Here is an 89,766-nt window from a genome sequence, read left to right on the forward strand (position 1 = left end):
ACGCGCATCGTCGCGCCGATGTCGGGGCGCATCAGCCGCAAGCGCGTCAGCGAGGGCAACCTCGTGAAGGGCGGCGACAGCGAAGCCACGGTGCTGACGACGATCGTGTCGCAGGACCCGATCGACATCTACTTCGACGTCGACGAGGAAAGCTACCTGCGCTACACGCGCGAAGCCGCGCAACATGGCGGCAGCGCGTCGTCGCGACAGGTGGCGATCGCGCTGCCGGGCGACGCGAAGCCGTCGCTGTCGGGCACGATGGATTTCGTCGACAACCGCCTCGACAACTCGACCGGCACGCTGCGCCAGCGCGCGCGCGTCGCGAATCCGGACGGACGCCTGAGCCCCGGCCAGTTCGGCCGCGTGTCGCTGTCGAGCCGCGTCGCGCACGCGGCGCTGCTCGTGCCGGATTCGGCCGTCGCGACCGACGCAACGCGCCGCGTGCTGTATTTCGTCGACGCGAACGGCACCGTATCGGTGCGCCCGGTGACGCCCGGCCGCCTGTTCGGCAACCTGCGTGAAATCGATGCGGGGCTGAAGGCCGGCGACCGCGTGATCGTCGACGGCTTCCAGCGCGTGCAGGCCGGCGATCAGGTCAATGCGGTGCCGCGCGCGATCGATGCGGCTCAGATGGCGAATGCGACGAATTCCGAAAAAGTTGCGAACGCAACCGCTTCGTCCAGCACCGCGACCGGGAGCGCGCAATGAACCTCGGCCGCCTGTCCGTCCAGCAGCCGGTGCTCGCGATCGTCCTGTCGATCGTGCTGACCATCGCCGGCGCGCTGGCCTATTTCTCGCTCGCGGTGTCCGAGTACCCGGACATCGCGCCGCCGACCGTCGTGATCCAGGCGAGCTACCCGGGTGCGTCCGCGGAAACCGTGTCGCAAACCGTCTCGACCCCGATCGAGCTGGAAGTGAACGGCGTCGAGGACATGCTGTACATGTACAGCCAGGCGACCTCCGACGGCAGCCTGAACATCACCGCGACGTTCAAGCCCGGCACCGACGTCGACAAGGCGCAGGTGCTGGTGCAGAACCGCGTCGCGCTCGCGACGCCGCGCCTGCCCGAGCCCGTGCAGCGCAGCGGCGTGTCGGTCCGCAAGTCGTCGCCGACGCAGCTCGGCACGATCTTCATCTACTCGCCCGACCAGCGCTACGATCCGCTGTACGTGTCGAACTACGCGATCCGCAACGTCGCCGACGTGCTGAAGCGGATCGACGGCGTCGGCGACATCAACCCGCTCGGCGCGCGCGAATACTCGATGCGCATCTGGCTCGACCCGGAACGCGTCGCGTCGTTCGGCCTGAGCCCGCGCGACCTCATCGCCGCGGTGCGCGCGCAGAACACGCAGCTCGCGGGCGGCGTGGTCGCGCAGGCGCCGATCACGAACCAGGCGTTCCAGCCGAACCTGATCTTCGAAGGGCGCCTGAAGCGGCCCGAGGATTTCAGCGACATCGTCGTCAAGCAGGGGCAGGACGGGCGTCTCGTGCGGCTGAAGGACGTCGCGCGCATCGAGGTCGGCGCGCTCGCGTACGCGACCGACAGCTACATGCTGCGCCACCCGACCATCGCGCTGCAGGTGCTGCAGCAGCCCGGCGCGAACGCGGTCGCGACGATGGACGCGGTCGAGAAGAAGATGACCGAGCTCGGCAAGGCGTTCCCGAAGGGCATCGTCTACAACATCGGCTACAACCCGACCGCGTTCATCGGCGACAGCATCCACGAACTCGTGAAGACCATCTACGAGGCGGTCGTGCTCGTGGTGTTCGTCGTGCTGCTGTTCCTGCAGGGCTGGCGGCCTTCGATCATCCCGATCCTGTCGATTCCGGTGTCGCTGGTCGGCACGTTCGCGGCGATGGCCGTGCTCGGCTACTCGATCAACAACCTGACGCTGTTCGGCCTCGTGCTCGCGGTGGGGATCGTCGTCGACAACGCGATCGTCGTGGTCGAGAACGTCGAGCGGCACCTGGCGGCCGGCACCGCGCCGCGCGATGCGACGCTGCTGACCATGAAGGAAGTCGGCGGTGCGCTGTTCGCGATCACGCTGGTGCTGTGCGCGGTGTTCGTGCCGACCTCGTTCATTCCGGGCATCTCCGGCCAGTTCTTCCGCCAGTTCGGCGTGACGATCGCCGTGTCGACCGCGATCTCGTTCTTCACGTCGGTCACGCTCGCGCCCGCGCTGTCCGCGATGATGCTGAAGGCGCACGACCCCGCGCACGATGCGCCGGCGTCGACGTCGCGCACGGCCGCGCTGCTCGCGCCGCTCACGCGCGCGGTGCAGCGTTTCGCGGATGCCTTCAACCGCGTGTTCCAGCGCGTATCCGACGCCTACGGCGCGCTGGTCAGGAAGCTCGTGCGGATCATTCCCGCGATGAGCGTGCTGTACGTCGTGCTGATCGCGGCGACCGGCTATCTGCTGGTATCGAGCCCGAAGGGCTTCATTCCCGCGCAGGATCGCGGCTACCTGGTGGTGCTGGTGCGCACGCCCGACGGCGCGACGCTCGAACGCACGAGCGCGGTCGCGCGCAAGATCGAGGACATCGCGCTGTCGGTGCCGGGCGTCGCGCGCGTGCCGGTGTTCTCCGGCGTCAACGCGGCCACCGGCACGAATTCGGCGAACAGCGCCGGCCTGTTCCCGGTGTTCAAGCCCTGGCCCGAACGCAAGGCGCAGGGCCTCACCATCGATACGATCGCGGCCGAGCTGCGCAAGCGCCTCGCGGGCATCACCGAAGCGTCGATCGTCGTCGCGATGCCGCCGCCGGTGCAGGGCCTCGGCAGCACGGGCGGCTTCGCGATGCGGCTCGAAGACCGCAACGGCCTCGGCACGGCCGCGCTCGCGAAGGCGACGCAGGATCTCGTCGAAGCCGCGAACCGCACGCCCGGCATGGTCGGCGTCTACACGCCCTACTCGGCGACGAGTCCGCAGGTTCACGTCGAGCTCGATCGCGAGAAGGCGGAGATGCTCGGCGTGCGGAGCCAGGAGATCAATGACGCGGTCGAAACGTATTTCGGCTCGACCTACATCAACGACTTCAACATCGTCGGGCGCACCTATCGCGTCACCGCGCAGGCCGACCTGCCGTTCCGCGTGACGGCCTCCGACCTCGGGCGCCTGAAGGTGCGCAACCGCGACGGCGACATGGTGCCGATCGGCAGCGTTACGCGCATCGACGACACGCTCGGCGTCGATCGCGCACCGCGCTACAACCTGTATCCGGCCACCGAGATCAACGGCGATACCGCACCCGGCCTCGGTTCCGGTTTTGCGATCAAGACGATGGAGACGCTCGCGAAGCAGGTGCTGCCGCCGGGCATCTCGTTCGAATGGACCGACTTGTCGTACCAGCAGACCACGGCCGGCAACACGGGGCTGCTCGTGTTCCCGCTGTGCGTGCTGCTCGTCTATCTGGTGCTCGCCGCGCAGTACGGCAGCTGGAGCCTGCCGGTGTCGATCCTGCTGATCGTGCCGATGTGCCTGCTGGCCGCGTCGCTCGGCGTGCGCGCGCTCGGCCAGGACGTGAACATCCTCACGCAGATCGGCTTCATCGTGCTGGTCGGGCTCGCCGCGAAGAACGCGATCCTGATCGTCGAGGTCGCGCGGCAGCTCGAGGCCGACGGCAGGGAGCTGGTCGACGCGGTGGTCGACGCGTGCGTGCAGCGGCTGCGCCCGATCGTGATGACGTCGCTCGCGTTCATTCTCGGCGTGCTGCCGCTCGTGATCTCCGAAGGCGCCGGCGCGGAAATGCGCCAGGCGGTCGGCGCGGCCGTGTTCTTCGGGATGATCGGCGTGACGTTCTTCGGGCTGCTGTTCACGCCCGTGTTCTATGTGCTGGTCCGCCGGCTCGCGACGCGCAAATCCGGCGTCGCGGCGGCGGCCGCGGAGGTGGTGCAATGAAATTCATCCGACTCGTGGCCGCGCTGTCCGCGGCGGCCGTCCTGACCGCGTGCACGAGCGCGCCGGTCGCCACCGTCGCCCCGCCGCCGCTCGCCGCGACCTACGCGAACGCGGATCTCGTCGCCGCCGGCCCTGCCGCCGCGACCGACGCGTGGTGGCACGGCTTTCACGATCCGATTCTCGACCGGCTGGTCGATCGCGCGCTCGCCAACAACCTCGACCTGAAGGCGGCGGTCGCGCGCGTCGACGCGGCGCGCGCGGTACGGATCGGCGCCGCGTCGCAGTGGTTCCCGTCGCTCGATCTGAATGCGGGCGCCGGCCGTCAGCGGCTGTCCGCGTCGCAGGCGTTCCCGACCGACACGCCGACGACCGGCAATGCGTTCGACCTGAATGCGAGCGTCGCGTGGGAAATCGACATCTTCGGGCGCATCCGCCAGGGCGTGTCGGCCGCCGACGCCGACATCGCGTCCGCGCGGAACGACGCGGCGGCCGTGCGGATCGCGACGATCGACGAAACCGTGCGCACCTACGTGACGGTGCGCGGGCTCGAGCAGCGGCTCGCGCTGGTCGAGGCGAACGCAGAGAGTCAGCGCGGCACCGAGGCATCGACGCGGCGCCTGTTCGACGCGGGCGTCGTGCCGATCGCCGACGTCGACCGCGCCGCCGCGCAGGCGGAAACCACGCTCGCCGAGTTGCCCGCGCTGCAGTTGCAGCGGCAGGCCGCGATTCACCGCTTGTCGATCATCACCGCGGCGACGCCGCAGGACGTCTATGCGCAACTCGATCCGCCCGCGCCGGGGCCGGTGTGGACGGCAGCGGCGCCGGGCATCGGCACGCCGGCCGACCTGCTGCGCCGCCGGCCCGACGTGCGCGCCGCCGAAGCGAGGGTCGTCGCCGCGTATGCACGCATCGGCGTAGCCGAAGCCGATCTCAGGCCGCACCTGCAGCTGATCGGCGTGATCGGCGCGGCCGTCGACGGCTTCTCCGGCGCGACGCTCGCGCGTTCGCTCGCCTGGATGGCCGGCGCCGGCGCGAGCGCGCCGCTGTTCGACGGCGGACGGCGCCGCAGCATCGTCGCGTTGCGACGCGCGCAGGCCGATCAGGCCGTCGCCGCCTATCGCTCGACCGTGCTCGGCGCGGTCAGCGACGTCGAAACGTCGCTCGCCGCAACCGCCCGCGATCACAGCCGGACCGAGCGCCTCGAACGCGCGGCGTCGAATGCGCGCGATGCCTATGCGCAGATCAACCGGTCGTGGCGCAGCGGCGAATCGGCGTTCATCGACACGCTGGAGGTGCAGCGCTCGCTGCTCGCGGCCGAGGATTCGCTCGCGCAGGCGCGCACCGACGAGATGCTCGCGCAGGTCAGGCTGATGACCGCGCTCGGGCAGTAGGCGGGTTGGTGCGATGCGGCTGGTGCGGCGCATCGGTCGCGTTGGTCGCGTCGGTCGCCATGAAAAAAGGGCGACGTGCCCGATATCGATCGAACACGTCGCCCTTCGCACGAGACGAGCGGCGGTTTGCGCGCCCCTTCAGTCGATATCGCCGCCTTCCTTCAGCTGTGCGCTCAAGTAGTCCAGAAAACTGACGATGCGCGACGACAGCGTAGCGTTGCGATAGTAGACCGCGTGAATCGGCTGGCGGAATTCGGTCGTGTCGTCGACCAGCACTTCGACGAGGCTGCCGTCGCGGCGATGGGTGCCCGTCATGTAGTCGGCGAGGCACACGATGCCCGCGCCGTTAAGCGCGAGCGTCAGCAGCGTCTCGCCGCTCGACGCCTGCAGCGCGGGATGGATCCGGTATACGTCGCCGTCCGCGGTGCGCAGCGGCCAGTGGTTCAGCGTTTCGGGCTGCACGAAGCCGAGCAGCGTATGGTCCGCGAGATCGGCCACGCGCGTCGGCACGCCGGCCTTCTCCAGGTACGCGGGGCTCGCGAGAATGCGCAGCCGGCTGCTGCCGAGCTTGCGCGCGTGCAGCGTCGAATCGCGCAGCTCGCCGATCCGGATCGCGACGTCGGCGCGCTGTTCGAGCAAGTCGATGATTTCGTCGCTGGTATGCAGTTCGGCCGCGATCGCCGGAAACGCTTCGCGAAAGCCCGGCATCATCGGCGCGATCACGTGCTGCATGAACGGCATCGCCGCGTTGATGCGCAACCGCCCGGCCGGCTTCTCGCGCTGGCTGGCGAGCTGTTCCTCGGCGAATTCGACCGACGCGATGATCTCGCGCGCGTATTCGAGGAACAGCGTGCCCTCTTCCGTCACTTCGAGCCGGCGCGTCGTGCGGCGGATCAGCGTCGTGTCGAGCTTTTCCTCGAGACGCCGCAGGATCCGGCTCATCACCGACGTCGGCTGGTGGAGCTTGTCCGCCGCCCCCGTCAACGAGCCGGTATCGGCGATGGTCACGAATGCGAGCATCTCGTCGAGGGTGGTCTTCATGGTCGGGAATCGGTGACGGTTTCAGAATCGTCACGATAGTGCCGCAGCGCCCGTTTGATAAGCGGGAGCCGGCGCGAATCATAGTTGATTCAGATTCAAGAATGCGCGGCCAATATTGCCCGAGCAATGCGATCGCGGGCCGGGGGCGCACGCGCCCGGGAGGGCGCGTGTTGCGTGTTGCGTGTTGCGTGTTGCGTGTTGCGTGTTGCGTGTTGCGTGTTGCGTGCTGCGTGCTGCGTGCTGCGTGCTGCGTGCTGCGTGCTGCGTGCTGCGTGCTGCGAAGCAATTCTGCGGCGTCAGGCCGCGATCGGCATGTCGTGGCGGATCCAGTCCTGCATCGCGCCATGCTGCGGCGCCCAGCCGAGTTCCTGCCGCGCGCGCACTGCTTTCACGCGGCTGTTCGACGCCAGCGAGAAATGCGCGCGCGAGTGGCCGAGCACCTGCTCGGCCTCGGCGATGTCCCACTCGACGACCGACGGCAAACCGAGACGCGCGGCGAGCGCCGCGCCGATGTCCGCGAACGACGTTTCGCCGTTCTCCGCGAAATACAGCGCGCCCGGCGCCGCGTGCCGCATCGCGCGCACGTAGAGATCGGCGACGTCCTCGACATGCACGTTCGACCAGCGGTTCAACCCCTTGCCGATCACGCGGACCGCGCCGGCCTCGCGCGCGATCGCCGCAAGCAGCGGAAGCTGCGCGCTGTCGCGCCGGATGCCGAGCCCGTCGCCGTAGATCATGCTGTTGCAGATCACCGCCGAGCGGATGCCGAGCGTCGCCGCCGACATCACGAGCTGATCGATCGCACGGCGCTCGGGCTTGGCCGGCGCGACGACCGGCGTCGCTTCGTCGAACACCGGCGCGTCGCCGTGCGCGCCCTGTGCGTCGTCCGCGATCACGCTGGTGCCGCTGGTATGCAGGAACGTCTTGCCCGAGCCGCTCAGCGCCGCGACGATCGTCTCGACCGATGCGCGGTGGTCGCTGCTCGCCGCGTTGATCACGCAGTCCGCGTCGCTCGCGAACGCATGCAGCAGCGCCGTGTCGTCGAGCGTGCCGATGACCGGCAAGATGCCGGCTGCCGCGAGTGTCGCGGCCTTCTCGCCGTTGCGCGCCAGCCCGGTGACGACATGCCCTGCCGATACCAGCCGTGCGGCCACCGAGCCGCCGATGTAGCCGGCCGCGCCCGTCACGAATACCTTGATGCCCTTCATCCACCGCTCCGATGGCGAGGCCGCGAAACTGCCCGCGCCTCGCGGAAATGAGTCGGCCCGCGCGCACCGGTGTCGGATGGGCGCGGGCCGTCGATGCCGGCCGTGCGGCGCGTCGAACCTGCGCAACGCGGCCTGTAGCGTCAGTATCGATGCCGCGCGCGGGCGGCGAAAGAGGCGGATCGCGAAAAGAGTTTTGATCCGGGCGGGAAGATCGGCGGCGGCGCCGCGTCAGTGCCGGATCCTCCAGGCTACGGCTTGCCGCCCAGCGACTCGACGATCCGGTACGCAGTCTTCACACGATCCTCGATCGGAAAGCTGCGATTCGCGAGCATCACGATCGCGAGCCGCTTCGCGGGCACGAACGCGACATAGGTACTGAAGCCGTTGGTCGACCCCGTCTTGTTGATCCACGCGTCCGGGCGCGGTGCGAGCGGCGGCTTGAGTTCGGTCGCGGGCGTCGCGTCGTGGAGCATCGGCGGCGCATTCCCCGCGAGCAGCGTCGGCAATGCGACCGGATACGGATACTGTTCCCAGATCAGGTCCTGCGTGAACGGCCCCGCGCGGAAATAGCCGGTGTGCGTGCGTTCGAGCGCACGCTGCAGCCGCGGCGCCGTTTCGACGAGCCCCATGTTCGCCTGCACGAAGCGCAACAGGTCGGCCGCCGTCGTCCTGACGCCGTACGCCGACTGCCACAGCATGCCGCCCGTCATCCGGATCGGCTTGCCGTCCTGCGTATAACCCTGCGCATAGTCGGCCTGCCGCGCGGCAGGCACGTTGATGTACGTGTGCGTCATCCCGAGCGCGGGAAACAGCCGCTGTTCCATCAGCCCCGCGAAGTCGCGATTCATCGCCTTCGCGGTGAGCTGCCCGAGCATCCCGATCGCGACGTTCGAATAGGTGCGGCGCGTGCCCGGCGCGTACGCGGGGCGCCACGCGTCGAGATAGCGCATCAGGCCCGCGTCGTCGCGGATGCTGTCGGGCACCTGCAGCGGCATCCCGCCGGGCGTGTGCGTGCCGAGCTCGAGCAGCGTCACGCGGCCGAACGGCTTGCCCCGCAGCGCGGGCAGATACTTGCCGGCCGGATCCGTGAGCGACAGCTCGCCGCCCTCCTGCGCGTCGGATGCGAGCGTCGCGGTCAGCGTCTTGCTGACGGAGCCGATCTCGAACAGCGTGTCGCCGGTCACCGGCTAGCCGGTTTGCGTCGACATCACGCCGTAGTCGAACACATAAGGCTTGCCGTCGGCGACGATGCCGATCGCCATGCCGGGAATGGCGAACTGCTTCATCAGCGGTGCGACGTGGCGGGTTACGGTGTCGTGAATCTCGTCCAGCGTGGCGGCGGCCGCGCGGCCGGTCGTGGTGGCGGCGCATGCGGCGACGAACAGGGTCGCGGCGATGCGGATCGCGTTGAATCGCATGGGTGCGGTTCCTTCGATTTTCAGATGGTTGCATGAACAACGGATTCGGCCGCGCCGCGCGGACGCCGCGCCAGCCGTCCCGTCGAAGCAGGACTATCCGCTGCCGGCCGCCAACCGACAATCGACGATATGTTGCGCGAGCCTAAAGAAAATCTTATGCGGCGCGTGAACCGGTCCCGCGCGTCAGTCCGGCAAGCGGTCGAGAAACGCCAGCATCGCGGCATTGAAGCGCGCCGGCCGCTGCAGCGGCGCGAAGTGGCTCACGCCCGGCAGGATCGTCAGCGTTGCGTCCGGAATCGTGCGCGCGAGATACGCCGCATGGTCGGGGCGGATGAACTCGTCGTGCTCGCCCTGCACGATCGCGACCGGCACGGCGATCGCCGCGAGGTCGGCCGCGCTGTAATCCGGTTGCGTGCGCATCATTTCGCTGACGGCGGCAACGAACGCGTCGAAACGGTCCGGCGTCGCGGACAGCCGCACGTAGTCCTTGCGGTGCCGCGCGAAGCAGCGGTCGATCAGCGGGCTCGGCATCATCTCCTTCGTGCCGCCCGGATCCATGTTGCACGCGAAGAAGAACACGCCCGCCGCACGCGCCGGCGCGCGGGCGGCCAGCACGAGCGACACGCACGCGCCATCGCTCCAGCCGACGAAGCGTGCGCGCCCGATGCGCAGCGCATCGAGCACCGCCAGCACGTCGGAGGCCATGCGTTCGTAGGAATAGGGGCGATCGTCACGCGTGCTGCGGCCGTGGCCGCGGCTGTCGATCACGATCGCGCGGTAGCCGGCCGCGAGCAGCGCCGGCACCTGGTTGCCCCAGTTGCCGCCGTGGCCGAGGCCGCCGTGCAGCAGCACGACCGGCGGGCCGTGGCCGAACGACGCGTGCCAGATGCGCGCGCCGTCGTGGTCCAGCCATCCTTCGGCGCCGGCCGCCGGCAGCGGCGCGCCGCCTTGCGCGTCGAAGCGGACGAGGTCGTCGTCGGCGAATTCCGCGTTCATCGTTCTGCCGTCCTTGCGAGGGAAACGAGCGTGCGATTGTAATGCGCGGGACGGCGTGCCGCGACGCGTCCGCGCGCTGCGGTGCGCGACGGCGCGGCGCCGTGCCTTCAGGCCTGCGTCGACACCAGCGCGCCGGACGTCGAGCCGCCCGACTTCTGGATCGCCTGCGCAAGCTGCGCGATCGCCGTCGACAGCGCGGCGGAGATCGTGCTGGCTTCCGCGCCCAGCGTCTGCTGCTCGAGTGCCGCGGCCGGATCCTGCTTCGCGCGCTGCGCGGCCGCCGCCATCTGCTGCTGCAGTTGCGCAAGCTGTTTCTGCAGGCGCTCGATGAGTTGCTTCAACTGCTTGACCGCGGGATCCTCGGCCGAGGATCCCGACGCGCCTGGCGTCTGCCCTGCACCGTCCGACTGCGCGGCACCACCCGCCGGCGACGACGCGGCGGACGTCGCCGTCGACGCGGCACCGGTGCCGGACTGGTTGGCGGTCGCGTCGCCGGTGGCGGGCGAGGTCTGCGCGGCGGAAGAAGGGTCGATCTGCATCGTGTCGGTCCGTAGTGAGTGTGCGACTCGGGTCGGTTGAACAGGGGATACCTTGCAACCGGTTTACGGTATTCATCGGATGAAACTTGAGCCCCGCCTTTCCAGCTGCCCTGAGATGCCCCGAGATGCCCGCGCCGTGCGCGTACCGCCGATCGTCGCGAAGGGGCCAGATTGGCCGGCCGTCGACGCTGGTAAAATCGCCGGCTGGCCTGCTGCCGCAGCACACCGGCTGCTTCCGGCAAGGCCTCGCGGGCTACCCCGCGTCGGTGCCCGCCCGGTCGGGCCCGATACGCGATGCCGTCCGGCGCCGTCGCAACGCGAGCCCCGCGCCCGCATCGACATGCGACGCGCCGACTTCGGCACGCCCCCCTTCATCACGCATTTCGAGGAATTCACGATGGCCCGCATCGGCGCCTTCTGCCTGACCACGTGGCTCGCGGCCGCGATTCTCTATTTCGGCCAGCATTCGGTCGCGATGATTGCGCTCAGCGGCGTGGTCGTGTTCGGCGGATTCGACCTGCTGCGTCCGTAACGACGGCGGCGCGCACGGCAGCGGCGGACGCGCTTCGCCGCCGCACTGAAAAACGCCGACCGGCGGGCTACGGCGCAGCGCAAGATGCCGGCATCCCGGACCGGCGCGACGCACGCGTCGGCCGGCCCGTCGAACGCTTCAACCCATCACCGCGGCAACGTCCGCAACGACGACGGCCCGCCCGTCAGCGCGATGCGCTTGCCCGTATCGCGCAGCTTGCCGCCGTCCACCGCATACAGCGCGAGCTGCCGCTCGACGTTGAACTGCACGATCACGTGCCGGCTGTCGGCGGTAAACACGATGCCCTGCGCGGCTTCGCCGCCCGGCACTTCACTCGTCTGCACCGCACGGCCGTTGCGGATCTCGAACAGCACCACCTTGCCGAGCTTGTGGCGACCCGGGTTGTCGGGCGTCAGGTTCGAGCCGTCCATCGCCTGCACGGCTATCCACTTTCCGTCCGGCGAGATCGCGACGCCTTCCGGCAGCGACGGCACCGTCAGGAACTGGACCGTGCGGAACGGCGTGCGCGACACGTCGATCAGCGCGACCGAATCGGCATCGCCCGCGAGCGTGCCCGTATAGCCCGGCAGCCCCGCGAGCCCGACGTTGCTGACGACGGCCCAGCGATTGTCGCTCGACACGTCGATCGTGTAGGGCGCGACGCCCGTGCTCAGCCGCGTGCCGCTGTCGGCCACCTTGCCGTCGTCGACGTTCAGCACCGCGATGCCCTGCTCGTCGCGCAGCGACACGAGCGCATGCTTGCCGTCGTGCGTGAAACTGATCCCGGCGAGCCGCTTCTTGCCGATCTTCAGGTTGCCGTCGAGCGTCACCTGCGTTCCGTCGATCCGCAGGATCGACACGCTGCCGTCGAGGTTCGCCGCCAGCGCGAGCCGGCCCGACCGGTCGATCGCAATCCCCTGCGGGTGCGTGCCGAGTTCGATGCGCGTGATCGCCGGCGGCGACGCATCGAGGTTCACGACCTGCACAAACGTGTCGAACACGAGCTGTTTCGCGGTCTGGTCGTAGCGCGTCGGCGCGCCGACCAGCGCGAGCTTCGCGTCGGGTGCGATCGCGACGGCCTGCGGCGGGCCCTGGACGCCGTTCTCGACGTCGACCTGCAGCGCGACCTTCGGCGGAAACACGCTCGCGTCGAGCAGCGTCAGCGTGTCGGCGGGCGGCGACGCGAGATAGGTGTCGCGCCCTTCGACGCGCTGATACTTGCCGTCGTTGCCGGACACGATCCAGTCGGCCGCGTGCGCGGTGACGGCGGTGCCGGCGGTGGTAGCGAGCGTCAGCGCGGCGAGCAGGCGGGCGCGACGAAGGCGAAAGCGATTTGAATGCATGGCGGTCGGTTCTCCGGATCGGTTGCGGACGCAAGGACTGGCACGACCCTGCTGCTCGACGGGTCGATGCCACCGCATGATGCACGAAAGCGCGCGAAACCGGCGTCTCGCGCCCGCCGCTCAGGTCGTGCGCACGTCCGCGCTGTCCCACCGATCGACGTCGTCGAGCGGATACACGGGTCGCGCGAGCCGCTCGTAGCGGAACAGGCCGTAGTCCGAACCGGTCACGCCGCGGCTGTCGCACTCGACGAGCGCGGCCGCGATCGGCACGAATACCGGCCGGCAGTACATCCGCGACTTCAGCAGCAGGAATCGCGCCCGGCGCGGATCGATGCCGACGCTCTCGAACACGCCGAGATCCCACGGCTCCTGCGTGCGCTCGGTGACGACCAGCGTCGCGTCGCCGATATCGAGCACCGCCGCGCGGCCCATGTATGCGCGCTGGCCCGTATACGTCGGCCCGGTAATCACGTATTCGCCGTCGGTGATCGCGCGCACGATGCCCGTCGCCCGAAACGGCGCGCGCCGCGCGCCGCCGTGCGACGGCATCCGGTTGCCGACCGGCACGGTCACGGTCGCGCCGACGCCCGCGTCGATCAGCGCCGCGACTGCATCCGGGTCGCACAGCGGCCCGCTGACGATCCCGTCGAGCCCCTGCGCGAGCGCTTCCTCCAGCAGGTCCATCGTGTCGCACGGGCCGCCCGACATGCAGTTGTCGCCGTGATCGAGCATCAGCACCGGACGGTCAGCACCGCGCGCCAGCGCCGCGGCCTGCGCGACCGATTCCGCGAGCGGCGCGCTGCGGTAGACGAACGCGTCGCGTGCGTCCCAGATCTGCCGGGCGATGCGCTCGGCCACCGCGTCGGCCGCCGCGTGGTCGCCATCGGCGACCACGACGATGCTGATGCACGGCGCGGGAATGTCCGCGAGCGAGAAGCCGGGCAGCACCGATACCGCCAGCATCCCGTCGGCTTCGGCCGCGCGCGCGGCCTCCACCGCGCGCCGCATCGCGCCTTCGGCGCTCGCGCTGCGCAGCGTCGACGTCATCAGCGGCGGCTGCCGCCACGCGAGCACGGGCCGAGCGCGGCCGTGCAGCCGGTCGAGCAGCACACGCGCCGCGTGCTCGCCCGTCTCGTACATGTCGACGTGCGGATAGGTCTTGAAACTGACGATCACGTCCGCATGGTCGATCATCTTCTGCGTGACGTTCGCGTGCAGGTCGAGCGCGACCGCGATCGGCGCATCGGGCAGCGCGGCGCGCACGCGCGCGAGCAGGTCGCCCTCGCCGTCCGCGCTCTGCTCGGCGACCATCGCGCCGTGCAGGTCGAGCATCACCGCGTCGCAGCCGGGCGCGGCCGCGACGATCGCGTCGCAGATCGTTGCGTACGCATCGGCCGCGACCGGCCCGCTCGGGTTCGCGGCCGCCGACACCGGCGTGACGATCTCCGCGCCTGCGCGGGCCGCCGCATCGATGAACGCGGCCATCGCGGTGCGCATCCCGTGGTTCGCGCGATACGCGTCGTCACCCCAGTCGGGGCCGTTGCGGCCGAACGCGGCGAGCGGCGTCGGTACCGGCGAGAACGTATTGGTTTCGTGGTTCATCCGGGCGATCAGGATCTTCATCGCGTGGCGCCCTCCGCCACGCCCGCCACGCCCGCCACGCCCGCCACGCCCGCCGCGCCGAGCATCGCATGCAGCAGCACGTTGCAGCCCGCTTCGAGGTGGGCGGGATCGGCGTCCTCGATTTCGTTGTGGCTGATCCCGTCCTTGCACGGCACGAAGATCATCGCGGTGGGCGCGACGCGTGCGAGATACACCGCGTCGTGACCCGCGCCGCTGATCACGTTCATCGACGACAGCCCGAGCGCACTTGCGCCCGCGCGCACCCGCTCGACGAGTGCCGCGTCGAACGGCTGGGGAGCGAAATACACGACCTGCTCGACGTCGATCCGCATGTCGGCCACCGCCCCCAGATCGGCGCAGGCCGTGCGCAGTTCCGCATCCATCGCCGCCAGCGTCGCATCGTCGGCCGCGCGCAAGTCGACGGTCAGCGTCACGCGGCCCGGAATCACGTTGCGCGAATTCGGATGGACGTCGACCCAGCCGACCGTGCCGCGCCCGTGCGGCGGGTGCGCACGCGCGATGCCGTTCACCGCGCGCACGAGATCGGCCGCGACCAGCAGCGCGTCGCGCCGCAGTTCCATCGGCGTGGGTCCCGCATGCGCCTCCATCCCGTGTACGGTCACGTCGTACCAGCGCTGCCCGAGCGCGCCCTCGACCACGCCGATCGTCGTGTCGTGCGCCTCCAGCACCGGCCCCTGCTCGATATGCGCCTCGAAATACGCGCCGACCGGATGCACACCGTTCGCGTCGCCCGCATAGCCGATCGCGGCCAGCGCATCGCCCACCGATGTGCCGTCGCGATCGCGTTGCGCGAGTGCGTGGTCGAGCGTGAACGCACCCGCGAACACGCCGGAGCCCATCATCACGGGCACGAAGCGCGAGCCTTCCTCGTTGGTCCACACGGCGACCTCGAGCGGCGCACGCGTGCGCACGCCCGCGTCGTCGAGCGTGCGCAGCACTTCGAGGCCGGCGAGCACGCCGTAGTTGCCATCGAACTTGCCGCCGGTAGGCTGCGTGTCGATATGGCTGCCCGTCGTCACGGGCGGCAGGTCGTCGCGTTCGCCCGCACGTCGCGCGAAGATGTTGCCGATCGCATCGATGCGTACCGTGCAGCCGATTTCCTTCGCCCACGCGACGAACAGGTCGCGCGCCTCGCGATCGAGTTCGGTGAGCGCGAGGCGGCACACGCCTCCCTTGTCGGTCGCGCCGATTCGCGCGAGACGCATCAGGCTGTCCCACAGCCGCGCGCCGTCGACGCGCAGGCCGGACGCCGTGGCGCCCTGTGTCGAATCCAGAACTTGCATCGATGGAATTCCTCGCAATGAACGGGCCCGGCGCTTACGCGACGCCGACACCCAGGTAACGGTCCTTCACCTCGTGATCGGCCGCGAACGCCGCGTTGCTGCCTTCGTAGACGATCACGCCCTGTTCGATCACGAAGTGGCGGTCCGCAAGCTGCGTGCACACTTCGAGGTTCTGTTCGACGAGCAGGATCGCGACGCCGGCCGCCTTGATCTGCTTCAATTGCGCGACGATCTCCTCGACGATCACCGGCGCGAGCCCTTCGACCGGCTCGTCGAGCATCAGGAGCCGCGGGTGGTTCATCAGCGCGCGGCCGATCGCGAGCATCTGCTGCTCGCCGCCCGACAACTGCGCGCCGCCGTTGCGGCGGCGCTCCTTCAGGCGCGGGAAGATCCGGTAGATATCGTCGAGTTGCCACGGCGAATCGCGGCGTGCGCCGAGCCGCAGGTTTTCCTCGACCGACAGCAGCCGGAAGATGCCGCGATGCTCGGGCACGAAGCACAGGCCGCATGCGGCGATCCGGTGCGCGGGCTGCCCGGACACCGGCCGGCCGGCGAACGTCACCGTCCCGCCGGTCGGCGCGACGACACCCGCGATCGCCTTGAGCGTGGTCGATTTGCCCGCGCCGTTGCGGCCGAGCAGCGTCACCGTCTCGCCTTCGTTCACGTTCAGCGAAATGCCCTGCAGCACGTGGCTCTTGCCGTAGCAGGCGTGAACCTCCTTCACGTCGAGCATCATGCGCGGCCTCCGGTGATCATGTTGCCGAGATACGCGCTGCGTACGCGCGCGTCGCCGCGAATCGCATCGGGCTTGCCTTCGACCAGCACGCGCCCCTGCTGCATCACCGTGATCGTGTCCGAGATGTCCATCACGATTCCCATGTTGTGTTCGATCAGCACGACCGTGTAGTCGTCGCGCAGGCCGCGGATCAGCGCCTTCATGTCGTCGAGGTCGTCGATGCCCATGCCCGACGTCGGCTCGTCGAGGAAGATGGCGCGCGGCCGCGCCGCCAGCGCCATCCCGACCTCGAGCCGGCGCTGCTGGCCGTGCGACAGCACGCCCGCCGCCGTGTCGGCGAAGCGCTGCAGGCCGAGCCGCTCGAGCACCTCGTCGACGACGCCGTCATGCGCGAGTGCGCCGCGCGGCGGCGTCCACGGATTCAGCGCGCGCCGCGATTCCACGCCCTGCGCGGCGACGCGCAAGTTCTCGCGCACGCTCAGGTTCGGAAACAGGCTCGTCACCTGGAACGAGCGTGCGATGCCGCGCCGCACGCGCTTGTGATCGGGTTCGCGCGACACGTCGTGACCATCGAACAGGATCGAGCCCGACGTGATCGGCAGCGTGCCGGTCAGCGTATGGAACAGCGTCGTCTTGCCGGCACCGTTCGGGCCGATCACCGAATGCACGGTGCGCGGCATGATCCGCAGATCGACGCCGCCCAGCGCCGTGAACTTGCCGTAGCGCTTGACGATGCCGCGCGCTTCGAGAATCGCTTCGCTCATTGCCGCTCCCTGGCCGTAGCCTCAGTGCGATCGACGCGCCGCAGCGATGCCGCGACGCGTTCGCCGAGTCCCCACAACCCGCGCTGCATGAACAGGCTGACCGCGATCAGCACGAGGCCGAGCAGCAGCAGCCAGCGCGGCCACAGCGTCGACAGCCAATCCGCGAACAGCACGTAGAATGCCGCGCCGAGCACCGACGCGAACAGGTTGCCCGTGCCGCCGATCACCGTCATCACGAGGATCATCTCGCTCGTGTGATAGTCGATGTTCGACAGCGGCGCGATGCCCGTCATCAGCGCGTGCAGCGCCCCCGCGAGGCCCGTGACCGCGCCCGAGATCACGAACGCCGCGAGCTTGAAGCGCTGCACGTCGTAGCCGGCCGCCGCCGCGCGTGCCTCGTTGTCGCGAATCGCGAGCAGCGTGCGGCCGAACACCGAGCGCGATACGCGCAGCAGCAGCCAGAACACCGCGACGAACAGCACCGCGACGAAGCCGTAGTAGCGCCACGGCGAATCGAGCGGGACGAGCGGATGCCCGAATGCGGCGAGCGCGGGGCGTGGGATGTCGAGCAGCCCGTTGTCGCCGCCCGTCACATCCGGCGTCGTATACGCGAGGAAGTAGAACAGCTGCCCGAACGCGAGCGTCAGCATAACGAAGTAAGTGCCGCGCTGCCGGATCGAGAACCAGCCGACGAGCGCGGCCGCGACGGCGCCGAGCACGGCGGCCGCGACGAGCGCAGCCGTCACCGACCGGACGCCGTGCGTCAGGACCAGCCCCGCCGCGTAACTGCCGAGCCCGAAGAAGATGCCCTGCCCGAACGACAGCAGCCCCGTATAGCCGAGCAGCAGATTGCAACCGAGCGCGGCGAGCGCGAACACCAGCACTTCGGTCGCGAGCGATCCCGAGCTCAGCGCCAGCGGCAGCACGCACGCGACGGCCACCGCGAGCCAGCCCTCCGGCCGCCGCAGCGCGCCGTGCCACGGCCGCGCGCGCGGCGAGGCTGCCGCCGCGGGCGGCAGCGGTTTCGACGATTCGATCATGCAGCCCTCCCCAGCAATCCGTTCGGACGCAGCAGCAGCACGGCCGCCATCGCGACGTAGATCATCAAGCGCGCGCCTTCCGGCCACAGCGTGCTCATCAGGCTCTGCACGATGCCGACCAGCAGCCCGCCGACGAGCGCCCCGAGAAAATTCCCCATCCCGCCGACGACGACCACCACGAACGCGACGCCGAGCGCCTCGATGCCCATGAACGGATCGACGCCGCGGATCGGTGCCGCGAGCACGCCGGCGAGCGCGGCGGTGGCCGCGCCGAGCGCGAATACGAGGCTGAACACGCGCGTCACGTTGATACCGAGCAGCGACACCATCTCCGTCGATTCGCTGCCCGCGCGCACCGTACTGCCGAGCCGCGTGCCTTCGAGCACCCACCACAGCAGTCCGGCAAGCACGGCCGTGAACGCGATCACGAACAGCCGGTATTTCGGGTAGACGAAGCCGCCCCAGATCACGACGCCGTTCAGCGCGTCGGGCGGCGGCACGTTGTCGCCGAGCGGGCCCCACGCGAGGATCGCGCACTCCTGCAGCACGAGCGCGAGCCCGACGGTCGCGAGGATGTGGAATTCATGCTGTTGCGCATACACGTGACGCAGCACGAGCTTCTCGACGATCCACGCGAACGCGCCGACGACGAGCGGCACGACCGCGAGCGCAACCCAGAAGTTGGCCGACCATTGCAGCGCCTGGTAGCACAGGTACGCACCGAGCAGATAGAACGCGCCGTGAGCGAAGTTCACGAAGCGCAGCAGGCCGAACACGATCGACAGGCCGACGGCGAGCAGGAAATACAGCATGCCCACGCCGATGCCGTTGACGATCTGCAGCAGATAGACGTTCATGGCTTCCGTACCGGAAAGGAGTGAAACGGACGTCCGCGGCGCGCGACGGCCGCGAACGCGCGCATCGCGTTACGCGAGCTTGCACCCCGTCTTGTCGACGGACAGGAACGATTGACCGGAGCTGACGATATCCGCGTAGTCGTCCGCGTTCTTCATCCGGCTCTTCGGCTTGCCCTTCAGCAGGTAGTAGTTCTTCAGCACCTGGTGGTCGCCCTTGCGGATTTCCTCCGGGCCCGTGAGACCGTCGTACTTCATGCCTTCCATCGCCGCGACGACCTTCTTCGGATCGGCGCTGCCGGCCTTCACCATCGCGTCGAGCAGGATCTTCGAGCAGATGTACGAACCCGCGAGGCTGTAGTTCGGGTTCGCCTTGAACGCGGCGTTCGCCCGCTTCACGAAGTCGCGATTCAGCGGCGAATCGATGCCGTGCCAGTACTGCGCGCCGAAATACACGCCGTCGCAGATGTCGGGGCCGAGCGCCTCGAACTGCTCGAGGCCCGACGCCCACGCAAGCAGGATCGTGCAGTTGCGCTTCATCCCGAAGCTGACGGCCTGGCGCAGCGTGTCCGACGATTGCGAGCCGAAGTTCAGGATCAGCAGCACGTCGGGTTGCGCGGCCGCCGCGTTCGTCAGGTAGCCGCTGAACTCCTTCTCGGCGAGCGAGTGGTAGCTGTTGCCGACATGCTCGATGCCTTTCTCCTTGAAGATCGCCTTCGCGGCGGACAGCAGGCCCTCGCCGAACACGTATTGCGGCGTGATCGTGTACCAGCGCTTCGCTTTCGGCAGCATCTGGAGCAACGGCCGCACCGTCTGCTCGATCGCGCCGAAGGTCGGCACCGACCAGCGGAACGTCGCATCGTTGCAGTCCTTGCCGGTCAGTTCGTCCGCGCCCGCCGTCGTGATGAACACGCCGCCTGCCTTCTGGACTTCCTTGCCCATCGCCAGCGATTCGGACGACAGGATGCCGCCCGCGAAAAAGCGGGCCCCCTTCTGCTGCGCGATCTCCTGCACGCGCCGCACGGCGGTCGCGGGCTTGCCCTCGGTGTCGAGTGCCGTATACGCGAGCGGCGCACCGAGCACCTTGCCGTATTGCCTGACGGCGAGCTGCATGCCGAGATCGGCGTACTTGCCATTGGCGGCGAACGGCCCCGACATCGGCACCGGGCAGGCAAGCTGGATGGTCGAACCCTGCGCGAATGCGGCACGGGACGACATGCTGCCGAGCGCACCCGGCACGGCCGACAGCGCGGCCAGTTTCAACAGTTCTCGGCGATTCAAGTTGACGCTCCTGATAAAGGGGGACACACGATGCGACCGACTGCCAAACCCAAACCGTATCCACGCCCTGCAGGATGCGCGTTGCCGGTTGATCCTATTTATCATGATAAATAGAATGAACCTGATGCTAGAGTTGATCAAAATTGGTGTCAATCAGGCAAAATTCCGTACCCCGCGCCCGAACGGATCGTCGACGACGATGTGGCGCGCAGTCAGACAAAGGAGTCTTGAAGATGGTCATGGACCGAGCCAGGGCGGGCCTCGCGGTCGAAATCAAGCAGCCGAAGCGGGCGGATCTCGTCGCCGAGGAGATCAAGCGGCTGATCACCGAGAAGGATCTGAAACCGGGCGACCGCCTGCCGCGCGAGGCGGAACTGCAGCAGCTGTACGCGGTGAGCAAGAGCACGATCCGCGAGGCGCTGAAGTCGCTCGAGGTGCAGGGGCTCATCAAGGTCACGACGGGGCCGTCGGGCGGCGGGATGGTCGTCGAGGTGCCGCTCGATCGCACGCTGCAACTTCTGCAGAACTACCTGTTCTTCAAGGACGTGACGATCGACGACATCTACACGGTGCGCAAGCTCCTCGAACCCGAGCTGGCGGCGGGCGCCGTGCCGCACCTGACCGAGCGCGACTTCGCGGCGCTGGAGGCGAACATCGCGTGCTGCGACGGCGCGTCGGGCGTGCACGACCGCGGCCACATGCTGCGCCAGCGGCAGGAGGACACGACGTTCCACGACATCCTCGCGGCCGCGAACCCGAACCCCTTCCTGCGCTTCAGCTGCGAGCTGATCAACGAGATGATCCGGCAGCTGATCGAGTTCAGGAACGATACGCCGCTCGCGGAGCACAAGCGCTTCGGCGAAGCGAACGTGTCGATCCACAAGGAGATCCTGCTGGCCGCGCGAGCGCGCGATGCCGAGCGCGTACGTGCGCTGATGGTCGAGCACATGACCGAGGCGCCCAAGCACGTGAAACGGATGAAAGGGAAGCTGCGCGGGCGCTTGATCCTCGACTCCGAAATCCGCAGGCGGGCCGCCGCGCCCGTTTCGGGCGCCGACGCGGCCGCGGCGGATGGCGAGGACAACTGACTGTCGGCACACGCGAAGCCGGCTCGCGGCAAAAGCAGACCGTCCGGCGACGGTCGGCCAGCGCCGCTCACGCGTACCCCGTCGTGCCTTTCGTCTCCAGATATTCGACGAGGCCGAACTCCGCATACTCGCGCCCGTTCCCCGAACGCTTGTAGCCGCCGAACGGCGCGGCCGGGTTCCACGCCGGATAGTTGATGTGCACGTTGCCCACGCGCAAGCGCGCCGCGATGCGGCGGGCACGCTCGAGATCCTTCGTCTGCACGTAAGCCGCGAGCCCGTAGACCGAATCGTTCGCGAGCGCCACGGCTTCATCCTCGGTCCGGTAGGTCAGGATCGACAGCACCGGCCCGAAGATCTCCTCGCGCGCGATCGTCATGTCCGGCGTGACGTTCGAGAACACCGTCGGCTTCACGTAGAAGCCGTCGCGGAGCCCGTCCGGACGGCCGGGCCCGCCCGCGACGAGCGTCGCGCCCTCGTCGATGCCGCTCCGGATCAGCTGCTGGATGCGGTCGAACTGCGTGCGGCTGACGACCGGCCCGATGCCCGTTTCCGGCGAACGCGGATCGCCGACGACGGTGCGCGCAGCCTCATCGCGCGCCGCCGCCTCGGCCGCGGCCAGCTGATCGACGTGCACGAACATCCGCGTCGGCGCGTTGCACGACTGTCCGCTGTTGCTGAAGCAGCTGCGCGCGCCGCGCGTGACGGCATCCTCGATGTCGGCATCGGGCAGGATCAGGTTCGGACTCTTGCTGCCGAGTTCCTGGTGCACGCGCTTCACGGTATCGGCCGCGGCCTTCGCGACTTCGACACCGGCGCGCGTCGAGCCCGTAAACGACACCATGTCGACGTCCGGATGCCGCGACAGCGCATCGCCGACCTCATGCCCGTAGCCGTGCACGAGGTTGAACACGCCCGGCGGCACGCCGGCTTCGTGCAGGATCTCCGCGAACAGGATCGCGCTGAACGGCGCGATCTCGCTCGGCTTGAGCACCATCGTGCAGCCCGCCGCGAGCGCCGGCGCGACCTTGCAGACGATCTGGTTGATCGGCCAGTTCCAAGGCGTGATCAGCGCGCACACACCGATCGGCTCGTGCGACACCAGCAGCGAATCGGTCTGCGTGCTGAACCGGAATGACTGCAGCGCGCGGATCGTCTGTTCGAGATGCGCGGTGCCGACCGCGGCCTGCATCGCGCGCGCGAACGCGATCGGCGCGCCCATCTCCTGGCTGATCGTGCGCGCGACTTCGTCGTAGCGGCGCCGGTAGATCTCGAGCACGCGCTGCAGCAGCGCGACGCGCGCGTCGACCGTCCAGCGCGAATACGCGTCGAATGCCCGCTTCGCCGCGCCGACCGCGCGGTCGACGTCAGCCGGCCCGCCGATCGCGAGCCGCGCATACGGCTTCGCGGTCGCCGGATCGATCACGTCGATCGCGCGCGCATCGGCCGGATCGCACCACTGTCCGGCGATATAGCTCTGTTGTGAGGTCCGCATCGAAGGCTCCTGTGGTGGCGAATGCGCGTGACGCGCTCAGCGCGTCGCACGCGCATAGGTATCGGCGAGAATGTCGCGGATCTTCGCGACGAACCACACGATCTCGTCGCGCGACATCACGAGCGGCGGCGAGAACTGCACGATCGGCGTGCCTTCGTGGTCGACGCCCGCGCGGCACAACAGCCCGGCTTCGAAGATCGCGGGCGCGAGCAGCGTCGACACGAACGTCTGCGCGCTGATGCCGGCCGCCCAGCGGCGCGCGGCCTTGTCGGTCACGAGTTCGAGCGAGTAGTGGTAGCCGTCGCCGCGCACGTCGCCGACACACGGCAGCTCGAGCAGGCCGTCGAGCGTCTCGCGGAACACCGCCTCGTTGGCGCGGACGTTCGCGAGCACGCCCTCGCGCTCCATGATCGCGAGGTTCGCGAGCGCGGCCGTGCACGCGACCGGATGGCCGCCGTAGGTCGCGCCGTGCAGGAACATCTGCTGCGGGCCGGCGAGCACGGTGTCGACCACCGTGTCGCTCGCGATCACGCCGCCGAGCGGCACGTAGCCCGACGCGATCCCCTTCGCGAACGTGATGAGGTCCGGCTTCAGCCCGTAACGCGTCGACCCGAAATATTCGCCGAGCCGGCCGAACCCGCAGATCACTTCGTCCGCCACGAGCAGCACGCCGTGCCGGTCGCACAGCGCGCGCAGCCCCTGCGCATAACCGGCCGGCGGCGTCAGGCTGCCGCCCGCGTTCTGCAGCGGCTCGACGACGAGCGCGGCGACGGTGTCCGGCCCTTCCTGGACGATCAGCGCTTCGATCTCGTCGAGCAGATGGCGCGTGAACTGCGCTTCGGTCTCGCCTTCCGGCCGCCCGTAGCGCTTCGTGTTGCTCACGTGCCGCACGCCCGCCATCAGCGGCTCGAAATGCTTGCGGAAGTTGGTCATCCCGTTCAGCGCGAGCGCGCCGAACGACGTGCCGTGATACGCGACGCGCCGCGCGATGAACTTGCGCCGCTGCGGCTCGCCGCGCGCCTGGTGATACTGGCGCACCAGCTTGATCGCCGATTCGTTCGACTCCGAGCCGCTCGACGTGAAGAACACGCGGTTCAGGCCGTCCGGCGCGAGCGCCGCGAGCTTGTGCGCGAGGCGGATCGCCGGTTCGTGGCCGTAGCCCCAGTTGGTCGCGAACGGCAGCCGCACCATCTGCTCGCGGATCGCGTCGCCGATCTCCGCGCCGTGGCTGTAACCGATCTGCACGCAGTACAGCCCGGCGAGCCCGTCGAAGTAGCGCTTGCCGTTGCGATCGACGAGCCAGCAGCCTTCGCCGCGGTCGAACACCGTCAGCGCGTGGTCGCGATACGCATCGGCATGCGTGAAGTGCATCAGCAGATGGCGCTTGCCGAGCGCCTGCAGCTCCGCATCGAGATTGACGTCAATACCGTTCATGGGTCATTCCTCCTTCAGGGATTCGAGACCGGCGGCCCGCAGCCGGAAGCCGCCGGCCGGTCGTTCAGTTCATCGACAGCGTGGGCGCCGGGCGCGTGAAGCCGCGCGTGAGCCACAGCAGCTGGCACAGTCCGATCACGAGCCAGCCGATGCCGACGTAGAAGGTCTGGCGCGACAGGCCCGACCATAGCCAGACGTTCATCGCGAAGCCGAGCGCCGGCACCGCGCCGAACCTGATCCAGCCCGCGAAGCGGCGATGTTCCGGGCGGCCGAGATAGCTGCGCATCACGCACAGGTTCACGACCGCGAACGCGACGAGCGCGCCGAAGCTGATCATCGTCGACGCGAGATCGAGCGAGATGAACAGCGCGGACAGCGACACGACACCGACCGCGAGCGTCGCGCGCACCGGCGTGCGCAACCGGGCGTGCAGGTGGCCGAACACGCGCTCGGGCAGCACCCGGTCGCGGCCCATCGCGAACAGCACGCGCGTGACGCTCGCCTGGCCGGCCATCGCGCTCGCGAAACAGCCGGCCACGTAGACCGCGACGAACAGCGCCGACAGCGTGCCGCCGCCGATGCGCCGCATCAGTTCGAGGCTGGCCGAATCGAGATCCTTGAACGCATGCCAGTCGGGGAACACCACCTGTCCCGCATACGCGATCAGCATGAACAGCAGGCCGCTCGCGAGCGTGCAGAGCAGGATCGCGCGCGGCACCGTGCGGCGCGGCTCGCGCGTTTCCTCCGACAGCGTCGACACCGCATCGAAACCGAGGAACGACAGGCACAGGATCGCGGACCCGGCGAAGATCGCCCGCGCGTCGCCCGACGACGGCAGCGCGAGCGTCGGCGCCAGCCCCTCGCCGGCCGCGACATGCGCGGCCGCCGCGACGAAGACCGCGATGAACACGAGCTGGCTCGCGATCAGGATCAGGTTCACGCGGTTGACGAGCCGGATGCCGACGATGTTCAGCCCGGTGACCAGCGCGATGCTCGCGACGATCCACACGCTGGCCGGCACGGCCGGGAACAGCTGTTTCATGTAGATGCCGATCGCGAGGTAGCTGATCATCGGAATGAACAGGTAGTCCATCAGCAGCGCCCAGCCGACCATGAAGCCGGCCGAGGTGCCGAAGTTGCGGCTCGCGAACGTATAGGCGGAACCGGCGCTCGGCATCAGCCGCGCCATGTGGCCGTAGCTGCGCGCGGTCAGCAGCATCGCGACCAGCGTGACCGCATACGCGATCGTCAGGTGTCCGTTGGTTTCGCGCGTGACGATCCCGTAGGTCGTGAACACCGTCATCGGCAGCATGTATGCGAGGCCGAAGATCACCAGCGTGAACAGCCCGAGCGAATGCGCGGCGCGTGGCTCCGCGTCGGCGTGCCCGTCCGTGCGTGCCCGCACGTCGTCTGTCGCGGCGCTGGGCGTGCGCTGCTCCGGCCTGGTGTCTTTCATGCTGTCCTCACGTGGCGTGGTCCATGACATCAACACTCGTCTCGTCGGCAATGCGGGCATTGCGCGATCCGGAAACGAGTGTCGTGCGCCAAAAAATCGACGACGAATGAGAAAAGCGGACGTAATCGGGGGATATTTCCGGACGCGTGGCAGCCGGCCGCCCCCCGCTGATGCGGGCCCTCTGGCGTTTCGCGGACATTCCGGCTATGTTCTACGCGAACCCGTTGCCGCCCCTCGCCATGGACAGCAAGTCCCATCGACCTCAAAGCCGCGCCGAACGCAGCCTGCGTTCGGCGCTCGGCCTCGCGCGTCCGGCCGGACGCCAGGAAGACATTCCCGCCACCGTGCACGCGATCGCGGTCGCGCTCGACGAATGCCGCGTCCGGCACATCGACGGCGCCGCGCTGCTCGCGGGCACCGGCCTCGGCGCGGCCGAAGTCGCGTCGCCGAACCTGCACGTGAATCGCGGCCAGGAGCAGCGTTGCTTCCGCAACCTGCTGCGCTGCAGCGGCGTACCGTCGATCGGCCTGTCGATCGGCGCGCGGCTCCATGTGTCGACGCTCGGCCTCGCCGGTTACGCGATGCTGATCAGCGGATCCGTGATGCAGGCGTTCCGGTGCATGAGCCAGTTTCCGCTGTTCATGGGGCTGTATTTCGACGTGCGCGTGCACGCGCACGCGGACGGGATGAGCGTGACGATCGGCCGCTACAACGGCGAACCCGACCTCGAGGTGTTCCAGACCGACATGTGCCTGTCGAGCCTGCGCCTGATCGTGTCCGATCTGGTCGGCAAGCCGGTATGGCCCGCGCAGCTGCATCTCGCCCGCCGCACGCCGCGCAACGGCGCGGACTACGCGCGCCACTTCGACTGCCCGGTCACGTTCAATGCGGGCGAGAACCGGCTCGTGTTCACGAGCGTGAACGGCACGGAAGCCCCGCGGCTCGCGAACGAAGTCAGCTTCAATGCGCTGCACGGGCAATGCGAAGCGCTCGAACGGCAGTGGGCCGCGTCGGTCGGCACGCGTTTCGCCGATCGCGCGAAGGAGCTGATGGCGCGCGACCTCGCGCGCTTCAAGTCGATGACGTCGCTCGCGAACGCGCTGCACCTGACCGAGCGCACCTTGCGACGCCGGCTCGACAAGGACGGCATCACGTTTCAGTCGCTGCTCGACGACGTGCGTCGTCAGGAGGCGGTGCGGCTGCTCGACGAGCCGGCGCTGAGCGTGGCCGCGATCGCGGAGCGGCTCGGCTACAGCGAGCCGCGCAGCTTCCGCCATGCGTACCGGCGCTGGACCGGCAAGACGCCGCGCGCGGGCGCGAACGACTGAAATCGCGCGGCGCGCGAGCGTCAGCCACTCCGCGCCGTACCGGCACTTCCCGGCCTCGTCATGGGCAACGCGCGCCCGCGCAAAGGCAAGGCGAAAAACGCCTGCCCTTGAACTTCACTTAAAGGTTACGGTTTGCCTCGGCAAGCGTATCGAGGCCATGGGTATGTGTCCTGCCATCCGACAAAATGGCGGCGCGTCGATTCCTGTCGACCCGGACGCGTGCGCCACGCGCTCAAAGCACCTCGAAACGCAACCCGGCATGACGCACGAGGCGCTCGACGAAGCGCTCGTCGAACATCGTCGCGGGCGTCCAGAAGCCCCCGCCGCGCCCGGTCTTCTCGCCGTCGCGGCTGCAATCCAGCGCGAGGCTGAGCGCGGCCTGGCCCAGCATCTTCCCGGTCGAGCCGTAGCCCGGATCGCGATCGCCGGTGACTTTCACGCGCAGCGTCCGCCCGTCGTCGGCGCGGCCGAAGAAGCGCAGGTCGAAACGGCCGGCCAGTTGCGCGGCAACGCTCGGCCCCTCGCCGGGCTTCGGCAGCAGGAAGCGCTCCATCAGGCTGCGCACCGGCTTGACGAGAACGCCCGCCATGAACGCGCCGAGGCCGGCCACCATCGCGAGCGCGGCGAGGCGGCCCTTGAAACCCGTGCCCGTGATGACCGCTTCGTCATACGCGAACCGGCTGCCGTACGCGTCGTCCGCGAGCGCGTTCGAGCGATGCACGACGCGCTCGTTGATGGCCGCCATCACGAACGGCGCAATCCACGTGCCGCCGTCGCGATCGAATTCCGCCGACCGGACCGCGTGCTGCCGCACCGTAAAGCGATGATCCTTCGGACACAGCGCATACGGATCGAGCAGTTCGCGGCGCAACGCGGGATCGGCCGCGGCTTCGCGCACGACGTTGATCACGCTCGCGACCGTTCCGCCCGACGCGCCGCCCTTCAGCGTCTTCACGCGCATCTTCACCTGCGTGGCCGGCCGGCCCCACTGCCGCCGCGCGTGCTGCTGCAGGAACAGGACGCCGATGTCCGACGGCACCGAATCGAAACCGCAGCAATGCACGATGCGCGCGCCCGATTGCCTGGCCGCCGGTTCGTACCGTTCGATCATCCGCTTGATCCACTGCGTCTCGCCGGTGAGGTCGCAGTAGTCCGTGCCGGTCTGCGCGCAGATCCGCACCAGCGGCTCGCCATACAGTGCGTACGGGCCGACGGTCGACACGACGACGCGCGTGCGCTCGCACAACGCACGCAAGCGCGCTACGTCGGCCGCATCGGCCACGATGACCGGCAGCGCCTGCCATGCGGCGCCCAGCGTGCCCCTGACCTGCCGGAGCTTCGCCTCGGAGCGGCCGGCGATCGCCCAGCGCAGCGTTTCTCCGCTGCCCGACAGGTATTCGGACAGGTAGCGCGTCAGGATCTGCCCGACGAAGCTGGTGGCACCGAATACGACGAGATCCAGATCACGGGTCGGCTGGGTCATCGATGCTTCCTCCGAAACGGGTTGGTTACGAGCAGCCGGATTCATCGAACGGGTTCATCGAACGCTCCCCAATGGCGTCGGCAGATTCAGCACCAGCTGGGCATCCTTGACCACGTCGAACCGCACGATGGTGGATACACCGAGCCCGTCGAGCAGCTGACTCAGCGGCCCACCGTGCCGCACCAGCTCGATGCCGCGCGGCAACACGCGCTGTGCGAACGATAGCGTATTGGTCTGCACCGAACTCTGGTGCCACACGCCGTCGACGAGATTGACCATGGTATTCGTGCCCATCCGCGACTGCGACGGCACGTCGATCAGCGCGGGCGACGGTGCGTTCAGCGTCAGGTCCGGCCGGCCGTCCATCCCGGCGATCCGCGCGCTCACGCGTGCGCCGATGTTCATGTCGATATCGGCGAGCCATTTGGGCAGCTGATAGCCGTGCACGCCGCGCACCCGCGCGATTTCCGTGGTGACGGGCAGCGCCAGCACATGCGCGAAGAAGCTCCGGCGCCGCATCGCGTCGAGCAGCTCGAGCGCATGCGAGCCGCGCGCACCCGGCCGGCGAATCACGACCGCGACGGACACCTCGTCATACGGATCGTTGTCACAGACCGAATACGAAAAGAACGTCAGCGCGACCAGCCCGTAACCGGGAAATGCGCGCAGCGGTTCGAGCGGCACCGGCAGCGTGGTACGCAGGCGCTCGAGCGGCGCGAGAAACAGCAGCTGGATGCTGCTGGAGCGATAGTAGAAATTTGGCGCCCAGGTCGGACCGACGCGCGACGCAACCTGACGCTTCGGGATCCGACGGAAAAAATCGATGTTCCCGGCGGCGGGATCGCACGCGACCGCGTCGAGATCCGGATTCATCCGGAACCGGTCGTAGTACCCGCCTTCGGGCACATCGACCTTGTGGGGCCCGAATTCGACCTGTGTAAAGCGCCTGTCCATCTGCGTTGCCTCTCGTCGAAGATTGATCGTCGCAGGCAACGTGCGGGCCTGCCGATTCACTACCGTCAGCAGGCACTCTAAGATTCAACTCGACTTCAAGGTCAAGGCCTCGACTAGAGGAAGCGGTCGGAACGCGCGGCAGCGATGTGATCGGCCGCGACATAGCCGAACGTCATCGCGGGCCCGATCGTCGAGCCGGGGCCCGGGTAGGTCTTGCCCATCACGGCCGCCGACGTGTTGCCGAGCGCATAGAGGCCGTCGATCACCGAACCGTCGGAACGCAGCACGCGCGCATGCGCATCGGTACGCAAGCCGCCCTTCGTGCCGATCTCGCCCGGGTCGACCCGCAGCGCATAGAACGGCGCACGCTCGATCGGCCCGAGGCATGGATTCGGCTTCGACGACGCATCGCCGTAGTAGCGATCGAACAGGTTGCCGCCCTTGCCGAATTCGGCATCGATGCCGGTGAGCGCGTAACCGTTCATCCGCTCGACCGTCTGCGCGAGCCCCCGCGCATCCACGCCGATCTTCGCGGCCAGCTCGGCCAGCGTGCCCGCGCGATAGATGACCGAGTCGAGCCAGCCGGGCGGGATCCTGCTGTCCGGCTGCACGCTGCCCGGCAGCAGCACGCCGCACGGATAACGCTTGCGATATTCGGCATCGAAGATCAGCCACGCGGGCACGTTGGCCTGCGTGTTCGCATGGTCCGCATACATCGCGTGGATCACTTCCGGATACGGCGCCGATTCGTTGACGAAGCGCCGCCCGAGCCGGTTGACCATCACGCAGCGCGGCGCCGAGCGCTCGACGAACAGCCCGCGCTGCTTCTCCTCGCCCGGCACGCGCACCGTCGGCACGCCCCAGACGAAGTCCATCAGCGCGACGTCGGCCCCGAGCGCGAGCCCCGCGCGGATGCCGTCGCCGGTGTTGATCGGCGGCGCCGCGCTCCACTCGGCGCGCGTCGGCTTCGGCAGAAATTGGTCGCGCATTGCCTGGTTCGCCTCGAATCCGCCGCACGCGAGCACGACGCCATGCGTCGCACGGATGCCGAAAGGCCGGCCGTCGCGCTCGACGACCACACCGTTCACGCGTGCGCCGTCGGTGTGCAGCGAGCGCATCGGCGTTGCGAGCCACAGCGCGATGCCGCGCTGCTCGAGCGCTGCGCGCAAGCTCGCGACGAGCGCATTGCCGAGCGTCAGGCGCCGGTCGCGCGGCGTGCGGCGCCGCCATTTGAAATCGGTGGCATAGCGCAGCATCAGGCGCGCGGCGAGCCGCAGCCAGCCGCGCTCCTTCGTGAGGATCGTGTGCGCCTCGATCTGCGTCATCGCGATGCGCCCGCCGATCAGCGTCGCCGGCGAAGGCGCGCGCAACGTGTCGAAATGCGCGCCGAGACGCGCGGCATCGAACGCCGCCGGCTCCATCGTCCGGTAGCCGGGCTTGCCGCCCTTGCGGTCCGGGTAGTAGTCGGGATAACGCGGCACCGCATTGAACCGCGTGTGCGCGTGCTTCGCGAGATACGCGACCATCTTCGGGCCGTTGTCGAGATACGCATCGATGCGCTGCGCGTCGAAATCCTCGCCGACCACGTCGCGCAAATACATGATTGCTTCGTTATACGAATCGCTTCCGCCGAGCGCGGCGATCTGGTCGTTGCACGGAATCCAGATGCCGCCGCCGGACACCGCCGTGGTGCCGCCATAGACGGTGCTCTTCTCGACCACCAGTACCGACAGCCCCTGGTCGTGCGCGCGCAGCGCCGCCGTCATCGCGCCCGCGCCGGAACCGACCACCACCACGTCGTACGTGGCGTCGCCGAACGATTCGTGTCGATCGTCGTGCATGATCGCCTCCGCTCAGATCGTGGCAAGGCAGCTTGCCGCATCGGCTGGCACGTCGGCGAGCTGGCGCCAGGCGCTGTGCTCGCCGCGGTATTCGTGCACCTCGACGCTCGCGTGCCGCGCGGGCAGCTCGCCCAGGTCCGTGTAGAACTGCTGGTACCACCGGCGCAGCCGATAGATCGGGCCGTCGCCTTCGCACAGCAGCGGATTGTCGACGCGCGTCTTGTGGTCCCAGATCGCGACGTCCTCGCGAAATGCCGACTGCGCGGCCAGCACGTAGCCGTCGACCATCGCGCGATTCTGTTCGTCCGTCAGCGCCGGATTCTTCTCGACCATCACGCCGAAGCGCAGTTCGAAGCTGTTCGTATCGATCGGCACGTGGCTGTTGAGCAGGATCGACCTGAGCGGCTGCCCCTGCGCTTCGCCCGTCATCAGCGTGACGTGGTATGCCGGGCCGAAGTAGGCCGAGTCGGCCGTCAACCCGCCGCTGCCGGCCAGCCGCGTGCTGCCGCCGCGCAGCTTCTGGTAGGCCACCGGGCCCGCGAACGTGTTGCAGAAGTAGTCGATCGGCGCGCCATGCACGGGGCCGAAGTGCGCCATGTCGGACTGGTTGTCGATCAGCTCGCGGCAGTTCGTGTCGATCACCCACTTGACGATCGCCCAGTCGCTCCACGCATCGGAGAAGCACGCGTCGATGCGCGGAATCTCGACCGCCGGATCGGGCCCATTGCCCTCCGGATCGTTCCACACGAACAGCAGGCGGTTCTGCTCCATCACCGGCCACGACTTGATGCGCGCCTTCGGCGGGATGCGCTGCGAATACGGAATCGCAGTGCAGGTGCCGTCGCCGGCCCACGACCAGCCGTGAAACGGACACACGAGCGCGTTGCCGTCGACGTGGCCGCGCCCGAGGTCGGCGCCCATGTGCGGGCAGTAGCCGTCGAGGATTCGCAACTGCCCGTCCTCTCCCTGGAACACCGCCACGCGCGTGCCGAAGATCGACAGGCCGTGCGCACGGCCGTCGCGGTAGTCGTCGGCGAGCCCGAGGCAATGCCAGCCGCGCGCGTAGCGCGCGTCGATGGGTGCGGCATGAATCCGGTGAACGGGATGCCGGCTGGCCGGCGCGGATGATTCGGTCATGGATCGTCTCCTTCCAGTCGAAAGGCGCAGCCCTGCACCTGCGTGGCGGACTTTGCCGGGAATATGCCGGGCGGGTCGATGCACCCGGCGCTATGTCACACACCATTTATTTTGTGACGCATAATGGCACAAATTCCATTTTTGTGACAACGTATGCGAAAATTCCGAACCGACGCATTCGGTCGGCTCATCGGCACACGCCGCGCAACGCACGGCAGCGAGGAAAGGTATGGATCGGCAACTGCGCTGGGGCGACGCCAGCAGGATGGACAGCGTCAACGACGGGCGAAGCGCGATCCTGCGCGCCACGCTCGACGCGATGATCGAGCACGGGATCGACCGTTTGTCGATCGACGACGTCGCACGCCGCGCGAACATTTCGCGGCGCACGCTGTACCGCTACTTCGGCACGAAGAAAGAGCTGATCCAGGGCGTGATCGGCATCCAGAACGCCGAGTTCTTCGACGAGATGCAGCGCGCGCTCACCGCCTTCGAGCACGACTTCGAGGCCTACTGCGAAGAGAGCGTGTGCTTCGCGGTGCGCTATCGCGATCGTCATCACGGCGGCTTTCACCACAACTATCTGGCCACGAGCCTGTCCACCGACGTGTTCGGCTACATCGTCGAGAACATCGCGCCGATGTGGCAGCGCGTGCTTGAAAAGCCGTACCGTGAATACGTCGCCGTGCACGGCGCGCGGGTGCCCGCGCTCGACGACATCATCGCGCTGATCAGCCGTATCGGGCTCGCGTACTGCCTGGTTCCGGCTGACGAGCAGGCGATGCGCGCGCAGATGCGCATCCTGTGGACGTTCCAGCGCGAGCCGGCCGGCAAGCCGGTCGCGGCCCGGATGAAGGCCGCGCGCTGAGCGGCGGCGCCCGCGCGATGTCGCGCAGCCCGGCCGATACCATCCGATACCGGCCTCGAACATTTCAACTCACACCGGACTACCCCATGACGACCTGCGGAGTTTCCGTCTCCGGCCGAACGCTCGATCGCGCCGACCTGCTGCTTCTCGTCGAAGGCTCGCCTGCGCCGCTTCGTCTCGAAGACTGCGATCTCGAAGGTGCGGACCTGTCGCGGCTCGATTTGCGCGGCGTGCGATTCGAGCGCTGCGCGCTCGCGGAAGCGTCGTTCGTCGGCGCGACGCTCGCGCAGACCGCGTGGATTCGCTGCCGCGCGCGCCAGACGAGCTTCGCGTCGGCCGACCTAGAGGACGCGCAGTTTCAGTCCTGCGATCTCAACAACACGAGCTGGCGCCGCAGCAAGCTCGGCTCGGCGCGCTTCGACGAATGCAGGCTGACCGGCGCCGACTTCGAGGAATGCAAGTCGCTCGGCATCGAATTCGCGAACACGTTGCTGGTCGGCGCGAGCCTGCGCCGCTTCTCGTTCCGGAAAACGCGGCTCGTGGCGCTCGACTTCTCGGATGCCGATCTCGCCGGCACGGACTTTCGCGACGCCGTGTTCGAAGGCGGCAGCCTGCGCAACGCGCATCTGAACGACGCCCGGTTCGACGGGGCCGACCTGCGCGACGTGGAGCTCGGCGGCACGCCGAAGCTGCTCGCGTCGGGCGTGCTGCGCGGCGCGACCATCTCGTATGACCAGGCCGCGATGCTGATCGAGAATCTGGGGATCCGGGTCGCCTGACGACCGCACGCGTTGCTTCGCCCCGCGGCCGACATGCGCGACGCCGGCCGCGAACCGCGCATGTCGCGTGAGCTGCCGGCAATCTGTCGAATATTCTCATCACTTCGACCGCATCCCGAACGGCACACGTCACGCACGCCTCGGCGCTCACGCTCGACGACCCGATCCGTCGACGCGCGAATCACTAGGGAAAATCCGGAGACATCCTTACAGCGATTTACCTGATGATTCACAGGAACGCGATGTTTCGGCGATTTCGCTTTGCATCATGCTTTCGTTTTGCTTGACGGTCCCGCTGCCGCCGCGCGGCAAATGCGGCGATCGACACGTGAAACGGCCAGCGTCCGCGAGTCGCCAGGTGTTCAATACTTTCAACAACCCGGTCGAGAGCAATCGTGAGAATCCGTGGCCCGCTGGTGCGGTGGAGACGAGGCGATGCGCGCAACGTGCGTGCATCGATCTCGTCCACCGGCGACAGTGACCGCCGGCAAAGTCCTCGCCTGCATCTGTCGATCTACACCATCCTGTCCCGCCGTTCCGTCCGCCGTCACAACGCCGTCGCCGCGCGCGCATACGTCGCGATCCATACCGACGACGTGGCGTCGCTGCTGCCTTAGTGCGCCCCCTCCGTTCCGTTCGACCTGCGCATCGTGTCGCGTGACTCGCGACAGGATCGGCTCGCGTTGCGTGTCGGCACGATTCGCTGCGTAGACCGAACGGACTCCTGATCATCATGCGCCGCCGGCGTTCGTTTCGAGCGCCGGCCGGTTGCACACGTCCATCCCTTGAACCGTGGCGCGGCGAGCAGCCAACCGCCGAGTCTCCCGATACGAACGACAAGCCATGCAACTCCGCACCCTTCGCCGCACCATCGCAACCGCCGCCATGATGTCCGTCGCGGGCATCGCCGCCGTCGTCACCACGCACGCCCAGGCCGCCGGCGAGCTGAACATCTACAACTGGTCCGACTACATCGCGCCGGACACGATCCCGAATTTCCAGAAGCAGACCGGCCTGCACGTGCGCTACGACAACTACGACAGCGACGACACGCTGCAGGCGAAACTGCTGTCGGGCAACTCCGGCTACGACATCGTCGTGCCGACGTCGAACTACATGGCCAAGCAGATCCAGGCAAACGTCTACCAGCCGCTGGACAAGACGAAGCTGCCGAACCTGTCGAACCTCGATCCGCTGCTGATGAAGATGGTCGCCGACGCCGATCCGGGCAACCAGTACGGCGTGCCGTGGGCGTATGGCACCGACGGCATCGGCTACAACGTGCAGGCGGTGAAGAAGGCGCTCGGCGACAAGGCGCCGGTCGACAGCTGGGCGCTGGTGTTCGACCCGGCCAACATGGCGAAGCTGAAGAGCTGCGGCGTATCGTTCCTCGACCAGGCCGTCGACGTGTTCGCCGCGACGCTGCAGTACATGGGCAAGGATCCGAACAGCACGAATCCGGCCGATTACCGCGCCGCGTACGAGGTGCTCAAGAAGGTGCGCCCGTACATCACGCAGTTCAACTCGTCGGGTTACATCAACGATCTCGCGAACAACGACCTGTGCGTGTCGTTCGGCTATTCCGGCGACGTCGGCATCGCGCATCGCCGTGCGGCGGAAGCGAAGCGTCCGTACGAGGTCCGCTTCGCGAATCCGCGGGAAGGCGGACTGCTGTGGTTCGACATGATGGTGATCCCGAAGGATGCGCCGAACCGCGATGCCGCGCTGAAGTGGATCAACTACCTGCAGGACCCGAAGGTCAACGCGGGGATCACCAACGCGGTGTTCTATCCGACCGCGAACAAGGCCGCGCGCCAGTTCGTGAAGCCCGCGATCGCGCGCGATCCGTCGGTCTATCCGGCCGACGAGGTGCTGAGCAAGATGACGCTGCTCAAGCCGATGCCGCCCGAGATTCGCCGGCTCCAGAACCGGTTGTGGGCGCAACTGAAGACGGGGCGCTGACCGGTGCGGGGGCAGCCAGTCGGGCCGCCCCGACAGATCGTCGGCCGCTCGCCGGCACGCGCCGACGCGCTCCCGCGACGATCGTCCGCTGTTCGGGATACGCCCGCGGATGCACGACCGCCAATCCGAACGGGCCGTGCCCGACCGGCTGCACGACCAGCCGCCGTCGGCAGCCCCCCCGGCGACTGACGCCCGGCCGCGGCCGCACTATCGCTGCGCCGGCTCCGCATGCGGCAACGCCGCCGCGAACGCTGCGTCGATGAAGCGGATCACGTCGTCGAGCGACGACGTGCACGTCGCGCCCGCGGCGAGCTCACGAAACGCGCCGTCGGGCCCGAGGCAGATGAGCGGCTTGCGCCAGCGCTGCGCCAGCGCGATCTCCTCGGCGGTCCCGTGTCCGCCGGGCAGCGCGACGATCAGGTCGCTGCTCAGCACGTTCACGTAGTTCCGGTTGATGGTGTGCGGATCGGCGCCCGGTTCGCGGCGCGGCAGCGGCGTGAGGATCGGGATCTCGACGAACGGATGCGGGTAGCCGTCGAGCGGCACGAAGCCCGCGTGCGGATCGGCCTGCGTCGGCAGGATGCCGATCGACCGGCCGGCCCGCCCCGGCACGCCGGCGAACGCGCGCGCGACCGCCAGCATCACGCCCTGGCCGCCACCCGTCAGCAGGTTGAAGCCGGCCTGCGCGAGCCATGCGCCGAGCGGCTCGGAAAACGCGAGCCACGGTTCCTTGCCCGAGCCCATCACGCCGATCGTTCGGTGGTTGCGTTGCATCATGTATTCCGGTGATGTGATGAATCGTTGAATTGAACCGCGGCGCGGCACCTGGCTGCGAAACCCGGCCACGCATCGCGCATCGTCATTCGAGTTCGACGCCCTTGAGCTCGGGGATCAGGAACAGCGTCGCGACCATGTCGAGCACGTAGAGGCCGGCGAGCAGCGCGATCGCCGTCTGGAACGAGTAGCGCGCGGCCAGCGCGCCGACCGCCACCGGCCCGAAGCCGCCGACCGCACGGCCGATATTCCACAGCACGTTCTGCGCAGTCGCGCGCGCGGCGGTCGGATAACCTTCGGACATCAGCGTGCCGTAGCCGCCGACCATCCCGTTGACGAACATTCCCATCAGCGCGCCGGCCCACAGCATCGCCGTCGGGTCCGACAGGCGCGCGTAGGCGATGACCGTCACGACCGAGCCGAGCTGGTACAGCAGGAACGTCGGCTTGCGGCCGATGCGATCGGCGAGCTGCCCGAAGGTCCAGACGCCGATCATCATCCCGACGACGGTCACCGCGGTCCACAGCCCCGACTTCGTCAGCGAGAAGCCCATCTGTTTCGACAGGAAGGTCGGCAGCCAGATCATGATCCCGTAGTAGCCGAAGTTCTGGACCGAGCACAGGATCACGATGCCGAGACTCGTGCGCGCGGTGCGCGCGTCGGCGACGAGCATCCGGAACGCGTTGGCGCGCGGCCGCGTCGCGCGCTGCACGAAGACTTCCGGCTCGTGCAGCCGGTTGCGCAGCACCCACGCGAGCAGCGCGGGCAACACGCCGACCACGAACATCCCGCGCCAGCCGATATGGAGCAGCAGCAGCGGCGTCAGCAGCGCGGCCAGCAGCACGCCTGCCTGCCAGCCGAGCGCGACGTAGCACGACACGCGCGCCCGCTTGCTCGCCGGCCACGCTTCGGCCGCGAGCGCCATGCCGATGCCGAATTCGCCGCCGAGGCCGATGCCCGCGATGGTGCGATACACGAGCAGGTCCCGGAAGCCCTGCGCGAACGCGCACAGGCCGGTGAAGACCGCGAACAGCATGATCGTCCAGGTCAGCACGCGCACACGGCCGTAGCGGTCGCTCAGGGCACCGAACAAAATGCCGCCCGCGACGGCGCCGATCAGCGTCCACGTGACGAGCGCGCCGCCCTGCCCGGGCGTCAGCTGCAAAGCCGCGGTGATCGCCGGCAGCATGAAGCCGAGGATCAGCAGGTCGAAGCCGTCCATCGCGTAGCCGATCGCCGAGCCGGCCAGCGCCTTCCACGCGTACGCCCCGACCTGCCCGCCGCGCGGCGCCGCCGGATCGTCGAGCGCCGAAGATTTCATGTTTGCTGCCATGGTGTCCCGCCGGAAATGTCCGGGCGACATTCTAAAGCCTGTTCCCGCGCATGACGGGCCCGTGCACGGCGCACGCAGAAAGCGCCGCGCTGCCCGCTTCCGGGAACGGAAGCGGGCAGCGGCGGTAATAAATTTGAAAGATGTTGAAGCCGGTGATCCCGCAGTCAGGCCGGGACACCGAAAGAACGGGATGAAGCGGGAGTTGTGAGGCCGGCGCGGGTCGAACGGCACCGGCGCGGTGCCGGCGCGGTGCTGACTCAGCCCTGATCGTCCCCGGGCCACCAGGTTTTGGCCTCGCGGTCGACGAGCAGCGTATCGAGATCCCGGCCTTCGAGCCATTTGGGTCGCGGGCCGCGGCCCGACCACGAGCGGCCGGTCGTCGGATCGTAATACTTGGCAGGCGCCTTGCGTTTTCGCTGGACGATGTAGCCGAGGGCGCTCAGCACTTCCTGCTGCGAGATGCCCAACAGCTGGACCTGCTCCCTGAATGCCGCCAGTGCGGCTTGCTTCTCCTTCTGCTTGGCTTCCGACAGCTTGATGTTCAGGTCCCGAAGTTGTGCTTCGAGTTCCTGCAGAGCCTGGGTCATGTATTCATCCTCTTTGGGCATGTTTTTATTCAAAAAACCTCCGATGGCAGAACCTATCACGAAGTTCCGCCAATCTGTGTTGCGATGTGTGAATCGTTTGCCGGCATCTGTAAGGGTTTCGAAGTGTGCCGAACGCAACACCATCGTCGAAAACCGCATGACATCGGCACGCAACACCTGGCGCGCCGCGTTCGAACGCGCGGCGAGCCTTCGGCGGCGACCTCCTCGCCGCCTGGCGCCGCACCCTGGCACAGGCGCGGCATGGCGCGAATGATAGCAGTGCGCATCCGTCATGTTCGAGGACTTTTGCGGTCCGGCGCACACTCGCCGGCCTTGGCCCGCGAGCCTCGACGCCGGCGCGGCGTTTCACGTGCCGAAGCGGCACCCGTCCCGCGCGATCCGCGCATGCAGCTTCCGACCGCGCGCGGCGTTCAGCGCGCTTGCATGGCCGACGCGTCCGGCCAGATGTCCGCGGAAATCCGGATGCGCGGCGCGGGTTCCGCGACGCCGGCCCGCGGCGGATGCAGTTGGTCAGGCGACGCTTGTCGTCAGCGTCACGAGAAAACCACGACGGAAGTCGTCGAGCCAGCGATCGTCGATGGCCGTCATGCCGCTTGACCGGTTGACGTGCGTCAAGGCCGGGCGCACGGCCAAACCTAGACTGGACCCATGCCCTCTCACCGGATGTCGGCAGTCACTCATCACAGGAATCCACCATGCGCATCACCGTTCATCTCGACACGTTCGCGCATGCCGGCCCGTCGGCGTATGCGATCGTCTGGCTTGATTTCGACGAGCAAAAGTGGTCATGTGAAGGCCACTACGCGATGGCAATGCCCTCATGGGGGACGCTTGCCCGGACCGGCGACGGCATCCGGCTTGCCGTGCCCGACGCCAGCCGTCCGCTCATCGTCCTTGACGGCTTCGCGTCCGGCAATGCCGAAGCGCCAAGTGTCGGCGCATCCGGCATGGCACGCTGGTACCCGCATGCCCATCACGCGCCGGATGCCGGTCGCTGGCGCGTGCAATGTCTCGATACCGAGCAGGCCGAACCCGAGCACCGGCTGTTTGCAGACGACGCACGCTGAGCGCGTCGCACACACGGAGCCGGCATCCTGGCTCGGTAGAGAGCCTCGGCCGACACCCACGCGCGAACCGCTAATCTTCCGTTTCCGGAATCGCATTGACGATCATCGAGAACAGCTTGCCGAGATCGGCTTCGAGCTTGACCCCGTCGAATGGATCGCGATTGGCTCCGAAGGCGAGATCAAGTTCCGCCCAGTCCTCGTTTGACAGCAAACGTCTCGCGGCCGGCAAAATCAGCGTCTCCTCGGTAAACCGGTGATCCGAATAGAACTCGGCATATTCATCCACCAGCGCCACCAGTGCCGCTAATGCGGGCGCGCCCTTCAACTCGTACCGGGTCAGCGCGTGTTCGAGATTGGTCAACATCCCGTCACCTCGCGCGTGCTGAGTCTCCAGTTCGTCGATCACGCCGTCGAATTCGGAGGCCACATCCCGCAATGGTGCAAACAGGTAGCGCTCCTCTTTCGGATGATGTATCTGCTCGGGGTACTCTCGAATGTAATAGAGCATCGCCCGGAACACCATGAGACCCGGAACGGGCTTGCCAGCCGCAAGCAGATGGACATAGCGCCGCATGCCCTCGACGACGGCAGACAGCCGCTCGTGCTCACGGAGGATGACGGTGATCGCGGCCCGCGGCCCCAACGACGACATACCAGACCTCACGGAAACAGGCGCAATGCACTGGCGATCGCTCGATCGGCTCGCTTGCTCGGCGAGCCCGTCAGCCAGTGCCCACAATTTCCATCTTGGTCGGCTGCGGCTCGACATCAAAGTGTGCCGACGCGACGGCCTTGAGGGAGATCAAAGAGTGTGCCGGCCCGGCAACGCGCGAAGTCGGCATGCGTCGGCCGATTCGAACAGGTGCCCTGCCGACTGAATCGCTCGTGCTTGTCATCGATCCGGCACCTGGTTTTCGAGGTCCGGATGCGCTCCGCCGTCAGCGCGATCGTGTGAAAGACGGGCGACAGCGATGGACCGGCAAAGCACCCGCGGCGAGCGGCGAAATACACTCGTATTTGACTTCAATCAAGATATCCGTCTCCGGCGCTCTCACACTGTATTCAGTATCGCTACGCAAGCATGAGGCCGCGAGGGAAGACATCGATACCAACGCAAGCGACCGATACCGGCTGTTTGGCTGTACCGCGGTTCGACTGGAAGCAAAGAAAGATGAACAAGATGTTTTTCTTGCCAATGTCACTGCTACCGATCGTCATCGCGATCGGCGGCGTCCCGTCGCACGCACGCGCCGAGGACGGGGAGCAACTGGCTCGGCAGGTCTGTGCCACTTGCCACGGTGCACGGGGACACAGCGAATCACCCATGTTCCCGCGCTTAAGCGCCCAGACACCGGAATATCTCACTGTGCAGCTCAAGGGCTTCCGCGAGCACACGCGGGGCGAGACGCATGCGCGCGAGTATATGTGGGGTATTGCGTCGCGGCTCGACGATGCGACGATTGCATCGCTTGCAGCCTATTACTCGCATCAGGAACCGGTGCATGGCAAGGCAGGCAACGCCGCGCTGATGGCCAGGGGGAAGGATATTTTCGAGCATGGCGTACCGGACCGGGGGACCCCGGCATGCGCGTCGTGCCATGGCCCGCAGGGCCAGGGTGCCGGCGCGTTCCCGCGGCTTGCCGGACAACACGTGAACTATCTGCTTCGGCAGATCGAGTTCTTCAAGAACGAGACACGTGCCAATTCCCCCGTCATGACAGCCGTTGCTCATACGCTGGATGCCGACGACGCCAATGCGGTCGCCACATGGCTCGAATCGCAGTAGGGTCGTAAGCGCGAAATCCTCTGCACGTCGCCGGCACTGCTGAATCGACCCACGATTGCGTCCGCAACCCACAGTTGCGGACGCAACCACGATGACAGGTGACACGATCAACCCCGATTCAGCTGCGCTCGTCCCGAGCCACGGCGCATGGAACGTGTCGACATCGATATGGATGACGTAACGTTTCGCTTCGTCCGGCAACGCGGCCGGAAAGCAGTCGGTCGGGAACGGGCACGCACGAGGTCGCGCGCGCGATCGCATCCGATACGAAGACACGCCACGATCGGCTCTCGCTTGCTCGCGTGATTTTTCGAATGCGCCAGGGTATCGGCGAACCGGACGGGCCGCCTTGCGGCCCGGACGCTTCCCCCAAACGGGAATGTTGCGCGGTGTAACGCCCAGCCGCGCCCCGGCGCCGACCGCTGCCACACGTTGCGGCATTGCGGCGCGCCGCGCTTACGGCAGCGGCGGTGCGTCGCGCAACACGGCTTGCAGCCCCGTCGCGAACGGTGTCACATGATCGATCCCGAGTGCGCGCACGCGCGATGCATCCAGATGGCAGTCGTACGGACGCGGCGTCGCATCGGCCGGCGTGTCGATCCGCGCGAGCGCGGCGTCGATGCCGAGCGCGGCCGCGATCCGTTGCGCGATGTCGTACTTCGTCATCGGTTCCTCACCCGACCAATGACGGATGCCCGTGACCGGCGAACCCGCGAGCTGGCGCAGCGTCAGGTCGCGGATCACGTCCGCCACGTCCGGCGTGTAGGTCGGATAGCGGATCGCCCACGCGTCCATGCCGACCGCATCCGCGCCCGCTCGCGCGGACGCGACGATCGCCGGCACGAGGCTCGTGACGGCCGACTCGCGCCAGTCGACGATCGGGCCGTAGAGCAACGGCAGGCGCAGCACGCAGGCAAGCGGCGACGCGGCGAGCAACGCGGCCTCGCCTTCCAGCTTGGTGCGGCCGTAGATGTTCAGCGGGTTCGGCACGGCATCTTCGCGGTACGGCGCGGCCTTGCCGTCGAACACGTAGTCGGTGGAGATGCCGAGCGTCCACGCGCCGTAGCGCGCGGCGAGCGCGCCGATGCGGGCCGGCGCGTCGACGTTGATCGCGCGCGCGGCCGCGGGGTCGCGTTCGCAGACGTCCGGGCGGCGCTCGGCCGCGCAGATGATCACGGCGGCCGGGCGGCGCGTGTCGAACAGACGTTCGAGTGCCGGCTGATCGAGCACGTCGAGTCGGACGATGTTTTCCGGCGGCAATGCGAGGCGCCGTGCGCCCGCGGCGTCCGGGTTCCGGATGGTTGCGACGAGCGTCAGCGACGCTGCGCGGGACAACGATGCGGCGACCGCACGGCCGAGCAGGCCGGACGCGCCGATGAGAAGGATGGTCGGGTGCGACACGGTAGCCAACGATGAAAGGGGACGAGGGGCCCCAATCTATACGAGAACCGGCAACCGATGTCGATTTCGCGCGCACCTCGACAACGGGCGGATGATGAAACACGGGCCCGGTGCGCTTCCACGCACCGGGCCCGTCGTGCAGCGCGAATTCTCGCGCCCGCTTACTTCCGGTCGAACGAATACCGCCCCGGCCCGCTCACCGCGAGCAACAGCAGCCCGCCGATGATGCTGATGTTCTTGTAGAAGTTGATCATCGCGAGGTACTGGTCCATGCCCTGCAGCGCCCAGTAGCGATGCCCGATCAACGCGGTCGCGAGCGTATAGACCGCGAATACCAGCGCGAGCGGACGCGTATAGAAGCCGACCGCGATCAGCGCGCCGCCGACCAGCTCGACCGCCACCGCGATCACCGCCGACAGCTCCGGCGACGGCGCACCCGTCGACGCCATGTACGCGACCGTGCTCGAGAAGCCGCTCAGCTTCTGCCAGCCGAACAGCACGAACAGGATCATCAGCAGCACGCGAGCCGCCAGCAGCAGCTCGTCCTTCTTCGACTCCAGCGAAACGTAACGCATAGCAATCACCTTGATTTGACGGTTTTGACGCATTCGGTGCCGACGTCCGCCGCAATGGCGAACTCACGGATCGACAACGAACCCGCCTCGCACGATCGAACCGCGGGCCGGCCGGCCCGCTGCCGAAGAATCCGTCCGGTCGCGCCGTCGTGGCGCGCTGCCGAACGGTTCTGGCGAAGCACGGGTGCAGTCTACTGTCTCACCGGAAATCATCAATCCGTCACAACAAGATTGGCTGTCTCAATTTAGTGGACAATTGTCACGTAACAAACGCGTCATAGGCGGCCGGCGGGGCATCGCACACGAAAGGGCTATCGCGGCTTTCCCTTCCATGCAAGGGCAGCCGGCGATCGGCGGTGGGCCGGCCAGCGCAGCGTCGAGGCCCCCTCGGCCCGCGAATACGCCGGACGGCACCCGCCGGACATGCCGATGGCACCGGCCACGGCATGACCTCAGGTAACGATGGCCTGGCGGATCGAGACGCCCTGGGCCGCATTCGATACGGCCTCCCATTGCTCCCACTCGGCCAGTCGCGCCGCATAGGCCGCGCGCACGACGGGCATGCCCTCGGTGCCCAGGAACAAACGCAACGGCGGCTTGTCCGTATCGACGACCTGCAGCACGGCCTGCGCCGTGGCCTGCGGCTCGCCGAATTCCATGGCCGCACCCCGCGCGAACGCTTGCTGACGCAGCGCTGCGTAGGCCTCCAGCCCCTCGGCGATCTTCAGGGACGCGGGACTCGCGAAGTCGGTCGCGTAGGCACCGGGCTCGATCAGCGTCACTTTGATGCCGAAGTTGGCGACTTCCTGCGCCAGGCTGTCGTGCAGGGCTTCCAGCGCCCACTTGGAGGCGTTGTAGAAGCCGGAAATGGGACCGGCCACGATGCCCGCCACGCTGGAGACGCCCAGGATATGCCCGCTGCGCTGGCTGCGCAGGACAGGCAGCGCAGCCTGGATGACGCGCAGCGCACCGAAGAAATTCGTCTCGAATTCGGCTTTCACGTCGTCGACCGTGGCTTCTTCGATGGCGGCGACCAACGCGTAGCCGGCGTTGTTCAGCACCACGTCGAGTCGCCCGAAATGCTGGTGCGCCTGCGTGACTGCGTCCGCAACCTGCTGCGCATCGGTCACGTCCAGGGCCAGGGGAAGTACGCGGTCGCCATAGCGCTCCGCAAGCACGTCCAGTGAGCCGGCGTTGCGGGCCGTTGCAGCCACCCTGTCGCCGCGCGCGAGTGCGGCTTCTGCCCAGATGCGCCCGAATCCGCGTGCGGCGCCCGTGATGAACCAGACTTTCGATGTCATATCGCATACCTCCATGTTGGGGAAAAAAGCCGTACGGTCTGTCAGCGCGTCTGACTGAGGATGATGCGGTCGAACATGCGGTCGCCTAGCCAGACGCGCATGCGGATCAGCATCTTGGCGAACTTGCCGGCCGCATAGCGCGTGCGCGGCTTGCGACTGGAGACGGCCTTGGAGACCACGTCCGCGATCACGCGCGGATCGCTACCGGTGCCGTGTCCGTATGTGTTCTTGATCGACTTGGCCACCATCTGCACCAGGCGGCCGTACGGGCCGCTGGCCGAACGCTTGACGATGCTGTCGGTGGCGGCATCACCGAAACCCGTCTCGATCACGCCGGGTTCGACGATCACGACCTTGATGCCAAACTCGGCCACTTCCAGGCGCAGGCAGTCCGACCAGCCTTCCAGTGCGTGTTTGGTCGCGTGGTACCAGGCCCCCAGGATGCTGTACATCTTGCCGCCCATCGAGGTGATGTTGACGATGTATCCCGAGCGCCTGGCCCGCATGGCAGGCAGCAGGAGTTGCGTGAGCCGCGCGGCGCCGAACAGGTTGACCTCGAACTGGTAGCGCGCCTCGTCGATGCCGATTTCCTCGACCGGCCCATACAGGCCGAAGCCCGCGTTGTTGACCAGCACGTCCACCCCGCCCGTCCGGGACAGGATGAACTTGACGCCGTCGACGATCTCGTCGTCCCTGGAGAGGTCCATGCGCAGCGGCTCGGCGCCGAGTCGCGCCAGGTCGTCCATCTTGTCGACACTGCGTGCAGCGACATAGACCTGATAGCCGTCCTTGATCAGGCGCTGGGCAATGGCCTTGCCCATGCCTGACGATGCGCCGGTGACCAAAGCCGTTTTTCTCTTTCCTGTGGTGGACATGTCGCACCTCGTTTTGTTGAATTGCCGCTAGCTTTTCAGGAAAAGCAGGCCGCTTGCCTCGCGTCATGTGCCAAACGGCTTGCGATCCGCGCCGCCGCACGAGGCGCGATGTTCATCGGCCGGCCTCCTGCACACGGCTGCGCAGTGCCTTGAGCGTCCCGTACGGCGTGTCCACCACTGTCCGGTTGGCCAGCCAGTCGGGAATGGCGCCGCCGGGGGATGCATGCATCTGGTAGGTGACTTTCACACCCTCGGCGTCGGGCACCAGCTTCCACTGACCTTTGGCCTGCGGAATCCGCACCTTGCCCTCGCGCAACGGCAGGTAGTCGGGGACCGCCTCCACGCGCACGGTGACCGCGCCGTCGCCGGCCTTCGTGTAGGTGAAGTGGTAGATGCCGTCGCGGTTGGAGACCGGCCAGGGCGCCTTGTTGTCCAGGTAATGGAACTGCTCGGTGTCGGTGGCCTTGAGCAGTTCGGATGCGGCCACGTCGGGCATCCATTGACGGTAGGCATCGGCGTCACGCAGCACCTTGACGACGTCATCGGGGGTAGCCCGGATCTGCACCTCGCCGCGGAATTCGCGCAGCGGCGATCCGTCGACGTTGCGCACGTAGACCCTGATGCCATCGGCCTGCCTGGCGAGCGACCAGCCGTCCTGCGCGAAGGTCGTCTGGCTGGCCAGCAGCCCAATCAGCAGGGCGGCGGAAAGAAGATTGCGTCGGGCGATCATCGCGAAACCTCATGGAGTGAAGATGCCTTCACCATAGAGGGCCACGCTGCGCAGCGAACTCGCCACGCGCGCCAGAGGGATGGCGATCGGCGCCAGCCTGAACGCGGCTCAGGGCGATTTCGTTCGCGCCTGTGCAACCTGGGCTGCAAGGCCGTGGCGCTGCAAGACCGACCGGATGGCAGGCAATTGCGCGACGACAGCCTCGTAGCCCAGGCGCCGTGCCGTTTCCCGGCCCTCGGCATCATCCATGCCCGCGGGCGCGATCGGCGGAGCGATCAGCACGTCGGCCGACGCGGCCTCCGGACCCGAGAGCAAGCAGCTTTGTGCCTGCGACACACGCAACCACATCGACACCGCCGAACTGGAGGGGTATTGCGGTCCGTGGCAATAGATGTCCACTGCGATCACGACGTCGGCGCCCAGCGCACGCGCTGCCCGCACCGGCACCAGTGCGGCGACGCCGCCATCGACCAGCAGGTGGCCGCCGGCCTGCACCGGCAGTAACACGCCGGGAATCGCGGCCGACGCACGCAGCGCCTGGCCGGCGTCACCTCGCGTGATCACGTAGGGCCGGGACTGGTCGAGGTCCGTGGCGACGGCGGCGAAACGCACCGGGAAGCGCTCGATGGCTTGCCCGCCGACCAGGCCGTTGGCCCAGCTCGCCAGCGCCTCGCCCTTGACGAAGCCGGGACCGCCGAGGGCAACATCGACCAGCGCGCGCATCCGCATGCTGTTGGCCTGCTGCCCGAGTTGGCCGGGCGAGCGGCCCGACGCATAGGCCGCACCGATGATGGCGCCGACGGAGGTGCCCACGACCAGATCCGGGCGGATGCCGGCTTCTTCCAGCGCCTGCAACACGCCGACGTGCCCAAAGCCGCGCAGCCCCCCGCCACCCAGCACGAGGGCCAACCGGGGTCTGGCGGCAAACGGTGCGACAGGCGGCACGGCCGCTGGCGCCTGCAAGACGCCGTCGACCAGCCAGAGGCCCTCGAAGCCGGGCCGCGCCCGCTTCGGCGCGCCGGCACATGCGCTCAGCAGGCTGACCGCCAGCATCCAAGGCAAGCCTGCGCGCAGCCAACGCGTTCCCATCCCGCTCAATTCTGCGCGGCGCCGAGCCGGGCCAGTTCGGCAGAAGGCAGAATCACCACGCCCCGGGACGTGGGAACGGTTCGTACCAGTGCCTGGGCAACGGCCTCGGCGTGTACGGGCCTGTAGGCGCCGGGCAGGATCGGCGCGAGCAGTCTGGCGACGGGGATCGCGATGATCTCGCCGTACCGCGTGGCCTGGCCCAGGCCGTCCCGGTAGTCCAGCAGCAGCGAAGGTTGCGCGATGACCAGCGCCGTGAAGGGCATGGCCTTGAGCGCATCTTCCAGTTCGCCCTTGACGCGGGTATAGAACATGGACGACCGGGCATTCGCCCCTGCGGCGCTGACCAGCCCCACGCGCCGCGCGCCCGCCGCAAATGCGGCCTGCGCCACGGCCAGGTTGGCATCGAAGTCCACCGCGCGGAAGGCCGCCTTGCTGCCGGCCACCTTGATCGTGGTGCCCATGGACAGGTACACCTCGTCGACCTGCGCAAGCGCGGGCAAGCAGCCGAAATCCACCTGGTGGACCTGGAGCCTGGGGTCGCGCACAGCCAGCGGGCGGCGGCTCAGCGCATGGACCTCCGAGACCGTCCGGTCGGCCAGCAGGGCCTTCAGCATCAGGCCGCCCACGAGTCCGGTGGCACCTGCCAGCAGCACTTTGCGTTGTTTCTCTTGCAGGGTCATGAGTGTCGTTCTCAGTTCAGGCGCATGGCATTGCGCGCGGTATCCGGCGTCTGCCCGGTCCATTCCAGGAAGGCGCGGTAAAAGGAGTTGGGATCTTCGAAACCGAGCAGGAAGGCGATTTCGCCGGCAGTCATCGTCGTGCTCCCGAGGTAGTGGCGGGCAAGACTTTCCCGGGTGGTGTTCACCAGCGAGCGGAAATTCTCCCCTTCGTCTTCGAGGCGGCGCTGTAGCGTGCGCTTGCTGAGCCCCAGGCGCTCGGCGGCTTTCTCGATGGTGGCCGTGTTGCCGGGCAGCAGCTCCAGCAGCACCGCACGCACGCGCTCGGCCATCGTGGCTGTGGCGTCCAGTTCGCTGAGCCGACGGCGCAGTTCGGGCTCGAACACGCGCCACATGCCTTCGTTCACGGTCAGGAACGGGCGCAGGGCATCGGTGGCGCCAAAGGTAATGGCCGGACGCTCGCCACGTTGAACGGGCACGCCGAAGAAGCGCTGGTAGCGCGGCGCACAGCTGGCGGGCGGAAGCTGGGGCAGGGCCACCCGCAATGCCTGCACGGGCTCGCGTGTGGCCAGGCGAGCCAGCCGCAGGAAGAACGCGACCTCGGCCACCTGCAGCGAATAGGGCAACTCGGTCTGCACCGACAACCAGCGCGGCGACACCGTCAGCGATCCGGCCTCATCCACGTCGACCTCGAGCCTCATGGGCGCCACAAGTTGCTTGTATTTGGCCAGGCGCTGCACCGCCTGCATCAGGTTGGCACTGCACAGGGCGGCGAACAGCGGCGGATCGAATACCTCGGCCGAGACCATCTCGACGAGGCGCAACGGAAACATGGGGTCGTTCGCTTCCAGCTCCAGCGCGCGCCAGAAGCGGAAGTACTCGTCCGTGTCGAGCCCGCGATCTGCGCGATGAAACAGGTCTTCAGGCAGACGCGCCCTGCGCAGCACGTGGTCGGCCTGCACGCCGAAGTCCTTCAGCAGCGTGCGCCATGCGATATCCAGAGAGAAAGTGAGGTTGCGTGCCATGGGTGTGCACCAAAAGTCGATGATGGCCGGACCTGGTCCGGTGTGCGGTAACAGCTTAGCTGTTGAACCGCGATCGGATACATGCAATGCGCGCCAAATCGATCGCAGGATGTGACATTCGAGGGGGGGCGGCAGTTGCACAAGAGATAGCGGGCGGGCGCAAGGCATGCGAAGAATCCAAACGATTCTTTACGGCATGCTTACTGTCAACCGTCGCGTCGCGATGACCGTTCATACTCGGCAACGCAGCTTTCTCCCGGCGGCCCGTTCATCGTGCGACGGTCCCGGTTCGAATCCATGCCGGTTCTTTTTCGGCAAGACCGCGCAACCATTATCGGAGCCATATGGCATTTCGTCCGTCCTTGCGAACAGCAGCCGCGCTCCCGGTTCTTTGCGTGGTGATGCTGGGCGCGTGCGCCGCCGTGGCGCAGCACCCTGCCGACGCGACCGTTTCATCTCGGTCGCCCACCGGCACGCAACTGAAGACCGTGCCCGGCGCCCGGATGGCCGGCGCGCCTTTTGTGCACCCCGGCCTGCTGCATACGGCGAGCGATTTCACGCGCATGCGCGAGAACGTCGCCGCGCGGCGGCAGCCCTGGTTCGACGGCTGGCAACGCCTGGTTGCCAATCGGCATGCTTCGCTCGACTGGAAGCCGAATCCGCAGCCGGCCATCTATCGCGGCCGAAACCCCGACCACCCGGAAAATTACGCGACGCTCTTCAATGATGCCGCCGCGGCCTACGCGCTGGCACTTCGGTGGAAGATCACCGGCGACGACGCCTACGCGCAACATGCGATAGGAGTCCTGAACGCGTGGTCGCGCACGCTGACGATGATCGGCGGCAGTTCCGACAAGTTCCTGGCTTCCGGTATTTACGGCTACCAGTTGGCGAACGCGGGCGAAATCCTGCGCACGTCTCCCCTGTGGCGCGCCGACGACTTCCGGCGTTTCCAGTCGATGATGCTCGGCGTGTTCTATCCCATGAACCACGACTTCCTGGTTCGGCACAACGGCGCAAGGATCGACCACTACTGGGCCAACTGGGATCTCGCCAACATGGCGTCCATGCTGGCGATCGGGATCCTGACCGATCGCCACGACATCTACGCCGAAGCGGTCGACTATTTCAGGCACGGCGCCGGCAACGGCGCGATCGAACACGTGGTGTGGAAGTTGTATCCGGACGGGCTGGGTCAGCTGCAGGAAAGCGGGCGCGACCAGGGGCATGCCATGCTCGATATTGCGCTGCTCGGGGCGTTCTGCCAGATGGCCTGGAGCCAGGGAGACGATCTTTACGGATATGACGACAACCGGTTCCTGCGCGCAGCGGAATACGCCGCTCGATACAACCTCGGGAGGGACGTGCCTTACACGCAATACACGAACAGCGACGTCACGCAGCCCGTCATCTCGCCGAATTCGCGCGGTAACGAGCGCCCTGTCTGGGCACTCGTCTATAACCACTACGTCGTGCTGAAAGGGCTCTCCGCGCCGGACGTGGAGGCCTTTGCCCGCAAGGTCGCGCCGGAAGGCGGCGGAGGCGACTACGGTCCCAACAGCGGCGGCTTCGATCAACTGGGATATGGCACGTTGACGTATACGCTCGAATGACGGGCAGCTGTCGGCGACCAGCGAATCGTGAACCCACGGTTCGCCGCCGAATTTGCCCCACCCCGAGACAGCAAAGGTAGATCTCTTCCGGTGCGGACATCTTGCCGGATGCCGCTCGCATCACGGCCGAGCTTGAAGACAGTCGCCAGGATGGCCGGCCGTCGATCGCGAAGAGCGTTGGCCCAAGACCAGGGCCTCGTCACGCCTGGCGCAGCGGCCCGCCGAATCACATCAAATCGATCGGCAGCGTCTTGTCGAGATTGTCGTGCCAGGCGCGAATGGTCTTCGGCACGGTCTTTTTCCACGCCGGCACGTTCGAGTAGTAGCGCATGCGCACCTTGTCATGGGCATCGAACACGAGCAGCCCGATCCACAACTCTGTGCCCCGGCGCATCACGATCGCGGCGTTCGTCGTCGCGATGCCGCGCACCCAGTACGACTTCACGTCGGCGTTCAGGCCGTCAAGATCCTGCTCGTCCGCGCTGGTGTTGATCGTATCGACGAGCGTCTGATAGTCGGCGCCGAGCAGCGTGTGCGCGATCGCGTTCTGGTGCGCGTCGGCCAGCACCTTCAGCGTCACGAGGTCAGCCGCCTGGCTCGCCTGCGCCTTCGACGCCGTAACGTACTCGCCCGAATACACGACGCCCGCACCGGCGCCGCAATCGGCATCGCCGCCCTGCTGCGCAACCTGCACGCGGCCGCCCTTGCGGCTGAAATCGAGCCGGCATCGATCCTGGCGAAACGTGCCGCGGTCGCCGTGCAGGTCGATATCGCCGCCGAGTCCGCCGGTATTCGCGCCATTGTTGCCGCTCAGTTCGAAGTGCAGACGCGGTGCCGTGCCGGTGAACGTCAGCACGCCACCGAACGACGGGTTGTCGCTGTCGCGATACCACGTCTGTTGCCAGCGGTCGGCCGCAAGCGGCGCGCCGTTCAGGCTCGCGAGCCGCTCGCGATAGCGATCGCCGAGGCACGACGCATCGTTGCCGCAGCGATCGCGCTGCTTGAGCCATTTCAACTGCGCCGCCTTCAGCGCGGCGGTATCGCCGCCTTTCGCGAGCGTCTTCTTCCACGCCGCCGCCAGCTGGCCGTCGAGCGACGACAGCCCGGCGTCCGCGCAGATCGTCTTCTCTGTCGGCGAAGCAGCTTTCGCGCAGTCGAAGCCGGCCGCCTGCGCGGCCATCGGCGCGATCGTCAGTATTGCCAACATCATGGCGGCTCGCGGGCTCACGCTCCACGCATGCCGGCCGCGAAGCGCGGCTTGCCCTCGCTCGCCGGCGCGAGCACTCGATCGGTTCTGGGTTGTCATGGCCTGGATCGTCGCTGGTTCGCGGGCCTGTAGAAACGCCATGCCCGCAACGTTCGAGGTAAAAATGCCCGGCGCGGCATGCGGCACTCGCCCCGCCCGCCGAAGCGTAACCCGAACCGGGCGCGCCATCCACACCGATCACGCGCACGATGCCTCGGCCTTGCATGTGCACGCCGTGATGGCGACACGCGCGAACGCCGGCAGCGCAAGCACGCGTCAGCCGTCAGCCGTCGAATGGCACCAGTTCGTAACTCGTGCTCCGGCCACCGGACGACGAGCGATGCAGGACACCGCGCGCGACGAGCTGCTCGATATCACGCAGCGCCGTGTCTTGCGAGCACTTCGCGAGGGCGGCCCACTTGCTGGTGGTCAGCTTCCCTTCGAAACCATCGAGCAGGCGATTCATCACCTTGACCTGACGTTCGTTCATCGCGAGGCCCGCACATCGCTGCCAGAAGCGCGCCTTGACCAGAACCGCATCGAGCGTCGTGTGCGCGTGATCGACGGCCCGACCCAGCGCATCCAGAAACCACGCGAGCCATGCCGTTACGTCCAGCGAACCGCGCTGCGTGCGCTCCAGCACGTCGTAATACGCATTGCGCTCGCGCTGGATTTGCGCCGACAGGCTATAGAAGCGCTGCGGGCTCCGATCAGCGCGCGCCAGAACCAGATCCCCGAGCGCGCGTGCGATACGGCCGTTGCCGTCGTCGAACGGGTGGAGCGTGACGAACCACAGGTGGGCCAGGCCGGCCCGGATCAGCAAGGGCTCGACCGGCGTCGCATTGAACCACCGCAGGAAGCGCTCGATCTCGTTCGGCAGGCGCGCGGCAGGCGGCGCTTCGAAATGCACGCGTTGCCGGCCGATCGGCCCGGACACCACCTGCATCGGCCCGCTCGCATCCATACGCCACGCGCCGACGGTGATCCGCGACATCCCGGAATAGCCGGTCGGAAAAAGCGCCGCATGCCACCCGCGCAGCCGGGCTTCGGTCACCGCCTCCGCCGAACGGGCCGTCGCGTCCAGCACCATGTCGACCACGCCCTCGACATGGCGATCAACCGGCGCCAGCGCCCCAATATCGACGCCGAGCCGGCGCGCAATCGATGATCGGACCGATGCGACGTTCAGGTTGTCGCCCTCGATTGCGCTGGTCTTGACGACATCCTCCGTCAATGCGGCCAGGCTGGCCTCATCGCGCAGTGCGAGGCCGACATCCGCCAGTCTTCCGGCCAGCGCACCTTGCGCACGGCTGACATCGGCCAGTGACGTCGCGAGTGCCGGGAGGTCGAAGCGCCAGGCGGGCCAGTCGGACGACTGCCAGATGAAGGTGTAATCTCCGCTCATGATGCGGAGATTATCCCACCGATTCACCGCATGACTCAACAATCTCCGCAAATCCTGCGGAGATTACGCTTCGATTCACCGCACGCGCCGCACGCCCGCGCCTCTACCGCCGCCGGTCCGCGCCGCCGTTCGCCGCCGGCACGGCCTTCCCCAGCCGCTCGGCCAGAAACCCGATGAACGTCCGCAGCGTGACGAATCCTTCACGGTGCTGCGGAAACACCGCGTTCAGCGTGATCGGCGGCGGCGCGTACGCGTCGAGCACCGGCACGAGCGCGCCGCTGTCGAGCGCCGCGCCGACGATGAAATGCGGCAGCAGCGCGATGCCGAGCCCCGCGATCGCCGCGTCGCGCACGACTTCGCCGTTGTTCGCGACGAGCGGCCCCTGCACGTCGAAGGTGCGCGCCACCCCGTCGACCCGGAATTCCCAGCCGACGCGCCGCTCGCGCCCGTACATCAGGCACGTATGGCCGCCGAGGTCGGCCGGCGTCGCGGGCGCGCCGTGCCGCTTCAGGTAAGCGGGGCTCGCGCACGCGATCATCTGCCACGCGCCGAGCGCTCGCGCGATCAGCGTCGAATCCTCGAGCGTGCCGATCCGCAGCACGAGATCGAAGCCCTCGCCGATCAGGTCGACCCGCCGGTCGGTCAGGTCGACGTTCAGCCGCACGGCCGGATGCGCGGACAGGAATTCCGCGATCAGCGGCGACACGTGGGTGATCCCGAACGACAGCGGCGCGCTGATCTTCAGCGAGCCGTGCAGCTCGGTGCTGCGCACCGACATCGCCTGCTCGGCGTCGGCGACCTCGGCGAGGATCCGCTGCGCGCGCGCATAGAACTCCTGCCCCGATTCCGTGACCGCGAGATTGCGCGTGTTGCGATGCAGCAGACGCACGCCGAGCGACGCCTCGAGCGCCATCGTGCGCCGGCTCACGAACTGCTTGGACAGCATCAGCTGGTCGGCCGCCGCCGTGAAGCTGCCGGCATCGACGGTCGCGACGAAGATCCTCAAGTCGTTGAGTTCCATATTGTCCACTCCATAGCGACAGTCATTATCTCTACGGCCATTTATTTGTCAAATAGATTGACCTAAGATTCATCTCAACGAACGGCCGGGCCCACTTCCGAGGTCCGGCGACATCCAGGAAAAAATCATGATCGAGACTCGTGCAGCAAACCAACGTGGCCGTGCCGAGCATGGCTGGCTCAGCTCCCGTCACACGTTTTCTTTCGCGAACTACTACGATCCCAAGCAAGTCGGCTTCTCCGACCTGCTGGTGATCAACGACGACCGCGTCGCGCCGGGCCGCGGCTTCGGCACGCACCCGCACCGCGACATGGAAATCCTGTCGTACGTGCTCGACGGTGCGCTGGAGCACAAGGATTCGATGGGCACCGGGTCGGTGATCGTGCCGGGCGACGTCCAGTTGATGAGCGCGGGTACCGGCGTGCGTCACAGCGAGTTCAACCACTCGCACGAGACGCCCGTCCACTTCCTGCAGATCTGGGTCGGACCGTCCGAGAAGGGTGCCGAGCCGCGCTATCAGCAGACGAACATCGCGGAAGCCGACAAGCGCGGCAAGCTCACGCCGATCGTGTCGCCCGACGGCAGCGGCGGTTCGCTGAAGATCCGCCAGGACACGCGGATCTACGCGGGCCTGTTCGACGGCGACGAGCGCGCCACGCTCGAACTGGCACCGGGCCGCTTCGCCTACGTGCATGTCGCACGCGGCAGCGTGACGGTCAACGGCGTGACGCTCGGCGAAGGCGACGGCGCGCGCATCCGCGACGAACAGGCGCTGACGTTCGCCGACGGCAAGGATGCGGAAGTGCTGGTATTCGACCTGCGTCCGGTCGAAGTGACGGCCGAGTGGGCATGACGCCTGCTTGGAACCTCGGGCCCCGCTGAAGGCGGGGCCTTCTTAATCGGAGATTCGCAACATGGCCAAGGTACTCGTTCTTTACTACTCGTCCTACGGGCACGTCGAAACGATGGCGCAGCACGTCGCGGAAGGCGCGCAATCGGTGCCCGGCGTCGAGGTCACGCTCAAGCGCGTGCCGGAAACCATTCCCGCCGACCAGGCGAAGGCGATCGGCGTCAAGGTCGACCAGGCCGCCCCCGTGGCCACCGTGGACGAACTCGCGGGCTACGACGCGATCATCTTCGGCACGCCGACCCGCTTCGGCAACATGGCCGGCCAGATGCGCACGTTCCTCGACCAGACCGGCGGCCTGTGGATGAAGGGCGCGCTCGTCGGCAAGATCGGCAGCGTGTTCGCGTCGACCGGCACGCAGCACGGCGGCCAGGAAACCACCATCACGTCGTTCCACACGACGCTGCTGCACCACGGGATGGTGATCGTCGGCGTGCCCTATGCGTGCAGCGGGCTCGTCAACATGAACGAGATCACGGGCGGCACGCCGTACGGCGCGACCACGCTCGCGGGCGCGGACGGCAGCCGCCAGCCGAGCGCGAACGAACTCGACATCGCCCGCTACCAGGGCAAGCACGTCGCGGAACTCGCCGCGAAGCTCGCGTCGTAACGCGAACGAATGCCGCGCGTGCCGGGAAGCCCCCGGGCCGCGGCGCGTGGCGCTTGCGCGGCACACACACGAGCGAACGGCGCCGGTCGAACCCGGCGCCGTTTTTCATTGAACCAACGTCGGCCCTTGCCGGCCGCCTGCGGCCGTTTGCAGCCGTTTGCGGCCGTTTGCGGCCATTACTGGCCCGATGCAGGCGCGGCCGGCGCCGGCGCCGCCTTCGTCGCGGGCGCCTTCTCCACCGCGTTCTGCGGATAGTTGCTCTGGTCGTTGGTGAGCCGGTAGCCGGTGCCCGTGCCGATCGCCTTCAGGTCCTTCGCGTGACGCGCGCGGGCCGCCTTGCGGGCAGCTTTCTTCTGCGCCTTGTCGAGTTGCTTCTGCGTCGGTGCGGATGCCGGATTCTCAATGGGCGCGGACGCCGGATCCTGCGCATATGCCGCCGGCGCCGCGGTCAACAGCAGACCGAACGACGCCGTTACTGCCACTGCCACCGAAACCACGCGAGACTTCGTCATGACCGGTTCTCCTTGTCGATTGTTGGATGTGGGTCGAACGCCGGCCCGCACGCGACGGACGTCGGCGTGCCGCCACGGCGCCGATGCAACGTTAGCCGATCGCTGCACAAATGTCCGTGCCGGTTCCTGAATTCTCCCGATAACGGCAACGATACATCCGCGGCAGGCGCCCGGCGGGCCGGCGCGGGGGGGCGCGGCCATCAGGGAAACCGATAGCATCGCGCGCCGCCGCTGCCCTGCGCCGCTCAGATCCAGCGCGACAGCACCGGCAGCAGGATCGGCACGACGAATGCGGTCAGCACGCCGTTCAGCCCCATCCCGAGGCCCGCGAACGCGCCGGCCTCCTCGCTGACCTGGAACGCGCGCGCGGTGCCGATCCCGTGCGACGCGACGCCGAGCGCGAAACCGCGCACGGCCGGCTCCTCGATGCGCAGCGCGTTCAGGATCGCACGGGCGCACACGGCGCCGAAGATACCGGTCGAGATCACCAGCACGGCGGTCAGCGACGGAATCCCGCCGATTTCCTGCGCGACGGCCATCGCGATCGGCGTGGTCGCGGATTTCGGCGCGAGCGACGCGATCGTCTGGTGCGACGCGCCGAACAGCGCGGCGATGCCGACCGCCGACACGATCGCGGTCAGCGAGCCCGCCAGCAGCCCGACGAGCAGCGGCACCGCGGCACGCCGCAGCTTCGACCACTGGCGGTACAGCGGCAGCGCCAGCGCGACGGTCGCCGGGCCGAGCAGGAAGTGGACGAACTGCGCGCCCTCGAAATACGTCGGATACGGCGTGTGCGTGATCGTCAGCAGCACGACGATCAGCGCGACCGCGATCAGCACCGGGTTCGCGAGCGGGTTGAAGCGCGCCCGCGCATAGACGGCCTGCGCAACCAGGTAGGCAATCAGCGTGATCGTCAGGCCGAGCAGCGGGGTCGCGGCGAGGTAGACCCAGATCGCGCCGAGTTTCGGGAAGGCCGTCATTGCGTGCCCTCCGCCGCGCCGTCCGCGCGCCGCTGGCGCCGCAGCAACGCGCGCGTGACGAGCGCCGTCACGGCGATCGCGAGCGACGTGCTCACCGCCAGCGCGACGACGACCGCCAGCGCATCGCCGCGCACGCGGTCGGCCGACACCATGATGCCGACGCCGGCCGGCACGAACAGCAGCGACAGATGGCGCAGCAGCTCGAGCGCGGTCGGCTCGATCGCGTCGGCCACCCGCGGGCGCAGCATCACGAAACCGAACAGCAGCAGCATGCCGATCACGGGGCCCGGCACCGGCACGCCGAACAGGTAGGACACCCCTTCCCCGAGACACTGGAAGGTCAGCAAGACCGCGAACGCCTGCAGCATGAGCCGCTTCTCCCGAACGTGGCCGCGTGACCGTGCAGCCGATGGGCCGGCGGCATGCGACGCCGGCGTGGACGATACGCGCGATCGTACCAACAATGCGCGCGGCGGGCACCGCGGGCCATCACGCGATCGGGATCGGCATCGGGCTGCTTCGATCCGGCCGCCGGGGTCGCGTTTCGACGGCCCTGTCGCCCCGCTCCCCATGCGAAAGCGGCGGACCCGAGCCCGCCGCTTCGCCGTTCGCATTCGAACCCGTTCGAATGCCGCCCGCAGCCCTACTTCAGGCGCGTGGCGATTTCGTTGGCCATCGCCTTCATCGCCGCCTTGGTCGGCGCATCCTCGGCCAGCGCGTTCAGCAAACCGAAGTCGTGAATCGTGCCGTCGTAGCGCGTGGTCGTCGCATCGACGCCGGCTGCGTCGAGCTTGCGGCCGTACGCTTCGCCTTCGTCGCGCAGCACGTCGAACTGCGCGACCTGGATCAGCGCGGGCGGCAATCCCTTCAACTGCGCGGTGCTCGCACGCAGCGGCGACGCGTAGATCTCGTTGCGTTGCGCTTCGTTCTTCGTATAGGCATCCCAGAACCACTTCATCATCGGCCGGGTCAGGAAGTGCCCCTGCTGATACGCGTTGTACGAACCGGTATTGAAGTCGTGGTCCGTCACGGGCCACAACAGGCCCTGGAAGCGGATCGCCGGGCCGCCCTTGTCCTTCGCCATCAGCGCGACGACGGCCGCCATGTTCCCGCCGACGCTGTTGCCGACCACCGCGAGGCGGCTGCCGTCGACGCCGATTTCCGCGCCGTGCGCGGCGACCCACTTCGTCGCCGCATACGCCTGGTTGATCGCGACCGGGTAATGCGCTTCCGGCGACGGCGTGTAGTTCACGAACACCGCGACGGCGCCCGATTGCACCACCAGATCGCGCACCAGGCGCTCATGCGTCGGGAAGTCGCCGAGAATCCAGCCGCCCCCATGGAAAAACATGAACACCGGCGGCGTGCCCGCCACTCCTTGCGGACGCACGATCGTGATCGGCACCGACAGGCCGTCCTGCTCGATCGTGCGGTTCGATACGTCGATGCCGGACAGGTCGACCTTCGCGCCGCGCTGGGCGTCGACCAGCACCTGACGCGCCTTCGCGGGGCTCAGCGTTTCGAGGCCGGGCCCCTTCTGGCCGTTCAGCACGGCGAGCAACCCGCTGGTCGCCGTATCGGGACGGACGCCGTCGGTGCCGGCGGCAAAGGCGGTGGGGGCGCTGAACAACGCGGCCGCAACGGCAGCGGCGACAAGCAGCGGCTTGACGATCTTCATGATGAAACTCCTTGGCTCAACCGGTGTATGCAATGAATGACGACGGATTACTTCGTAGTGCGTGCGATCAGACGAGCGTCAGCGTGACGTCGATGTTGCCGCGCGTCGCGTTCGAGTACGGGCAGACGATGTGCGCGCGGTCGATCAGCGTTTGCGCGGTTTCACGGTCGAGGCCCGGCAGCGAGATCTTCAGTTCGACTTCGATGCCGAAGCCGTTCGGGATCGCACCGATGCCGACGCTGCCTTCGATCGCGGCGTCCGCGGGGATCGCGATCTTGTCGCGGGCCGCGACGAACTTCATCGCACCGATGAAGCACGCGCTGTAGCCGGCCGCGAAAAGTTGCTCGGGGTTCGCGCCGGCGCCGCCCGCACCGCCGAGTTCGCGCGGCGTGGTCAGCTTCAGGTCGAGACCGCTTTCGGGCACCGTGGCACGGCCGTCACGGCCGCCGGTGGCTTTTGCATGAGCGCGGTACAGCACTTTTTCGATCGACATGACAGACTCCTTTTCAATGGTGAGTAAGTGAAACAGCCTTCCAACCCGGGATCGCGCGCCGACGGCCTGGCCGCCGGCATCACGTTTGTTTATCTACTCATAGATAGACACATATCCCCAAAAAAATGCGGATGATCGAATCCATCCGCCCGATTATCTATCTACCACAAGATAGATAACTAACCCCAACAAAAGGCGGCGAACCGCCTGACTGCCTGCCCCGTCCATCAGGACCGGGTTTTCCAGACGGCCTCGACATCCTCGAGACGCGCCCGCGTATGAAACAGCCGGCTGGCCAGCACGCTGCCCTGGAACGCCGCGTACAACGTGCGCGCCGCCGTTTCCGGCGTGCCGCTGAACTGCAGCGTGCGCTCCTTCGCGCCCTGCGCCAGCAACTCGGCGAGCCAGTTCTCGTTGGCCTTGAAAAAGGCCTGAACCGCCTGCCGCACGCGCTCCGGCAACGATTCGATGTCCGCCGCGAGCATGCCGCACAGACAGATCTGATTGCCGTCGCCGAGCGTTCTGCCGAACAGCTTCGTGTAGAGGCTCAGCTTGACGTCGGCCGGCAATGCCGGATCGATCGCACGCATCGCCGCAAGCACTTCGTCGCTGTACGCCGCCACCGCTTCCAGAACGAGATCGTCTTTCGACGGGAAGTAGTAGTGGATGCTCGACGTCTTCACGCCAACCAGATCGGACAGGTCTCGATAGCTGAAGCCGTTGTAACCGCGCAGCATCATCAGCGTGATCGCGTGGTCGAGAATCTGTTCGCGGACGGTCGTCTTCGTTTCCATGGATCGAACTTTATCTACTCGTAGATAGATAGTCAAGACTTTTTTGTGGGGCGCGATGAACGGCCCGGCGGGTCCCGGGTGCCGGCTCGCGTGGCACCGTGCCGCCGCGATTGCTTACAACGCGCGCAACAGCGTGCGGGTCACGCCGGAGCGCGGCGGCCGGCGGAACTACCCGGACAGGCGACGACGCGTGGGCAACGAACGTTTCGAATGATCCGCCCATGCTCGGGTCGCGGCGCACCACTCACCGGACACCACCCCTTCGTTCCATTTTCTTCGTCAGCCTAACGAAGCGCGCCCCGCTTCGCCTGCGCGATTTGCGCACATGCGCGCCCGAGCGCGTGCCGGCATCGCCCCTCCGTCGCCGTGCGACGCCGGTTCTCTCTCGGAAGGAGTACCTCTTCAAGAGAGTTGTTTGCGCGTTATTGGCCAACGATCGTTGATCGCATCGTACCCAACCCGACTTGACGGAGACCCCCATGAGTTCCCTCCCTGACAGCGCACCGGCGGATTTCCCCGCCGCGCATGGCGAGACGGCCGGACTTCAGCGCAAGATAAGCTGGACCGGCGCGTTCTGGGTCGCGAGCGGCGTGCCCGCGCTCGTGCTCTTCTCGATCGGCTCCATCGCGGCCACCGTCGGCAAGCCGTCGTGGATCGTATGGATGATCTCGATCCTGTTCGGCTTCATCCAGGCGTTTTCTTACGCGGAGATTGCAGGACTCTTTCCGCACAAGTCGGGCGGCGCGTCGGTGTACGGTGCGATCGCGTGGGTGCGCTACAGCAAGCTGCTCGCGCCGCTGTCCGTGTGGTGCAACTGGTTCGCGTGGTCGCCGGTGCTGGCGATCGGCTCGGGCATGGGCGCGGGCTATGTGCTGAACATGCTGTTCCCGGCCACGGCCGCGATCAACACCTGGCAGATCACGCTGCTCGATCTCGGCTGGCTCGCGAGCGGCCTGTCGCTGCGCATCAACGCGACCTTCGTGATCGGCGCGATCATCCTGCTCACGACCTTCGCGGTCCAGCATCGCGGCATCCTGCAGGCCGCAAAACTCCAGATGATTCTCGCGATCGCCGCGCTGCTGCCGCTGCTGCTCGTCGGCGTCTATCCGATCCTGAGCGGCGACCTGCCCAAGTCGCACCTGCTGCCGCTCTACCCGCTCGCGAAGGATGCGGCAGGCCGCGTCATCGACGGCACGTGGAATCTGGCGGGCCTGCAGCTGATGGCGGGCGGCCTGTTCATCGCCGCGTGGTCGACCTACGGCTTCGAGACGGCGGTCTGCTACACGCGCGAGTTTCGCGATCCGCGCCGCGACACGGTCAAGGCCATCGTCTATTCCGGCCTGCTGTGCATCGTGTTCTTCACGATGGTCCCGCTCGCGTTCCAGGGCGCGCTGGGCCTCGGCCAGCTCGTCACGCCCGAAGTGAAGGATGCGGCGGGCAACGTCACGCAGGCGGCCGTCTACGACGGCGTGCTGTCGCCGGGCATCTTCAGCGGCATGGGCGTCGCCGAAGCCATGGCGCAGATCGTGCACGTCGGCAACCGGGGCGAGTACATCCTGAAACCGATGCTGGTATTCGCGCTGGTGCTCGCGATCATGACGTCGATGGCCGGATCGTCGCGCACGCTGTATCAGGCATCGGTCGACGGCTGGCTGCCGAAGTACCTGTCGCACGTGAACGAGAACGGCGCGCCGACCCGCGCGATGTGGACCGATCTCGGCTTCAACCTGTTTCTGCTGCTGATGTCCGACTACACCGTCGTGCTCGCGATGTCGAACGTCGGGTACATCATCTTCAACTTCCTCAACCTGAACGCGGCATGGATCCACCGCCTCGACCGCGCGAACTGGCCGCGCCCGTTCAGGGCGCCGCGCTGGCTGCTCGCGCTCGGCACGCTGCTGTCGTTCGTCAACCTCGCGCTGATGGGGTTCGGCGCCGACGTGTGGGGCAAGGGCACGCTGGTCTCGGGCCTCATGTTCGCCGCGCTGATCCTGCCGGTGTTCGCCTGGCGGCATTACGTGACCGACAAGGGCCGCTTCCCGGACCAGATGCGGGAGGACATGGCGTTGTCCGGCAGCATGCAGCCGCGCAAGGCCGGCTATCTGCCGTACCTGACGCTGCTGCTCGGCGTGGCGGTCGTCGCTGCGACGCACTGGTTCGCGCCATAAGCGCGCCGTCGCGGTTGCGCTCGAATCGAAACGACGCCCGGTTCACGACCGGGCGCCGCGCTTTCGCGCCGGCAATCCGGCGCGGGCGCAGCCCGCCACGCGCATGCGTCGGCCGCTCAGGCGCCCGACCGGTCGCCCGGCCGCACTTCGAAGATCGCGCCCTCGACGCCCAACACCTCGCCGCTTGCCGAATAAATCCCGACGCCGTTCTCCCACACCGGCTTGATTCGTCCGTCGGCGCACCTGATCCGATACCGCAGATCGAAGACGCCGCGCACCGCCAGCGCCTGCTGTACACCCGTCCACACGTAATCGGCATCCTCGGGCACGATCAGTTGCCCGAATGCATGCGCATGCCCGTCGAGAAACCACTGCCGCGGATAGCCGGTCAAGCCCTCGCATCCGGCGCTCACGTACTCCATCGTCCACAGCCGGTTGTTGCGGCCGCGGTAGACGAGGCCCGGAATGCTGTCTAGCAGCCCCGCGACGCTTCTCAGGTGTGCCTGCGTCGAAGTCTCGCGACGGCGGTCGAGCGTCACGTCGGACAGCGCAACGGACGAGCCGCCGGCATTTCTCTTCAACGACACCTCGAACCAGCGCAGTTCGCCGTCCGGACGCACGCAGCGCAGACGCTCGCGGACCCCGCCGCGCGAGATCGCCCGCGCACGCTGCAGCATGCCGCTCCAGATGCGCCGGTCCTCCGGATGCACGTAATCGACGAAGCGCCGACCGGCCGCGGGCCGTTCCATCGCGTCGGTCCACGCGACGTTGAAGCCGGTGATCCGTCCCGCGCCGTCCAGCTTCAGCAGCGCAAGCGGGCAATCGTCCACGTCGAACGCGCCGCTCGACGGCTGCGTCGGCTGAACAGGCTGAGTCACGCGCGCGCCGTCCTTCATCACGCCCCCCGTTCCCGCGTCGATGCGCCGATCGCGCGCCGGTGCACCGATGCCGCCAGCTCGAGCCGCGTTCGCGCGTCCAGTTTCCGCAGCAGGTTCTTCACGTAGACCTTCACCGTGCCCTCGCTGATGCCGAGCACGCGCGCGATCTGCTTGTTGCTCATGCCGTCGGCGATCAGCGTCAGCGTCTGCGTTTCGCGCGCGGTCAGGTCGGCCGGCCGCGCGTCGGCATGCGCGCCGGCGACGCCGTCTTCGTCGGCGAGTTCGTCGTCGAGCACCACGAGCCCCCGCATGCAACTACGCACGTAGGCGAGCAGCGCTTGCGGCTCCGACTCCTTCAGCACGTAGCCGTCGGCGCCGAGCCGCACGGCCGCGCGCAGCTCGTCGCGCTCCATCGACGCCGTCAGCAGCACCTTCACGCAATCGACCTCCTTGCGCCTGAGCCCGTCGAGCACCTGCAGCCCGCCGAGCCCCGGCATGTGCAGATCGATCAGCACCAGCTCCGGGCGCAGCATGCCCGCGAGCGAAATCCCCTGCGCGCCGTTCGACGATTCGCCGACCACGCGAAATTCTCCGGTCGCACCAAAAAATTCGGCCACGCCGCGGCGAAACAGCGGGTGATCGTCGATCAACAGCAGCGTCGTCGGTTCCATCAGGATGTCTCTCCGAATGTCGCGCCGTCCGGCACGACAAGTATCACGCGCGTCCCGCGGCAGGCGCCGCCATCGATCGCGATGCGTCCGCCGATCGCCGCCGCGCGTTCGCGCAAGATGTCGAGGCCGTAGTGGTTCAGGTCGGCCGATCCCTCGCTGAGCCCGATTCCGTCGTCGACGACGGATACCTGCAAACCATCGCCGTCGGTCCGCAGCGTGATCCACGCATGCCCGGCCTGCGCATGACGCACGACGTTCGACAGCGCTTCACGGACGATCTGCAGGATATGCAGCGCGATGCGCGGATCGATCCGCAGGTCGGGCACGCGATTGTCGAGTTCGAACACCACATCGCAGCGGCGCGAGAATTCCGCGACCGACTCGGCCAGCGCCTGCTGCAGCGAGCGCCCGTCGAGCGTCAGCCGCGCGCTGGTGATGAGCTCGCGCACCTGGCGCTGCAGGCGCGTCGTCATCGTGCGCAGTTCGGCCAACAGCGGGTTGCCGGTCGTGTCCTGTTGCTGCAGGCGAGCGACCAGGAACGACATGAAGCCCAGTTGCTGCGCGACCGAGTCGTGCAACTCGCGTGTCAGCGCCTCCGACGGGTTCGTCGCGTCGCGCCCGTGCGCGTCGGCGGGCGCCCGACGCATCAGCGCCGCGCGGATCGTGGCCGCGACGATCTCGAGGTCCATCAGCAGCGTCGGCGCCGCCGGCAGCGCGACGTCCAGCACCAGCACCGCGTCGCCGAGCGCGCGCACCGCGCGCCCGTGCCCCTGCCCGACGCAGTCCGGACACAGTTCGCATGCGCCGTCGCTTGCCCCATGCCGCAACTTGCAGCGATGCCCCTGCGTGCATCGCACCAGCGTGTCCGGCGCGGATTCGTAGCCCGCGCCGCCATCGAGCGCGAGCACGATCCGCGCGTCCGGCAATTCGCGCGCGAGTCCCGTGAAGAACGCGTGAAACGCCACGTGGCGCGGCGCGCCATTGACATATCCGGCCAGAAACGCGAGCAGCGCGTCACGCATGCGCGTCGGCAACGACGCGCCGCCGGCGGGCCGCATGCATCGGTCGGTCAGGCTGTCGTCAGGAGTCACGGTCGTTCGGCACGGACAAACCAGGATCGAATCACGACGCAAGTTCCATGCCTTTTGGCGCCGTTCCGGCGCGCTACCTCTTAGGGCGTACCTCCTCTTCAGGATTGAACGGCAATTACTGGCAAGAAACTATGTTGAACAACAGGAACGCAAACGTGACGCCACGACCGTCGCCGAGCGTACGCCCATTCATGATGCAAACGCCCCATTTTGGGAGCCGATCGATGCACTCAATTGAACCGTTCGCAGCCCGCAGCCGGCAACCGCAGCCGGCGCACACGCCATTCGTGCCGCCGAGTTTGCCGCACTATGCGCCGCTGCAGCCCTGCGCCGAGGCCCGCTCGCATCTCGTGGTCGCGCAAGGCGACGCGCTCCACGCGCTGCCGGCGTTCATCAACGCGCTCGCCGGGCTGCCGGGCAGCGCGCTGCTCGTCACGCTCGGCAAGCTGCAGGCAATCGGCCTGCCGGCCGTGTTTCACGCGTCGCTCGACACGCTGGAAGACGAGGTGCGGCACCGGCTGGATGAAAGCACGGTCGGCGTGCGTCTTTACGTGTGCGGCGACGAGACGTTCGTCTGGCACATTCGGCGTATCGCGCAGGCGGCCGGCCTGCTGCCGGAGGAGGTGGCCGCGGCCGTGTCCGGCACGCGGCGCACCGTGTACTGCGTGCATTGCGGGACCGCGCATGCGCACGACGGGCATGACGAGCCCGATGAGGTCACCTGCCCGTCATGCGACGTCCGCCTGAGTGTCCGCCAGCATTTCTCCGCGCGGCTCGGCGCCTATCTCGGCGTCTGCGCGGATGCCGACCAGCCCTGCGCGGGAGACCGCGCATGAGCCTGCTCGACGTTCGCGTGGCCGAAGCCCGCATGCTCACACCCGTCGTGCGCGAACTGGTGCTGACAGCGCTCGACGGCCCCCTTCCGGCGTTCTCGTCCGGCAGCCATGTGCAAGTCGTGCTGAACGACGGCGGCCGCACCTATCGCAATGCCTATTCGCTGGCGGGCGATCCGGCCGAACGGAACCTCTACCGGATCGCCGTGCGCCGTCACGTGTCGTCACGCGGCGGCTCCGCGTTCGTGCACGACCGTCTGGAACCCGGCGCGCGCCTGCGCATCACCGCACCGGCGAACCTGTTCGCGTTGAACGCCACCGCGCGCCATCACGTTCTCGTCGCGGGCGGCATCGGCATCACGCCGTTCATCGCGCATCTCGCGGAACTCGAGCGCCGGCAAGCGAGCCACGAGTTGCACTATGCGTACCGCGCGGGCCTGACGGATGCCTATCGCGCATCGCTCGATGTGCGGCTCGGCGCGCGCTTTCACGGCTATGACGGCGTGCACGCACGCTTCGACGCGATCGCGATGCTGCAAAGGCAGCCGCTCGGCACGCACGTCTACGTGTGCGGCCCCGCAAGCCTGCTGGACGCGGTGCGCGCCGCGGCCGCCGCGCTCGGCTGGCCGGCCGGCCGCGTGCACTGGGAAGCCTTCGTGGCGCCGGCGCCGGGCCAGCCGTTCGCGGTCGACCTGCGCCGCAGCGGCCGCCGCATCGCGGTCGGCGCCGAGCAGAGCCTGCTCGAGGCGCTCGAATCGGCGGGCATCGACGTGCCGAACCTGTGCCGCGGCGGCGCATGCGGCCAGTGCGCGACGCGCTATCTCGACGGCACGGTCGAGCATCGCGATGCGTTCCTGGACGCCAACGCGCGCGCCACCCATCTGATGCCCTGCGTATCGCGCGCGTGCGGCGCCGCATTGACCCTCGACCTGTGAGATCCGAGCCATGAGCGTATTCATCAAGCCCGCGCAAACCTATCGCGACGACTTCTCGTTCCGCAACAGCCCGGCGGCGATCGCGCGCTTTCCGTTTCCGTTCCCCGAGGACCGGTACATGTATTCGGTCAACCTCGAGCCCGCGACGCCGCGCGATCCCGGCTCGGTCTTCGCGCACCACTTCGACATCGACGAGCACTACCGTTCCGAGATCGCCGAACGCGCACGCGTGCTCGACGCCGATCCGCGCCGCGCGATCGTGATGCCGCACATGGAGACCGCGTGCTGGGACACGCTGGAGATGATCATGACGCATCTCGCGCACGACTATCCGGCGTGGTTCGCGCTCGAGCGCGACGGTGATCGCTGGCACTGGCGGAACCACGCGCTCGACCTCGACCAGGCCTTCGTGTTCGGCGACGCGCGCACGCTGCCGTACGGCCCGCTCGAATACGTCATGCGGCAGACGCAAGGCGACATCGCGCTGCTCGACCAGCGCGCCGGCGACCTGTACATGGACGCCGGCGTCGTCACCGGCCCGGCCGACTGGTCGCTCGCGTTCGATGCGGGCATGAGCTTCAAACAATGGCACGCGCCGGTGCCGCTCGCGCACCAGGCGGGCGTATTCGACCGCGCGCTGAAATACCTGCTCGGCGTGCAGGCAGGCCACCCCGTGCGCCGCCTGAACTGGACGCTGACCATTCATCCGCGCCTCGACACGTCGCCCGAGACCTATCACCAGTGGGGCGCGGACCGCGGGCGCGTGACGCCCGACAACGTCGGCGAAGCCGTGCACCTGCGCGTCGAGCTGCAATTGATGGCGCGGCTTGCGCGCAGCAATGCGCTGATGTTCGGTATCCGCACCTACCTGTGCAGCATGGCCGACCTCGTCGGCAACCCGGTGTGGGCGCGCCGGCTGCACCGCGTGCTGCGCGACCTGCCCGACCCGATCGCCGAATACAAGGGCATGACCCGCTACCGGCACACGCTCGTCGAATGGCTCAGCCGGTTCGACGTCCACGCCTGACCCGGCGTTTTCCGTAATCGACCTTCACTTTCGTTTGGAGCATTCAAGATGGCGAACTCCTGGCGCATCTCCGCCCTCGCGGACCGGCATCGCGCACTCGGCTCGAATCTCGAGGACTGGAACGGCATGGGCACTGCATGGACCTATGCGACCGATCTCGCCGACCACCACGAGGCCATTCGCACCCGCGCCGGCCTGATGGACGTATCGGGGCTGAAGAAGGTGCACTATGTCGGCCCGCACGCCGAAAGCCTGCTGAACTGGGCGACGACGCGCGACATCGGCAAGCTGTATCCCGGCAAGTCGGTGTACGCGACGCTGCTCGACGAGAGCGGCAAGTTCATCGACGACTGCATCGTCTACCGCACCGGCCCCAATGCGTTCATGGTCGTCCATGGCGCGGGCGCGGGGTACGAGCGCCTCGTGCGCTCCGCGTATGGCCGGCAGGTCGCCGTGCTGTTCGACGACGACCTACACGACCTGTCGCTGCAGGGGCCGGTCGCGGTCGACTTCCTTGCCGAATACGTGCCGGACATCCGCAACCTGCCGTACTTCCACCATGTGCAGACGCGCCTGTTCGGCCGGCCGGCGATGATCTCGCGCACCGGCTACACCGGCGAGCGCGGCTACGAGATCTTCTGCAAGGCCGCCGACGCGCCGTTCATCTGGGACACGATCCTCGACAAGGGCCGGGCGATGGGCATCGTCCCCTGCGCATTCACCGCGCTCGACTGGCTGCGCGTCGAGAGCTACCTGCTGTTCTATCCGTACGACAACTCCGAGATGTACCCGTTTGCCGACGAGCGCGCCGGCGACACGCTGTGGGAACTCGGCCTCGATTTCACGGTGTCGCCCGGCAAGACCGAATTCTGCGGCGCGGCCGAGCACTTCCGGCTCGCCGGCAAGGAGCGGTTCCGGATCTTCGGCGTCGAGCTCGAGGCCGCGAAGGCCGCGCAGGCCGGCGACACGCTCTGGCACGACGGCAAGGCGGCCGGCGTGATCACGTGCGCGATGTATTCGCGGCTGACGGGGCGCTCGCTCGCGCTCGCCCGCCTCGACGTCCGGCATGCCCGTGCGGGCGTGCCGCTCGTGGTGAAGGGCAGCGTCGAGACGCGCGCGACCACCGCGCTGTTGCCGTTCGACGATCCCGACAAGAAAAAGCGCACCGCCGTCGGCTGACGCGTTGACGACCATGCATGACCGGCGACGGCCGGCCTTTCCCGCATTCCGATCCGTTTCGAGGACACACGACGTGAATCCGAACTACATCCTGACGATCAGCTGCCCGGCCACGTCCGGCATCGTGGCTGCCGTCACCGCCCATCTCGCCGCGTCGAACTGCTACATCGGCGAGCTGGCGCAATACGACGACGAGGTCAGCGGCACGTTCTTCATGCGCGCCGTGTTCCGCTTCAACACCGGTGCGAACGGCAACGTCGAGCAGCTGCAGCGCGATTTCGCGGGCGTCGCCCGGGATTTCTCGATGCAGTGGCAACTGAAAAGCGCCGGCGAACCGATGAAGGTGCTGCTGATGGTCAGCAAGTTCGACCACTGCCTGTCCGACCTGCTGTACCGCTTCCGCAAGGGCGAGCTGCGCATGCAGATCACCGCGGTCGTGTCGAACCATCTGGATCTGCGGCCGATGGCCGAGCGCGAGGGCATCCGCTTCATCTACCTGCCGATCACGCCGGACACCCGAACGCGGCAGGAGGCGGAGCTGATGCGCATCGTCGACGAAACCGGCACCGAACTCGTCGTGCTGGCCCGCTACATGCAGATCCTGTCGAACGACCTGTGCGAGCGGCTCGCCGGCCGCGCGATCAATATCCACCACTCGTTCCTGCCGGGGTTCAAGGGCGCGAAGCCGTACCACCAGGCGTTCGAGCGCGGCGTGAAACTGATCGGCGCGACCGCCCACTACGTGACGTCCGACCTCGACGAAGGGCCGATCATCGAGCAGGAGGTGCAGCGCGTCGACCACGTGCTGCAGCCGTCCGATCTCGTCGCGATCGGACGCGACACCGAGACGGTCGCACTGTCGCGTGCGGTCAAGTATCACACCGAGCACCGCGTGTTTCTGAACCAGAACCGCACGGTGATCTTCCGATGAGCGGCGCGACGATCATCGACGGCAAGGCGATCGCCGACGCGCTGCTGGAATCCGTCCGGCACGACGTCGCGCGGCTGCGCGGCGACGGCGTGCTGCCCGGCCTCGCGGTCGTACTCGTCGGCGACGACCCGGCGAGCCACGTCTATGTGCGCAACAAGATGCTGCGCGCGCAGCAAGTCGGCATCCGTTCGATCGAGCATCGGCTGCCCGCCGACACCGTCGCGTCCGACTTGCTCGCGCTCGTCGCCGACCTGAACGCCGACCCCGACGTCCACGGGATTCTCGTGCAGATGCCGCTGCCCGCGCCGCTCGACGCCGCGGCCGTGATCGACGCAATCGATCCGCGCAAGGACGTCGACGGCTTCCATCGCGACAACGTCGGCGGGCTCGCGCTCGGCCAGGACGCGCTCGTGCCGTGCACGCCGTCGGGCTGCATGCATCTGCTGCGGGAGATCGTCGGCGACTTGCGCGGCAAGCATGCAGTCGTCGTCGGGCGCTCGAACATCGTCGGCAAGCCGATGGCCGCGCTGCTGCTCCAGTCCGACTGCTCGGTGACGACCGTCCACTCGCGCAGCGCGAACGCCGCCGAACTGTGCCGCCAGGCGGACATCGTCGTCGCGGCAGCCGGCAAGCCGGGGCTCGTCGATGCGGACTGGATCAAGCCGGGCGCGGTCGTCGTGGATGTCGGCATCAACCGCATCGAATCCGGCGGCGCGACGCGGCTCGTCGGCGATGTCGACCACGACAGCGTGGCGCGCGTCGCCGCCGCGTTGACGCCGGTTCCGGGCGGCGTCGGTCCGCTGACGATCGCCTTCCTGATGAAGAACACCGCGCTCGCGGCGCGGCGGCAGCGCGCGACGTGACCCGCGTCCGCGCACGAACGGCACGCGCCGTTCGCCGAACCACGGCTAACCACTTCCAACGAGGTAGAACGCGATGACACAACGTGTTGCAATCATCGGTGCGGGCCCGTCCGGCATGGCCCAGCTTCGCGCCTTCCAGTCGGCCCAGGCGAAGGGCGCGGACATCCCCCAGCTCGTCTGCTTCGAGAAGCAGCGCGACTGGGGCGGCATGTGGAACTACACGTGGCGCACCGGCACCGACGAACATGGCGAGCCGGTCCACGGCAGCATGTACCGCTATCTGTGGTCGAACGGCCCGAAGGAATGCCTGGAGTTCGCCGACTACACGTTCGAGGAACACTTCGGCAAGCCGATCGCGTCGTATCCGCCGCGCGAAGTGCTGTGGGACTACATCAAGGGACGCGTCGAGAAGGCCGGCGTGCGCAAGGACATCCGCTTCAGCACCGTCGTGCGCCAGGTTGCGTTCGACGACGCGAGCGGCCGCTTCACGGTGACCGCGCACGATCTCGACAAGGACGTCGTGTACGCGGAAGACTTCGACTACGTCGTGAACGCGTGCGGCCATTTCTCGACCCCGAACATGCCGAGCTTTCCCGGCTTCGACAGCTTCGGCGGACGCATCCTGCATGCGCACGACTTTCGCGACGCGCTCGAATTCAAGGACAAGGACATCCTGCTCGTCGGCAGCAGCTATTCGGCCGAGGACATCGGGTCGCAATGCTACAAGTATGGCGCGCGCAGCATCACGAGCTGCTATCGCACGGCGCCGATGGGTTATCACTGGCCGGCGAACTGGGAGGAAAAGCCGTTGCTCGAGCGCGTGCGCGGCAACGTCGCGTTTTTCGCCGACGGCAGCAGCAAGAAGATCGACGCGATCATCCTCTGCACCGGATACCAGCACCATTTCCCGTTCCTGCCAGACAGCCTGCGCCTGAAGACGAACAACCGGCTTTGGCCGCTCGACCTGTACAAAGGCATCTTCTGGGAACGCAACCCGAAACTGATCTATCTCGGCATGCAGGACCTCTGGTACTCGTTCAACATGTTCGACGCGCAAGCCTGGTACGCACGCGACGTCATCCTCGGCCGCATCGCGCTGCCCGGTTTCGACGCGATGCACGCCGACAGTCTCGCGTGGCGCGCGCGCGAGGAAACGCTGGTCACCAACCAGCAGATGTTCGAGTATCAGGGCAGCTATATCCAGGACCTGATCGATGCGACCGACTATCCGAGCTTCGACATCGCCGGCGTCAATCGCACGTTCCTCGCGTGGAAACACGACAAGCACGAGAACATCATGGGCTATCGCGACAAATCGTATCGCTCGCTGATGACCGGCACCCAGTCGCCGCCGCATCACACGCCGTGGCTCGACGCGCTCGACGATTCGATGGACGCGTACCTCGGCGAGCGTGCGCCCGAGCCGCGCGTTCGCGCCGGCTGACTGTCGCGGCACTGCGCTGTCGCGTCACCCGACCGGGCCCCGGGTGCCGCGACGCCCGACGTGCCGTTCGCGGCCGCGCGCATCGCGGGCCGCGCCCGTCCACTCATTCAAGGAACGTCCATGCTCATTCGACCACCGACCGTGTCGCGGCCGCACGAACCTGCGTTGTCCGCGCATGCGGCCGGCCGCGAACGCCATCGTGTCGCCGGTGCGGGGCTCGCCGCCGTCAAGCTCGATGCCGGCGATACGCTGCAGGTGATCGACGTCGAAGGCCGGCAGCGCGCGGAGCTGCTCGCATTGCGCGTGCGCGACGGCGGCAGCGCGCTGGCCGCGCTCGCCCTGACGCCCGACGACAGCGCACGCTTCATCGCCGAATGCCTGAACGGCGCTTCCGCAGCACAAGCGGATCTCGCCATCCTGCTCGAACGGCACGGGCTGACGGGCAAGCCGTTGCCCGACGGCGCCGTCCTCTGGTCCGGCGACACCCGCGCCGGCACCATGCGCACGTTCGTCGCGACGGAGCCGATCGTCGCGATCGTCGCGGCGCCCGGCGGCCCCGTGCCCGTGGACCGGGCCGGCCAGCCGGCGACGGAGCTTCAGCTGTCCGTCGTGCGCGCGGGCGCGTCCGCTGCCACGCAGACGAGCGTGCCGCTCGCCGATCCGCTCGCGGATTTCGTCATCCGTCCGGGAACGGCCGTCGCGTACACGGTCGCGGCCGGCGAGTACCTGCAGATCGTCGACGTCGACGGCAGGCAATGCTCCGATTTCGTCGCATTCGATCTCGACGCGCTCGGTGGGCACCGGGAAGTCGGTCTCGATCCGACCGTCACCCGCACGCTGAACGGTCATGCGTATCCCATGCCCGGTCTGTACTCGCGGTTCTTCGATCAGCTCATGCAGCCGATGCTCGAAGTCGTGCACGATACCGTCGGCCGGCACGACACGTTCGCGCTCGCGTGCACCGCGCGCTATTACGACACGCAGGGTTACCCGGGCCATGCGAACTGCAGCGACAACATCAGTGCGGTGCTCGCCGAATACGGCATCGCCGCGCGTCCCGGCTGGCCGGCGATCAATTTCTTCTTCAACACCTCGATCGACGCGCACGGCCAGATGACGATCGACGAGCCGTGGTCGCGCCCGGGCGACTACGTGCTGCTGCGCGCGCTGAAGCCGCTGCTGTGCGTCAGCACGTCGTGCCCCGACGACATCGACCCCGCGAACGCGTGGCAACCGACCGACATCCGGATCCGAACCTATTCGAGCGAGGCGCGCTTCACCATGTCCACCGCCATCAGACCCACCCCCGACGCCCCGCCCGTGCTGACGCGCCAGTCGGGCTTCCACGCCCGCACGTCGGCGCTCACGCGCCACTTTGCCGACTACCGCGGCTGGCACCTGCCGGCGCGGTTCGACGGCTACGGCGCGATCGACGAATACTACGGCTGCCGCGAGCGCGCGGCGATCGTCGATCTGTCCGCGTTGCGCAAGTTCGACGTCACCGGCCCCGACGCCGAGGCCCTGTTGCAATACTGCCTGACGCGCGACGTGCGCAGGCTCGCGGTCGGACAGGTCGTCTACTCGGCGATGTGCCATCCGCACGGCGGAATGCTCGACGACGGCACCCTGATGCGGCTCGGCCCCGACACGTTCCGCTGGATCTGCGGCGACGATTTCGCGGGTGTCTGGCTGCGGGAGCAGGCGAACAGGCTCGGCATGAAGGCCTGGGTCAAGTCGTCGTCCGACCAGATCCACAATGTCGCGCTGCAAGGGCCGCGCAGCCGCGAGATCCTGCGCGCGCTGATCCGCACGCCCGCGACCCAGCCGTCGCTCGACAGCCTCGGCTGGTTCCGCTTCCTGATCGGCCGCCTCGGCGGCGACGACGGCTGCCCCGTCATCGTCAGCCGGACCGGCTACACCGGCGAGCTCGGCTATGAGGTCTGGTGCCATCCGCGCGACGCGCAAGCCGTATGGGACGCGATCTGGGCGGCGGGCCAGCCGCACGGACTCGTGCCGCTCGGTCTCGACGCGCTCGACCTGTTGCGGATCGAAGCCGGGCTCGTGTTTGCCGGCTACGAATTCACCGACGAAACCGATCCGTTCGAGGCCGGCATCGGCTTCAGCGTTCCGCTCGCGACGAAGACCGATGACTTCGTCGGGCGCGACGCGCTGCTTCGCCGCAGCGCGCATCCGCACCGCCGGCTCGTCGGGCTCGAACTCGCCGGCAACGAACCGGCCCGTCACGGCGATTGCGTGCACAACGGGCGGGCACAGGTCGGCGTCGTCACGAGCGGCATGCGCTCGCCGATCCTCGGCAGGAGCATCGCGCTCGCGCGAATCGACGTTCACCACACGGAGCCGGGCAACGTGCTCCACGTCGGCAAGCTCGACGGCCAGCAGAAGCGCATCGACGCGCGGGTGACCGCCCCGATCTTTTACGATCCGGAGAAGGCGCGCGTACGCGGCTAGCGGATGCGATTGCCCCTTGCACACACCTGCAGGCAACCGAAGCGTTCGGGATCAGGTCATCCCGTGGGATGCGATGATTTCCTCGGTGCGGTCCCAGAGGCGCCGGGCGAGATCGGCGTCCCGGGCGAAGGCCGAGGATTCGGCAGCGCGGCAATCCGCGAAATAACGGCCGGTGACGCCGTTCAGCGCAGGATGCGCGGCCAGCAGGCACGTTGTCGCGGCGCCCTGCGGCACCGTTTTGCCGAACAGCATCGCAGCCGAGACGATCCAGTTGAACGGCCCGCGCATATGCCGATGCAGGCCCGTGGCGCCAATCAGTCCCGGATGGAGTGCGTTTGCAGTGATTCCGACATGACCCACTCTGCGTGAAAGCTCGTTCGCGAACAGGATGTTGGCGAGCTTCGCCTGGCCATAGAACGGAAAACCGCGATAGCCGTTGCTACCGTCGAGATTGTCGAAATCAATGCCTTTCCCGCCTGGAGCAAAGCGATGGGAATGACTGCCCACAATGACGATCCGGCCCGGGCGCGAGCGGTTGATTGAAGGCAGCAACCGCGTCACCAGCAGATGATGGGCGACATGGTTGACGAAGAACTGCTTTTCCACGCCGTTCACCGTCTCCAGCTTTGGCAGCGCCATTATCGCGGCATTGGTGACGACGGCATCGAGGGTGATGCCGCACGCGAGAATGCGGTCGGCGGCCCGGGCAACGGAAGCGAGATCGGTCAGTTCGGCTCCAACGGCCATGCCATCTGCGGCGTCGGCGATCGCCAGGGCGGCGCGCGCCTTGTCTTCATCCCTCGCGACGGCAATGATGCGGGCGCCGCGCATTGCCAAAACCCGCGTCGTTTCAAGACCGATACCAGAATTACAGCCCGTGATCAGGATCGTCCGGCCGGAGAGATCCAGGCCCTCGGTGACCTGCTCCGCGGTGCTGCGTCGCGAAAAGCGCAATGCGGTTATCGGGTCCATCACCCTTCTCTCCCATCGTCAGGTTCATTACGACACCTGGCCGCGCCGACGCTGAAGCCACCGGGACCACCGGCAATGACGACTCGCTTGCCGACCAAATTCCCCATGGCGCGGCTTTCATAAATTCCCGTTACTTCATTATGTGATTTGCATTGCATTTAATCATTATCGAAATGCGCCAAATAACTCGCATTAGACGCCAATAGGGATACCCACGAAAATCCGGGCTACCAGCGACTTATTTTTTGAAAAAAAGAAAATGGCGCGATCGAAACGTTATACTTTGTTAAATCCCATTTTCACCAATCTTACCTAGCTAACGCCCACGGTGTTATGGATAAAGTTTTCCATGAAGACATCTGAAATCATTCGCGACGTCGCAGCCGAGATAGAAGCAATTTTTCGCGAAAACGATCTCGCTGCTCCAAACCCTTCGGCCCTGGAACAACTCGAGCTTCTGCATGGTCGCATTCGCGCTCGCTGCGGCTACTGCGCCGACAGGGTAGGTAACATCAGGATCCTCGCCCAGGACTTCTACAGCGTTCGCAGACATCAATTTCATCCCCAGGGTGCCGACGGCGTACTGTGTGATATCCGTACGAATCTCGAGGCGATTCGTTCATGGTCGAAGGTATGGGAGGAGCACGGCAAGTAACTTCCGCACTGGAGCGCTGGCAATCGAAGCGTTCGTCGGGCAGAGAGATGAACGACGAATTGCCGCCGAATTCAGTCATCCGTCGATGCTCTGCCTTAATCGATCCCGCCGCCCCGTTTGACAACCGATGCAGTTCAACCGCCCCGGATAGGGACGGCGAACCGGCGCACAATGCGCGCTTGCGGCTACGCGATCGTCACGAATGGTAAGCCGTCTCCCCGTGCGAACTGACGTCGAGACCCTCACGTTCGCGCTCACCGTCGACACGCAGACCGATCGTCATGTCGACCAGCTTGAATGCGGCAACCGACACGACCGCCGACCACACGAGCGAGGTCCCGACGCCCCAGCACTGCGCAATCAGTTGCTCGCCGATGTGGTAGTCGGCGACCTTGTTCCCCACGTAGTCGTAGATCCCGGTTCCGCCCAGCGACGGCGACGCGAATACCCCGGTGAGCAGCGCACCCGCGATGCCGCCGATGCAGTGGACGCCGAATACGTCGAGCGAATCGTCGACACCGAGAAGGCGCTTGAGCCCGTTGACGCCCCAATAGCAGACGATGCCCGCGATCAACCCCATCGCGATCGCGCCCATCGGCCCGACGAACCCACATGCCGGGGTGATCACGACCAGCCCCGCGATCGCGCCGGACACCGCGCCGAGCATGGACGGTTTCTTCTTCAGCGACCATTCGACGAACGTCCACGACACCGTCGCCGCACAGGTCGCCAAAAGCGTCGTGACGAATGCGAGCGTCGCCGCGCCGCTTGCCTCGAGCGCGGAGCCCACATTGAATCCGAACCAGCCGACCCACAGCAGCGACCCGCCGATCATCGTCATCGTCAGATTGTGCGGCGCCATCGTCTCCCTGCCGAACCCCGCCCGCTTGCCGATCATGATCGCGCCGACCAGCGCCGCGATGCCTGCATTGATATGCACCACGGTGCCGCCTGCGAAATCGATCGCGCCCTTCTGGAACAAGAAGCCGGCCGTCGCGCCGGCCTTGTCGGCCGCCGCAGCGCTCGTGTAAGCGTCCGGGCCCGCCCAGTACCAGACCATGTGCGCAATCGGCAGGTACGAGAAGGTGAACCACAGCACCATGAACGCCAGCACCGCGGAGAATTTCGCGCGTTCGGCGATGCCCCCCACGATCAGCGCGGGCGTGATCGCGGCGAACGTCAGCTGGAACGACACGTAGATGAACTCCGGAATGACGACGCCCTTGCTGAAGGTCGCGGCGGTCGAATCCGGCGTGATGCCGACCAGGAACGCCTTCGAGAGCCCGCCGAAGAACGCGTTGCCTTCGGTGAACGCGATGCTGTAACCGTATACCGCCCACAGAACGCCGAGCAGGCAGAACACCACGAGCGTCTGCATCAGGATCGACAGCATGTTCTTCGCCCGCACCATTCCGCCGTAGAAAAGGCCGAGCCCGGGTGCCGCCATCATCACGACGAGCAGCGTCGCGACGATCATCCACGCGGTGTCGCCCTTGTTCGGCACCGGCACCGCCGCCACCTTGTCGTCCGCGAACACGGGTAGCGCCAGCAATGCGAGCCACGCGCACAGAATCCAGCCAATCGTCTTTTTCATGTCGTTTCCTCGAAGCAAGGCATGCACCGCCCCGCGATGCACGCGATAACCGATGACGAACCAGCAAAATCGGGAATGACCGCGACACCGCACGGAGGCACCGAGCGGGTCGCGGCGTCTGAAGCGACCGACGACATGACGCCGCCCGCTACTGCGCGGCGCCATGTCGCGCGCACCGTCACACCGCGGTCATGACCGCTCGCCCGGAATCCACGACGTGCCGGCCAGCGGCACGCGCGCCATCGCGGCCGCCTCGACCGTCAGCGCGACGAGATCTTCCGGCTCCAGGTGATGAACGTTCTGCTTGCCGCAGGCGCGCGCGATGGTGGTCAGCTCCATGTTCAGCGTCTTCAGGTAATTGCGCACACGACGCGCGCCCTCTTCCGGCTCGAGACGCTTTTCGAGCACCGCGTCCTGCGTCGTCACGCCCACCGGACACTTGCCGGTATGACAGTGGTGACAGAAACCCGGCGACGTATGCAGCGCCGCGTAATCTGCCGCAGCCGAATGCAGCATGCCGTCCTGGAAGTACGATTCGCTGTTGCAGCCGAGCGCCATCAGCACCCCCTGGCCGATCGCGACGGCATCCGCGCCGAGCGCGAGCGCCTTGGCGACGTCCGCACCGGTGCGAATGCCGCCCGACACGATCAGTTGAACCTGCCCCTTCATGTTCAGGTCCTCGAGCGCGGCGACGGCCTGACGGACCGCCGCCAGCGTCGGAATGCCCACGTTCTCGATGAAGCAGGTCTGGGTTGCCGCCGTGCCGCCCTGCATCCCGTCGACCACGACGACATCCGCGCCCGCATGCACCGCGAGCTTCACGTCGTTGAACGTGCGCGTCGCCCCGACCTTCACGTAGATCGGCTTTTCCCAGTCGGTGATCTCGCGCAGTTCCTGGATCTTGATCGCGAGATCGTCCGGGCCGGTCCAGTCCGGATGGCGGCTCGCCGAGCGCTGGTCGACGCCCGCCGGGAGCGTGCGCATCGACGCCACGCGCGGATTGACCTTCTGTCCGAGCAGCATGCCGCCGCCGCCCGGCTTCGCACCCTGCCCGATCACGACCTCGATCGCATCGGCGCGGCGCACGTCGTCGGGATTGAAGCCGTAGCGCGACGGCAGGCACTGGTAGACGAGCGTCTTCGACGAACGGCGCTCCTCCTGCGTCATCCCGCCGTCGCCGGTCGTCGTCGACGTGCCGGCCGCCGTCGCCGCGCGGCCGAGCGCTTCCTTGACGTTCGCCGACAGCGCGCCGAAGCTCATCCCGGCCACGGTGATCGGGATGTCGAGCACGACGGGCTTCTTCGCGAAGCGCGTGCCGAGCACGGTCTGCGTCGTGCATTTCTCGCGATAACCTTCGAGCGGGTAACGCGACAGCGAAGCACCGAGGAACAGCAGATCGTCGAAGTGCGGTACGTGACGCTTCGCCCCGAGGCCGCGAATCTCGTACAGGCCGCGTTGGGCGGCCGTGTGGATGTAGTCGATCGTCTTGCGGTCGTAGCCGTACGACTCTTCCTGCTGCAAGCGGGCGAAATGAATGGGTTTGACTTCCATGGCGTTGCCTCGATGGAGCGTGGATTCAATATTCCTGGTTCGCGTCGGCGTTCCAGTGGTAGAGCGTGCGGGCCGAAGCGATGCGCCTGAACGCGCGCGGATCGTGGTCGAGCCCGGCCGCATCGAGCAGCGCCGCGACGGCACTGAAGTCCGCGTCGGCCATCGGCTCGAACTGCGCGTCCGCGCCGAGCGACTTCACTTCACCCTTCACGTAGAGCACCGCTTCGTAGAGCGAATCGCCCAGTGCGTCGCCCGCGTCGCCGCAAATCACCATCCGGCCCGCCTGGGCCATGAATGCGGAGAAACTGCCGACCGACCCGCCGACGACGATGTCGCCGCCTTTCAGCGAGATGCCACAACGCAACCCGGCATCGCCATCGATCACGAGCAGCCCGCCGTGCGCGGAGGCACCCGCGCCGTTCGACGCGAAACCCTTCACGTGCACCTTGCCGCTCATCATGTTTTCCGCGACGCCGGTCCCGGCGCTGCCCTCGATGACGATCGTCGCGCGCTGGTTCATGCCGCCGGCGTAATAGCCGGCGTGGCCATCGATCGTCACGGTCACGTCGGCGTCCACGCCGACCGCGATGTTGTGCGCACCGTTCGGCGAGGCCACGACGATCGCCTGCCCGTCGAGCACGTCCGCGCTGCCGTGCAGGTACTGGTTGACGTCCCTGACGGTTGCGTGCTCAAGGTCGAATGTCATGCGTTCCATACGTACATCTCCTCGGGTGCGGGTTCGAATACCTTGGCGTTCCTGATGTCCGGCAGATGCGCGAGCGAGCGAAATTCCGACGCGATCGCGACATAGTCGTCGTTCTCGGCGACGACGGCCGGCTTGCATGCGAACGGGTCGCGAATCAGCGCCAGCTCGGTGGGCGTCCCCATCAGGAACGTGTAGAAGCCATCGAGCTCCTCGAAGCCCTTCTGCAGTGCGACCGGCAGCGTGTCGCCCTCGCGCAGTCGCCATTCGAGGAAGCGGCACGCCGCCTCCGTGTCGTTGTCGGTATCGAAATGAATGCCCTTCGGCTCCAGCTTCCGGCGCACGCCGTAAGGGTTCGACAGCGAGCCGTTGTGGACCAGGCAGAAGTCCTCGCCGGCCGTAAACGGATGTGCGCGATCCGGCGTCACCGCGGACTCGGTCGCCATCCGCGTATGGCCGACCAGGTGAGAGCCCTTGAGGCCGCCGAACGCGTAACGCGCGGCGATCTCCGCGGGCAGGCCGATGTCCTTGTACAGGTCGATCGAGCGCCCGGCCGACAGCAGGTACACGCGCGGGTAATGCTCGTTCAGCCAGTGCCTGACCGTGTCGGCCTGCGCGTGGACGGTCAGCACCGCGTGGTTTCCCTTCGCATCGACACGCGCCGCGGCGTCGACGGACGCCTTCAGCCGATCGAGCAGCACGTCCCACGGAAAATGCTCGCCTTCATCCGTAAAGCCCGAGTACAGGCTCAGCTTGCGCTGGTTCGGCTCGACCGCGTCGCCGAACACCGCGAGACCGGCCGAATCCGGGCCACGTTCGGTCATGCCGATCAGCATCGGCACCATCAGCTCGCCGAGCCGGTCGCGCAACGCCGGCGTCTTGACCAGCAATCCTACGATTCCACACATGTTGCCTGCTCCTCAGAAAAATTCGACGTACTGCTTGATTTCCCAATCCGATACGTGGCGCATGTATTCCAGCCACTCCATTCGCTTGAGCTTGATGAACTCGTCGACCACCGGCCCGAGCGCATCGCAGATCGTCCGGTCGGCCTCGAGCGCGTCGAGCGCCTCGCCAAGGTTTTGCGGCAGCACGCCGATGCCGTGGTCGCGAAGTTTCTGCGCAGGCCACTCGTACAGGTTCTCGTTCGCCGGCGCACCCGGCGACAGGTCGCGGTCGATGCCGTCGAGCCCGGCGGCGATCACGGCCGCCGTCGCGAGATACGGGTTGCATGCGCCGTCCGGCAGACGCAGTTCGATCCGGCCGCCTGGCATCCGCACCATGGTCGAGCGATTGTTGTCGCCGTAGCTGATGTAGGCCGGCGCCCAGGTCGCGCCGGTCAGCGAGCGCCCGACGACGAGGCGCTTGTACGAATTCACCGTCGGGTTGCAGAGCGCCGCCAGCGCGGACGCATGCGCGAGCAGGCCCGCCGTGAACCGGTAGCCGAGTGCCGACAGGCCCATGCCGAGCGTATCGTCGGCGTCGGCGAACAGGTTGCGCTTGCCGTCGCCGATCGACATGTGCATGTGCATGCCGTTGCCCGGGCGGTTCGCGAACGGTTTCGGCATGAACGAACAGATCATTCCGAGCTCGTTCGCGATTTCCGACGCGGCCATCTTGAAGAACACGTAGTGATCGCACGACGTCAGGCAGTCGGTATACGTGTAGTTGATCTCGAACTGCCCGTTCGCGTCCTCGTGGTCGATCTGATAGACGTCGATGCCGACCGCGCGCAGCGATTCGGTGAGCTTTTCCAGGAACACGCGCGTGCGGGACAGCCCCTTGTAGTCGTAGCAGGGCTTCGCCAGCGTATCGCTCGGATCGCAAGGCTCGAGCGTGCCCGACGCGGAGCGCTTCAGCAGCGAAAATTCGGGCTCGAGGCCGGTAAAGAGCGTCCATCCGCGCTCGGTCAGGCGGGCAACCTGCTTCTTCAGCGTCACGCGTGAATCGAACGCCCACGGTACGCCGTCGACGTGACCGTCGCACGCGATGCGCGCAAGCCCGGACTGCCACGGCACCGGCGTCAGCGTCGCGAGATCGCCGACCGCCATGTAGTCCGGCCCGTTCGGCTCGATGCCGACACCCCAGATCGCAAAGCCCGCGAAACCCGCGCCCGCGGTCAGCACGCTGCCCAGATGCGCGACCGGCACCGATTTCGCCTTGGCCACGCCGTGAATGTCGACGAATTGCGCGAGCACATACTTCACACCGTGTTGCGCAAGGTATGTCTGCGCTTCGTCCACCGAATCGAAGCGCGGTACGCTTCCGAGTGCGTTGACTGGCAACGGGCTCGCATCGTTCAGGTTCATCGTCTCTCCTTGCAACTGCTGCGTTCACTGGTTTGTGGAATCCGCCCGGCTGGCGAGCGGCCCAATTGCGCGACATGAGGCAAGCACCGCGTCCGGTACGCTGCGATCACGCCTTCTGCATGCGAAGGGATTTATTGTTGTGAAACAATAATTCCCGATATGAAACTTGCGGTGCGCACGCCGGCGGTCCCGACCGTGCCGGCGCGCGTACCACAATCTGCTACCCTTGCCCCTTTTGCCGAGGTCGACGATGCATACCGCTGACGACAGCAAGACCCCGCTCGAACGCTATCTCGGGTCGACCATCCGCGAGCTTCGCCAGAGCCACGGCCTGACCATCGCCCAGGTCGCCGAACAGGCCGGCATCAGCCGCGGCATGCTGTCGAAGATCGAAAACGCACAGACCTCGACCGGTCTCGACGTACTCCACCGCATTGCCCAGGCGCTCGGCGTCTCCATGGCCGTGCTGTTCCGCAACTTCGACGTCCCGCAGGGCGGCGCCCAGCTCGTGAAGAAGGGCGCTGGCATGGAAGTCGTCCGGAAAGGCACGAAAAGCGGCCACACCTACCATCTGCTCGCCTACGACCAGGGTCCGCGCAAAACCTTCGAGCCGTTCCTGATCACGATGGAGGACCAGGCGGAACGCTTTCCCGTCTTCGAGCATCCCGGCACCGAGTTCATCCACATGCTCAAGGGCGTGATCGAATACCGGCACGGTCAGCAGACCTACATCCTGCATCCGGGCGACACCCTGACGTTCCGCGCCGACGTACCGCACGGCCCGGAACGCCTGATCAAGACCCCGATCCAGTTCCTGTCGATCTTCGTCTACGGCCCCCCTGCCGACGAATGACCCTCCCGTCGCGAGAGATAATGCAAGCCTCGTGCCAGGTTTATCTACAGGAATCAAAGATTCCCGTGAATAAACACTTCGGGCGAGATGGCACCCGTGCGTCAGCGGGTGAGACCCCGCTCCCTGCGTGCTGCGGGTGCAGCGCCACGCCAACTTCGGTGCAACGTCGCACTGATACGGGAACCCCGATTACGAAGATGTATCAGCGTTCCTTATGCTGCGAGCCGCGGCAGTGCCGCCAGCGCATCCAGCGCCGCCCGGATCATCCGGCGCACGGTCGGCTGCACGCGGGCCGCGCGTTCGGTGTCGTAGGCGAACGGGAAAGCTTCGTCCATGTAGGTCGACTGGCACATCTCCAGCTGGATCGCATGCACGCCGTGTGACGGCCGGCCGGACGAGCGGGTGATGAAGCCGCCCTTGAAGCGACCGTTGGCGACCCACGTGAACGGGCTTGCGGCAGCCTCGCGCTCGACCGCGGCCTGCACGGACGGCGCGACGGTCCTGCCGTCCTGCGTGCCGATGTTCAGGTCGGGCAGCTTGCCGTCGAACAGCCGCGGCAGCAGGCTCGCGATCGAGTGCGCTTCCCAAAGCAGCACGTGCCCGTGACGCTCGCGCAGCCGCGCCAGCTCGGCCGCCAGCGCCATGTGGTACGGCTGCCAGTATGCGTCGACCCGGCGACCTTTCTCCGCCGCATCCGGTTCGGATCCTTCGCGATAGACGGGCTCGCCCCGAAACGTTTCGGTCGGACACAAGCCCGTCGTCGTCTGGCCCGGGTACAGGCTCTCGTCGTCCGACGGACGATTGAGGTCGATCACGTAACGTGAAACCGTCGCACCGAGCATCGTCGCACCGAGCGTGGTCGCGAACGCGTACAGTCGGTCGAGGTGCCAGTCGGTATCGGCGAGTGTCAGCGCGCGGTCGGTGTACGCGTCGCGCAACGGCGCGGGTATCGCCGTTCCCAGGTGCGGAATCGAAATCAGCAGCGGCGCATCGCCGCATTGCAGCGTGTATAGGTCACTCATCGAGCACTCCGTACGAATCAAAGCAATGCATCTTCGGGTAACTGCGGCACGGCGCGCGCAAGCGCCGGCCGGATCGAATGGTCGAGCACGCCGCGCGTCAGCTCGATGATCTCCGTGACGAAGTCCTCCCACTCGCCCTGTCGGTGCAGGAGAAAGAAATCGCGCCGGCCGAGCCGGCCGCCCGGCAGCGGCACGACCACGACGTCGCCGAGGTAATGGCGCGCCTGCCACAGGCACAGCGGCGTCGAGATCGCGAAGCCGAGCCGGGCGGCAACCAGGCTCAGCAGCGGATCCGTCGCGTCGAATTCGAAGCGCCTCGGGCTATCAATGCCGAGATGGCGCGCGAACCGCTCGACCTGCTGGCCGATCACGGAACGTGCGGTGTAACGGATCAACGGCAGTTCGGCGGCCAGCGTTCGCCAGTCGGCCTGCTGGCGCCCGGCCAGATGCGCGCGCGCGACGACCGCGACGAATGCTTCGGAGAACAACGGGACTTCGACGATACGCGCGTCGCTGAGCGTGGTCTGCGTACATACGGCGACGTCGATCTCCCGGTCATGCAATTGCTTGCTCAAACCCGGCGTGATCCCGGACCACATCGAAATCTGTCGCGACGTGCCCGACACCGCGCGAATCAGTTCCGGGCCGACCGTCGCCGCGAACGAGTCGACGCAGCCGAGCCGCACGGGCACCCGCCCCGCGTCCGACGCATCGCCGACGCGCGTGCTGACCATCTGCGCATGCTCGAGCAGCGGGCCGGCCAGTTCCAGCAATGCCCGGCCGGCGAGATTGGGGCGCGGCGGGCGGCTGTCCCGATCGAACAGCACCGTCCCCTGTTCGCGCTCGAGGGCGGAAATCGCCTGGCTGATCGCGCTCTGGCTGACCCCGATCCGCCTGGCCGCGGCGGTCATCGAACCGGTCTCGCACACGGCGACGAAGGCCTGCAGGGCACGCAGGTCGATGGGCGATAGGGTGCGTCGCATAGAGGCTCCAGTGGCGGCGGCGTCCATTCCGGCAATACGGAACGCATGGTGCGCCGATTCGGCCTGCCCGGACGCAGGATGAGCACTTCCGGGCACGTTGCATAAGTTTGCCTAATACAAAATTCGGCGGCACCGCGGCTCCCTAGAATCGGCACGTCGTCCATCCAGAGGGAAGCCATGAGCCACTTCGACTTCATCGTGATCGGTGCCGGCGTGATCGGCACGTCGGTCGCGCATCATCTTGCGTCGCTCGGCGCGCGCAACGTGCTCGTCATCGAACGCGGCATGATCGGCGCCGGCACCACGTCGCAATCGTCCGGCCTGCTGCGCACGCATTATTCGGTCCGCCAGAACGTCGAGCTGGCGCGCTCGTCGTGGTCGGCCTTCAACAACTTCGCCGAATACGTCGGCGACGACGAGGCGTCGTGCGGGCTCGTCAAGTGCGGCTACATGATCTGTGCGCCGGAGGGGGCGAAGCTCGAGCCGCTGCGCGCGTCGCTCGACGCGCAACGCGCGATGGACATCGAGGTGCAGTTGCTCGATCGGGACGACGCACGTGCCCGCCTGCCGATCGCACGGTTCGACGACGCGGCGCTGATCGGCTTCGAGCCGGAAGCGGGCTTCGCCGACGCCTATCTCGTCGCGACTAGCTTCGCGAAATCGGCACGCCGGCGCGGCGTGAAGATTCTCGAAGGCACGACCGTCACGGGGGTCGTGCGTGACGGCCGCCGCATCGTCGGCGTCGACACGAGTGCCGGCCGCTTCATGTGCGGCACGCTGATCAGTACGCAGAACATCTGGACCCCGGAACTGTCCGGCTGGATCGATGTCCCGCTACCCGTGAAACCGGAACGGCACACCGTGCTGGCGCTCGAGTGCGACGCACGATATTCGTTCCAGATGCCGGCGTTCAAGGACCTGGGCTCGCCCGGCATGCTCTATTACCGCAGCTATGGCGGCAGCCAGATGCTGGTCTCCGAGGGCGTCGTCGGCGAGACGCTGAATGCGCCGGAAACCGAACAGGGCGACATTTCGCTGGATTACGTCGCCGAAGTCGGTGCGCAGGTCGCCGAACGCTTTCCCGCCTACGAGACAGCCGGGCTCGCGTCGTCGTGGACCGGCGTCTACGACGTGACCCCCGACTGGAACCCGGTGCTTGGCAACATCGGCGACATCGACGGACTCGTGGTTGGCTTCGGTTTCTCGGGCCACGGCTTCAAGCTGTCGCCCGGCATCGGCAAACTGCTCGCACAGCATGCGCTCGGACAGCCGACCGACGTGTCGCTCGCCCCTTACTCGCTCGAACGCTTTGCGACCGGCGCCTTGCTCACCGGCAAGTATGGCCTCGGCGCCGTGTCCTGATCTTCATCCTTTCGACGAGACATTCCCATGCCCCTGAAGATACTGGTGCCCGTCAAGCGCGTCGTCGATCCGAACGTGCGCGTGCGGGTCGGTTCAACCGGCTCGATCGAGACGACCGGCCTCAAGATGTCCATCAACCCGTTCGACGAATGCGCGCTCGAGATGGCGCTGCGCCTGCGCGAGGCCGGCCATGCCGCCCAGGTGAGCGTCGTCACGTGCGGCGCGGCCGCTTGCCAGGACGTGCTGCGCACCGGCCTGGCCATGGGCGCCGACGACGCGATCCTGATCGACACCGGCGACGTCGCCGCGTCGCTCGACTCGCTGGGCGTCGCACGGTTGCTCCACGCGTACCTCGGCACGTCGCCTTGCGACCTCGTGCTTTGCGGCAAGCAGGCGATCGACGACGACACCGGCGGCGTCGCGCCCATGCTCGCCGGCCTGCTCGGCTGGCCGCAAGGTCTCGACGCGACGGCTCTCGCACCCGAGGGCGACGGCTGGCGCGTCACGTGCGGCGACGACAGCGGCACCGCAACCTGGCGGCTGACCGGACGCGCCGTCGTGAGCGCCGACCTGCGCCTGGCCGAACCGCGACGCGTGACGCTGCCGAGTATCGTCAAGGCCAAGCAGAAGCCGCTCGCAATCGTTCCCGCCACGCGATTCGCAGTCGACCTCGCACCGTCGTCGCGCGCAGTGCAACTCGACGAGCCCACCGTACAGCGCTCGGGTCACCGCGTTGCCGACATCGACGCACTGATCGCCGCGCTCGCGGCACACAGCGTCTTTGCCCATACAGGAGTCTGCGCATGAGAACGCTCGTTGTTGCCGAAGCCGCGGCCGACCATACGCTGCCGGACGCGGTCCGGCGCGTCGTGACCGCAGCAACGGCACGCCGGCATCCCGTCGACGTGCTGGTGCTCGATCCCGCGACCGCTGCGGAAGCCGCGCTGATCGACGGCATAGACCAAGTGCTCCGGCCCGATCTGCCAGACGCTTCCGGCGCCCTCACGCCAGAAAGTCTCGCCGCGCTGCTGGCCGGGCTGGCGTCGCGCTACACACTGATCGCGGCCGCCCATCGCACGCTGGGCCGGAATGCGTTGCCGCGGGCCGCGGCGCTCACCGGTGCGGCGTTCGTCGCGGACGTCACCGGCATTGCGGACGACGGGCGCTTCGTGCGTGGCTGGTATGCGGGAAGCATCGTCGCGACCGTCGAAAGCGCACGCGAGACGACCTTTGCGACCGTGCGGGCATCGTCGTTCGCGGCGGCGGGCGCGCGAGCGGAACCGGCACCGATCGATTCCGTGGATGCGCCGCCCTCATTCGCCGCGACCACGCTCGTCGAACGCAACGGCTGCCAGACAGCCGGCATCGATCTCGCGAATGCGCCGATCGTCGTGTCCGGCGGGCGTGGGCTCGCGTCCAGCGAGAACATGGCGCGGCTCGGCACGCTCGCGTCGCGTGTCGGCGCAGCCCTCGGCGCATCACGTGCCGCGGTCGATGCCGGCTACGCACCGAACGCGATCCAGGTCGGGCAAACCGGCAAGACCGTCGCCCCCGACGCCTATCTCGCGTTCGGGATCTCGGGCGCCGTTCAGCACCTGGCCGGCATGAAGGATTCGAAGTTGATCGTCGCCGTCAACAAGGATCCGGATGCGCCCATCTTCTCGTTTGCGGACGTGGGCTTCGTGGGGGACCTGTTCGACGTGATGGCTGCACTCGAACGTCACGTCGAGGCCGGAGGTGGTGCATGACGAACCCGGATTCCGGGCAGGGCGGCGTCCCGCGCGTGCCTGCACCACGTTCCTCCAGCGGGACTGCACCGTCGGCGTCGCACTACCCGTCCGTCCGGTTTATCGATTGCGCGCAAGTCGAGTCTGAAGCCTGGGCGAACGGCGCGGGCGTCACGCGAACGATCGCCAGCCGCATCGACGCCGACGGCAACGTGGACTGGCGTATCAGTCTCGCAACGCTCGACGGATCGGCCCGCTTCTCGCAGTTTCCGGGCGTCGACCGGATACTCGTGCCGGTCGACAACGCGAGCGTCGAACTGCGCGCGCAGGACGGGCATCTCGTCGCGCACCCGATCGTGCCGGCGTACTTTCCCGGCGATTTGCCGGTGTGGACGACTGACATCGTACGGCCTACGCACGTCCTCAACGTGATGACGCGCCGCGCGGCCTGCCGGGCCACCGTGAGCGTGGCGACGCATTCACGCCGCGTGACGCCGGCGCCGACGCATCTGCTGATTTGCGCGGCCGGCCAATGGCGCTTCAGCAGCGCGTCGCTCAGTACCCAGACCCTGCTGCCGATGCATGGCCTGTGGCTCGACGGCCGCAGCGAAGAAATCGACCTGCAGTCCGACGCACTTGACTCCCGCCTGATCTCGATCGCGATCGAGTCGGTCGAACGCTAATCCCTGCCCGCTTATCTGCTCATGTCACACGCTTCGTTTGTCGCACCATACGGCCCGCGCGAATCGATGGAATACGACGTCGTGATCGTCGGCGGCGGCCCGGCCGGGCTGTCGGCCGCGATCCGGCTCAAGCAGCTGGCCGCCGAGAAAGGCACCGAGATCGGCGTGTGCGTGCTCGAGAAGGGTTCCGAGATCGGCGCGCACATCCTGTCGGGCGCGGTGATGGACCCGCGCGCGATCACCGAGCTGTTTCCCGACTGGAAGGAACAGGGTGCGCCCGTGAACGTCGAGGTGACGGAAGACCGCTTCCTGTTCCTGTCGGAAAAGAGCGCGGTCACGACGCCCAACTGGGCGCTGCCCGCCAACTTCAAGAACCACGGCAACTACGTGATCTCGCTGGGCAGCGTCACGCGCTGGCTCGGCCAGCAGGCGGAAGCCCTGGGCGTCGAGATCTTCCCGGGCTTTCCGGCTGCCGAGATTCTGTACAACGACGACGGCTCCGTGAAAGGCGTCGCCACCGGCAACATGGGCGTAGGCAAGGACGGCGAGCCGACCGAGAACTTCCAGCTCGGCAT

82 protein-coding genes and 2 pseudogenes (1 of these 84 running past the window's edge) are annotated in these 89,766 nt (G+C 67.3%); 31 read left to right on the forward strand and 53 right to left on the reverse strand.

Annotated features, from left to right (window positions below; genetic code table 11):
* The 3 genes in view from DID99_RS15905 to DID99_RS15915 are tightly spaced (each overlapping or abutting the next) and all read left to right on the forward strand, a layout consistent with a single transcriptional unit that may run on beyond the window.
* On the forward strand, positions 1-708 hold the 3' portion of the coding sequence (locus DID99_RS15905) for an efflux RND transporter periplasmic adaptor subunit (RefSeq protein ID WP_124667128.1). It extends 528 nt beyond the left edge of the window; the window shows 708 of its 1,236 coding nt (coding positions 529-1,236); its start codon lies beyond the left edge, outside the window; it ends in the stop codon at positions 706-708.
* Entirely contained in the window at positions 705-3,896 is a 3,192-nt protein-coding gene (locus tag DID99_RS15910) for an efflux RND transporter permease subunit (RefSeq protein WP_124667129.1), read from the forward strand. Before DID99_RS15905 ends, DID99_RS15910 begins: the two co-directional genes overlap by 4 nt.
* Positions 3,893-5,287, forward strand: coding sequence for an efflux transporter outer membrane subunit (locus DID99_RS15915; protein WP_124667130.1), 1,395 nt, complete (start codon positions 3,893-3,895; stop codon positions 5,285-5,287). The genes DID99_RS15910 and DID99_RS15915 overlap by 4 nt, the downstream gene beginning before the upstream one ends.
* Before the next feature lie 138 nt (positions 5,288-5,425).
* Here DID99_RS15915 and DID99_RS15920 read toward each other — a convergent pair whose 3' ends face one another.
* From DID99_RS15920 to DID99_RS15945, 5 genes and pseudogenes are all read right to left on the reverse strand, one after another.
* Entirely contained in the window at positions 5,426-6,328 is a 903-nt protein-coding gene (locus DID99_RS15920; protein WP_124521185.1) for a LysR substrate-binding domain-containing protein, read from the reverse strand.
* Positions 6,329-6,624: 296 nt separating this feature from the next.
* Positions 6,625-7,536 carry an NAD-dependent epimerase/dehydratase family protein gene (locus tag DID99_RS15930; protein ID WP_124667131.1) on the reverse strand — a complete coding sequence of 304 codons (912 nt, stop codon included), beginning with the start codon at positions 7,534-7,536 and terminating at the stop codon, positions 6,625-6,627.
* 248 nt (positions 7,537-7,784) lie between these two features.
* A pseudogene (ampC, locus tag DID99_RS15935) lies at positions 7,785-8,954 on the reverse strand (class C beta-lactamase).
* Between the two features lie 183 nt (positions 8,955-9,137).
* Complete coding sequence (locus tag DID99_RS15940; protein ID WP_124667132.1) at positions 9,138-9,950, reverse strand: alpha/beta fold hydrolase; 813 nt, start codon at positions 9,948-9,950, stop codon at positions 9,138-9,140.
* A gap of 107 nt (positions 9,951-10,057) precedes the next feature.
* Entirely contained in the window at positions 10,058-10,489 is a 432-nt protein-coding gene (locus DID99_RS15945; RefSeq protein WP_124667133.1) for a hypothetical protein, read from the reverse strand.
* 52 nt (positions 10,490-10,541) lie between these two features.
* On the opposite strand from DID99_RS15945, the gene DID99_RS37290 reads away from it, so the two are divergent.
* A complete protein-coding gene (locus DID99_RS37290; protein WP_185733784.1) occupies positions 10,542-11,021 on the forward strand; it encodes a hypothetical protein in 480 nt (159 codons plus the stop codon).
* A 146-nt stretch (positions 11,022-11,167) separates the two neighbouring features.
* Here the strand turns inward: DID99_RS37290 and DID99_RS15955 are convergent, their stop codons facing one another.
* From DID99_RS15955 to DID99_RS15990, 8 genes are all read right to left on the reverse strand, one after another.
* Positions 11,168-12,364: a YncE family protein gene (locus tag DID99_RS15955; RefSeq protein WP_124667134.1), complete on the reverse strand. Its 1,197-nt coding sequence runs from the start codon at positions 12,362-12,364 to the stop codon at positions 11,168-11,170.
* 120 nt (positions 12,365-12,484) lie between these two features.
* Positions 12,485-13,987 (reverse strand): M81 family metallopeptidase, encoded by a 1,503-nt coding sequence (locus tag DID99_RS15960; protein ID WP_124667135.1) that lies wholly within the window; start codon positions 13,985-13,987, stop codon positions 12,485-12,487.
* Positions 13,984-15,291, reverse strand: coding sequence for a Zn-dependent hydrolase (locus DID99_RS15965; protein ID WP_124667136.1), 1,308 nt, complete (start codon positions 15,289-15,291; stop codon positions 13,984-13,986). The genes DID99_RS15960 and DID99_RS15965 overlap by 4 nt, the downstream gene beginning before the upstream one ends.
* 34 nt (positions 15,292-15,325) lie before the next feature.
* The gene (locus tag DID99_RS15970; RefSeq protein ID WP_044847066.1) at positions 15,326-16,027 is read right to left on the reverse strand and encodes an ABC transporter ATP-binding protein; all 702 of its coding nucleotides are present in this window, start codon (positions 16,025-16,027) and stop codon (positions 15,326-15,328) included.
* Entirely contained in the window at positions 16,024-16,791 is a 768-nt protein-coding gene (locus DID99_RS15975) for an ABC transporter ATP-binding protein (protein WP_124667137.1), read from the reverse strand. Before DID99_RS15975 ends, DID99_RS15970 begins: the two co-directional genes overlap by 4 nt.
* Positions 16,788-17,831: a branched-chain amino acid ABC transporter permease gene (locus tag DID99_RS15980; RefSeq protein ID WP_124667138.1), complete on the reverse strand. Its 1,044-nt coding sequence runs from the start codon at positions 17,829-17,831 to the stop codon at positions 16,788-16,790. The genes DID99_RS15975 and DID99_RS15980 overlap by 4 nt, the downstream gene beginning before the upstream one ends.
* Positions 17,828-18,688 (reverse strand): branched-chain amino acid ABC transporter permease, encoded by an 861-nt coding sequence (locus DID99_RS15985; protein WP_124521209.1) that lies wholly within the window; start codon positions 18,686-18,688, stop codon positions 17,828-17,830. Before DID99_RS15985 ends, DID99_RS15980 begins: the two co-directional genes overlap by 4 nt.
* Before the next feature lie 69 nt (positions 18,689-18,757).
* Positions 18,758-19,966 carry an ABC transporter substrate-binding protein gene (locus tag DID99_RS15990; protein WP_124488055.1) on the reverse strand — a complete coding sequence of 403 codons (1,209 nt, stop codon included), beginning with the start codon at positions 19,964-19,966 and terminating at the stop codon, positions 18,758-18,760.
* 233 nt (positions 19,967-20,199) lie between these two features.
* Between DID99_RS15990 and DID99_RS15995 the strand changes: the two genes are divergently transcribed.
* Positions 20,200-21,054, forward strand: a complete 855-nt coding sequence (locus DID99_RS15995) for a FadR/GntR family transcriptional regulator (RefSeq protein WP_124571231.1) — start codon at positions 20,200-20,202, stop codon at positions 21,052-21,054.
* 67 nt (positions 21,055-21,121) lie between these two features.
* On the opposite strand, the gene DID99_RS16000 is transcribed toward DID99_RS15995, so the two are convergent.
* The 3 genes from DID99_RS16000 to DID99_RS16010 form a co-directional block, all read right to left on the reverse strand.
* A complete protein-coding gene (locus tag DID99_RS16000) occupies positions 21,122-22,546 on the reverse strand; it encodes an aldehyde dehydrogenase family protein (RefSeq protein ID WP_124667139.1) in 1,425 nt (474 codons plus the stop codon).
* A gap of 36 nt (positions 22,547-22,582) precedes the next feature.
* On the reverse strand, positions 22,583-23,980 hold the full coding sequence (locus DID99_RS16005) for an aspartate aminotransferase family protein (protein ID WP_124667140.1): 1,398 nt from the start codon (positions 23,978-23,980) through the stop codon (positions 22,583-22,585).
* Between the two features lie 64 nt (positions 23,981-24,044).
* Positions 24,045-25,436, reverse strand: coding sequence for an APC family permease (locus DID99_RS16010; RefSeq protein WP_124667141.1), 1,392 nt, complete (start codon positions 25,434-25,436; stop codon positions 24,045-24,047).
* 239 nt (positions 25,437-25,675) lie between these two features.
* Here DID99_RS16010 and DID99_RS16015 point away from each other — a divergent pair, with 239 nt between their 5' ends.
* The gene (locus DID99_RS16015) at positions 25,676-26,764 is read left to right on the forward strand and encodes an AraC family transcriptional regulator (RefSeq protein ID WP_124667142.1); all 1,089 of its coding nucleotides are present in this window, start codon (positions 25,676-25,678) and stop codon (positions 26,762-26,764) included.
* A gap of 232 nt (positions 26,765-26,996) precedes the next feature.
* On the opposite strand, the gene DID99_RS16020 is transcribed toward DID99_RS16015, so the two are convergent.
* The 4 genes from DID99_RS16020 to DID99_RS16035 all read right to left on the reverse strand — a co-directional run bounded on the left by DID99_RS16020 (position 26,997) and on the right by DID99_RS16035 (position 32,179).
* Positions 26,997-28,247 (reverse strand): trans-acting enoyl reductase family protein, encoded by a 1,251-nt coding sequence (locus DID99_RS16020; RefSeq protein ID WP_124667143.1) that lies wholly within the window; start codon positions 28,245-28,247, stop codon positions 26,997-26,999.
* Between the two features lie 54 nt (positions 28,248-28,301).
* Positions 28,302-29,201 (reverse strand): acetoacetate decarboxylase family protein, encoded by a 900-nt coding sequence (locus DID99_RS16025; RefSeq protein ID WP_124667144.1) that lies wholly within the window; start codon positions 29,199-29,201, stop codon positions 28,302-28,304.
* 113 nt (positions 29,202-29,314) lie between these two features.
* Positions 29,315-31,042, reverse strand: a complete 1,728-nt coding sequence (locus DID99_RS16030) for an FAD-dependent oxidoreductase (RefSeq protein WP_124667145.1) — start codon at positions 31,040-31,042, stop codon at positions 29,315-29,317.
* 12 nt (positions 31,043-31,054) lie between these two features.
* Positions 31,055-32,179 carry a Rieske 2Fe-2S domain-containing protein gene (locus tag DID99_RS16035; RefSeq protein ID WP_124667146.1) on the reverse strand — a complete coding sequence of 375 codons (1,125 nt, stop codon included), beginning with the start codon at positions 32,177-32,179 and terminating at the stop codon, positions 31,055-31,057.
* Positions 32,180-32,408: 229 nt separating this feature from the next.
* Here DID99_RS16035 and DID99_RS16040 point away from each other — a divergent pair, with 229 nt between their 5' ends.
* The 4 genes from DID99_RS16040 to DID99_RS16055 all read left to right on the forward strand — a co-directional run bounded on the left by DID99_RS16040 (position 32,409) and on the right by DID99_RS16055 (position 35,788).
* Positions 32,409-33,047: a TetR/AcrR family transcriptional regulator gene (locus DID99_RS16040; RefSeq protein ID WP_124488064.1), complete on the forward strand. Its 639-nt coding sequence runs from the start codon at positions 32,409-32,411 to the stop codon at positions 33,045-33,047.
* Between the two features lie 86 nt (positions 33,048-33,133).
* Positions 33,134-33,826: a pentapeptide repeat-containing protein gene (locus DID99_RS16045; RefSeq protein ID WP_124667147.1), complete on the forward strand. Its 693-nt coding sequence runs from the start codon at positions 33,134-33,136 to the stop codon at positions 33,824-33,826.
* Between the two features lie 446 nt (positions 33,827-34,272).
* Positions 34,273-34,443, forward strand: coding sequence for a hypothetical protein (locus DID99_RS16050; RefSeq protein ID WP_221622533.1), 171 nt, complete (start codon positions 34,273-34,275; stop codon positions 34,441-34,443).
* A 268-nt stretch (positions 34,444-34,711) separates the two neighbouring features.
* A complete protein-coding gene (locus tag DID99_RS16055; protein WP_409362700.1) occupies positions 34,712-35,788 on the forward strand; it encodes a polyamine ABC transporter substrate-binding protein in 1,077 nt (358 codons plus the stop codon).
* Positions 35,789-35,995: 207 nt separating this feature from the next.
* Here DID99_RS16055 and DID99_RS16060 read toward each other — a convergent pair whose 3' ends face one another.
* From DID99_RS16060 to DID99_RS37870, 4 genes and pseudogenes are all read right to left on the reverse strand, one after another.
* Positions 35,996-36,562: a DNA-binding protein gene (locus DID99_RS16060; protein ID WP_044847683.1), complete on the reverse strand. Its 567-nt coding sequence runs from the start codon at positions 36,560-36,562 to the stop codon at positions 35,996-35,998.
* Between the two features lie 85 nt (positions 36,563-36,647).
* On the reverse strand, positions 36,648-37,895 hold the full coding sequence (locus DID99_RS16065) for an MFS transporter (protein WP_124667149.1): 1,248 nt from the start codon (positions 37,893-37,895) through the stop codon (positions 36,648-36,650).
* Positions 37,896-38,152: 257 nt separating this feature from the next.
* Positions 38,153-38,482: an H-NS family nucleoid-associated regulatory protein gene (locus DID99_RS16070; RefSeq protein WP_044847685.1), complete on the reverse strand. Its 330-nt coding sequence runs from the start codon at positions 38,480-38,482 to the stop codon at positions 38,153-38,155.
* Positions 38,483-38,848: 366 nt separating this feature from the next.
* Positions 38,849-39,044 (reverse strand): annotated as a pseudogene (locus DID99_RS37870) (RNA-directed DNA polymerase); the annotation flags it as partial.
* A gap of 154 nt (positions 39,045-39,198) precedes the next feature.
* On the opposite strand from DID99_RS37870, the gene DID99_RS16080 reads away from it, so the two are divergent.
* Complete coding sequence (locus tag DID99_RS16080) at positions 39,199-39,570, forward strand: DUF3564 family protein (RefSeq protein WP_124488069.1); 372 nt, start codon at positions 39,199-39,201, stop codon at positions 39,568-39,570.
* A gap of 70 nt (positions 39,571-39,640) precedes the next feature.
* On the opposite strand, the gene DID99_RS16085 is transcribed toward DID99_RS16080, so the two are convergent.
* Entirely contained in the window at positions 39,641-40,222 is a 582-nt protein-coding gene (locus tag DID99_RS16085; RefSeq protein WP_124521235.1) for a hemerythrin domain-containing protein, read from the reverse strand.
* 519 nt (positions 40,223-40,741) lie between these two features.
* Between DID99_RS16085 and DID99_RS16090 the strand changes: the two genes are divergently transcribed.
* Positions 40,742-41,356 carry a cytochrome c gene (locus DID99_RS16090; RefSeq protein ID WP_124571241.1) on the forward strand — a complete coding sequence of 205 codons (615 nt, stop codon included), beginning with the start codon at positions 40,742-40,744 and terminating at the stop codon, positions 41,354-41,356.
* Between the two features lie 456 nt (positions 41,357-41,812).
* On the opposite strand, the gene DID99_RS16095 is transcribed toward DID99_RS16090, so the two are convergent.
* From DID99_RS16095 to DID99_RS16130, 8 genes are all read right to left on the reverse strand, one after another.
* The gene (locus DID99_RS16095; RefSeq protein ID WP_124571242.1) at positions 41,813-42,757 is read right to left on the reverse strand and encodes an SDR family oxidoreductase; all 945 of its coding nucleotides are present in this window, start codon (positions 42,755-42,757) and stop codon (positions 41,813-41,815) included.
* Positions 42,758-42,918: 161 nt separating this feature from the next.
* On the reverse strand, positions 42,919-43,332 hold the full coding sequence (locus DID99_RS16100) for a DoxX family protein (RefSeq protein ID WP_124667150.1): 414 nt from the start codon (positions 43,330-43,332) through the stop codon (positions 42,919-42,921).
* Positions 43,333-43,784: 452 nt separating this feature from the next.
* Positions 43,785-44,633, reverse strand: coding sequence for an SDR family NAD(P)-dependent oxidoreductase (locus tag DID99_RS16105; RefSeq protein WP_124571243.1), 849 nt, complete (start codon positions 44,631-44,633; stop codon positions 43,785-43,787).
* Between the two features lie 41 nt (positions 44,634-44,674).
* Complete coding sequence (locus DID99_RS16110) at positions 44,675-45,508, reverse strand: oxidoreductase (protein WP_044847692.1); 834 nt, start codon at positions 45,506-45,508, stop codon at positions 44,675-44,677.
* A gap of 112 nt (positions 45,509-45,620) precedes the next feature.
* Positions 45,621-46,238: an START domain-containing protein gene (locus DID99_RS16115; RefSeq protein WP_044847693.1), complete on the reverse strand. Its 618-nt coding sequence runs from the start codon at positions 46,236-46,238 to the stop codon at positions 45,621-45,623.
* A gap of 108 nt (positions 46,239-46,346) precedes the next feature.
* Positions 46,347-47,291: a patatin-like phospholipase family protein gene (locus DID99_RS16120; RefSeq protein WP_260428095.1), complete on the reverse strand. Its 945-nt coding sequence runs from the start codon at positions 47,289-47,291 to the stop codon at positions 46,347-46,349.
* A gap of 41 nt (positions 47,292-47,332) precedes the next feature.
* Positions 47,333-48,007 carry an NAD(P)H-binding protein gene (locus DID99_RS16125; RefSeq protein WP_124488077.1) on the reverse strand — a complete coding sequence of 225 codons (675 nt, stop codon included), beginning with the start codon at positions 48,005-48,007 and terminating at the stop codon, positions 47,333-47,335.
* A gap of 11 nt (positions 48,008-48,018) precedes the next feature.
* Positions 48,019-49,029, reverse strand: a complete 1,011-nt coding sequence (locus DID99_RS16130; protein WP_124571247.1) for an AraC family transcriptional regulator — start codon at positions 49,027-49,029, stop codon at positions 48,019-48,021.
* Positions 49,030-49,373: 344 nt separating this feature from the next.
* Between DID99_RS16130 and DID99_RS16135 the strand changes: the two genes are divergently transcribed.
* Entirely contained in the window at positions 49,374-50,642 is a 1,269-nt protein-coding gene (locus DID99_RS16135) for an alginate lyase family protein (RefSeq protein WP_260444587.1), read from the forward strand.
* A gap of 226 nt (positions 50,643-50,868) precedes the next feature.
* Here DID99_RS16135 and DID99_RS16140 read toward each other — a convergent pair whose 3' ends face one another.
* The 3 genes from DID99_RS16140 to DID99_RS16150 all read right to left on the reverse strand — a co-directional run bounded on the left by DID99_RS16140 (position 50,869) and on the right by DID99_RS16150 (position 54,314).
* Positions 50,869-51,852: a lysozyme inhibitor LprI family protein gene (locus tag DID99_RS16140; protein WP_260444588.1), complete on the reverse strand. Its 984-nt coding sequence runs from the start codon at positions 51,850-51,852 to the stop codon at positions 50,869-50,871.
* Between the two features lie 319 nt (positions 51,853-52,171).
* Complete coding sequence (locus DID99_RS16145) at positions 52,172-53,293, reverse strand: Fic family protein (protein WP_221622570.1); 1,122 nt, start codon at positions 53,291-53,293, stop codon at positions 52,172-52,174.
* A 103-nt stretch (positions 53,294-53,396) separates the two neighbouring features.
* Complete coding sequence (locus tag DID99_RS16150; RefSeq protein WP_124488080.1) at positions 53,397-54,314, reverse strand: LysR family transcriptional regulator; 918 nt, start codon at positions 54,312-54,314, stop codon at positions 53,397-53,399.
* Positions 54,315-54,441: 127 nt separating this feature from the next.
* Here DID99_RS16150 and DID99_RS16155 point away from each other — a divergent pair, with 127 nt between their 5' ends.
* Together DID99_RS16155 and wrbA are read left to right on the forward strand one after the other, a co-directional pair.
* On the forward strand, positions 54,442-55,167 hold the full coding sequence (locus DID99_RS16155; protein WP_124488081.1) for a pirin family protein: 726 nt from the start codon (positions 54,442-54,444) through the stop codon (positions 55,165-55,167).
* A gap of 61 nt (positions 55,168-55,228) precedes the next feature.
* The gene (gene wrbA, locus DID99_RS16160; RefSeq protein WP_044847700.1) at positions 55,229-55,831 is read left to right on the forward strand and encodes an NAD(P)H:quinone oxidoreductase; all 603 of its coding nucleotides are present in this window, start codon (positions 55,229-55,231) and stop codon (positions 55,829-55,831) included.
* A 176-nt stretch (positions 55,832-56,007) separates the two neighbouring features.
* Here the strand turns inward: wrbA and DID99_RS16165 are convergent, their stop codons facing one another.
* The 6 genes from DID99_RS16165 to DID99_RS16190 form a co-directional block, all read right to left on the reverse strand.
* Positions 56,008-56,343: a hypothetical protein gene (locus tag DID99_RS16165; RefSeq protein ID WP_044847701.1), complete on the reverse strand. Its 336-nt coding sequence runs from the start codon at positions 56,341-56,343 to the stop codon at positions 56,008-56,010.
* Between the two features lie 245 nt (positions 56,344-56,588).
* The gene (locus tag DID99_RS16170; RefSeq protein ID WP_124488082.1) at positions 56,589-57,323 is read right to left on the reverse strand and encodes an LrgB family protein; all 735 of its coding nucleotides are present in this window, start codon (positions 57,321-57,323) and stop codon (positions 56,589-56,591) included.
* Positions 57,320-57,691: a CidA/LrgA family protein gene (locus DID99_RS16175; RefSeq protein WP_124488083.1), complete on the reverse strand. Its 372-nt coding sequence runs from the start codon at positions 57,689-57,691 to the stop codon at positions 57,320-57,322. Before DID99_RS16175 ends, DID99_RS16170 begins: the two co-directional genes overlap by 4 nt.
* 275 nt (positions 57,692-57,966) lie before the next feature.
* On the reverse strand, positions 57,967-59,001 hold the full coding sequence (locus tag DID99_RS16180) for an alpha/beta hydrolase (protein WP_124521249.1): 1,035 nt from the start codon (positions 58,999-59,001) through the stop codon (positions 57,967-57,969).
* Positions 59,002-59,068: 67 nt separating this feature from the next.
* Positions 59,069-59,494: an organic hydroperoxide resistance protein gene (locus DID99_RS16185; protein WP_011880657.1), complete on the reverse strand. Its 426-nt coding sequence runs from the start codon at positions 59,492-59,494 to the stop codon at positions 59,069-59,071.
* 227 nt (positions 59,495-59,721) lie between these two features.
* Positions 59,722-60,288: a TetR/AcrR family transcriptional regulator gene (locus tag DID99_RS16190; RefSeq protein ID WP_124488085.1), complete on the reverse strand. Its 567-nt coding sequence runs from the start codon at positions 60,286-60,288 to the stop codon at positions 59,722-59,724.
* A gap of 479 nt (positions 60,289-60,767) precedes the next feature.
* Here DID99_RS16190 and DID99_RS16195 point away from each other — a divergent pair, with 479 nt between their 5' ends.
* Positions 60,768-62,456 (forward strand): APC family permease, encoded by a 1,689-nt coding sequence (locus DID99_RS16195; RefSeq protein WP_185641016.1) that lies wholly within the window; start codon positions 60,768-60,770, stop codon positions 62,454-62,456.
* A gap of 116 nt (positions 62,457-62,572) precedes the next feature.
* On the opposite strand, the gene DID99_RS16200 is transcribed toward DID99_RS16195, so the two are convergent.
* Genes DID99_RS16200 through DID99_RS16210 form a run of 3 tightly spaced genes read right to left on the reverse strand, consistent with a single transcriptional unit; the run spans position 62,573 to position 65,096 of the window.
* Positions 62,573-63,334 carry a PAS domain-containing protein gene (locus tag DID99_RS16200; protein ID WP_260444589.1) on the reverse strand — a complete coding sequence of 254 codons (762 nt, stop codon included), beginning with the start codon at positions 63,332-63,334 and terminating at the stop codon, positions 62,573-62,575.
* Positions 63,335-63,351: 17 nt separating this feature from the next.
* Positions 63,352-64,005 (reverse strand): response regulator, encoded by a 654-nt coding sequence (locus DID99_RS16205; protein WP_124488086.1) that lies wholly within the window; start codon positions 64,003-64,005, stop codon positions 63,352-63,354.
* Complete coding sequence (locus tag DID99_RS16210) at positions 64,005-65,096, reverse strand: sensor histidine kinase (RefSeq protein ID WP_221622530.1); 1,092 nt, start codon at positions 65,094-65,096, stop codon at positions 64,005-64,007. The genes DID99_RS16205 and DID99_RS16210 overlap by 1 nt, the downstream gene beginning before the upstream one ends.
* Before the next feature lie 224 nt (positions 65,097-65,320).
* On the opposite strand from DID99_RS16210, the gene DID99_RS16215 reads away from it, so the two are divergent.
* The 8 genes from DID99_RS16215 to DID99_RS16250 all read left to right on the forward strand — a co-directional run bounded on the left by DID99_RS16215 (position 65,321) and on the right by DID99_RS16250 (position 74,777).
* Complete coding sequence (locus DID99_RS16215; protein WP_124667152.1) at positions 65,321-65,932, forward strand: dimethylamine monooxygenase subunit DmmA family protein; 612 nt, start codon at positions 65,321-65,323, stop codon at positions 65,930-65,932.
* Positions 65,929-66,864 carry a PDR/VanB family oxidoreductase gene (locus DID99_RS16220; RefSeq protein ID WP_124667153.1) on the forward strand — a complete coding sequence of 312 codons (936 nt, stop codon included), beginning with the start codon at positions 65,929-65,931 and terminating at the stop codon, positions 66,862-66,864. The genes DID99_RS16215 and DID99_RS16220 overlap by 4 nt, the downstream gene beginning before the upstream one ends.
* 10 nt (positions 66,865-66,874) lie before the next feature.
* Positions 66,875-67,891 carry a DUF3445 domain-containing protein gene (locus DID99_RS16225; protein ID WP_124488089.1) on the forward strand — a complete coding sequence of 339 codons (1,017 nt, stop codon included), beginning with the start codon at positions 66,875-66,877 and terminating at the stop codon, positions 67,889-67,891.
* A 48-nt stretch (positions 67,892-67,939) separates the two neighbouring features.
* Positions 67,940-69,070, forward strand: a complete 1,131-nt coding sequence (locus DID99_RS16230) for an aminomethyltransferase family protein (protein ID WP_124488090.1) — start codon at positions 67,940-67,942, stop codon at positions 69,068-69,070.
* A 73-nt stretch (positions 69,071-69,143) separates the two neighbouring features.
* A complete protein-coding gene (purU, locus tag DID99_RS16235) occupies positions 69,144-70,001 on the forward strand; it encodes a formyltetrahydrofolate deformylase (RefSeq protein ID WP_260426285.1) in 858 nt (285 codons plus the stop codon).
* Positions 69,998-70,864, forward strand: coding sequence for a bifunctional 5,10-methylenetetrahydrofolate dehydrogenase/5,10-methenyltetrahydrofolate cyclohydrolase (locus DID99_RS16240; RefSeq protein WP_124667154.1), 867 nt, complete (start codon positions 69,998-70,000; stop codon positions 70,862-70,864). Before purU ends, DID99_RS16240 begins: the two co-directional genes overlap by 4 nt.
* 73 nt (positions 70,865-70,937) lie before the next feature.
* Positions 70,938-72,308, forward strand: coding sequence for an NAD(P)-binding domain-containing protein (locus tag DID99_RS16245; protein ID WP_124488092.1), 1,371 nt, complete (start codon positions 70,938-70,940; stop codon positions 72,306-72,308).
* Positions 72,309-72,428: 120 nt separating this feature from the next.
* On the forward strand, positions 72,429-74,777 hold the full coding sequence (locus DID99_RS16250; protein ID WP_221622627.1) for a DUF1989 domain-containing protein: 2,349 nt from the start codon (positions 72,429-72,431) through the stop codon (positions 74,775-74,777).
* 51 nt (positions 74,778-74,828) lie between these two features.
* Here DID99_RS16250 and DID99_RS16255 read toward each other — a convergent pair whose 3' ends face one another.
* Positions 74,829-75,749: an SDR family oxidoreductase gene (locus tag DID99_RS16255; RefSeq protein WP_221623052.1), complete on the reverse strand. Its 921-nt coding sequence runs from the start codon at positions 75,747-75,749 to the stop codon at positions 74,829-74,831.
* A gap of 349 nt (positions 75,750-76,098) precedes the next feature.
* Between DID99_RS16255 and DID99_RS37875 the strand changes: the two genes are divergently transcribed.
* Positions 76,099-76,404 carry a hypothetical protein gene (locus tag DID99_RS37875; RefSeq protein ID WP_260444590.1) on the forward strand — a complete coding sequence of 102 codons (306 nt, stop codon included), beginning with the start codon at positions 76,099-76,101 and terminating at the stop codon, positions 76,402-76,404.
* A gap of 196 nt (positions 76,405-76,600) precedes the next feature.
* Here DID99_RS37875 and DID99_RS16265 read toward each other — a convergent pair whose 3' ends face one another.
* From DID99_RS16265 to glnT, 5 genes are all read right to left on the reverse strand, one after another.
* On the reverse strand, positions 76,601-77,998 hold the full coding sequence (locus tag DID99_RS16265; RefSeq protein ID WP_124488094.1) for an ammonium transporter: 1,398 nt from the start codon (positions 77,996-77,998) through the stop codon (positions 76,601-76,603).
* Positions 77,999-78,187: 189 nt separating this feature from the next.
* On the reverse strand, positions 78,188-79,549 hold the full coding sequence (locus DID99_RS16270; protein ID WP_034191060.1) for an FMN-binding glutamate synthase family protein: 1,362 nt from the start codon (positions 79,547-79,549) through the stop codon (positions 78,188-78,190).
* 25 nt (positions 79,550-79,574) lie between these two features.
* On the reverse strand, positions 79,575-80,264 hold the full coding sequence (locus DID99_RS16275) for a protein glxC (RefSeq protein ID WP_124521265.1): 690 nt from the start codon (positions 80,262-80,264) through the stop codon (positions 79,575-79,577).
* Positions 80,252-81,160 carry a class II glutamine amidotransferase gene (locus DID99_RS16280; protein WP_034191062.1) on the reverse strand — a complete coding sequence of 303 codons (909 nt, stop codon included), beginning with the start codon at positions 81,158-81,160 and terminating at the stop codon, positions 80,252-80,254. The genes DID99_RS16275 and DID99_RS16280 overlap by 13 nt, the downstream gene beginning before the upstream one ends.
* A gap of 12 nt (positions 81,161-81,172) precedes the next feature.
* Positions 81,173-82,561, reverse strand: coding sequence for a type III glutamate--ammonia ligase (gene glnT, locus DID99_RS16285; protein WP_185715754.1), 1,389 nt, complete (start codon positions 82,559-82,561; stop codon positions 81,173-81,175).
* A 250-nt stretch (positions 82,562-82,811) separates the two neighbouring features.
* Between glnT and DID99_RS16290 the strand changes: the two genes are divergently transcribed.
* Complete coding sequence (locus DID99_RS16290; RefSeq protein ID WP_124488097.1) at positions 82,812-83,414, forward strand: helix-turn-helix domain-containing protein; 603 nt, start codon at positions 82,812-82,814, stop codon at positions 83,412-83,414.
* A gap of 212 nt (positions 83,415-83,626) precedes the next feature.
* Here DID99_RS16290 and hutG read toward each other — a convergent pair whose 3' ends face one another.
* Both hutG and DID99_RS16300 read right to left on the reverse strand, forming a co-directional pair.
* Positions 83,627-84,436: an N-formylglutamate deformylase gene (gene hutG, locus DID99_RS16295; RefSeq protein ID WP_124667156.1), complete on the reverse strand. Its 810-nt coding sequence runs from the start codon at positions 84,434-84,436 to the stop codon at positions 83,627-83,629.
* A 17-nt stretch (positions 84,437-84,453) separates the two neighbouring features.
* Positions 84,454-85,419 carry a LysR family transcriptional regulator gene (locus DID99_RS16300; RefSeq protein WP_124488118.1) on the reverse strand — a complete coding sequence of 322 codons (966 nt, stop codon included), beginning with the start codon at positions 85,417-85,419 and terminating at the stop codon, positions 84,454-84,456.
* A gap of 177 nt (positions 85,420-85,596) precedes the next feature.
* Here DID99_RS16300 and DID99_RS16305 point away from each other — a divergent pair, with 177 nt between their 5' ends.
* The 5 genes from DID99_RS16305 to DID99_RS16325 all read left to right on the forward strand — a co-directional run.
* Positions 85,597-86,781 (forward strand): FAD-binding oxidoreductase, encoded by a 1,185-nt coding sequence (locus DID99_RS16305; RefSeq protein WP_124521269.1) that lies wholly within the window; start codon positions 85,597-85,599, stop codon positions 86,779-86,781.
* Between the two features lie 27 nt (positions 86,782-86,808).
* Positions 86,809-87,588 (forward strand): electron transfer flavoprotein subunit beta/FixA family protein, encoded by a 780-nt coding sequence (locus tag DID99_RS16310; RefSeq protein WP_124667157.1) that lies wholly within the window; start codon positions 86,809-86,811, stop codon positions 87,586-87,588.
* Positions 87,585-88,529 (forward strand): electron transfer flavoprotein subunit alpha/FixB family protein, encoded by a 945-nt coding sequence (locus tag DID99_RS16315; protein WP_124667158.1) that lies wholly within the window; start codon positions 87,585-87,587, stop codon positions 88,527-88,529. Before DID99_RS16310 ends, DID99_RS16315 begins: the two co-directional genes overlap by 4 nt.
* On the forward strand, positions 88,526-89,191 hold the full coding sequence (locus DID99_RS16320; RefSeq protein ID WP_124667159.1) for a HutD family protein: 666 nt from the start codon (positions 88,526-88,528) through the stop codon (positions 89,189-89,191). The genes DID99_RS16315 and DID99_RS16320 overlap by 4 nt, the downstream gene beginning before the upstream one ends.
* Positions 89,192-89,212: 21 nt before the next feature.
* Positions 89,213-89,766 (forward strand): NAD(P)/FAD-dependent oxidoreductase (locus DID99_RS16325; protein ID WP_148094677.1); only part of this gene is annotated, 554 nt, incomplete at its 3' end.

It is taken from the genome of Burkholderia sp. Bp8986, assembly GCF_003854225.1.
GTDB lineage: Bacteria > Pseudomonadota > Gammaproteobacteria > Burkholderiales > Burkholderiaceae > Burkholderia.

Coding starts and splice junctions, on each gene's coding strand:
- DID99_RS16135 (WP_260444587.1), top strand. CDS start 49,374: ATGGCATTTCGTCCGTCCTTGCGAACAGCAGCCGCGCTCCCGGTTCTT.
- DID99_RS16110 (WP_044847692.1), bottom strand. CDS start 45,508: ATGTCCACCACAGGAAAGAGAAAAACGGCTTTGGTCACCGGCGCATCG.
- DID99_RS16225 (WP_124488089.1), top strand. CDS start 66,875: ATGAGCGTATTCATCAAGCCCGCGCAAACCTATCGCGACGACTTCTCG.
- DID99_RS15960 (WP_124667135.1), bottom strand. CDS start 13,987: ATGAAGATCCTGATCGCCCGGATGAACCACGAAACCAATACGTTCTCG.
- DID99_RS16270 (WP_034191060.1), bottom strand. CDS start 79,549: ATGGAAGTCAAACCCATTCATTTCGCCCGCTTGCAGCAGGAAGAGTCG.
- DID99_RS16080 (WP_124488069.1), top strand. CDS start 39,199: ATGCGCATCACCGTTCATCTCGACACGTTCGCGCATGCCGGCCCGTCG.
- DID99_RS16115 (WP_044847693.1), bottom strand. CDS start 46,238: ATGATCGCCCGACGCAATCTTCTTTCCGCCGCCCTGCTGATTGGGCTG.
- DID99_RS15930 (WP_124667131.1), bottom strand. CDS start 7,536: ATGAAGGGCATCAAGGTATTCGTGACGGGCGCGGCCGGCTACATCGGC.
- DID99_RS16175 (WP_124488083.1), bottom strand. CDS start 57,691: ATGCTGCAGGCGTTCGCGGTCTTGCTGACCTTCCAGTGTCTCGGGGAA.
- hutG (WP_124667156.1), bottom strand. CDS start 84,436: ATGAGTGACCTATACACGCTGCAATGCGGCGATGCGCCGCTGCTGATT.
- DID99_RS16275 (WP_124521265.1), bottom strand. CDS start 80,264: ATGGAACGCATGACATTCGACCTTGAGCACGCAACCGTCAGGGACGTC.
- DID99_RS16245 (WP_124488092.1), top strand. CDS start 70,938: ATGACACAACGTGTTGCAATCATCGGTGCGGGCCCGTCCGGCATGGCC.
- DID99_RS16170 (WP_124488082.1), bottom strand. CDS start 57,323: ATGACGGCCTTCCCGAAACTCGGCGCGATCTGGGTCTACCTCGCCGCG.
- glnT (WP_185715754.1), bottom strand. CDS start 82,561: ATGAACCTGAACGATGCGAGCCCGTTGCCAGTCAACGCACTCGGAAGC.
- DID99_RS16315 (WP_124667158.1), top strand. CDS start 87,585: ATGAGAACGCTCGTTGTTGCCGAAGCCGCGGCCGACCATACGCTGCCG.
- DID99_RS16290 (WP_124488097.1), top strand. CDS start 82,812: ATGCATACCGCTGACGACAGCAAGACCCCGCTCGAACGCTATCTCGGG.
- DID99_RS16320 (WP_124667159.1), top strand. CDS start 88,526: ATGACGAACCCGGATTCCGGGCAGGGCGGCGTCCCGCGCGTGCCTGCA.
- DID99_RS16010 (WP_124667141.1), bottom strand. CDS start 25,436: ATGAAAGACACCAGGCCGGAGCAGCGCACGCCCAGCGCCGCGACAGAC.
- wrbA (WP_044847700.1), top strand. CDS start 55,229: ATGGCCAAGGTACTCGTTCTTTACTACTCGTCCTACGGGCACGTCGAA.
- DID99_RS15985 (WP_124521209.1), bottom strand. CDS start 18,688: ATGAACGTCTATCTGCTGCAGATCGTCAACGGCATCGGCGTGGGCATG.
- DID99_RS16205 (WP_124488086.1), bottom strand. CDS start 64,005: ATGGAACCGACGACGCTGCTGTTGATCGACGATCACCCGCTGTTTCGC.
- DID99_RS16185 (WP_011880657.1), bottom strand. CDS start 59,494: ATGTCGATCGAAAAAGTGCTGTACCGCGCTCATGCAAAAGCCACCGGC.
- DID99_RS16035 (WP_124667146.1), bottom strand. CDS start 32,179: ATGACCGAATCATCCGCGCCGGCCAGCCGGCATCCCGTTCACCGGATT.
- DID99_RS16045 (WP_124667147.1), top strand. CDS start 33,134: ATGACGACCTGCGGAGTTTCCGTCTCCGGCCGAACGCTCGATCGCGCC.
- DID99_RS15945 (WP_124667133.1), bottom strand. CDS start 10,489: ATGCAGATCGACCCTTCTTCCGCCGCGCAGACCTCGCCCGCCACCGGC.
- DID99_RS15920 (WP_124521185.1), bottom strand. CDS start 6,328: ATGAAGACCACCCTCGACGAGATGCTCGCATTCGTGACCATCGCCGAT.
- DID99_RS16140 (WP_260444588.1), bottom strand. CDS start 51,852: ATGATGTTGGCAATACTGACGATCGCGCCGATGGCCGCGCAGGCGGCC.
- DID99_RS15965 (WP_124667136.1), bottom strand. CDS start 15,291: ATGCAAGTTCTGGATTCGACACAGGGCGCCACGGCGTCCGGCCTGCGC.
- DID99_RS16180 (WP_124521249.1), bottom strand. CDS start 59,001: ATGAAGATCGTCAAGCCGCTGCTTGTCGCCGCTGCCGTTGCGGCCGCG.
- DID99_RS16085 (WP_124521235.1), bottom strand. CDS start 40,222: ATGTCGTCGTTGGGGCCGCGGGCCGCGATCACCGTCATCCTCCGTGAG.
- DID99_RS16055 (WP_409362700.1), top strand. CDS start 34,712: ATGATGTCCGTCGCGGGCATCGCCGCCGTCGTCACCACGCACGCCCAG.
- DID99_RS16190 (WP_124488085.1), bottom strand. CDS start 60,288: ATGGAAACGAAGACGACCGTCCGCGAACAGATTCTCGACCACGCGATC.
- DID99_RS16255 (WP_221623052.1), bottom strand. CDS start 75,749: ATGGACCCGATAACCGCATTGCGCTTTTCGCGACGCAGCACCGCGGAG.
- DID99_RS16030 (WP_124667145.1), bottom strand. CDS start 31,042: ATGCACGACGATCGACACGAATCGTTCGGCGACGCCACGTACGACGTG.
- DID99_RS16120 (WP_260428095.1), bottom strand. CDS start 47,291: ATGCTGGCGGTCAGCCTGCTGAGCGCATGTGCCGGCGCGCCGAAGCGG.
- DID99_RS15955 (WP_124667134.1), bottom strand. CDS start 12,364: ATGCATTCAAATCGCTTTCGCCTTCGTCGCGCCCGCCTGCTCGCCGCG.
- DID99_RS16240 (WP_124667154.1), top strand. CDS start 69,998: ATGAGCGGCGCGACGATCATCGACGGCAAGGCGATCGCCGACGCGCTG.
- DID99_RS16015 (WP_124667142.1), top strand. CDS start 25,676: ATGGACAGCAAGTCCCATCGACCTCAAAGCCGCGCCGAACGCAGCCTG.
- DID99_RS16230 (WP_124488090.1), top strand. CDS start 67,940: ATGGCGAACTCCTGGCGCATCTCCGCCCTCGCGGACCGGCATCGCGCA.
- DID99_RS16155 (WP_124488081.1), top strand. CDS start 54,442: ATGATCGAGACTCGTGCAGCAAACCAACGTGGCCGTGCCGAGCATGGC.
- DID99_RS16310 (WP_124667157.1), top strand. CDS start 86,809: ATGCCCCTGAAGATACTGGTGCCCGTCAAGCGCGTCGTCGATCCGAAC.
- DID99_RS16000 (WP_124667139.1), bottom strand. CDS start 22,546: ATGCGGACCTCACAACAGAGCTATATCGCCGGACAGTGGTGCGATCCG.
- DID99_RS16300 (WP_124488118.1), bottom strand. CDS start 85,419: ATGCGACGCACCCTATCGCCCATCGACCTGCGTGCCCTGCAGGCCTTC.
- DID99_RS16005 (WP_124667140.1), bottom strand. CDS start 23,980: ATGAACGGTATTGACGTCAATCTCGATGCGGAGCTGCAGGCGCTCGGC.
- DID99_RS16065 (WP_124667149.1), bottom strand. CDS start 37,895: ATGGCAGCAAACATGAAATCTTCGGCGCTCGACGATCCGGCGGCGCCG.
- DID99_RS15995 (WP_124571231.1), top strand. CDS start 20,200: ATGGTCATGGACCGAGCCAGGGCGGGCCTCGCGGTCGAAATCAAGCAG.
- DID99_RS15970 (WP_044847066.1), bottom strand. CDS start 16,027: ATGATGCTCGACGTGAAGGAGGTTCACGCCTGCTACGGCAAGAGCCAC.
- DID99_RS16020 (WP_124667143.1), bottom strand. CDS start 28,247: ATGACCCAGCCGACCCGTGATCTGGATCTCGTCGTATTCGGTGCCACC.
- DID99_RS16025 (WP_124667144.1), bottom strand. CDS start 29,201: ATGGACAGGCGCTTTACACAGGTCGAATTCGGGCCCCACAAGGTCGAT.
- DID99_RS16265 (WP_124488094.1), bottom strand. CDS start 77,998: ATGAAAAAGACGATTGGCTGGATTCTGTGCGCGTGGCTCGCATTGCTG.
- DID99_RS16130 (WP_124571247.1), bottom strand. CDS start 49,029: ATGGCACGCAACCTCACTTTCTCTCTGGATATCGCATGGCGCACGCTG.
- DID99_RS16060 (WP_044847683.1), bottom strand. CDS start 36,562: ATGCAACGCAACCACCGAACGATCGGCGTGATGGGCTCGGGCAAGGAA.
- DID99_RS37875 (WP_260444590.1), top strand. CDS start 76,099: ATGAAGACATCTGAAATCATTCGCGACGTCGCAGCCGAGATAGAAGCA.
- DID99_RS15980 (WP_124667138.1), bottom strand. CDS start 17,831: ATGATCGAATCGTCGAAACCGCTGCCGCCCGCGGCGGCAGCCTCGCCG.
- DID99_RS15915 (WP_124667130.1), top strand. CDS start 3,893: ATGAAATTCATCCGACTCGTGGCCGCGCTGTCCGCGGCGGCCGTCCTG.
- DID99_RS16250 (WP_221622627.1), top strand. CDS start 72,429: ATGCTCATTCGACCACCGACCGTGTCGCGGCCGCACGAACCTGCGTTG.
- DID99_RS16280 (WP_034191062.1), bottom strand. CDS start 81,160: ATGTGTGGAATCGTAGGATTGCTGGTCAAGACGCCGGCGTTGCGCGAC.
- DID99_RS16165 (WP_044847701.1), bottom strand. CDS start 56,343: ATGACGAAGTCTCGCGTGGTTTCGGTGGCAGTGGCAGTAACGGCGTCG.
- DID99_RS16070 (WP_044847685.1), bottom strand. CDS start 38,482: ATGACCCAGGCTCTGCAGGAACTCGAAGCACAACTTCGGGACCTGAAC.
- DID99_RS16305 (WP_124521269.1), top strand. CDS start 85,597: ATGAGCCACTTCGACTTCATCGTGATCGGTGCCGGCGTGATCGGCACG.
- DID99_RS16090 (WP_124571241.1), top strand. CDS start 40,742: ATGAACAAGATGTTTTTCTTGCCAATGTCACTGCTACCGATCGTCATC.
- DID99_RS16150 (WP_124488080.1), bottom strand. CDS start 54,314: ATGGAACTCAACGACTTGAGGATCTTCGTCGCGACCGTCGATGCCGGC.
- DID99_RS16220 (WP_124667153.1), top strand. CDS start 65,929: ATGAGCCTGCTCGACGTTCGCGTGGCCGAAGCCCGCATGCTCACACCC.
- DID99_RS16125 (WP_124488077.1), bottom strand. CDS start 48,007: ATGACCCTGCAAGAGAAACAACGCAAAGTGCTGCTGGCAGGTGCCACC.
- DID99_RS16100 (WP_124667150.1), bottom strand. CDS start 43,332: ATGCGTTACGTTTCGCTGGAGTCGAAGAAGGACGAGCTGCTGCTGGCG.
- DID99_RS16105 (WP_124571243.1), bottom strand. CDS start 44,633: ATGACATCGAAAGTCTGGTTCATCACGGGCGCCGCACGCGGATTCGGG.
- DID99_RS15940 (WP_124667132.1), bottom strand. CDS start 9,950: ATGAACGCGGAATTCGCCGACGACGACCTCGTCCGCTTCGACGCGCAA.
- DID99_RS16040 (WP_124488064.1), top strand. CDS start 32,409: ATGGATCGGCAACTGCGCTGGGGCGACGCCAGCAGGATGGACAGCGTC.
- DID99_RS15910 (WP_124667129.1), top strand. CDS start 705: ATGAACCTCGGCCGCCTGTCCGTCCAGCAGCCGGTGCTCGCGATCGTC.
- DID99_RS15975 (WP_124667137.1), bottom strand. CDS start 16,791: ATGAGCGAAGCGATTCTCGAAGCGCGCGGCATCGTCAAGCGCTACGGC.
- DID99_RS16215 (WP_124667152.1), top strand. CDS start 65,321: ATGCACTCAATTGAACCGTTCGCAGCCCGCAGCCGGCAACCGCAGCCG.
- DID99_RS16145 (WP_221622570.1), bottom strand. CDS start 53,293: ATGAGCGGAGATTACACCTTCATCTGGCAGTCGTCCGACTGGCCCGCC.
- DID99_RS16195 (WP_185641016.1), top strand. CDS start 60,768: ATGAGTTCCCTCCCTGACAGCGCACCGGCGGATTTCCCCGCCGCGCAT.